The sequence below is a fragment of the Mangrovitalea sediminis genome (assembly GCF_002514725.1).
In the GTDB taxonomy this organism is placed as follows: domain Bacteria; phylum Pseudomonadota; class Gammaproteobacteria; order Pseudomonadales; family Oleiphilaceae; genus Mangrovitalea; species Mangrovitalea sediminis.
This window is the reverse complement of record NZ_NTLB01000002.1, coordinates 1-115343: the sequence shown is the minus strand read 5'-3', so window position 1 is coordinate 115343 and position 115343 is coordinate 1. Positions and strand designations below refer to the sequence as shown.

104 protein-coding genes and 1 pseudogene (1 of these 105 running past the window's edge) are annotated in these 115343 nt (G+C 60.5%); 62 read left to right on the top strand and 43 right to left on the bottom strand.

All coding sequences use genetic code 11. The annotated features are described in order from the left end of the window. From CLR77_RS06400 to CLR77_RS06360, 9 genes are all read left to right on the top strand, one after another. Positions 1-134: the final stretch of a helix-turn-helix transcriptional regulator gene (locus tag CLR77_RS06400; protein ID WP_097459804.1), read on the top strand. The gene continues 730 nt to the left of window position 1, outside the view; the window shows 134 of its 864 coding nt (coding positions 731-864); its start codon lies off the left edge, out of view; the stop codon is at positions 132-134. A 372-nt stretch (positions 135-506) separates the two neighbouring features. After that, entirely contained in the window at positions 507-2300 is a 1794-nt protein-coding gene (locus CLR77_RS06395; protein ID WP_097459803.1) for a sensor domain-containing diguanylate cyclase, read from the top strand. A gap of 16 nt (positions 2301-2316) precedes the next feature. Continuing rightward, the gene (locus tag CLR77_RS06390) at positions 2317-4014 is read left to right on the top strand and encodes an ExeM/NucH family extracellular endonuclease (RefSeq protein WP_097459802.1); all 1698 of its coding nucleotides are present in this window, start codon (positions 2317-2319) and stop codon (positions 4012-4014) included. Positions 4015-4120: 106 nt separating this feature from the next. Continuing rightward, positions 4121-6871 carry a sensor domain-containing protein gene (locus CLR77_RS06385; protein WP_158227133.1) on the top strand — a complete coding sequence of 917 codons (2751 nt, stop codon included), beginning with the start codon at positions 4121-4123 and terminating at the stop codon, positions 6869-6871. A gap of 62 nt (positions 6872-6933) precedes the next feature. Further along, on the top strand, positions 6934-7974 hold the full coding sequence (locus tag CLR77_RS06380; RefSeq protein WP_097459800.1) for a response regulator: 1041 nt from the start codon (positions 6934-6936) through the stop codon (positions 7972-7974). Between the two features lie 114 nt (positions 7975-8088). After that, complete coding sequence (gene corA, locus CLR77_RS06375; protein WP_097459799.1) at positions 8089-9042, top strand: magnesium/cobalt transporter CorA; 954 nt, start codon at positions 8089-8091, stop codon at positions 9040-9042. 164 nt (positions 9043-9206) lie between these two features. After that, positions 9207-10133, top strand: a complete 927-nt coding sequence (locus CLR77_RS06370) for an alpha/beta fold hydrolase (protein ID WP_097459798.1) — start codon at positions 9207-9209, stop codon at positions 10131-10133. Between the two features lie 4 nt (positions 10134-10137). After that, a complete protein-coding gene (locus CLR77_RS06365) occupies positions 10138-10989 on the top strand; it encodes a metal-dependent hydrolase (protein WP_227519833.1) in 852 nt (283 codons plus the stop codon). A gap of 133 nt (positions 10990-11122) precedes the next feature. Continuing rightward, complete coding sequence (locus tag CLR77_RS06360) at positions 11123-12169, top strand: AraC family transcriptional regulator (RefSeq protein ID WP_097459797.1); 1047 nt, start codon at positions 11123-11125, stop codon at positions 12167-12169. A 190-nt stretch (positions 12170-12359) separates the two neighbouring features. Here the strand turns inward: CLR77_RS06360 and CLR77_RS06355 are convergent, their stop codons facing one another. Beyond that, positions 12360-13184 carry a hypothetical protein gene (locus tag CLR77_RS06355; RefSeq protein ID WP_097459796.1) on the bottom strand — a complete coding sequence of 275 codons (825 nt, stop codon included), beginning with the start codon at positions 13182-13184 and terminating at the stop codon, positions 12360-12362. A gap of 257 nt (positions 13185-13441) precedes the next feature. Between CLR77_RS06355 and CLR77_RS06350 the strand changes: the two genes are divergently transcribed. After that, on the top strand, positions 13442-13846 hold the full coding sequence (locus tag CLR77_RS06350; protein WP_097459795.1) for an NINE protein: 405 nt from the start codon (positions 13442-13444) through the stop codon (positions 13844-13846). Positions 13847-13853: 7 nt separating this feature from the next. On the opposite strand, the gene CLR77_RS06345 is transcribed toward CLR77_RS06350, so the two are convergent. The 4 genes from CLR77_RS06345 to CLR77_RS06330 all read right to left on the bottom strand — a co-directional run bounded on the left by CLR77_RS06345 (position 13854) and on the right by CLR77_RS06330 (position 20102). Then, positions 13854-14705 carry an NAD(P)-dependent oxidoreductase gene (locus CLR77_RS06345; protein ID WP_097459794.1) on the bottom strand — a complete coding sequence of 284 codons (852 nt, stop codon included), beginning with the start codon at positions 14703-14705 and terminating at the stop codon, positions 13854-13856. Positions 14706-14893: 188 nt separating this feature from the next. Next, positions 14894-16066, bottom strand: a complete 1173-nt coding sequence (locus CLR77_RS06340) for an MFS transporter (protein WP_198962697.1) — start codon at positions 16064-16066, stop codon at positions 14894-14896. 269 nt (positions 16067-16335) lie between these two features. After that, positions 16336-17670, bottom strand: a complete 1335-nt coding sequence (locus tag CLR77_RS20180; RefSeq protein WP_227519839.1) for a glutamine amidotransferase-related protein — start codon at positions 17668-17670, stop codon at positions 16336-16338. 479 nt (positions 17671-18149) lie between these two features. Next, complete coding sequence (locus CLR77_RS06330) at positions 18150-20102, bottom strand: PA14 domain-containing protein (protein WP_097459793.1); 1953 nt, start codon at positions 20100-20102, stop codon at positions 18150-18152. A gap of 417 nt (positions 20103-20519) precedes the next feature. Between CLR77_RS06330 and CLR77_RS06325 the strand changes: the two genes are divergently transcribed. After that, a complete protein-coding gene (locus CLR77_RS06325; protein ID WP_097459792.1) occupies positions 20520-21125 on the top strand; it encodes a PEP-CTERM sorting domain-containing protein in 606 nt (201 codons plus the stop codon). Positions 21126-21463: 338 nt separating this feature from the next. Here CLR77_RS06325 and CLR77_RS06320 read toward each other — a convergent pair whose 3' ends face one another. Then, positions 21464-22165 carry a hypothetical protein gene (locus tag CLR77_RS06320; protein ID WP_097459791.1) on the bottom strand — a complete coding sequence of 234 codons (702 nt, stop codon included), beginning with the start codon at positions 22163-22165 and terminating at the stop codon, positions 21464-21466. A 429-nt stretch (positions 22166-22594) separates the two neighbouring features. Between CLR77_RS06320 and CLR77_RS06315 the strand changes: the two genes are divergently transcribed. After that, positions 22595-23248 carry a Crp/Fnr family transcriptional regulator gene (locus CLR77_RS06315; protein WP_097459790.1) on the top strand — a complete coding sequence of 218 codons (654 nt, stop codon included), beginning with the start codon at positions 22595-22597 and terminating at the stop codon, positions 23246-23248. Between the two features lie 176 nt (positions 23249-23424). Continuing rightward, positions 23425-25782 (top strand): diguanylate cyclase, encoded by a 2358-nt coding sequence (locus tag CLR77_RS06310; RefSeq protein ID WP_097459789.1) that lies wholly within the window; start codon positions 23425-23427, stop codon positions 25780-25782. Here CLR77_RS06310 and CLR77_RS06305 read toward each other — a convergent pair. Further along, a complete protein-coding gene (locus CLR77_RS06305) occupies positions 25773-26063 on the bottom strand; it encodes a ferritin family protein (RefSeq protein ID WP_097459788.1) in 291 nt (96 codons plus the stop codon). The genes CLR77_RS06310 and CLR77_RS06305 overlap by 10 nt on opposite strands. A gap of 202 nt (positions 26064-26265) precedes the next feature. Between CLR77_RS06305 and CLR77_RS06300 the strand changes: the two genes are divergently transcribed. Continuing rightward, complete coding sequence (locus CLR77_RS06300; protein ID WP_097459787.1) at positions 26266-27189, top strand: DMT family transporter; 924 nt, start codon at positions 26266-26268, stop codon at positions 27187-27189. A gap of 6 nt (positions 27190-27195) precedes the next feature. Here the strand turns inward: CLR77_RS06300 and CLR77_RS06295 are convergent, their stop codons facing one another. The 5 genes from CLR77_RS06295 to CLR77_RS06275 form a co-directional block, all read right to left on the bottom strand. Continuing rightward, on the bottom strand, positions 27196-27945 hold the full coding sequence (locus CLR77_RS06295) for a sulfite exporter TauE/SafE family protein (protein WP_097459786.1): 750 nt from the start codon (positions 27943-27945) through the stop codon (positions 27196-27198). Positions 27946-28100: 155 nt separating this feature from the next. After that, complete coding sequence (locus tag CLR77_RS06290) at positions 28101-30692, bottom strand: TRAP transporter permease (RefSeq protein WP_097459785.1); 2592 nt, start codon at positions 30690-30692, stop codon at positions 28101-28103. A 150-nt stretch (positions 30693-30842) separates the two neighbouring features. Further along, entirely contained in the window at positions 30843-31823 is a 981-nt protein-coding gene (locus CLR77_RS06285; RefSeq protein WP_097459784.1) for a TAXI family TRAP transporter solute-binding subunit, read from the bottom strand. A gap of 172 nt (positions 31824-31995) precedes the next feature. Further along, complete coding sequence (locus CLR77_RS06280; protein ID WP_097459783.1) at positions 31996-32436, bottom strand: universal stress protein; 441 nt, start codon at positions 32434-32436, stop codon at positions 31996-31998. A gap of 23 nt (positions 32437-32459) precedes the next feature. Further along, positions 32460-33392: a MurR/RpiR family transcriptional regulator gene (locus CLR77_RS06275; RefSeq protein WP_158227132.1), complete on the bottom strand. Its 933-nt coding sequence runs from the start codon at positions 33390-33392 to the stop codon at positions 32460-32462. Between the two features lie 167 nt (positions 33393-33559). On the opposite strand from CLR77_RS06275, the gene CLR77_RS06270 reads away from it, so the two are divergent. From CLR77_RS06270 to CLR77_RS06250, 5 genes are all read left to right on the top strand, one after another. Then, entirely contained in the window at positions 33560-34354 is a 795-nt protein-coding gene (locus CLR77_RS06270) for an enoyl-CoA hydratase/isomerase family protein (protein ID WP_097459781.1), read from the top strand. Between the two features lie 2 nt (positions 34355-34356). Continuing rightward, positions 34357-36516: an acetate--CoA ligase family protein gene (locus tag CLR77_RS06265; RefSeq protein ID WP_097459780.1), complete on the top strand. Its 2160-nt coding sequence runs from the start codon at positions 34357-34359 to the stop codon at positions 36514-36516. 10 nt (positions 36517-36526) lie between these two features. Next, positions 36527-37327: an enoyl-CoA hydratase-related protein gene (locus CLR77_RS06260; protein ID WP_097459779.1), complete on the top strand. Its 801-nt coding sequence runs from the start codon at positions 36527-36529 to the stop codon at positions 37325-37327. Positions 37328-37572: 245 nt separating this feature from the next. Further along, positions 37573-38706 carry a hypothetical protein gene (locus tag CLR77_RS06255; RefSeq protein ID WP_097459778.1) on the top strand — a complete coding sequence of 378 codons (1134 nt, stop codon included), beginning with the start codon at positions 37573-37575 and terminating at the stop codon, positions 38704-38706. A 145-nt stretch (positions 38707-38851) separates the two neighbouring features. Then, the gene (locus CLR77_RS06250; RefSeq protein WP_227519832.1) at positions 38852-39925 is read left to right on the top strand and encodes a hypothetical protein; all 1074 of its coding nucleotides are present in this window, start codon (positions 38852-38854) and stop codon (positions 39923-39925) included. A 49-nt stretch (positions 39926-39974) separates the two neighbouring features. On the opposite strand, the gene CLR77_RS06245 is transcribed toward CLR77_RS06250, so the two are convergent. Continuing rightward, entirely contained in the window at positions 39975-40877 is a 903-nt protein-coding gene (locus tag CLR77_RS06245; RefSeq protein WP_097459777.1) for a DMT family transporter, read from the bottom strand. A gap of 168 nt (positions 40878-41045) precedes the next feature. Between CLR77_RS06245 and CLR77_RS06240 the strand changes: the two genes are divergently transcribed. The 4 genes from CLR77_RS06240 (at position 41046) to CLR77_RS06225 (ending at position 44865) form a co-directional block, all read left to right on the top strand. Beyond that, a complete protein-coding gene (locus tag CLR77_RS06240; protein WP_097459776.1) occupies positions 41046-41924 on the top strand; it encodes an AraC family transcriptional regulator in 879 nt (292 codons plus the stop codon). Between the two features lie 19 nt (positions 41925-41943). Then, positions 41944-42228, top strand: a complete 285-nt coding sequence (locus CLR77_RS06235) for a hypothetical protein (protein ID WP_097459775.1) — start codon at positions 41944-41946, stop codon at positions 42226-42228. Between the two features lie 28 nt (positions 42229-42256). Next, a complete protein-coding gene (locus CLR77_RS06230; protein ID WP_198962695.1) occupies positions 42257-42994 on the top strand; it encodes a type 1 glutamine amidotransferase domain-containing protein in 738 nt (245 codons plus the stop codon). Between the two features lie 191 nt (positions 42995-43185). Continuing rightward, positions 43186-44865, top strand: a complete 1680-nt coding sequence (locus tag CLR77_RS06225; RefSeq protein ID WP_097459773.1) for an AMP-binding protein — start codon at positions 43186-43188, stop codon at positions 44863-44865. 64 nt (positions 44866-44929) lie between these two features. Here CLR77_RS06225 and CLR77_RS06220 read toward each other — a convergent pair whose 3' ends face one another. From CLR77_RS06220 to CLR77_RS06205, 4 genes are read right to left on the bottom strand one after another with little or no spacing between them, the layout of a single operon-like run. Next, on the bottom strand, positions 44930-46006 hold the full coding sequence (locus tag CLR77_RS06220; RefSeq protein ID WP_097459772.1) for an ABC transporter ATP-binding protein: 1077 nt from the start codon (positions 46004-46006) through the stop codon (positions 44930-44932). Beyond that, a complete protein-coding gene (locus tag CLR77_RS06215; RefSeq protein WP_198962694.1) occupies positions 46006-46785 on the bottom strand; it encodes an ABC transporter permease in 780 nt (259 codons plus the stop codon). The genes CLR77_RS06220 and CLR77_RS06215 overlap by 1 nt, the downstream gene beginning before the upstream one ends. Continuing rightward, positions 46782-47669: an ABC transporter permease gene (locus CLR77_RS06210; RefSeq protein ID WP_097459771.1), complete on the bottom strand. Its 888-nt coding sequence runs from the start codon at positions 47667-47669 to the stop codon at positions 46782-46784. Before CLR77_RS06210 ends, CLR77_RS06215 begins: the two co-directional genes overlap by 4 nt. After that, positions 47669-48805 (bottom strand): ABC transporter substrate-binding protein, encoded by a 1137-nt coding sequence (locus tag CLR77_RS06205; protein WP_198962693.1) that lies wholly within the window; start codon positions 48803-48805, stop codon positions 47669-47671. Before CLR77_RS06205 ends, CLR77_RS06210 begins: the two co-directional genes overlap by 1 nt. A gap of 90 nt (positions 48806-48895) precedes the next feature. Between CLR77_RS06205 and ybaK the strand changes: the two genes are divergently transcribed. Next, positions 48896-49363: a Cys-tRNA(Pro) deacylase gene (gene ybaK / locus CLR77_RS06200; protein ID WP_097459770.1), complete on the top strand. Its 468-nt coding sequence runs from the start codon at positions 48896-48898 to the stop codon at positions 49361-49363. On the opposite strand, the gene CLR77_RS06195 is transcribed toward ybaK, so the two are convergent. Then, positions 49360-49539 (bottom strand): DUF1127 domain-containing protein, encoded by a 180-nt coding sequence (locus CLR77_RS06195; protein WP_097459769.1) that lies wholly within the window; start codon positions 49537-49539, stop codon positions 49360-49362. The genes ybaK and CLR77_RS06195 overlap by 4 nt on opposite strands. A 92-nt stretch (positions 49540-49631) precedes the next feature. On the opposite strand from CLR77_RS06195, the gene CLR77_RS06190 reads away from it, so the two are divergent. Then, entirely contained in the window at positions 49632-50528 is an 897-nt protein-coding gene (locus tag CLR77_RS06190) for a LysR substrate-binding domain-containing protein (protein ID WP_097459768.1), read from the top strand. 45 nt (positions 50529-50573) lie between these two features. Here CLR77_RS06190 and CLR77_RS06185 read toward each other — a convergent pair whose 3' ends face one another. Continuing rightward, positions 50574-51731: a branched-chain amino acid ABC transporter substrate-binding protein gene (locus tag CLR77_RS06185; protein ID WP_097459767.1), complete on the bottom strand. Its 1158-nt coding sequence runs from the start codon at positions 51729-51731 to the stop codon at positions 50574-50576. 437 nt (positions 51732-52168) lie between these two features. On the opposite strand from CLR77_RS06185, the gene CLR77_RS06180 reads away from it, so the two are divergent. The 4 genes from CLR77_RS06180 (at position 52169) to CLR77_RS06165 (ending at position 58906) form a co-directional block, all read left to right on the top strand. Further along, positions 52169-54085 (top strand): sensor histidine kinase, encoded by a 1917-nt coding sequence (locus tag CLR77_RS06180; protein WP_097459766.1) that lies wholly within the window; start codon positions 52169-52171, stop codon positions 54083-54085. 81 nt (positions 54086-54166) lie between these two features. Further along, on the top strand, positions 54167-55495 hold the full coding sequence (locus CLR77_RS06175) for a sigma-54-dependent transcriptional regulator (protein ID WP_097459765.1): 1329 nt from the start codon (positions 54167-54169) through the stop codon (positions 55493-55495). Between the two features lie 266 nt (positions 55496-55761). Next, positions 55762-56718: a TAXI family TRAP transporter solute-binding subunit gene (locus CLR77_RS06170; protein WP_097459764.1), complete on the top strand. Its 957-nt coding sequence runs from the start codon at positions 55762-55764 to the stop codon at positions 56716-56718. A 205-nt stretch (positions 56719-56923) separates the two neighbouring features. After that, positions 56924-58906, top strand: a complete 1983-nt coding sequence (locus CLR77_RS06165) for a TRAP transporter permease (protein WP_097459899.1) — start codon at positions 56924-56926, stop codon at positions 58904-58906. A 40-nt stretch (positions 58907-58946) separates the two neighbouring features. Here the strand turns inward: CLR77_RS06165 and CLR77_RS20500 are convergent, their stop codons facing one another. Further along, positions 58947-59312: a sigma 54-interacting transcriptional regulator gene (locus CLR77_RS20500; RefSeq protein ID WP_454786171.1), complete on the bottom strand. Its 366-nt coding sequence runs from the start codon at positions 59310-59312 to the stop codon at positions 58947-58949. Then, a pseudogene (locus CLR77_RS20585) lies at positions 59301-59478 on the bottom strand (sigma 54-interacting transcriptional regulator); the annotation flags it as partial. The gene CLR77_RS20500 and the pseudogene CLR77_RS20585, both read right to left, overlap by 12 nt. A 173-nt stretch (positions 59479-59651) precedes the next feature. On the opposite strand from CLR77_RS20585, the gene CLR77_RS06155 reads away from it, so the two are divergent. Next, on the top strand, positions 59652-59993 hold the full coding sequence (locus tag CLR77_RS06155; RefSeq protein ID WP_097459763.1) for a hypothetical protein: 342 nt from the start codon (positions 59652-59654) through the stop codon (positions 59991-59993). A 147-nt stretch (positions 59994-60140) separates the two neighbouring features. Continuing rightward, the gene (locus CLR77_RS20435; protein ID WP_264754679.1) at positions 60141-60272 is read left to right on the top strand and encodes a hypothetical protein; all 132 of its coding nucleotides are present in this window, start codon (positions 60141-60143) and stop codon (positions 60270-60272) included. A 17-nt stretch (positions 60273-60289) separates the two neighbouring features. Here CLR77_RS20435 and CLR77_RS06150 read toward each other — a convergent pair whose 3' ends face one another. From CLR77_RS06150 to CLR77_RS06140, 4 genes are all read right to left on the bottom strand, one after another. Next, positions 60290-61882 carry a methyl-accepting chemotaxis protein gene (locus CLR77_RS06150; RefSeq protein WP_158227131.1) on the bottom strand — a complete coding sequence of 531 codons (1593 nt, stop codon included), beginning with the start codon at positions 61880-61882 and terminating at the stop codon, positions 60290-60292. Positions 61883-62135: 253 nt separating this feature from the next. Next, positions 62136-63581, bottom strand: coding sequence for an HDOD domain-containing protein (locus CLR77_RS06145; RefSeq protein WP_097459761.1), 1446 nt, complete (start codon positions 63579-63581; stop codon positions 62136-62138). Between the two features lie 158 nt (positions 63582-63739). Then, positions 63740-63871 carry a hypothetical protein gene (locus tag CLR77_RS20430; protein WP_264754678.1) on the bottom strand — a complete coding sequence of 44 codons (132 nt, stop codon included), beginning with the start codon at positions 63869-63871 and terminating at the stop codon, positions 63740-63742. Between the two features lie 87 nt (positions 63872-63958). Then, a complete protein-coding gene (locus tag CLR77_RS06140) occupies positions 63959-64849 on the bottom strand; it encodes a patatin-like phospholipase family protein (RefSeq protein WP_097459760.1) in 891 nt (296 codons plus the stop codon). 240 nt (positions 64850-65089) lie between these two features. Between CLR77_RS06140 and CLR77_RS06135 the strand changes: the two genes are divergently transcribed. Beyond that, positions 65090-66571, top strand: coding sequence for a DUF945 family protein (locus CLR77_RS06135; protein WP_097459759.1), 1482 nt, complete (start codon positions 65090-65092; stop codon positions 66569-66571). Positions 66572-66630: 59 nt separating this feature from the next. On the opposite strand, the gene CLR77_RS06130 is transcribed toward CLR77_RS06135, so the two are convergent. The 5 genes from CLR77_RS06130 to tpx all read right to left on the bottom strand — a co-directional run bounded on the left by CLR77_RS06130 (position 66631) and on the right by tpx (position 71522). Further along, positions 66631-68157, bottom strand: a complete 1527-nt coding sequence (locus CLR77_RS06130; RefSeq protein ID WP_097459758.1) for an acetyl-CoA hydrolase/transferase family protein — start codon at positions 68155-68157, stop codon at positions 66631-66633. Positions 68158-68327: 170 nt separating this feature from the next. Then, positions 68328-68915: a DUF3501 family protein gene (locus tag CLR77_RS06125; RefSeq protein WP_097459757.1), complete on the bottom strand. Its 588-nt coding sequence runs from the start codon at positions 68913-68915 to the stop codon at positions 68328-68330. Between the two features lie 10 nt (positions 68916-68925). Further along, positions 68926-70266, bottom strand: coding sequence for a heterodisulfide reductase-related iron-sulfur binding cluster (locus CLR77_RS06120; protein ID WP_097459756.1), 1341 nt, complete (start codon positions 70264-70266; stop codon positions 68926-68928). A gap of 144 nt (positions 70267-70410) precedes the next feature. Beyond that, positions 70411-70830, bottom strand: coding sequence for a rubrerythrin family protein (locus CLR77_RS06115; RefSeq protein WP_097459755.1), 420 nt, complete (start codon positions 70828-70830; stop codon positions 70411-70413). Positions 70831-71021: 191 nt separating this feature from the next. After that, positions 71022-71522, bottom strand: a complete 501-nt coding sequence (gene tpx, locus CLR77_RS06110) for a thiol peroxidase (protein WP_097459754.1) — start codon at positions 71520-71522, stop codon at positions 71022-71024. 323 nt (positions 71523-71845) lie between these two features. On the opposite strand from tpx, the gene CLR77_RS06105 reads away from it, so the two are divergent. The 3 genes from CLR77_RS06105 (at position 71846) to CLR77_RS06095 (ending at position 74412) form a co-directional block, all read left to right on the top strand. Continuing rightward, entirely contained in the window at positions 71846-72832 is a 987-nt protein-coding gene (locus CLR77_RS06105; RefSeq protein WP_097459753.1) for an NAD(P)H-quinone oxidoreductase, read from the top strand. Positions 72833-73036: 204 nt separating this feature from the next. Continuing rightward, on the top strand, positions 73037-73327 hold the full coding sequence (locus tag CLR77_RS06100; protein ID WP_097459752.1) for a DUF2934 domain-containing protein: 291 nt from the start codon (positions 73037-73039) through the stop codon (positions 73325-73327). Positions 73328-73386: 59 nt separating this feature from the next. Next, positions 73387-74412: a class I fructose-bisphosphate aldolase gene (locus CLR77_RS06095; RefSeq protein ID WP_097459751.1), complete on the top strand. Its 1026-nt coding sequence runs from the start codon at positions 73387-73389 to the stop codon at positions 74410-74412. 22 nt (positions 74413-74434) lie between these two features. On the opposite strand, the gene CLR77_RS06090 is transcribed toward CLR77_RS06095, so the two are convergent. Beyond that, positions 74435-74875, bottom strand: coding sequence for a VOC family protein (locus CLR77_RS06090; protein WP_097459750.1), 441 nt, complete (start codon positions 74873-74875; stop codon positions 74435-74437). 341 nt (positions 74876-75216) lie between these two features. Between CLR77_RS06090 and CLR77_RS20425 the strand changes: the two genes are divergently transcribed. From CLR77_RS20425 to CLR77_RS06065, 6 genes are all read left to right on the top strand, one after another. Continuing rightward, positions 75217-75339, top strand: coding sequence for a hypothetical protein (locus CLR77_RS20425; RefSeq protein WP_264754677.1), 123 nt, complete (start codon positions 75217-75219; stop codon positions 75337-75339). After that, the gene (locus tag CLR77_RS06085; RefSeq protein ID WP_097459749.1) at positions 75336-76088 is read left to right on the top strand and encodes an ABC transporter ATP-binding protein; all 753 of its coding nucleotides are present in this window, start codon (positions 75336-75338) and stop codon (positions 76086-76088) included. Before CLR77_RS20425 ends, CLR77_RS06085 begins: the two co-directional genes overlap by 4 nt. After that, positions 76081-76797, top strand: coding sequence for an ABC transporter ATP-binding protein (locus CLR77_RS06080; RefSeq protein WP_097459748.1), 717 nt, complete (start codon positions 76081-76083; stop codon positions 76795-76797). Before CLR77_RS06085 ends, CLR77_RS06080 begins: the two co-directional genes overlap by 8 nt. Before the next feature lie 68 nt (positions 76798-76865). After that, positions 76866-78092 (top strand): ABC transporter substrate-binding protein, encoded by a 1227-nt coding sequence (locus tag CLR77_RS06075; RefSeq protein WP_097459747.1) that lies wholly within the window; start codon positions 76866-76868, stop codon positions 78090-78092. 64 nt (positions 78093-78156) lie between these two features. Beyond that, positions 78157-79062, top strand: a complete 906-nt coding sequence (locus tag CLR77_RS06070; protein ID WP_097459746.1) for a branched-chain amino acid ABC transporter permease — start codon at positions 78157-78159, stop codon at positions 79060-79062. Next, a complete protein-coding gene (locus CLR77_RS06065; protein WP_406564947.1) occupies positions 79059-79988 on the top strand; it encodes a branched-chain amino acid ABC transporter permease in 930 nt (309 codons plus the stop codon). Before CLR77_RS06070 ends, CLR77_RS06065 begins: the two co-directional genes overlap by 4 nt. A 58-nt stretch (positions 79989-80046) precedes the next feature. Here CLR77_RS06065 and dsbG read toward each other — a convergent pair whose 3' ends face one another. From dsbG to CLR77_RS06020, 9 genes are all read right to left on the bottom strand, one after another. After that, positions 80047-80850, bottom strand: a complete 804-nt coding sequence (dsbG, locus tag CLR77_RS06060; RefSeq protein WP_097459745.1) for a thiol:disulfide interchange protein DsbG — start codon at positions 80848-80850, stop codon at positions 80047-80049. A gap of 179 nt (positions 80851-81029) precedes the next feature. Further along, on the bottom strand, positions 81030-81638 hold the full coding sequence (locus CLR77_RS06055) for an ABC-type transport auxiliary lipoprotein family protein (RefSeq protein ID WP_158227130.1): 609 nt from the start codon (positions 81636-81638) through the stop codon (positions 81030-81032). Between the two features lie 2 nt (positions 81639-81640). Next, positions 81641-82579 (bottom strand): MlaD family protein, encoded by a 939-nt coding sequence (locus CLR77_RS06050; protein ID WP_097459743.1) that lies wholly within the window; start codon positions 82577-82579, stop codon positions 81641-81643. Then, complete coding sequence (locus tag CLR77_RS06045) at positions 82576-83358, bottom strand: ABC transporter ATP-binding protein (RefSeq protein WP_097459742.1); 783 nt, start codon at positions 83356-83358, stop codon at positions 82576-82578. The genes CLR77_RS06050 and CLR77_RS06045 overlap by 4 nt, the downstream gene beginning before the upstream one ends. Beyond that, entirely contained in the window at positions 83355-84497 is a 1143-nt protein-coding gene (locus CLR77_RS06040) for an MlaE family ABC transporter permease (protein WP_097459741.1), read from the bottom strand. The genes CLR77_RS06045 and CLR77_RS06040 overlap by 4 nt, the downstream gene beginning before the upstream one ends. Before the next feature lie 199 nt (positions 84498-84696). After that, positions 84697-85083, bottom strand: a complete 387-nt coding sequence (locus CLR77_RS06035) for a hypothetical protein (RefSeq protein WP_143269368.1) — start codon at positions 85081-85083, stop codon at positions 84697-84699. 128 nt (positions 85084-85211) lie between these two features. After that, positions 85212-85829, bottom strand: a complete 618-nt coding sequence (locus CLR77_RS06030; RefSeq protein ID WP_097459739.1) for a TetR/AcrR family transcriptional regulator — start codon at positions 85827-85829, stop codon at positions 85212-85214. Next, the gene (locus tag CLR77_RS06025) at positions 85826-86662 is read right to left on the bottom strand and encodes an alpha/beta fold hydrolase (protein WP_158227129.1); all 837 of its coding nucleotides are present in this window, start codon (positions 86660-86662) and stop codon (positions 85826-85828) included. The genes CLR77_RS06030 and CLR77_RS06025 overlap by 4 nt, the downstream gene beginning before the upstream one ends. A 10-nt stretch (positions 86663-86672) precedes the next feature. After that, complete coding sequence (locus CLR77_RS06020) at positions 86673-88412, bottom strand: N-acyl-D-amino-acid deacylase family protein (RefSeq protein ID WP_227519829.1); 1740 nt, start codon at positions 88410-88412, stop codon at positions 86673-86675. A 275-nt stretch (positions 88413-88687) separates the two neighbouring features. Here CLR77_RS06020 and CLR77_RS06015 point away from each other — a divergent pair, with 275 nt between their 5' ends. The 10 genes from CLR77_RS06015 to CLR77_RS05970 all read left to right on the top strand — a co-directional run bounded on the left by CLR77_RS06015 (position 88688) and on the right by CLR77_RS05970 (position 99812). Next, positions 88688-89497 (top strand): AHH domain-containing protein, encoded by an 810-nt coding sequence (locus CLR77_RS06015; protein ID WP_158227128.1) that lies wholly within the window; start codon positions 88688-88690, stop codon positions 89495-89497. 88 nt (positions 89498-89585) lie between these two features. Beyond that, the gene (locus tag CLR77_RS06010) at positions 89586-90137 is read left to right on the top strand and encodes a hypothetical protein (RefSeq protein ID WP_097459735.1); all 552 of its coding nucleotides are present in this window, start codon (positions 89586-89588) and stop codon (positions 90135-90137) included. 91 nt (positions 90138-90228) lie between these two features. Beyond that, the gene (tagH, locus tag CLR77_RS06005; protein WP_158227127.1) at positions 90229-91776 is read left to right on the top strand and encodes a type VI secretion system-associated FHA domain protein TagH; all 1548 of its coding nucleotides are present in this window, start codon (positions 90229-90231) and stop codon (positions 91774-91776) included. A gap of 43 nt (positions 91777-91819) precedes the next feature. Further along, on the top strand, positions 91820-92311 hold the full coding sequence (gene tssJ, locus CLR77_RS06000; RefSeq protein WP_158227126.1) for a type VI secretion system lipoprotein TssJ: 492 nt from the start codon (positions 91820-91822) through the stop codon (positions 92309-92311). Between the two features lie 19 nt (positions 92312-92330). Beyond that, positions 92331-93665: a type VI secretion system baseplate subunit TssK gene (tssK, locus tag CLR77_RS05995; RefSeq protein WP_097459732.1), complete on the top strand. Its 1335-nt coding sequence runs from the start codon at positions 92331-92333 to the stop codon at positions 93663-93665. A gap of 36 nt (positions 93666-93701) precedes the next feature. After that, complete coding sequence (gene icmH, locus CLR77_RS05990) at positions 93702-94592, top strand: type IVB secretion system protein IcmH/DotU (RefSeq protein ID WP_097459731.1); 891 nt, start codon at positions 93702-93704, stop codon at positions 94590-94592. Positions 94593-94627: 35 nt separating this feature from the next. Next, on the top strand, positions 94628-98107 hold the full coding sequence (gene tssM, locus CLR77_RS05985) for a type VI secretion system membrane subunit TssM (RefSeq protein ID WP_097459730.1): 3480 nt from the start codon (positions 94628-94630) through the stop codon (positions 98105-98107). Continuing rightward, positions 98089-98799, top strand: a complete 711-nt coding sequence (gene tagF / locus CLR77_RS05980) for a type VI secretion system-associated protein TagF (RefSeq protein WP_158227125.1) — start codon at positions 98089-98091, stop codon at positions 98797-98799. Before tssM ends, tagF begins: the two co-directional genes overlap by 19 nt. Positions 98800-98844: 45 nt before the next feature. Then, complete coding sequence (locus tag CLR77_RS05975; RefSeq protein WP_097459728.1) at positions 98845-99561, top strand: PP2C family protein-serine/threonine phosphatase; 717 nt, start codon at positions 98845-98847, stop codon at positions 99559-99561. After that, the gene (locus CLR77_RS05970) at positions 99561-99812 is read left to right on the top strand and encodes an SHOCT domain-containing protein (protein WP_097459727.1); all 252 of its coding nucleotides are present in this window, start codon (positions 99561-99563) and stop codon (positions 99810-99812) included. Before CLR77_RS05975 ends, CLR77_RS05970 begins: the two co-directional genes overlap by 1 nt. A 20-nt stretch (positions 99813-99832) precedes the next feature. Here CLR77_RS05970 and CLR77_RS05965 read toward each other — a convergent pair whose 3' ends face one another. Continuing rightward, positions 99833-100321 (bottom strand): Hcp family type VI secretion system effector, encoded by a 489-nt coding sequence (locus CLR77_RS05965; protein ID WP_097459726.1) that lies wholly within the window; start codon positions 100319-100321, stop codon positions 99833-99835. Between the two features lie 688 nt (positions 100322-101009). On the opposite strand from CLR77_RS05965, the gene CLR77_RS05960 reads away from it, so the two are divergent. The 10 genes from CLR77_RS05960 (at position 101010) to CLR77_RS05915 (ending at position 110978) form a co-directional block, all read left to right on the top strand. Next, positions 101010-103094 (top strand): type VI secretion system Vgr family protein, encoded by a 2085-nt coding sequence (locus CLR77_RS05960; protein WP_097459725.1) that lies wholly within the window; start codon positions 101010-101012, stop codon positions 103092-103094. 10 nt (positions 103095-103104) lie between these two features. Next, entirely contained in the window at positions 103105-103611 is a 507-nt protein-coding gene (locus tag CLR77_RS05955; RefSeq protein ID WP_097459724.1) for a DUF6484 domain-containing protein, read from the top strand. A 39-nt stretch (positions 103612-103650) separates the two neighbouring features. After that, positions 103651-104685, top strand: coding sequence for a DUF2169 family type VI secretion system accessory protein (locus tag CLR77_RS05950; RefSeq protein ID WP_097459723.1), 1035 nt, complete (start codon positions 103651-103653; stop codon positions 104683-104685). Continuing rightward, the gene (locus CLR77_RS05945; protein ID WP_097459722.1) at positions 104682-105710 is read left to right on the top strand and encodes a beta-ketoacyl synthase N-terminal-like domain-containing protein; all 1029 of its coding nucleotides are present in this window, start codon (positions 104682-104684) and stop codon (positions 105708-105710) included. Before CLR77_RS05950 ends, CLR77_RS05945 begins: the two co-directional genes overlap by 4 nt. A gap of 25 nt (positions 105711-105735) precedes the next feature. After that, positions 105736-106116, top strand: coding sequence for a DUF4150 domain-containing protein (locus CLR77_RS05940; protein ID WP_097459721.1), 381 nt, complete (start codon positions 105736-105738; stop codon positions 106114-106116). A 4-nt stretch (positions 106117-106120) separates the two neighbouring features. Then, positions 106121-107182, top strand: coding sequence for a hypothetical protein (locus CLR77_RS05935; RefSeq protein ID WP_097459720.1), 1062 nt, complete (start codon positions 106121-106123; stop codon positions 107180-107182). 155 nt (positions 107183-107337) lie between these two features. Beyond that, positions 107338-107547 carry a hypothetical protein gene (locus CLR77_RS05930; protein WP_143269367.1) on the top strand — a complete coding sequence of 70 codons (210 nt, stop codon included), beginning with the start codon at positions 107338-107340 and terminating at the stop codon, positions 107545-107547. A 250-nt stretch (positions 107548-107797) separates the two neighbouring features. Beyond that, positions 107798-108559 carry an SDR family NAD(P)-dependent oxidoreductase gene (locus CLR77_RS05925; RefSeq protein ID WP_097459718.1) on the top strand — a complete coding sequence of 254 codons (762 nt, stop codon included), beginning with the start codon at positions 107798-107800 and terminating at the stop codon, positions 108557-108559. Between the two features lie 37 nt (positions 108560-108596). Next, entirely contained in the window at positions 108597-109751 is a 1155-nt protein-coding gene (locus CLR77_RS05920) for an acyl-CoA dehydrogenase family protein (protein WP_097459717.1), read from the top strand. A 48-nt stretch (positions 109752-109799) separates the two neighbouring features. Then, the gene (locus CLR77_RS05915; RefSeq protein ID WP_097459716.1) at positions 109800-110978 is read left to right on the top strand and encodes a thiolase family protein; all 1179 of its coding nucleotides are present in this window, start codon (positions 109800-109802) and stop codon (positions 110976-110978) included. 1 nt (position 110979) lies between these two features. Here CLR77_RS05915 and CLR77_RS05910 read toward each other — a convergent pair whose 3' ends face one another. Then, positions 110980-112029 carry an AraC family transcriptional regulator gene (locus tag CLR77_RS05910; protein ID WP_227519828.1) on the bottom strand — a complete coding sequence of 350 codons (1050 nt, stop codon included), beginning with the start codon at positions 112027-112029 and terminating at the stop codon, positions 110980-110982. Between the two features lie 153 nt (positions 112030-112182). Here CLR77_RS05910 and CLR77_RS05905 point away from each other — a divergent pair, with 153 nt between their 5' ends. Then, the gene (locus CLR77_RS05905) at positions 112183-113823 is read left to right on the top strand and encodes an AMP-binding protein (RefSeq protein WP_097459715.1); all 1641 of its coding nucleotides are present in this window, start codon (positions 112183-112185) and stop codon (positions 113821-113823) included. Between the two features lie 51 nt (positions 113824-113874). Here the strand turns inward: CLR77_RS05905 and CLR77_RS05900 are convergent, their stop codons facing one another. Next, positions 113875-115083 (bottom strand): MFS transporter, encoded by a 1209-nt coding sequence (locus tag CLR77_RS05900; protein WP_097459714.1) that lies wholly within the window; start codon positions 115081-115083, stop codon positions 113875-113877. Between the last annotated feature and the right edge of the window lie 260 nt (positions 115084-115343).

Genomic DNA, 115343 nt, shown 5'->3' with positions numbered 1-115343 from the left:
AGTTGCAGACACGGGCAGCGCTGCTGCGCTACCTGTTGCAGTTGATGAACCTGGAACCGCAAAAGGCCGCTGCCGACCCGCTGGCCCAACAGGTCGAAATCGCCAACCTCGACGAGTTACGTCCCTGGCTCTAAGCGTCGAAGCGTGGCGGCAAGGAGCCTGCCACGCTCACTCTCGGCCCATCACCACCCCCTTTTATGCCCTTCACGCTGCACCAAAACGTCAAACCGCGTAAACCCGGTAACAAAACCTGCCTTTTCTGGCCCTTTTTGCCAATAAATCAGTTACATAAATAAACGGCGACACCCCGTATCCTCTGCCACACTGAAATATGTCAAGGACCAGTTTGCGGTTCCGGAAGTCCGGGATAATGTCCACCGCACCCGGCGAGCGGCCAGTACCGAAGCGCCCGCTAACGTCTGCCAGCCGCTAACGGTTTGCCCTTAACAACAACAAAACGGGGCTCCAACGTGTCGAGATTGCTGACTGCACTTTTTTTGTGTTTGATGGCTACCCGGACCTGGGCAGCGATCCCCGTTGTCGACGTCAAGGATTCGGCCTCGCTGAATCTGGGCGACCGCGCCGGCTTCCTACTGGATAAAACGCATAGCTGGACGGCATCCCAGCTGATCCCGCAACTGAATCGACAGCCTTGGACATTCCGCAAGACGGCGGTTCCGAACTTCGGCCTGATCTCCGACAATCTGTGGGTTGCCTTCCGGCTGCACAACGCCCTGGACCATTCCCAGGAGCGACTCCTGGAACTCGGCTATCCCATGCTCGACAAGGTCGATGTCTATTTCCTGCGCGATGGGCAGTTGCTCCAGGCCTACCACACCGGCGACCGACGCCCCTTCGACAGCCGCCCCATCGATCACCGCAGCTTTCTGTTTCCCCTACGCCTGAAGGCCGATGAAACCCTGACCGTACTGATGCGAGTGGAAACGGAAGGCGCCCTTCAGTTGCCGCTAAAACTCTGGAAAGTACAGCCCTTTTTCATGGCAGACGCCACCGTGTTCGCCTTGCAGGTCACTTTCACCGGTATCATGCTCGCCCTGGCGATCTACAACCTGATGCTGTTCTTTTCGCTGCGCCAGATCACCTTCCTCTGGTACGTCTGCAACGTGGTCTTCGTCAGCCTTGCGCTGCTGACCATCAAGGGCTTGTCCTTCCAGTATCTCTGGCCAAACGTGCCCTGGCTGAACAACCAGGGCCTGCCCGCCATCATCGACCTGGACGCCATGTTCGTCTGTCTCTTTGCCCACAGTTTCCTCGGGGTTCGCCGCACCAGTCCTTTTATCTCTAAGGCATTACGCGCTGTCGCCGGTATTGCGTTGCTATTGGCCCTTTCCAGCACATGGATTCACTACAACACCTCCATCAAGCTCAGCATACTGATTGTTTCGCTCGGCGCGCCGGTGCTGCTCGGCGTCGGCATCTATCTCTGGATCAAGGGCGAACCGCTGGCAAAATTCTTTACGCTGGCCTGGGGTGCCTTACTGATCGGGCACACGGTGCTGGCGCTCGACAAGACCGGTGTTCTCCCGAGCAACGACCTGTTCGAGTATGCTCCCCAGTTTGGTGCCGTCATTGAGGTTCTGCTGCTGTCCTTTGCCCTTGGCTACCGCATCAACCTTGAGCGCAAACGCCGTTATGCCGCGCAGGCCGACGCACTGCGCATCCAAAGCGAGGCGAATTCACAACTGGAAAGCAAAGTCCGCGAGCGGACTTTTGAGCTGGAACAGGTCAACCGGAAGTTACGGGAGCTTTCCGCACTGGACGGCCTGACCCAGGTGAAGAACCGGCTATGGTTCGACGAGGCCATTGCCAATGAGTGGCGCCGAAGCTGCCGGGATGTTGCTGAAATGTCGCTGATGATCCTGGATGTCGATCACTTCAAGCAGATCAACGATACCTATGGCCACCAGTGCGGCGACGCCTGCCTGCAGCATTTGGCAGCGCTGGTTTCAGAGCTGGCCCGCCGTGCCGGTGACGACGTCGCCCGTTACGGTGGCGAAGAGTTCGTGATAATGTTGCCGCAAACCTCTTTACAGGGCGCGGCAGAGCTCGCCGAGATGATTCGCTATGCGGTTTCCCGCCAGCCTTTGGCCTGGGATGGCAAGGACATCTCCATGACCCTCAGTATCGGCGTTGCCGGCTGCGTACCGGCCCCCGGCCACTCATTCGAAGGATTGATACGGAAAGCGGACGAAGCATTGTATGCAGCCAAGGCAGGCGGAAGAAATCAGGTGGTGGTGGCCAATCTCGAGACGTCGACTCAGGTGCTTCGTCCCGTCTAGGCACATTCTAGCGGCCATGGCGCTGAGCCTTCCCGCCAGTTCGCTGGCCTGCTCGGCCAGCCAGTCGATCCCGGCGATCCAGGGCACTTACGATCGCTCCCCCCTCGTCGGGCAGGAGGTCCGGGTCATCGGCACCGTCACCGGTGACTTCAGCGCCCGAGACCGACTCGGCGGCTTTTTCATCGAAACCCCACCAGGATCGGCACCGGAAGAAAACCGCTCTCGCGGCTTGTTCGTCTACGCTCCCGGGCATCAGGTCCAGGTTGGCGAAAAGGTCGAAGTCAGCGGACGGGTTCGCGAATACCACGGCCTGACAGAAATCTCACCGCTCTATCGCCTCAAAACCTGCCCTTCGCCAGCGCAGATCTCGCCGGTTCCGCTGGATCTGGCAACACTGACGCCCGCCTGGCTGGAAGCTCACGAGGGTATGCTGGTGCAGCTATCCGGCCAGCCGACCGTCGTCGATCTCAGCGATTATCAACGCTATGGCTCCCTTTTGCTGGCACCCGGACGGCAATTCGCCCCGACCCAGTCCCTAGCCTCCGGAACCGCCGCATACCAACACGGGGAAGCGCAGCGTCGACAGCAGTTTCTGCTGGACGATGGCAGCCAACAGACCTTCGCCGGGCAAGCTCCCGCCATCGTCGAAGACAAGGGCCAGCTCCGGGTGGGCGACCGTGTTCTATCGGCCACCGGTATTCTCGATTACCGCTTTGGCCACTGGCGCCTGCAGCCGGTCACCGCGCCCCACTTCAGCCGGGACAACCCACGTCCGGCGCCACCCGGTAAAGCGCCGGGCACGCGGTTGCGACTGGTATCGTTTAACCTGGAAAACTTCTTCAACGGCGACGGGCAGGGCGGCGGTTTCCCGACCGCCAGGGGGGCCGACACGGAGCAAGCCTATCAGCGCCAGCTGGCCAATCTCCGCACCGCCATTCGGTCACTGTCCCCGGACATCCTCGGCGCCATGGAACTCGAAAACGACGGTTTCGGTGAGCACAGCGCCATCGCAGACCTCGCCAGGGCCCTGGGGCCGCAGTGGGCCTATGTGAAGCCGTCCGGTCTGCGGTCTCTCGGTACGGATATGATTACCGTCGGCCTGCTTTACCGGCGGGACCGCGTCACTCCTGTGGGTCAGGCACGGACACTGCTGTCCGGCCCCTTCTCGGAACTCAGCCGCCCGCCCCTCTGGCAGCGATTCCGCGTGGCGGGAGACGGGACAAGCTTCGCCGTTGTCGTGAACCATCTTAAATCACGCCTGTGCCGTCATGCCGAAGGAGCCAACCGGGATCGTCACGATGGACAGGGCTGCTGGAGCGCCAGTCGCGCCCAGGCGGCCCGGTATGAGGTGCATTGGCTGAAAACCCTGCCGACGGCAAAGGGCGGAACCCTGATTCTGGGCGATTTGAACAGCTATGCGCGCGAGTCTTCCATACAAGCCTTTGTTTCCGCCGGTTATGCGGATCAGGTCAACCGCTTTATAGGACCAAAGGCATACTCCTATGTCTATGACGGTCGCTCGGGCTATCTGGACTATGCCCTGGCCAACAGCCGGATGGCCAGGCAGGTCGGTGCCGTCGCCGAATGGCATATCGATGCTGACGAGGATCCGGTTCTGGTCCACCACCGCCCCGCCAGCGTACAACCTTGGCGGGCATCAGATCACGATCCGCTGATCGTGGACCTGAAAAGGAGGGCAAGCCCCATAGATTGATGATGGCAACGAGCACCGGTTGCGTTAAGGTATGAACTGACGAGTCAGGATGGCCGACATCCATGACCGTAGCGCAACCGGATGCGACATTGAGAGGCGGCTACGGATGGAAAAGGAAAAGGTATCCGTTATACCGGACACGGAGTCACCCAGCGGACGCTATGCCAAGCAGCCACACTTCACCCCCATTGCCATAGCTCTCGGCTATATCCTCATTTCAGCGGCCTGGATCGTTTCCAGCGACTCCGCCTTCCATATATTCAGCGACGACCCGAGCCTGATGCAGCGCTACCAGACCTGGAAAGGCCTCGGCTTTGTCCTGGTAAGCGGATTCCTGCTGTTCCTGGCCCTGCGCTACTGGGAGCGTCGCTTCAAGCTCGCGTTCGAATGGATGGAACGTTCGGAAAGCAGCTTCAGGGGCATGTTCGAGAACAACCCCAGCCCCATGTGGATTTACCGTCTGGACACCCTCGCCATCGTACGGGTTAACCGCGCCATGCAAGGGCAGTTCGGTTATAGCGAAAGCGAATTCCTGCAGATGTCCGTCCGCGACCTGCGCCCGCCGGAGGCGCAGGCAGAGCTGGACATTATCCTCGGCGACGATCAGACCGGCGGCAAGGTCTTCTTCAATCATTTCACCTACACCCGCAAAAACGGCGAACGCTTTTTCGGGCAAGGGTCGTCCTACCCCATGTTGTACCGCGGCAAACCCTGCCGGCTCGCCATGATCGTCGATATCACCGAACGGGTGCGAACGGAGCAGGCCCTGGCGGAGGAAACTGCACGCCTGTACGAGGCTCACCGGATTGCCCGGCTGGGTGACTTCTCGATGACGGACACCAAAGGCGAGCTCATGGCGTCACCGGAATTCCGCCGTCTACTTGACGTCAGCGACGAAGAACCTCTCACTGGCGCCAATCTCCCGGATTACTTTGTCGAACCGGACCGCAGCAGGCTGCGGGAAGCCTGGTCGCTGATGGAAGCCGGAGTGCCGTTGAACTGCAGCCTTACGCGGATCGGCGACAGGGGAAGCCTTAAACACATCCAGCTGCGCGCCGAGTGCCGGCGCCTGGAAGACGGGTCGCTGATGATCGCTGGAACCTTGATGGACGTCACCGATCAGCAAAGGCTGCTCAAGCAGGTCGTCGAACGCGAATCCCGCTTCACGGAGATGGCGGCCCATGTTCCCGAGGTATTCTGGATCTACGACCACCAGCAACAGGAAGCGCTGTATATCAGTCTGGCCTTCGAGAAGATCTGGGAACAACCGCTGACGTCGACCACCGATACCTGGATTCACTGGCACGACAGCATTCATCCTGACGACCGCCATGACGTCAAGATGAACCTGGAGACCTGTATCCGAAAAAAACAGTCCCAGGAAGTCATCTACCGGATACGGCTCCAAAATGGTGATCAACGCTGGGTACGGGACCGCATTTATCCGATCAAGGGCGACGCCGACCAATTACTGCGTATCGTCGGCGTTACTGCCGATATCACGGAGGACCGCCGGCAACAGGATCTCCTGTACCGGGCAGCGCACTTCGACACCCTCACAGGCCTGCCCAACCGTAACCTGTTCTATCAGCGCCTGACGCAGCAGTGTCAGGACTCCAAGCAACACGGCAGCCCCTTCGCACTGCTTTTCATCGATCTGGATCGCTTCAAAAACGTCAACGACTCCCTGGGCCACAGCGCCGGGGACGAACTGCTCCGACAGCTCGCCGACCGACTGCAGAACATTATCGATCGCCGAGGTTTCATTGCACGCCTGGGCGGGGATGAGTTCGCCGTACTGGCCGCTCGCGGCTCTGACCAGGTGGAACTCAACGATCTGGCCGACACCATCATGCAGACGCTGACACGCCCGTTCAGTGTGCATGACCATGTCTCCTATCTGACGGTCAGTATCGGCATAGCCTGCTTTCCCCGGGACGGCGAGGACGCCGAAAGCCTCCTCAAGAATGCCGACATGGCCATGTATATCGCCAAGAACCGCGGCCGCAACCATTTCGAATTCTTCGATGCGAACAAGGTACAGGCCTCTCCGGAACGCCTGCGCCTGGAAAGTGAAATGCATCAGGCCCTGGAGCGGCACGAGTTCGACCTGTTCTTCCAGGGCCAGTTCGACCTCAGGGACGAGACGCTGGTGGCCGCAGAATGCCTGCTACGCTGGCATCATCCGGGGCGGGGCCTGGTATCACCGGCCAATTTCATACCCCTGCTGGAGGAAACCGGCCTGATCCTGCCGGTCGGCGACTGGGTTCTACAGGAAGCCTGCCGGGTACGGCGAGCCTGGCTGGATCGGGGGCTGCAGGACATCAGCTTGTCGGTCAACATCTCCGCCAGCCAGATCAACCAGGCCGGACTGGTGGACAAACTGGAAGGCTACTTGCGCGAATATGACCTGCCTCCCGGCACCATCGAACTCGAACTGACCGAAAGCTCGATCATGCATGAGCCTGCCCGGGCAGGCGCATTGATCGACCGGCTACGTGCCATCGGTGTATCTATCGCCGTGGACGATTTCGGCACCGGCTACTCCAGCCTGGCTTATCTCAAGCGCTTCGCGCCCGATGTGCTAAAGATAGACAAGTCCTTTATCGACGACATCACTACCGATAACCGGGATCTCGATATCGTCAGCGGCATCATCCAGCTGGCCCATACACTGGACTCCCGGGTGGTCGCTGAGGGCGTTGAAACACGAGAGCAACTGAACTGTCTCAAGGACAGGGGTTGCGATCTGGTCCAGGGCTTTCTGTTGGCAAGACCGGCCTCCAGAGCCGAATTCGAGCAGCGACTGATGCCCGCAAAGCGGGAACCCGCCCCGCCGCACAAACAGACGCATTAATAGCATGATCGCCAGGTCACCATACCGGATTCGGAACAGGGGTCTTATGGGAGATAAAAGGCATGACGCAACAACGCAGGCCGACCGTATTGGTCGTCGACGACACACCGGAAAACATCGATGTCCTGGCCGGCATTCTCAAGGATGATTATCGCGTCAAGATCGCCACCGACGGCCACCGCGCGCTGAAAATCGCACTCAGCGATGCGCCGCCCGACCTCGTACTGCTGGATGTCATGATGCCCGGACTCAGCGGATTCGAGGTCTGCGCTGAACTCAAACGCGATTACCGAACCGCACGCATTCCCGTCATCTTCGTCACTGCCCTGGGCGAGGTGGCGGACGAGACCCGGGGGTTCGCCGCCGGTGGTGTCGACTACATTACCAAGCCGGTCAGCGCCCCCATCGTCAAGGCCCGGGTTGCCACACATCTGGCGCTCTACGATCAACAGCAGCACCTGGCACAACTGGTCCACGAACGCACCGCCCAGCTCAACCACACCCGGCTGCAGATCATCCAGACCCTCGGGCGCGCAGCCGAATACAAGGACGAAGACACCGGCCTGCACGTCATCCGCATGAGCCACTACGCCCGCGAACTCGCGCTCGCCGCAGGCATGAGCGAGGAGGACGCCGACACCCTCCTCAATGCCGCCCCAATGCATGACATCGGTAAGATCGGCATTCCCGACGCCGTCCTGCAAAAGACCGGCCCCCTCAACCGCAGCGAATGGGAGATCATGAAGCAGCATCCGGAAATCGGCGCACGCATCATCGGCGACTATGCCGAAGACTCACCCCTTCTGGAAATGGCCCGGGTCGTCGCCCTGACGCATCACGAAAAATGGGACGGCAGCGGCTATCCCGGCAGACTGCGGGGAACCGATATCCCTCTGGTCGGTCGTATCGTCACCATTGCGGACGTGTTCGACGCCCTGACCTCGGTACGGCCCTATAAGGACGCCTGGCCGATGGATAAGGCTATCGACCTTCTGCGCCAGCAGGCGGGACGGCATTTCGATCCGAGCCTGACCGAAGCCTTTGCCGGTATCCAATCAGCGATTTCCGATATCCGCCAAAGGTACAATCCGGGATTGCAATAAGCGCGCCTTAAGGGCACTGTGAGCAACCATAAGGCAGGGCATCCAGCCCCGCTCCGTAGATGGTAAACTTGCGGGCTGAAAACGGTGTAACCGCATGATTGGGATAGACGCTGCATGCTGAGAACCTACGGAATCCAGAACAAGGTGCTGCGAGAGCTCAATGGTGACGAGAGCGATCTGGAAAGCCGTCTGAAACAGGCGGACTGGATCGACCTTCTGGAACCCGATGACCTCGAACGGGAATTGGTAGACCAAGTCTATCCCTCGGCCCTGCCGGACGCCGACGATGTCGAGGAAATCGAAGCCTCGGCACGTTATTACAGCGAAGGTTCCGACCTGCACGTTCACTCGCTGTTTCTCTACCAGAGCGAAGGGCGCCACCGCACCGCCACCGTCGCCGTTATCCTGCGCCCTGACTGCCTGCTCACCTTCCGCGACGTCGATCTGCCTGACTTTCGCCTGATGCGCATGCGCGCCCGACGCGGACGGGTGGATGCCAATACCTCTCTGACCGTACTGACCAGCCTGTTCGAGCAGAAAGTAGAAAACCTTGCCGACGTTCTGGAAGACATCCACCGAGACCTCGAAGAGGTCAGTCACATGGTGCTGGAGGATGAGGACGCCGAACTGGAGGAGGCCATCGACCGCCTCGCCCGCATCGAGGACAGCAGCGGTAAGATCCGGCTCTGTCTGATGGATACCCAGCGCTCCATTTCCTTCATGCAGCGCCATCTGCGTAACAATCCGGAAGAACAGGAATCCTGCCGCGAGATGCTGCGCGATCTGGATACGCTGATGTCCCATACCGCCTTCACCTTTGAAAAGGTCAACTTCCTGATGGATGCGGCACTGGGCTTCATCAACCTGGAACAGAACCAGATCATCAAGATCTTCTCCATCGCAGCCGTGGTCTTCCTGCCGCCCACGCTGATCGCCAGCATTTACGGCATGAACTTCGAGCATATGCCTGAGCTGCACTGGACCTACAGTTACCCGATAGCCCTGGTAATGATGGTGTTGTCCGGCATCGCCCCGTACTGGTTCTTCAAGCGTAAGGGCTGGCTGTAAGCCGACAGGAGGGATGAAAATGCTCCCACTGCATTTTGGCCCCTACTGACAGGCAACTGACCCGCCTTTCACTGGCCCGTCCCGACAATCCCGACCAGACTGAAAAGATGCCGATCACACCTCTGCGATCGTTGCGCGGTAGGTACACAGAGGAACGCATCTTCATGTCAGAGCAACTCTCGTCAGCACCCAACACCTTTTCCGGCGGTTTTCTTTCGGCCGGCATCTGGCCGCTGTTACGTCACGGCCACCGGCCCCTGACCGGCACCCGGCGCAAGGTCGCCAGCGTCGACGGTCATCGGGTCGTCTGGCTCGAGCGCGGCCGTGCCACGCCAGAGCGCCCAACGATCGTGATGGTTCACGGCTTTGCCGCCATGAAGGAAAACTGGGCCTATTGGCTGCGCATGCTGCCGAACGACTGGCACCTCATCGCCATCGACCTGCCCGGCTTCGGCGAAACCACTTACCGAGCCGGCATGGATTACAGCTACGAAGCCCAGGCCGGCCGGTTGCTCACCTGGCTCGATCAGCGTAACTGGGAGAAGGTCCACCTGGTGGGGAGCTCGATGGGAGGTGCCATTGTGACCATCGCCGGCGCCCGTGCTCCCGACCGCATCGCCTCGGTTTCGGTGCTCAACAGTGCCGGTGTGCCGGCACAGCGGCCAAGCGCGCTGGATCAGATGCTGGATCAGGGCGAATACGGTCTGGTACCACGCCGCTGGAAGGAAGTCTGGCGCATGTTCACCATGGTCGGCACCGGCGGCCCCAGCCTCACGGGTGCTGCCATGGCGCTGGCCCTGGGGCCGGATCTCCTGCGCCGCCAGCAGGCCCACTCCCACATTTTCCGCGACATGCTCCGCGACCGCGATGCCGTCGCCCGCTACCTGCCGGATTATCCGGTCCCACTCCTGGTGCTCTGGGGTGACCGGGATCACCTGACCGAAGTCTCCTGCGTCGATACCTATCGACAGTTGGCCCCGGCCCCGAAAATCGAGGTCTTCAGGGGTGTCGGTCATCTGCCGATGCTGGAAATTCCGCGTCGATCGGCACGGGCACTGGAAACGTTCATTCGCGAACAACCGAAAGGATAAGGGTATGAGCATCATGTTCCAGACGCCCGCTAAGCGTCCCCGAAAGCCTGCGGATCTGCCGATAGAACCGCACCGCATGGACTTCCGATTCGATGGGCAGGTACCGCGTTACTGGTTCGGTAACGACCCCTTCCTGACCCACTTTCTCAGCGCCCTGTCCCTACTGTTTCCCGAGGGCGAGCGCTTCTTTGTCGACGCAGTTCGCCATTTCCGCGACCGGATTGCGGACCCGGAACGTCAGCGCGACATCTCCGGATTCATCGGCCAGGAAGCCATGCACTCCCTCGAACACCGCACCTTCAATGCCTTCCTGGAACAGAATGGCTACCCGGCGGACAAACTGGAAGGCGTTCTTCGCCAGGAACTGCAAAAGGCCCGGGAAGAGACAACACCGCTGCAGCAGTTGGCGATCACTGTAGCCCTGGAACATATCACCGCCGTCCTCGCCGAATTGATGCTGGAGCACGAAGACGTCCGTGATCGCCTGGATGAAAGGGTCCGCGACCTGTGGGTCTGGCATGCGATCGAGGAGACCGAACACAAAGCCGTGGCCTGGGACCTTTATCAGGATGTCGGTGGCGATTACACCACCCGGGTAACCGCAATGCTGAAGGCGACGCTGTTGCTCATCTACACGACCACGCGCTTCCAGACGGCGCTGATGCAACGGGACGGCCTGTCGCGTAAACCCCTGGTCTGGGCGAAAGGCATCTGGCGTCTCTGGGGCTACAAAGGCTACCTGAGCCGTCTGGCACCGGCCTACCTGAGCTATTTCCGCCCAGATTTCCATCCCTGGAAAATCGACAACAGTCCGGTGGCCAAGGCCTGGCGACGGCGCCTGTCGTCTTTGGCCTGATTGGCCCGGTTTACCTGGGCGCCCGTCAGGGAGGTCATGGGGTCAAGGCATTGCAGGTTCCATAATCGGGGGCTACGAGGTGTTCACTCGATGTGAACACGCGCACCCTCCCGAGGAACGAGGTGAACAGGCCATGACTGCAATCGCCGCTCCAGCCAGGGACCTGGGCTTGCCGGGTATATACATCCACTTGCTGGCGGAGTTGTTGCGCGAGCGGGGGCTGGACGAGAGACGGCTGCTACAACAGGTCGGACTCGATCCGCACCGCATCCTGAGTACCGATGTACGGGTCCCTTTGATGACGGCCAGCGAGTTCGTGCGCAGAGCCCTGCTGGCATCGGACGAGCCCGGCCTGGGCATTCTACTGGCGAAAGAACTTCGCATGCCCCTGCATGGTGCCTTGGGCGTGGCCGTGATGAGCAGCCGCAACCTGGAAGACGCCCTGCGAATATCGTCGCGCTACATGCAGTTGCGATTACCGCAGATGAGCGTCGTCCCGCACCAGGAAGGCGATCAGGTGCTGATCCGTTTCACACCGGCCATCGATCTCGGCCCACTGACCAGTTTTATGCTCGACACCATGACCATTGGTTTCCTCATGATGGGGGAGCAGCTGCTCGGCCAACCCATTGCTGAAGCCGCTATCCATCGCCGGGGCAACGAGCCGCGCTACTACCGGCGTTTCCTGTCACAACTGCCGTCCCCGGTCCTGTTCCAGCAAAACGACGATGCGGTCTGCATCCCCGCCTCCTGGCTACGGGCGCCGGTCCGCTTCAGTGATGATCTTGCGGCGAAGGTGTCGCGGGAGCAGTGCGAGCAGGCACTCCGCCAGTTGACAGGCGATGCCAGTGTGACGACCCGGGTGCAACGGGTTATCGAGACCAGTCATCCGTTTCCGCCCCGTTTGCAAAAGGTCGCGTCGACGCTGTTCATGTCCGAGCGCACATTGAAGCGACGCTTACAGGAAGAAAGCACCACCTTCCAGCAGCAGGTCGATAGCGTCAGGCTGGAAAGGGCGGGAGACCTGCTGGTCAGCACCCGCCTGTCCCTGGCACAGATTGCCGATGCGTTAGGCTATGCGGATGCCGCCAACTTTACGCGGGCCTTTAAGCGTTGGACCGGGATCAGCCCCAGTCGCTATCGGGTGCGTGCAGAAAAGAGCGATGCCGTCAGGGCCTGAAGATCAGAATCGCCCCCAGGCAACCCGTAGGGCGCAATAACCAACGGGCATTGCGCCGAATGAGCAGCAGGCAAGAACGGCGTTCAGTCTCCAAGACAGTATCGCGAGAGGTTGTGGCTGGGTGGAGGTTAGGGATTGGGCGGCATACGGCGCAATGCCCGTTGGTTATTGCGCCCTACGAGTTACAAGCTTACTTGAAGGCGACGATAACCGTACCGTTGGCGCCGCTGTCGGAACGAATCAGACCCAGGAAGAGGGAATGGGCATTGCTGTCACCGACAAAGGCCAAACCTTTGAGCGGCCCTTGCGAGCAACCCGTAATACTCGCCGAAACGGTAAACAGGTCGTGGCTTCCATCGGTCGGCGTCATCGTGCCGGAGATGATACAGCTTTGAGAAGTACCGGTGTAAGTAATGCCCGCTTTGAAGGTGCCATCACTTTTTATCTCTACACCCGCCGTCGCACCATCGTCAGCCTTGCCCTGATAGGAACCAGCAAGGGTCGACAGGGGTATCGCTGTGTTGTAGATCGCATCCAATCCAAAACTGAAGCTGCCGCCGGCCCCCGAAGAAATTGTTCCGTTAAGCGACTGATGCTGAGTCAGCGAACCCGAATAGGCCTCATCGACGATATTGCTTGCGGACGTGCTGCTGACCAGCCCTTGTTGGGTGTAGTGGCGCAAGGTACCCGTGATGACAGTCCCTCCGGACAACGTCATATCGGGGAAGGTATAGAGACGGCCCGATGAACCCGTTTGTGCACTGGTATTGACAAAAATCGATTGCCCGCTGGGGGAGATGGCACCAATCAACTGAAGCGAGGTGCTACCGGACAGGTAACTCCCAGTCCATAGCCCATCCGCCAACGCCGTCACTGTCGGCGTATAACTACTGGGCGTTGTCGAAGTGGTCGAAGACGTACTGGAACTGGAACTACCCCCACCGCCTCCGCCACCACAACCGGAAAGCATCACCGCCACGGCCAAGCTGCCTGCCAATAACCCTTTACGACTCATACCGGCAACTCCCTCTGTCCATTTGTACAACGCATCGCTTCCCCGCCGGCGGAGAAAACAGCCCCAACCCTATTTGTTTAGGTCGAATCAGGCCAATCCGCAAGTTTAACGTCCCCATTTTACCGCCCCAGGCTCGGGCCAGGCGGTCGCTGCCGACGGGCAACACACAATCTGGCCAATACGTAATCAACGACAGTACGCAGTTGCGCACAATTACGCTAGTCTGGTGGCCGGATCGTTCAGGGAGAGAATCAGGCATGTACCTTCACGACACACATCGCAAGAGTATCGGTTATCTGTTGTGGCTATTCGGCTTTCTCGGATCGCACCGTTTCTATTACGGTAGACCCTGGACGGGCACCTTATGGTTCTTCACCCTCGGGCTGCTCGGTATCGGCTGGCTGATCGATCTCTTCCTGATTCCCGGCATGGACCGCGATGCAGACCGCCGCTACCAGCCGGGCGCGCTGAGCTACAGTGTCGCCTGGATCCTGCTGACGTTCTTTGGGGTACTCGGGTTGCACCGTTTCTATATCGGGAAATGGTTTACCGGGCTGGTCTACCTGCTGACCGGCGGGCTCTTCCTGGTTGGCGTGCTGTTTGATTTCTGGACGCTGAACGAGCAGGTCTCGATGCGCAACTCACCGAGCCTGCGTCCCTAGGGTGACATCAGTTGCGGATCAGCTTGAAGACGGCGGCGAAATCCTCGCCGGGGAAAATCTCCGCCGCTTTCTGGTAAAGCAGCGTGGCACTGTTCAGTGTGGTGATCGCCCGGGCGCTGTCACCAGCCATCTCGCGGACCAGGTTGAGATCCTTGAGCAGCGTTTCCAGCGCGAAGTGCGCACCATAGTCGCCACTCAACAGTTTCCCCTGCTTGGCGGTCAGGACCGTCGACTTGCCGGCCCCCTGGCCCAGTAGCTCGATCACCTCTTCCCGGCTGAATCCGTTACGCTCCGCCAGGTCGATAGCTTCCGACAGGACACTCATAAAGCCGCCGAGAACACCGTTATTGATCAGCTTCAGTCGCGTGGCGCGACCGGCGGCGCCAACGAAGGTGCGGGTCGACGCCAGCAGCGACAACAACGGCTCTGCCGTTTCATAATCCCGTTTTTCACCACTGGCCCACAGCACGAGCTGACCATTGCGGGCGGGAATGACACTGCCGGCCACCGGTGCCTCAAGATAGCGGCCACCCGCCGCTGCGACCTGGGTGTGCAACTCACCCACGGCCCGATAGTCGTGCGTCGTGAGGTCGATCACCAGGCGGTCATCCAGGTTCTTCTTCAGCAAGCCCTGGGCCCCATTAAGCACCTCCTGCACCGCCGCACTGTCGGTTACACAGATCAGAATGGCACTGCTGGAGCGGCTGGCCAGATCGGCCGGTGTCGGCACGGCTTCCAGGCCGTCCCCCCGGACCTTCTCTGACGAGCGATTATATATCGTCAGGGTGTGGCCTTCGTTGCGCAGGCGTTCCGCAATGGCCGAACCAAGTTTGCCGTAACCTATCAATCCAATCGTCATGGTCGGTCTCCGCGTTGCTTATCGATCGATTCCCGCCCATCCACCCACTGGGAGCGATAGAGGAAATCCGAAGCCTTACCCTAAACTGCCGCAAAGGCCGGTAAGACGTCAATCCGTCACGCCGGTTTCAGCCCAACGCCCGAACCTCTATAGAGCGCCGAAGAGGCCAGCGGTTCCCCATCCCGGCGTTAATGATGGTGACGCGGCAACACCAGGCTGATCAGGCTGGCGGCCATACCGACACCCACCAGTGCCCACAGCACTGTCACCAGGCCGAAATCGGTCGCGACGACATCCAGCAGGATCAACGCGGCGGCTCCCAGGCCGTTGGACAGGCCAAGGGCGATCCCCGAGCCGAGGGACCGGTTTTCCCGAAAAATGTCCTGCCCGATGAGCATGCTGATCGGCAGGGTGGCAAACAACGAGATTCCCAGCAGTCCCAGCAACAGCCACTGCAGTGCGCCGCCTCCCAGGCTCATGAAGAGGGCCATGAAGATCGTCGACAGGACGATCGCCACGAAGATCACCCGCTTACGCCCGAAGACGTCGGACAAATGCCCGCCAGCCACATTGCCGACCACACCCACCACCAGCAGGACGGTGATCAGTGCGGAGGATTCGACCAGCGAATGGCCGCGCTGATGCCACAATACCGGCAGGTAGGTCACCACGCCGAAAATCATCAATGCGCGCAGGCTGGAGAAGGCGACGAGCGCGCTAGCCGGTCCCAGGTGGCGACGCCAGGCGATGGGCGCGGCATCTGGATGACGCTTGGGCTGCACGGGCAGCGACGGCCAGAGCAGGGCGACACTCACCAGCGCCGGCAGCGCCAACAGCCAGAGGTAATGCAAGCCCCAGGCGCTCACCACCAGGCTGGCGAACAGGGGCCAGAGCCCGCGGCCGACCTCACCCCCGACCAGAAACAGCGACATGCCCAGGCCGACACGCCCGCGGCTCAAGGTTCTCGCGCCCGCCAGGGCCTGGGGATGGAAGAGGGCGTTGGTCAGACCGATGACAATCAATACCGGGATCAGCATCCACAAGGTATCGCTGAAGCCGATCAAGGCCCCGGCAATACTGGATCCCAGCACTCCGGCTACGATGAACAGGCGCCCACCGATATGATCGGCAAACCAGCCGGTCAGGGCCTGGAACGCCTGTCCGATCAACAGCGCTGCCATTACCGTTCCCGCCAGGCTCGGCCGCAAATGCAGGTTGATCAATACCGCCGGCAACACTCCGGGCAGATAGTTGGCGGCACCGTCATTGAGGAAATGCAGCCAGCTAAGGCCACCCAGACGGCCATACAGGGGGCGGGCAGCGGTGCCCGTGTCCCCGGCTTCGATTGGGGTCGTGCTCACGTATCGGTTCCTTATTTTCTGAGCTAGCAACCGGTTAACAGGCTAACCATATTGAACATAGCGACGGCATCGCCGTCATCACAGGCTTGCTTCAGCAGTGTTGTCTGGTTGTTCTGGGAATTATGAGGAGCGTCTTGCTGGGTGCCGCGGGGCTGACGGCCGGGACCGTCAAAACGCAAATCGCGCTTCGGGAAACGCACGGCATCCGGTACCTTTTTGAGGCATCGCCTGCGCCGTGAAGGACAGCCACTCAGAACGGCAATCCATTTTTATACCTGATTGTTCTCCAGGATGGAACCACCGGCAGCCGTATCAGCAACGGTCGAACGGGCGCGGGTCAGATAGTTCAGGACCTCGGCCATCAGCTTCGCCCCCCGGCGATAGTCGTCATCGGATGCGGCCTGCAGCGCCTCTGCCCCCTGGACGAAGGGGCCGGGCACCAGATCGCCGGCTTCGTGCTCGAGCATCGACGCCAGACTATGGGGCGTTGCTTCCAGATGGAACTGCAAACCGATCACCCGGGTGCCGATCTGGAACGCCTGGTTGTCGCAAACCTCGCTGCTGGCCAGCCGGATCGCTCCCGGCGGCAGCTCGAATGTTTCGCCGTGCCAGTGCAATACCCGCAAGCGCGAAGGCAGCTTGATACTGCCCGTTGTCGCCGGCACCGACTGCACGTCGAACCAGCCAATTTCCGCCTGCGGCGCAGCGTAGACCCTGGCGCCCAGGGCACTGGCAATCACTTGCGCGCCGAGGCAGATACCGAGCACAGCCACGCCCCGGTCCACCGCTTCCCGCAGGAAGGCCTTTTCGGCTTTCAACCAGGGTAAGGCGGTCTCATCATTGGCACTCATCGGACCGCCCATCACGATGACCAGGTCCACAGCCTCCGGATCCGGCAGCGACCAGTCATCGGCATAAAAACGGGTCCGCTCGATTCGCGCGTCATGTTGCAACAGCCAGCGTTCAATATTGCCGATGCCTTCATAGGGCGTATGTTCCAACAGGCGTACCCGCAGTCGCGGCGAGGCTTCCGACTCCGTCATCATCGGCGTCGCTTCTCCCTTGAAACGTTCCAGCACCGGAGCCAGGCGGGGCACATCCGCCGCATGGGCCGCCGTGTGGGACCAGAGCACCGTCCGCGAGGCATCGAGCAGGAAGGTGGCCGACTTCTGCCAACGCGTCCCGGAGGCGCTGCGATTGCGGACGCCCTTAAACCACAGACCCACCACGCCCAACAGCGAGCGCAGCCCCAGGAAATGACCGGCGCCGGAATAACCGACACCAAAGGCACCGTAGAACTCCCGGTCAGGATCGTCCACGACGGTCAGTCCCGCGGCACCACCAACCTTTTCCAGCCAGCGCGCCCGTACGGCACCGTCCCCATGACTGACCAGGATGCATTGTACTTCCGGGTATTGCCCGGCCAGCCACCGCAGTTGCCGAACCGTTGCTTCAGCGAAAGGGCAGCCCACGTGGCGCAGGAAGGCCACCAGATAGCGCGGCCGGTCCGGTTCCATGGCCGCAAGGTAGGGTGCGCTGTCACCCGGCTGAAGGGGGGCGGATAGCGGTTGTTCGGGAGGTTTGCGCAGGCCGATCACATCCATCGTGCTCAACGGCCCCGCCAAGACTGGTATCGATCCGTGTTGTCGGTCATCGCTGACTCCGCGTTATGCTCGCGGAAAGCTTAGCCCATGATGGGCATAGGCTCCAAGCGCCGCGGGGTTCGGGCCGCACTGTCCCGCTGCAAGGTTTTGTTCCGATGTCATTACGACAGGTAAACAAAAAAAGCCTGGACCACCCCGGTGAGGAGGCGGATCCAGGCGTCGATATTGTAACAGTCGTTTCAGAGTTTCTAACTTTGCCGTATTTCCCAGCGTCCATTGCCTACCTGACGGCGAATGCCAATGTCAGGTTACACCTTACCAATCAAAGGACGTGCCAAGATTTAAACTCATTAATTTTCAATAAGTTAATAAGATACACCACCACAGTGCCACACCTGGAATGCGACATACTGGTGCACCCCAAACAACGCTGCCCCGCTATGGCGACCACCTCCAACGCTGGTGACGCCACATCCCGCCTAAGGCACCGTAAACGACACCGCCTGCGACGGCGAACTGGTCAAACCGTTGCTATCTGTGGCTGTCACCTGGAAGTACCAGGTACCGCTACTCAGCGATGTAAAGCTGTAGGAGGTCTGGGTGGCGGCCACCGTGACCGTTTTATCCAGCTGGCCCGATGTCTGGCCGTATTGGATGGTATAGCTGGCGATATCAGACGGCGACAACGCCGTACCGTCGATCCTCGTCGTCGGCGCTGTCCAGGAAATGGAGATACCGCCTGACGAGGTGGAACCACTGACCGTCGACGAGCTGCTGCCGGACGAAGCCAGCGGCGCCAGAGTCCAGGGGTTCAGCGACTGCTGGTAGGCTTGCAGGTTCGTCACGTTGCCGGTGTTGAGTATCTTGCTGGCGTCGTTCACGAAGGGATTGAGACCGTATTTCAACTCCCAGGTATCCGGGATACCGTCTCCATCGCTGTCGATAGCCTGAGACTTGGTGTAGTCGATGGATTGAACGGTGGTGGCCGGATCAACAACCGTACCCGTCGTGCTATTGGCGATGGTGAGGTTCGCGGTTGCCAGGCCGCCATTCTCGAAATATTCCATCAGGATAGGAGCTGGCTGTCCTGCCGGAAGCGATACCGTAGCGCTATAGGTCGTCGCGGCCTGATTTTTCCACTGGTCAATCACCAACTGGCCATTCACCCACAACCTGACACCATCATCCGTCTTCGTTGTAAAGGTGTAGTCCTGACTGCCGGAAGATTGCGTCGGCATGAACTGCCCGGTCCAACGTACAGAAAATCCATCGACCGGTATCGAGGATGCCGGCGAACCACTCCCCCAATTGAACGCGACTGCCGGATCGACACGGCTCATCACGAAGGTCTGAAAATTCATTCCCAGATAGTACTCGCCGATAAAGCCGCTTAGCATCTGCGCCGTTGGCTTGGGCACCGATTTCGGGTCGGACATATCCGTGCCGGCCTGATATTCCGCCAGATTGCTGAAACCATCACCATCAAGGTCTTTCTGCGCATCGGTGGGATCCAGCGGATTCAGGCCGTAAGCGAATTCCACACCGTCTGGAATACCATCCCCGTCCGTGTCTGCCTTGTTGGGATCGGTGCCCAACAGGAACTCGTCATAGGCTGACAGCATGTCATGATCGTTATCTGAAGTTGCATCATTGGGGTTGGTGGGGTCGAGGCCGTTCGCGACTTCCCAGTTGTCATAGATACCGTCACCATCCTTGTCCAGCGGCGGATACTGGGGGTTGTAGCTAAGTTTCTGCTGACCGTCGAAATACCCTATACGGTACCCATAGGCATAGCCTTTCTTATAATCGTCGGTAGCCGCAGTTGGCGCAGGATAGGTCGATATATAGGTGCTGCCGATCACCTCCTGGGCGATGCCCGGCCCAGACCAGTCGACGGTGATATGATCGTGCCCCGAACCCTCCTTATGCAGGATTTCAAAGTAATAGGCTTTCCCCGCCGTCAGCGTTATTGGTACCGACACCTGATTGGAGTATTTGTTGAACACGCCAACGTCAGTCCAGCCAGGAACCGAGGCGACCAGGACCTTATTGGCCGGCTGGTCATCGGTGGAGAGCCACAACTGGGAATAATCGTCCGAACTGATATAGAAGGTATAATCGCCGGTGGTTGGGGGGTAAAGCTCACCCTGGATTCGGGCGCCATAGTTGTCGCCCCAATCGACCGGACCATCCAGTTTGGTGAGTTGGTCATAGCCATCCGGCTGATTGGGAAAGGTGGAGAGGGACGTTAAATTGCTGACCAGAGTCCCGGATACATTTTTCCAGTAGTCCCGATAGACGATCCCCTTCGCAGGAGCACGAGTCGTGCCCGCAGCCGTGGGCGGCAGGTTGGAGGGCAGGGGCTTCCACATCCCACAGCCCGCCATTGAAACGATACCCAGTACAAACAGCACCCTGATTATTATTGTCATCACAGCCTCCCATGCCCAGGGTCAATAACTCACCCTAAGTATTCGTCCTTGAGCTCACCAAAGACCAGTTCATTTTTTGATCGATTTGGCATAAAAGGGGCTGGCTTAGCGTAATCAGCTATGCCCGTCAGCAAATTATACGAATTCACCGTGAACGGAAGGGCCCGGCATCCGCGAGCATCACCGCTGATTCCCAAAGACTCCCTTTCCGGGGAACACTGTCAGAAAAAGCAGCTGCTGAGGCCAGTTTTCGTCAGGAATTTTTACACTCCAGCAAATTCATAGCACCAGAAAAACCGTCTACCAATTTGTTTGTTAATGATATTTCATGAATGGCACCATGGTTGCTTTGGACTCCCCAACATCTTTTTGACTTCAAGAAAGATAATTTTCGTGGGCATGTAGTGGAGTCGTGTCATGAAACTGAAAATTCTAGCGCTTGTTTCGACGTTACTGCTCGGAGCAGCCACCAATGCGTCCGCCAGCCTGATTATCAGCGGCGGCAACTGTAGTAACCTTACGATCACTACAAGCACCTACAGCAATACGCTGAACGGCTGTTTCGGTGCGAATCTCTATACGAATTCGAACACCACCCTGAAATTCGTTTTCCTGGGGAAAGATGCATCCTACTGGGATTCCCTGGTCGCCAGTAACGGCTCCCAGTCCATCACTATGTCGAACCAGGACGCCCCGGGCACCACTTATGTGCTGGACGGCGTACTGGCCGGCCTGATCAACTTCGTGATCAATGTCGACAGCAACCACGACGGCATACCTGATACATCGGTACAGAATGGCCAAAACACTACCGGCTCACCGGGTTTCTGGCTGGGACAGGGCGCTGATGGCGGCATTATTATTGGCGTCGACGACGGCGGTGCCGGCAAGGACGGAGACTACAACGACATCGTTGGCGAAATCTCGGCCGTTCCGGAGCCTTCTTCCCTGGCACTGATCAGCCTGGGACTGGTTGGCGGCATCCTGGCCCTGCGGAACCGTAAGTCTCGCAAAGACAGCTGATATTTCGCTGTTCGAATGAACAAAAACGGGCCGGACGATCCTAACTGATCTCCGGCCCGTTTTTTGTTCCCCACCTGATTTACTATCCCCATAAAAAAAACGCCTGCACCTCAGAGAGGGCAGGCGAAAATGCCTGTGGGAATCACAGTGTTTCCGGTGTGTCAGACGGATCTTCCGGTGCGAGTCCGAGAGGTGGGCCGGACCCGTGCCAGGAAGCGTCATGAATCATATTGCAGGTCCCATGCCAAAACATAATGCTCTGATATTAATAGATTTTTAAGAGAAGACGCCCCTGCAACACCTCCCCTTTACGGTGCACCCTCCTGAAAAGTGCACCTTCACGGCCCATCAAGACGCTCCAACAAGCTCGGTGAAACCCTGAACCGCAAGCCTCGACTGGCCCCGGTTCCGTCGACAGAGCAGGTTCGGCGATTGACGCGGGTAATACGCCCGGTATGTGTCTGCTGCCGATAGGCGAAGGCAACACAGTCTCCCCGACGAAATCCCACGGTGCTCGAGCGCATTGCCACCGTTACCGGCGTTGCATCCAGCGGCGCGACCAGCACCTCTTCGGCTGACGTCAGGTATTCCAACACCGCGTCCGCCACCCCGTCCGCATGCAGGTTGTCGAGAATCCGGTAAAAGGCGGGGTTATGTACCGCACCCCGTCGCCGTTCTCCCTGTACTGTCTGCACCAGATGCGCAAATTCGTGTACGCAGGTGTGGGCCAGCAGGTGAGCCACGGATACCTGGCGCTGAAAATAGCCTCGATTCAGGATCTCCCGGGTGGACAGCCACTCACCACACTGGCCGGGCTGCTGCTTCGCCGCAATCATCTCCAGTCCCAGGTTGATCAGGTGCTCCCTGCGCACCGGATCATAGCGATGATAAGTCGCACGCCCCGACCCGAGACGCACCACGAGAACCCCCTGCCGATGCGACCCCGGCCGGTTCCACAAGACCTCCCTGATGGCGGCGGCCATCTTCAGGCCCACACGGCGATGGAACTGGACGTCTGTTGATATCGCTGCCTTGCTCATACCCGGTTTCTACCTGCAATAAATTTGATCGATCCCGCTGCGAGCCCACAAAAACGTTGGCAAAAGTCGCTCTGCGCGCGCTTTAGGCGAACAACCGGCGAAAAAGATGCCCAGGCTGTTGAAAATTTCTGAAGACAGGTGGAACTAATCGGAGTTTACGTTGGTCAAAGTGTCCACTTGATAAGCGCTGCCCCCTCTGCTGTCCAGTTCGCACAGGGAATATCCGGGCCCTCGCATAAACGCCTGACCAGGGCGGGCCCGGTTCTGACACCGATCCCCATGGCGACAATAGCCGGGACCAGCGCCGCAACACTGCACGATTGAATATCTGAAGCAAGGCGACGATCTCAAACGGCCTCGTTCCCTGGAGCCGCCAGCCGTCCTGCTTCCCGTAACAACCGACTTTTCATCGTCAGAGTGGACTTAACCATGGCAGAAGTTCTTTTTCCATTTGATTGGCGCGCCCATCACCCGCAACCCAACAGCCACTATCTCCGGGAAACTCTCGCCCATACACTGGGCATCACCGACAGCCGCGAACGGGCTCCTGCCGATGCGCGCCTGCTGGACGACCTGGTCCGGTTCTTCGAGCGCCAGGAAGTGGCGCCGGGCCGTTGCCTTGAGGCTTCCGGCGAGGCCTGGAAAAATGTGTATGTGCTGGAACAGGGCATAGCCCGCCTCTATCGACAGAGTCCAGAAGGCAAGGTTTGCATCCACCATTTCTTCCGCGAGGGCGATATGATGTGGCCCGTCTTCGCCCGCAGCCGTTCAACCCGCAACACCCTCTGTCTCGCCAGCGTCGAGCCCTGCTCACTTTGGGTTGCGCCTTTTGACCTGTTCCGCCGCCTGCTGCAGAAGACAGACCACTGGAACCGCTTTGCCCTGGTCCTCACCGAGCAATTGGCCGAACAGGCGCTCATGCGGGAAGTTGAGCAGCAGACACTGTCGGCACTCGACCGCTACCGCCATATGGTCTCCGATTATCCCGAGCTGGTCGAGCGTGTGCCGGACTATCAGTTAGCCGCCTGGCTGGGCGTCGCAAGCGCAACCTTCTCTCGGCTCAAGCATCAGGGCGCGGAATAAGCGCCATCGAGGGTGCCGGCACTCCCGCCGGCACCCTCCGGTCAAACCGGAAAAGCGCTAAACCCAGCACATCTATAACCTGACGTCATAATGGTTTCCTCCAAGACTTTGTTACACTTTAGAAGTAGCAAAGTACATTCGGCATAGACCGAATGCTTTAGGGGGATGCGGTTGTTGTGAGACGTCGGGCCCGGGGTTTTCTGCATAGCCTCAAAGGGAAGGGCGTGATCCTGGTGCTAGGCGCCATTGTGGTCACGGTCCTCATAGAAACCGTCGTCAGCGTCGTCGTCGGTCGCTTGCTGTTATCCGATCAGGTCGAGGATCAGCTCACGACGACAGCCAGTATCGTTGAGCAGGATCTGGACGACAAGCTGCGCACACGTTTCCAGGCCATCTCCCGGGCCGCATCGCGCATCCGCATGGATAGCGAGGCACTGCGCAGCACCGCGCCCTTTATCCTGCAAAACGACACTGCCCTGTTAACGCTCTTCAATACCGCTTACGTGGCCGACGCCGGCGGCAGGATCATCGCCGACCAGCCCCACCTGAAGGGTCGCATCGGACTCGATATCAGCGACCACAATTACTTCAAACTTGCCAGCACCCAGCTAACGACCGTTATTTCCCAGCCTTTCACAACCCAGTTGGATTCACACCCAGCCATTGCCGTCGCGGCCCCCATCTTCAACTCCCGCGGCCGTTTCGTCGGCGTTCTGGTTGGCGTTACGGAACTGGATTCACAGAGTTTCATCGGCCGCCTGCAACGTATTCCGGTCGGCCACAGCGGCTACATCAGCGTTGGCACTCTGACCGGTTTGACCATCGCCCACCCGGATAAGACCAGGATCCTGCAGCCGCTGCCCCGCAACGAAGCACTGGACCTCGCTCGCAAGAACCAGGATGGCATTGCCATCGTGCGAACGCCACAAGGCGCCGAAGCCGTCTATGCCTTCCGGCAATTGACCGAAGCGCCCTGGTTTGTCTCCGTCGTCATTCCCGCCCAGGAGGCCTTCAAGGCCCTGGAGCGCGTTACCGAAAGTGAAATCGCGGCCTCCATCGCCGTCCTGGTGTTGATTGCCATTATTGCCTGGCGAGTTCTCGGACGCCTCCTGCAGCCTCTGGGAGAGCTCGAAACACAGATGGAACTGCGACACACCGGACTGCGGACCGGCCCAGTCCGTGTGCATGGCAGCGCCGAAATCCAGGCCCTGGCGACGATGTTCAATACCACATTCGAGGATCGTTCACGCGCCCTCGAATCACTGTCTGAACGAGAGGCCTTCTTTCGCACCATCACTGAAGCTGCCCCGCTGGGCATTCTGCAGACCAATGTCATGGGCCGTGTCCAGTTCGCCAATGCGGCAGTCTTGAAGATCCTCGGCCTGAGTTGGGAGCGCCTGATGGGGCAGAGCTGGCTGAAAGGGCTCGTCCCTGAGGACCGGGATCGTGTCGCCGCCGAATGGCAGATCGCGCGACAGACTCACAAACCCCTGTTTTCCCAGTTCCGCGTACAGACGCCGGAACAGAAGATCGTATGGGTCGAGGCGGTTGCCAGCACCATCCAGTCGAGCAGCGTCACCCACGGCTTCATTGCCATCATTCGCGATATCACCCACGAGCGTGACATCGAAGCGCAGCTCGAGGACGAGCGTAGCCGGGCCGACCGGGTGCTCGGCTTGTTGCGGGACGGTGTTCTGGTGATCGATCCCTCCGGGCGCATCAGCTATGCCAACGGTCCGGGCGAAGCCTTTGTCTGCAACGACTGCAGCGTCGTCGGTGGCAAACTGTTCGAGATGATCACTGTCGAAGTCGACGGTGAACAGTGGTCACTTGAGCGTTTGCTGGAACATCCCGAACTGGAGAACCTGGACGCATTGATCATCGACCGCAACCAGCGCCGCCATGAAGTCGAACTGACCATGCTCCGGCTAAACCACTCCAGTGCAGAAAGCGACCGTATCGTATTTGTCCTGCGCGACGACAGCGAGCGCCGGCGGCGGGAGGAGCGCCTATCCTGGGAAGCGACCCATGACGCCTTGACTGGTTTGAACAACCGCCGCGCCTTTATGGCAAGCCTGGTGCATTGGCTAGGGGAAAGTCACTCCTTGAGCCAGGTTTCCGTTCTGGCCATGATCGACCTGGACTATTTCAAGCAAGTTAACGACGAAGGTGGACATCTGCTGGGCGATGAATTGCTGCGGAACCTGGCAGAGACGATACGCCTGAATATTCGACAAACCGACATCGCCGCCCGACTCGGCGGCGATGAATTCAGTGTATTGCTCCCAGGATGCGGCATGGAAAGGGCCATTGCCATTCTGGAACAGATCCGGGCTGCAGTGGAAAGTCTACGCATTGAACGCGACGGCAAAAGCTACGGTGTCACCACCAGTATCGGAGTCACCGTCCTGGCCGAAAACGACCAGAGCCCTCGCGTTACCCTCGCCCGGGCGGACGAAGGCTGCTATCGGGTCAAAGCCAGCGGACGCAACGGCATTGCCACCGTCATGCCCCTCGACCCGTCTCAACCGTGATCGGCGATATCACCGTCAGTAAACAGGAACTCACGAAGGTGCCCCTCGAAGTCCTTGTTATTACGGCGCATCCACTCCAGACACATGGCCGCATGCTCCATTTCCTCGCGCATGTTGTGTAGCAGGATCGCCTTGAGCGCCGGATCATCGCAGTCGTCGGCACGCTGACGGTACCAGTCCACGGCTTCGAGTTCCTCCATCAGGGAGACAATCGCGTGATGAAAATGGATGGTTTCCTTGGACAGACGCTCACGGGGAGCATGCAGGTTTTCACTGCTCATACTGAACTCCTGGTTGCCGGTAAAAAGTGGGATTGCGGCTTTACTGTGCCACGAATAACCTGCCATGGCGATACACCCTGGCGAAAGGTTATAGTGCGCGCCATCGCTTGCGGATTACCGACCGCTCGCCCTCGCAGCAGCCCTCGGCGACCAATACCCCAAACCCATCGGCCTGGAGTTTTGCCATGATGGAAAGACACCGATGACCGCCTCATCCGGCATTTTCGTTTCTGACGACCCTCGCGCCCTGCGGTTGCGTGGAACGCTGCTGACCCTGTGGGGCGTCCTGCTGCTGTGCCCGGATTCGCTCTTGGTGAAAGAAACCCACATTTCACCCGAAGGCTTCCTTTTCTGGCGAGGCGCCTTACTGACACTGGCCTTCATGGCCATCGCCCTGGCCCGTTACCGCAAAGACCTTCCCCGCCAGATCCAGCGCTGCGGCTGGAAAGGCCTGTTCTGTGCTACGGCATTCTCCATCAGCACCACCGGTTTTGTCGTGGGCATGAAATACACCGCGGCCGGCAACGTGCTGGTCATCCTCGACATGGCCCCGGTCATCGCTGCCATTCTGGGCTACCTGATCTGGAGGGAACGGTTGCCGCTGCGCACCTGGGGCGTGATCATGATCTGTGTCGGCGGAGCGGCAATGATGGGCATGAGCGAAACCGGCCCGGGACACATGCTGGGGCTGCTGATGTCGTTCATGGCAGCCTTTGCACTCGCCAGCAACCTGGCAGTGGCACGCTCCCGGCCAGAGGCCGATATGAGCGTCATGCTGATGTTCGGCGCCCTGCTGACCACCCTTCTTGCCACTCTGATGGGGGGCGCACAGTGGCCCTCACGCTCGGACATGGGCTACATCCTGTTGCTCTGCCTCGTGTTCCTACCCGCTGCCAGCACGCTGATACAGACAGGCCCGCGATACCTGCCTGCGGCAGAAGTCAGCCTGATGCTATTGCTGGAAACCGTTTTCGGCACCTTACTGGTCTGGCTTTTCCTGGGAGAGGTCCCGCCCACCCTGAGCCTGGTGGGCGGCGCGATCATCCTGGCTGCGCTGGTGACCAACAGCCTGTTCGATCTGTTTCAGCAACGCCGACGCGGGCGCGTCTCGATACCGCCCCATTGAAACCGCCTAAATGGCCACGTACGCCTGCCAGAGCAGGCGCAGGGCCAGTAGCGAAAGAACGATATTAAACACCGTCTGAAAATGATGATCGCGCATACGGTGCAGTAGTTTCAGTCCGAGCCAGGTTCCCAGGGCCCCGGAAACGATCATCAACGCGATAAATCCCAGCCAATCCTGCCCCTTGAACCCTGCGTGGACGAAAACACCGATTTTCGCGGCGTGTTGAACGGACATGGCCGCGGAAAAGGTCGCGACAGTGCGCAGACGGTCGCGGTGAATTTGCTTGATGAAAGCCGCAACCAAGGGACCGCTGGCACCCGCGAACAACGACACGAAGGTCGTAACGACACCCGCCAGGAAGATGCCTGGCCGATTCAGCGCACGCTTGGGCAGCGCAGGCCCCCAGCACAAGTAGAGAATGAAGAGTGCAATGGTCAGATACCAGACCGCCGGCGGCAGGCTGATCAGCACCAGACTGCCTATCGCGGCACCCATCAAGGCGCCGGGCAGGAACACTCCCAGAGCCCGCCAGTCGATGTGACGCAGCGTCATCAGGGCGCGGCCGAAATTGGAGCCCAGTTGCACCGCCCCATGTACCGGGATAATCGCCAGCGGCGAGAGAAACTGCGCCATCATCGCCAACAACAAAACCCCGCCGCCCGCACCTAATGCCGCCGTCAGCAAGGAGGTCAGGCAGGATGTGGCAATCAGCAGGGACGCTGTCTTGACGGTCAGAGAAGCGGTAAGGAGATGCACGGAACCCCTTCGATCAAGGCAATGTCGAGAGGATCGTCTTCAGTAGGACAGGATGCCGGTAACGTCATACAAGACGACAATATGCAGGCATCATAGAAAGATATGTGAGCCAATGCCATCCCTCAGGATGGCATTGGCCCAGTGTCGCCGGAAAGTCAGGCCGCGATGGCTTGCGGCTGTGCCCCCTTCCGTCGGCGGTTCTGACGCCAGGCAATGCCACCCAGCAACAGCAGCGCCGGCACGAACATCCACTGCTTGGCAGGGCGATGCGTCTTCACCTGGACGCTGGTGATTTCCCAGCCATACCCGATGCCGAGCTTCTGTGCCGTACTACCGAAATTGACATTGTTGATCAACAGGTTATCGCCGTCCTTAGACACTGACAGGCCCGCATGCATCAAACGCTTGTCAGAGGCCTCCTGCTTGCCGAGCGGCAGGATAACAATTTTGTCCACATGGTTACCTTCGATGGTATCGCCCACCACCCGGACCCGGATCGAACTGTTATCCGGCAGGTCCTTGACGGCTTCGAGGACCTTGGCGCCACTCTCCAGCTTGTATTCCGGTTGCACCATGTCCATCCAAAAGCCCGGCCGGAACAGCGTAAAGGCCACCAGCAGCAAGCCAACCGTCTCATACCAGCGGCAGCGGGTGATGAAGTAGCCCTGGGTACCCGAGGCGAACGCCATCATCGCCAGCAAGGCACTGATGAAAACCAGCAGGAAGTGGGACACACTGTGTACGCCGATCAGCAACAGTTCATTGTTGAAAATGAACATGAAGGGCAGGATCGCGGTACGGATGTCGTAGATAAAGCCTTGAAAGCCGGTCTTTATCGGTTCCGATCGGGCTATCGCCGCCGCCGCATAGGCCGCCAGGCCAACCGGAGGCGTGTCGTCCGCCAGGATGCCGAAGTAGAAGACGAACATGTGAACGGCAATCAGGGGTACCACCAGGCCGCTTTGTGCGCCCAGGTGGACAATGACCGGCGCCATCAGGGTCGACACGACGATGTAGTTTGCCGTGGTGGGCAGCCCCATCCCCAGCAGGAGGCTGATCATCGCCGTGAACAGCAGTACCAGCATCAGGTTACCGCCGGAGATGTAACCAACGAACTCTGTCATGACCAGACCGATACCGGTCAGGGTCACGGTACCGACGACGATACCCGCGGCAGCCGTGGCCACACCGATACCGATCATGTTCCGGCCGCCGTTGATCAGGCCGTCCCAGACATCCATGCACCCCTTCTTCGCCATCTCGGCCATGTCACCGCTCTTACGGAAGAGCGACTTGAGCGGCCGGTGCGTCACAGCAACGATCATCAGGAAGATCGTTGCCCAGAACGCCGACAGGTCCGGCGACAGCCGCTCCACCGCCAGGCACCAGACCAGCACCACAACGGGCAACAGGTAGTAGAGACCCGATTTGATCGTCGGCGCAGCCTCGGGAAGTACATCGAATTCAGGGTCCTCATCCAGGTCGGGCAAGCGGGAGGCAAAAGCCACCAGGCCGACATATACCAGCATCAAAGCGGCGCCGAGAATCCAGGTCGCGGACGAACCGAAGACTTCCTTGGTCCAACCCACGCCGTAGTAGACGGCGCCGGTCACCAGGACCATGCCAAAGAAGCTCATGACAAAAGAGATCAGGGAACGGTGCCAGGGCTTCGGATTAAGACGGGGCAGCCCTTTCAGGTCCATCTTCAACGCTTCGAGATGCACGATGTAGAACAGCGCCATGTAGGCAATCAGTGCCGGCAATGCAGCGGCCTTGATAACCTGGGTATAGGGAATACCGACATATTCCACCATCAGGAACGCCGCAGCACCCATGACCGGCGGCGTCAGCTGACCATTCACCGAAGACGCACATTCGATAGCACCCGCCTTGTAGGCAGGGAAACCAACGCGCTTCATCAGGGGGATCGTAAAAGTCCCCGTGGTCACCACGTTAGCGATGGAGGAGCCGGAAATCATACCGGTGGAGGCCGACGAAACCACCGCCGCCTTGGCTGGGCCGCCACGCAGGTGACCCAGCAGCGAAAACGCAACCCGGATGAAATAGTTACCCGCGCCGACTTTTTCCAGCAGCGCGCCAAACAACACGAACAGGAACACCATCGACGTGGACACACCCAGTGCCACACCGAAAACCCCTTCGGTACCCAGCCAATACTGGGACATACCCCGATCCAGCGTAACCGCCTTGTGGGAGATGATGTCCGGCATATAAGGACCGAGAAAGGCGTAACCGATAAACACCAGGGCAACGACCATCAAGGGCGGCCCAAGCGCCCGTCGGGTCGCTTCCAGCAGGAGCACGATACCGACCACCGCCACGACCACGTCCATCGTGGTGGGCAGGCCCGGCCGATTCGCCAGTTGATCGTAGAACAGGAACAGGTACGCGGCGCAAAAAGCGCCCACAAACGCAAACACCCAATCCTGGAGCGGGATGTAGTGGCGGGGCGACCCCTTGAGCGCAGGATAGGCGGTAAACGCCAGGAACACCGCAAATGCCAAGTGGATAGAGCGCGCTTCGGTGTAGTTGAACACACCGATATTGAAGATAAACGGCAGCGGCGATGCGAACCACAGCTGGAACAGGGACCAGGCGAGGGCCACGCCGACAATAACTTTTGCGGCGATGGGACCGGGCTTACGTGCCCCCGTATCCGCTTCCGCAATCAAGTCCTCGAGCACTTCTTTGGAGGGGGCCGATTCAACGGTTTTGTCGTTGGTCATGGAACTTCTCTTTCAGCCACGTCTGCCGGTCCCGGTAAGGACCTCATCTTGTGGACTGGGTGACGACATCGGAATGGCGGGCCTAAGAGCCCGCCGTGATCAAGACTGCGATCCAATGCACGGGGGGACCCAGGCCCCCCGTTTCAGGAATTACTTCAGTAATCCCTGTTCCTCGTAGTATTTCTTGGCGCCAGCGGCCAGCGGCGCCGACAGGGCGGCTTTAACCATATCGGCTTTCTCCAGGTGAGCAAAAGCCGGGTGCAGCTTCTTGAACTCATCGAAGTTTGAGAATACGGCCTTGACCAGCTCGTAAACGATTTTTTCCGGCTGCTGTGCAGTCGTCACAACCGTGGCACGAACACCGAAAGTCGTCACCGGATTGGGGTTACCGCGGTACATACCACCGGGAATGGTCGCCCAGGAGTAGTAGGGCTCGCTGTCGACGATCTTCTTGATGATCGGGCCATTCACGCTGACCAGTTTTGCGTCACAGGTCGTGGTGGCTTCGGAGATGGAACCGTTGGGGTGGCCGACCGTGAACACGATGGCGTCGACTTTGTTATCGCACAGCGCTTTGGACTGCTCGTTGGAAGCCAACTGGGACGTCAGTTTGAAATCGCTCTTTTTCCAGCCGTAGGCTTTCATGAGCATTTCCATGGTCGCACGCTGGCCGGAACCCGGGTTACCGATGTTGACGCGCTTGCCTTTCAGGTCAGCGAACGTCTTGATGCCGGAATCGGCACGGGCGACAACGGTGAAGGGCTCAGGGTGCACGGAAAACACAGCACGCAGGTTCTTCTCAGCCTTGCCTTTGAAGGGACCTTCGCCGTGATAGGCTTTGTACTGCACGTCGGACTGCATGACACCGAAATCGATATCGCCCGTTTTCAGTGCGTTGGCGTTGTAGACCGAGCCACCGGTAGACTCGACAGAACAACGTACCTTGGTCTGCTTCTGATCTTTATTCATCAGGCGGCAGATGGCGCCGCCCAGCGGGTAGTAGACACCCGTCACACCGCCGGTTCCGATGGTCACAAACTGGCCACTGGCCGCCTGGGCCGATGTTGCAGACATCGTTGAGATGCCCAGCGTCAGCGCTAACGCGACTTTGAACTTGGAGAGCTTTTTCATAACTAATACCCTTCAATAGCAAACGGTCGTTTTAACCGGAAATGTATTTTTATTTATGGATGGCGATTTACCGGCTTCCATACCTATCGCCACCGTCCCTGACGTGAAGCAACCTCGAATCGAGTCTCTTTCAGTCTGTTCTCCTCCTATACCGCAGTGGTGGGATGAGCCCTCACCCCTTTCCGCCACGCAGGATCAGGACAGAACACGCTGCCCGCTCGACCACCCTGGAGGCGTTTGATCCCAGCAGCACTTCCTGTAAATGGCTCCGGTGGTGGGCGGTCAGGATGATCAGATCCGCCCCCATATGCTCGGCCTGGTGGATAATCCGATCCGCTGGCTGGCCTTCATGCACAGAGAGGCTGTGCGGAAGGTCCGCGGGCAGGCGATTGGCGGCGAACGACTTCAACTGTATCTTTACCGCCTCCCGCGCTTTTTCCACCGCATCGGCATCGAAATAGCCTGCAACCAACGGCGAATTAAAACCGGGCATCACGGTCATCACGTGGATCTCGCCCTGATCCAGGCGAGCCTCACGTATGGCCATCTCAACAGCCGATTCGGAAAAGTCCGGCTCGTTGAGATCGACAGGAACCAGAATCCGCTTGAACATGGTGCGATCTCCCCTTGAGAGCCTCAGTTACCTTCATTATCGAGATGGATATAACCGCCAACGGCATCCATCCGGGTTTCAAAACGTTTGATACTGTCCAGCATGCGCGGACCACCCAACGACACACACTCCGCCAATAGCACCTCGACCAATGCCATGGACGCCAGGATGGTTGGAAAGTAATGGGGGGTGCTCATACCGACCGTGAACACAATCTCTGCCGCGCCGGCCAGCGGCGAACGCAGCGTATCCGTTATGACGATCAGTCTGGCACCGCTGTCCCGCAAGACCTCCAGCGCCTTAACGATTTCCGTCGAATAGGGGTTGAAACCGAAGGCCACGACGACGTCTTTGGGACCGATCTCTGCCAGCTCGCTTAATAGGGTACCTTCAAGTCCTCGCACCAGCGACACGTTAGGCATGGCAATACGACCAACGTAGGCAAAGTGATAGGCGCAGGAGAAGGTGTCCCGGAAGCCAATCGCATAGACCCGGCGCGCACCCACGACCAGTTTCGCGGCTTCTTGCAGGCGGGGGCGATTGGCCGGTTGGAAGAACTGTTCCAAGTCGACAGCCGCGGCGCTGGCGTAGTTGAAGAAGATTTCGTTATCGGGGGAGGCGCTGGCCATATCCTGAAGGGATATCGCACGCTTGCTGAAGGTCACAGGCCGGCGCCGCTGCACGGCATCCTGAAACACCTGCCGAAACTGGTCATAGCGCAGAAATCCCAGCTCCTTCGCCAGCCGCGTCAGTGTCGATGGCGTTACATCCGCGGCAGCTGCCGCCTTACGAATGGAAAGGAGCGCAACCTCAACCGGGTGTTCCAGGATATAACTCGCGGCCCGCTGCAACTGAGGAGTCATCTGATCGCGCTGGTCCGTCAACGCTTTGAGCAGCTGATCCGCCTGCGTTGTCGCGACCGCCTGCCCGGTTGCCAGCTCGCTTGTCTCCACCATGCAAAAGCCTCGGTTCTGTCGCCGGTTGATGCTGCAATTTGCCGATGATGCATTTTTTTCAAAAATATGGCAATAAAAAAACAAATGTATTATTTTGGTTGAACGAAAAACATTTGTTCCACATAACATGCACGACGACACAAATGTGTTATCACGTTGGAGCCATCATGACTGCCCCTGCCTACGACACGGTCATCTATAGCCGTATCGATCAATACGCCGAAATCCGATTCAATCGTCCTCACCGCCTCAACGCGGTGATTGAGCAGCTATACGTGGAAACCATCGATGCGCTGCGCCGCGCCGAGGCGGATCCCGATGTCCGCGCGGTGGTCCTGACCGGGGAAGGCAGAGCGTTTTGTGTCGGAGCCGACCTCAAAGAACATGGCAGCGGCCGTCGCACCCCCTTTCAGCGACGTCAGTATCTGCAGCTGGGCAACGACATCTGCCAGACGATTTTCGAACTGAAGAAGCCGGTCATCGCCGTCGTCAACGGCTACGCCCTCGGCGCCGGCGCCGAGATGGCGGTGGCCTGCGATTTTATCCTGATGGCCGAAAGTGCCCGCATCGGCTTCCCGGAAGTCAGCATCGGCACCAATGTCGGTGGTGGCGTCACACAGACCCTGCCGCGCCTGGTCGGTTTGGCCAAGGCCCGGGAACTGCTGTTTATGGGTGACAAGATCGATGGACGCGAAGCGGCACGGATCGGACTGGCCACAATAGCCTGCCCTGACGATGAGCTGCGCCAGGCGGCGGCGGAATTCGCAGAAAAGCTGGCAAGCAAGGCACCGGTCTCGATGGCCCTGGCAAAACGTCTGCTCAACGACGGTGAAGCCCGCGACATGCAGACACAACTGGGCCTCGAACTGGATGGCGTCTTCACCTGCACCGTCACTGAGGATTGGCAGGAAGGTGTCGATGCCTTTGCAGAAAAACGTTCGCCGCAGTTCAAGGGGTACTGATCATGGATCAAGCGGCTTCACGGAGTGAACTCCACGCATTTCTGGCACCCAATTCCATTGCCGTTATCGGCGCCTCCAACGACCCGACCAAACGGGGCTACAAAGCCCTGGTGGGATTAATCGATGGCGGCTACGAAGGGCAGATCTATCCGATCAACCCGAAGTCTCCGGAAATTCTCGGGCTACGGGCCTACCCTTCTGTCCAGTCACTGCCTGCCGCTGCGGATCTGGCACTGATCTGCACACCGGCGTCCTCGGTTCCGGGCCTGCTCCGCGAGTGTGGCCGCAACGGAACCCGCGGGGCCATCATCCTCGCCAGCGGCTTCGGTGAAATTGGTGGTGAAGGTGTCGCACTCGAAGCGGAAACCCTGGCGGCCGCCCGCGAGGCAGGCGTTCGCATCATAGGACCGAACACCTCCGGCATGTTCAACCTGCACAAGAAAGTGAATCTCCTGGCGCTTCAGAATGTGCGCCCTGGTGATATCGGCATCGTTTCCCAGTCCGGCAACATGCTCCTCGCCCTGGCCCTGGAAGCCCAGCGCAATGGCTACATCGGCTTCAGCACCTACGTCGGCCCCGGCAACCAGACCGACATCGGTTTTGGCGACTATCTGCGCTACCTGAGCGAGGACGAGCACACGCGCGTGGCCACCTTCTATATCGAAGGCTTCAAGGACGGCCGGGCCTTCCTGGATGCCGCACGCGAGGCCACCCGCGTCAAACCGGTCGTCGTCTACAAGTCGGGCAGCACCCAGGCCGGCCAGAAATCCGCCAGTTCCCACACCGGCGCCCTCGCCGGCAGTTACGCCATGACCGTGGACCTGCTGAGACAGAATGGGGTCAACGTCGTCGGCCATTCGGATGAAATCCTGCCGGTCGCCGAGGGCCTGGGCCTGCTTCAGCAAACACCCGGCAAGCGGATTGCGATCCTCTCCGACGGCGGCGGCCAGGCAACGATCGCCAGCGATCGCATTTCCGAAGCCGGCCTGGAGCTGGCGGAACTGAGCGATCAGACCCGCGCAAGGCTCGGATCCATCCTGTTTCCCCAGGCGTCACTGGCCAATCCCATTGACGTCGCCGGCAGCACCGATGCCAACCCCGGCCTCTTTACCGAATGCGTCGACATCCTGCTACAGGACGACCAGGTCGACATGGTCTTCCTGGTGGGGATGTTCGGCGGCTACGGTGTCCGCTTCGACCAGTCGCTGGAGTCAGCCGAGAACCGTTGTGCCGTGGAAATGGCACAGAGTGTTGCGGCAAGGCGCAAGGGCCTGGTGGTCTACAGCCTGTATGCCCCGATCCGACCGGTCGCATTGATGACACTGCGTGAAGCCGGCATCCCGGTCTATGACTCCATCGAACTGGCCGTCAGCACCCTACGGGCGCTGTCTGAACGGGGTGCCTATCTGCAACGCGCCAATAGCGCCCCCCAACGCCTGTCCCTGCAACGCTCCAGTGACGCCGATACGCTTTTTGCACGCGCCCTGAGCGAAGGTCGCGACCTGCTCGAACCCGAGGCGCGCCAGGTGCTCGCCGACTACGGCATCCCGCTGCCGGAGAGCCGCTGGGTGCATACCGCGGAAGACCTGTTTGCCGCTGCAGCGGACTATGCCGACAGACCGGTTGCCATGAAAATCGTGTCTCGGGATATCCTGCACAAATCCGACGCCGGCGGTGTGCGCTTGAACCTGGTCGGCGAAACGGCACTGAGTGATGCCAGGGACGCCATTGAGAAGTCCTGCCTGCAGTATGCGCCCGAGGCCCGGCTCGAAGGGGTTCTGCTCACTCCCATGGCCACAAAAGGCGTCGAGGTGATCATCGGCGCGAGCCGGGACCCCGTGTTCGGCCCCGTCGTAATGTTCGGGCTGGGCGGTATCTTCGTCGAGCTGTTCAAGGATGTCGCCTTCCGGGCCGCGCCCTTGAGCCGTTATGACGCCGAGGCGATGATTGCCCAGGTCAAAGCGTCGCGGATCCTGGATGGCATTCGCGGCGAACCTGCGGTGGACAAGCAGGCGCTCATCGATTTGTTGCTGCGCATTTCCAGCATGATGGAACTGCACCCGGAGATCGAATCCCTGGATCTGAACCCGGTCATCGCCCGGGCCGATGGCTGTGAGCTGGTGGATGCCCGTATCATCGTAAAAGCGCCCGAACTCAACTAAAGGTGACAGAATGACCGATTTGCCCGCTTTGAAAGATGCCCGACTGGAGTTGGACGACGGCATCGCCACGCTGACACTGAACCGGGACGATGTGCGCAACGCCCTGACCGGCACCCACCTGATCGACGACATCGTCACCGTCGCCGACTGGGTCAACCGCGCGGATGCGGTTTCGGTATTAGTGCTAACCGGTGCCGGCTCCGCCTTTTCCGCAGGCGGTAACATCAAGGATATGCGAGACCGCAGCGGCGATTTCGGCGGCGATGTCGCCGAAGTGGAAAACCGCTATCGCCGGGGCATTCAGCGTATTCCCCTGGCCATGGACAAGATCGAAGTGCCTGTCATTGCCGCCGTGAATGGTCCCGCCATCGGGGCCGGATTCGATCTGGCCAACATGGCGGACATCCGTATTGCCGCAGAGAGTGCGCGCTTCGGCGAAACTTTCCTCAACCTCGGCATTATCCCGGGGGACGGTGGCGCCTGGATCATGCAGCGCCTGATCGGCTACCAACGCGCCTTTGAACTGACGCTGACCGGCCGGGTGATCTCCGCCGAGGAAGCCCGGGAGCTGGGACTGGTGATGGAGGTGGTACCTGATGGGGAGCTGATGGGCCATGCGCTCAAACTGGCCAAGCGTATCGCGGGCCAACCTCGCGCGGCCACGCGACTGACCAAGCGATTGATGAAATCCGCCCAGCGCATGGCACTGCCCGATTTCCTCGATCTCTGCGCCTGCTTCCAGGGCATGTGTCACAACAACCCTGAACACACGGAAGCCGTGCAACGCTTCCTCGACCGCAGCAGCCGGTAGAGCGCCCCCGATCCACCCGCTGGCAGGCGGCCAGATTCGCCGTCCGCCAGCTCGCCCACCTCCCGGCCAATGTCGAAAGTGTTGGCTGCGTCGCAAAATTCGTTCACACAAATTTACATTTTGTTAATCTTTGGCCTAATTTAGCCCTGTGCCGGCAACAACAATAATGACAACACGACGCCGACCGGGTTAGCCGCCGAATAACGACAACAATGGCGAATTCCGGTCGTGGGAGCTCAGTGATCATGTCCGGAAAACAACGCCTGGGCCTGTTTGGCTCGGTAATCGCCGCTATCGCGGTGGTTGCGTTGACAGTCTTTGCGCTGCACCACTGGACACCTGCCGCCTGGCGAGGAAAACCCCCAGGGCAGCAGGACGCTGTCCATTTCCATCCCCAGCAGACCGGCCCCCTTGCCGGCACAAAGCCGGGGAATATCCTGCTGAAACATCCCCATAAGCCCGATGCGGCCGAGATCGCCCGCTGGCAAGGCCAGCTCGCCAGCGAGTTTCACCGCGTAGCGGATATTTACGCCCAAATGGCCAAGTTCCCGACCTATTCCGTACCGGTCACGCCACAGAGCATCAAGCAATTCCACTATAACCAGTACTTCCCCGTCACGATTCCGCTGGATACTCCCGACGGCCACGTCCAGATCAAGGTGCTGCTGCAGCAACTGCATTTCCAGAAGGGCGATCCGATCGTCGGTGTTGCATCGGTGAGCGGGAAAGCTGCAGCAACCGTCAGCCTGGACAGCGTCAGCATCCTTTCGGACAAGAACCACGTCCTCTACAACAGTTCTCTGGGCCAACCCGACAAGGGCAAGGATTATGCGCTGGTGGTCGATCCACCGGCAGGTTCCACTTCTGACTGGCCTTCTGAGCTGCTCCTTCGAGTCAGTGGCAGCGCGGGCGATCATACGGTTGCCGCCGTCGCGCCTTTTTTCTACGACGACCCTATCGGTACGGTCAGCGACGTCGGTGATGCCTCGATCGACGGTCCCAACCTGGTTATTCCGGTCACCCTGGACCTAGACGGCGATGGCTACTATGCAGTGTCCGGCGACCTCTACAGCACCAACGGCCAGCCGCTGGTCCATCTGGAAACCAAGGCCCAGCTATCGAAGTTTGATAACAACACCGAACTCAAGGCCCATCGGGCCGCCCTGCAGGAAACCGGCAATGCCGGGCCTTATGTGCTGAAGGACCTGATGATCCGCAAGCTGCCGGACAAACCCGGCGACCGAACATTGTTCGGCCCCATGAACCCGAAAAGTTTTCCCGTTCAGGGCTTTCCTTTTGATCACTATTCCCAGCAGCCCTGGGTGGACCCAATGACGAAGGCGAGACTCGAATTCCTGCGTAGCGCGCAGCCAGGTTAAAACCTGGGCGCAACCCGACTTCAGCAGTCTGGGGGCATCAAACCCGTCGTACCCGGATGTCCGCAATGGAGATGCAAAACAACCAGGACAAGCTTCAGGGCCAACGGACGGCTTCCAAACAACAACAAAAAGGGGAGAACTAACGATGCACAGCAACGTGAAACGTAGCCTGATAGCGGCCAGCCTCGCGCTGGCCTTCTCCATGCCGGCCGCCGCGCAACTGGCGGGACGTCCGGTCGTACTGGTGCATGGCTTCCAGTACAGCGATCTGTCCAACCCGCCGACCACTCTTCAGCAGGTCGAGCAGAACGGATACAACTACTGGCAGGCATTCTGGGATGCCCATGCCGATGCGCGCATCGACTGGGCCAGCAACCTGCGCCTGGAAAGCGGTATCGCCCAGGAAGCCTTCACACAACTCAAGCAGATCTCCCAAAGCGGCCTCTGCAACAGCGGCTGTGTATTCGTCACCCATTCGACCGGTGACCTGGTCACCCGCTATGTGATGGAAAACCAGGCCCATTGGCTGCAGGCAGCCGGTTATCAGCCGCTGAAGGTCCTGGCGGTAATCGACTTCGCCGGCGCTGGCGGCGGCACCGAACTCGCCAACGATGCGATCAGCATCGCCTACAGCAACGCCTGGTACAACGACGCGCTCAAAGCAGCGGTCAAGGCATTTACCGGCATCGATCCGACACCGGGCAAAATGGGCGTGGTCAACGACCTGCAGACTACAGTGGCACGTAACGAAGCGGTCAGCCCGACCAGCATTCCGCACCTGCGCTTTGTCGGTGGCGGCTCGGAATACGGCGGTATCACCAGCCCCTTCATCTCCGGTACGGATGACGGTGTCGTGCCGCTGCACTCGGCCTGTGGCGCCACAACGGTCGGTGCCTACGACAGCTGCGTCAATTACGTAAACCTGGACGGTAAACGGACTTCCGTTTCTGCACCCGGAGCGCTTTACTACAACTACTATCCGGTTCTGATGAGCGCCGGTATCAATCACGGTCAGACCATCGACACCACCACCGGCAATGACATCACTTACGCCGACAACAACTTTGGCGTCAACGGTATCAATGTCGACTTCAGCACCTACACTTACCAGTACAAGCCCTGGTGGGATATCTTCGGTAGCAAGTCCACCTACCAGAAGATAACCAACGGCTCGAGCTACAGCATGTCGGGCCTGGTCTTCCAGACGCTTAACCAGTAACAGGCCGCCTCGAAACGGGCCCGCACCTGTGGCGGGTCCGTTTTTTCGTTCAGCCCCGCGATTCCTGGCTCAGCGGTTTGGTCAGCGGCGCCTTCGGTTTCTGGAACAGGATCAGGTTGCCGCAAAGGGCCAACGCCGTACCGATCCAGGCACTCGGCGTCCAGTGGAAGCCTTCCAGCCAGGTCGACACCGTCAATGCCACGATAGGGAAGAGAACGGTGGCGTAACCCGCCTTTTCCGCTCCCAGTTCACGGATCACGATCAGATAGGTGGCAAAGGCGACAATGGAGCCGGGAACAGCCAGGAACAGCGTCGCCCACCAGAAACCGCTGGCCTGCGGCAATGTCCAGTGCACACCGTTCAACAGGCACCAGGCCCCCAACACGAGGGCGCCGTACAGCATGGCCCAGGTATTTCCCGCCAGCAACGGGATACCGGCTGCCCGAACCTTGACCGTGACCAGGTTGCCACAGGAGAACCAGTAGGTTCCGGCCACGGCGAACAGAATCGATCCCAACGTCGCATCGCCCTGGGTTACATCCTGCCAGAACAGCAAGGTAACGCCGAGTACACCCAACGCGGCTGCCGGATAGATACGGGCACTCGGTTTCTGGCGCAGCCAGATCCAGCCGTTCAGCGCATTGAACAGGGACGCCAGGGAAAACAGGACCGCCAGCAGACCGCTGGTCATATGCTCCGCCGCCCGGTAGATCAGCAGGAAATTGACACTGAACAGCATCAGTCCCTGCAGCACCAGCCAGCCATGCTGACGCAGGGTGAGCCGGGGCAGCCGGCGCGCCAGGCCCAGCGACAAAAGCGCAATGGCCGAGGCCGCGACAAAGCGGTAGAACACCGACAGGTCGACCACCGCATAGGCCACCTGAATGTGAATGGCGGTCCAGGTCAGACCCCAGATCAGGACCGTCAAACCATAGGCAAGGGAAACAGGCATCATCGTAATCCAGCTGGTTTATGCTGGCCCATTGTGAACGAATGGCGCCAGTGCCGCTTGCAGAATCTTGCGGAGCCTTGGATGGATTCGATCATGACTGATACGGCGCCTCTTGCCCTTATGCCTTCGATCATCGGATCATGTAACGCTGAACCACGGATAATCGCCATGCAGCCAACCGACATGCCCACCACCGACAGAGATGTCGCCTCCGCGTTGCGCCGCGCCGGTGCGGCGCCGCTGCGTACCGTCACGCTGGACGGCGGCATGGCGCTGGCCAGTTGGGAAAACCGTCAGGGCGAAGCCCATTACGAGCGCCCCAAACACCATGCGCTCAGCGTTTACACCCTCGCCGGCAACAGGACCAGCCGCCTGGTGGCGGGAAGGCCGGTCAGTCATGGCTTCCAGGGCGCGGTCTGCCTGTTCCCGGCACAAAGCCAGTCCCACTGGCTGATCGAAGATCACTTCCAGTTCCTCCACCTGTATTTCGACGATACCGATCTGCAACGCTGTATCGAACAGGTCTGGGACAGTGAATCGCGCCACATTTCGCTGACGGAACGCTATCAGGTCGCCGATCCGCTCCTGGCGCAAGCCGGCCAGCTTCTGGCCTCGACAGCCTGGGAAAGTCCCACCGAACGCCTGGCTGTCGACCACCTGACCCAATGGCTGCTGTTGCAGGTCGTCGAGCGCCACTCCAGCCAGCTGCGGCGCGCGCCCAAAGTCCGGGGCGGGCTCTCTGCCGAACAAAGCCGCCGGGTCCGCGAGTTCATCGAGAGTCACCTGGCGGAACCCATCAGCCTTAATCAGCTGGCTGAACTGGTGCACCTTAGCCCCTGGCATTTCTCGCGCCTGTTCCGAACCAGCTTCGGTGCGCCGCCCCACCGGTATCTGCTGCATCGCCGGCTGGAGCGCGCGCGACACCTGCTGCGCGCCAGTGATGCCAAGATCATGGCCATCGCACTGGAATGCGGCTTCACGGATCAAAGCCAGTTCACTCGCGCCTTCCGCCAGCGCTACGGTGTTACGCCCGGCCGCTTCCGATAGAGGCACGGCGTCGCCAAACATGTTCGGGCTGGTCTATGCTGTGATCTTCACGATCGATTTTCCGGAGTTCCCGATGCGTTTGATTATCCTGTTGGCAGCCATGTTGATCGTGGGCCTGCTCGTGCTGAAATCCATGCATCCGGCAGCGCCGCCCGCCACGACGGCGACCACCGGCAACACACAGAATCCGCCAGCTGTGCCAACGACGCCTCAAGGTGTGCCCACCTTCGAAAAAGACATGAATCATTTCGTGAACAAGACGGAACAAGCGCAGAAAAAGCAAATCCAACAGGCCACACAATAACAAGACAGAGTCGCCCGGAATGATATTGATGCCCCTGTCGCAAACGGATTTCGATCCGTCGGAAGCGGCCATTACCTGGAAGGTCCTGAGCGATGCCGGACTGGACGTCAGCTTTGCGACCCCCACAGGTCAACCCGCAGCGGCCGATCCGCGTATGCTGACCGGCGCCGGCCTCGGCCCCCTTAAACCGGTCCTGATGGCTCGCCGCGACGCGCTGGACGCCTATGATGCCATGCTGCGCAGCCCCGCCTACCAACATCCGCTGACCTATGAAGCGGTGGCACCGGACGACATCCAGGCACTGATCCTGCCCGGCGGCCATGCACCGGGCATGAGGCCCTATCTGGAATCCCCGTTGCTGCAGAAGCTGGTCGTGTCGGTGATGGATGCGGAGCGGCCGCTCGCGGCCATCTGCCACGGTGTGCTCCTGGCCGCCCGCAGCCTGCGCGAGGACGGCCGTTCGGTACTCTTCGGCAAACGCTGCACCTGCCTGCTGCGGTCCCAGGAAATGGCGGCCTATAACCTGACCCGAGCCTGGCTGGGTACCTACTATCGAACCTATCCGGATACCACGACCCAGGAGGAGGTGGTGTCCTTCCTGCGCGCCCCGGGAGACTTCGAGGCCGGTCCCATACCCATGCTGCGCGACACGCCGGATAAGCTGGACAGGGGATTCGTCGTCACCGATGGCAACCTGATCACCGCCCGCTGGCCGGGCGATCTTTACAACTTCGGACAGGCTATTCTCCGCCAGCTTAAACCTTGACCGCTCGCGCCAGACTTCAGTTGCGACATTGGTCCAATATCCGCACCCTGGACAGGGGTATTACATAGGCATCAGAACGTTCGGCGTCACCCGCCTGGACGTTCCCGTTTTCCGAGCAAGACTACAACAATAACGTATAGCGGGCGCGCCTCCGGCCAGGATCGGCCCGCCCCGGAAAAGGAGACCGGCGTATGACATCCGAAGAGGCTTTCCGTAAAGCCCGAGACTTCCTGCTCGCCCACCGAGAGGACTACAACACCGCCTACCGCGATTTCCAGTGGCCCCAACTGGACCAGTTCAACTGGGCACTCGACTATTTCGACGCTTACGCCCAGGACAACAAGCGTCTTGCCCTCTGGCTGGTCGACGAAGACGGTACCGAAGAACGCTTCACCTACGACCAGATGCGCCTGCGCTCGAATCAGGTTGCCAACTACTTGCGGCGCCTGGGCGTCAGGCGGGGCGACACCCTGTTGCTGATGCTGGATAACGAGCTGGCCCTGTGGGAAACCATGCTGGCCGCCATCAAGCTGGGTGCCGTCATGATTCCCGCCACCACCCTGCTGTCGGAGACGGACCTGAAGGACCGGCTGGAGCGGGGAGAAGCCACACACCTGGTGGTCGGTGCCGCCTACGTGGACAAGTTCGAACGACTCGGTCAGGCGCTGACGCGCATTGTGGTCGGCGGTGAAGTCGCCGGCTGGCAGCCCTTTAGCAACGCCTATGGCGAGGCCGAGGCCTTCACGCCGGAGGGCGTGACCCGGGCCACGGACCCACTGTTGCTCTACTTCACCTCGGGCACCACATCGCGCCCCAAACTGGTCCTGCACACCCACCAGAGTTACCCGGTCGGCAGCCTTTCGACCCTCTACTGGATAGGCCTGCGACCCGATGACATCCATTACAACATCAGTTCGCCCGGTTGGGCCAAACATGCCTGGAGTAATTTCTTCACGCCCTTCGATGCCGGTTGCACGGTGTTTATCTATCGCGCTGCCCGCTTCAGCGCCCCTGATGTCCTGCGTGTGATTCAGGAAAAAGGCGTCACCTCGCTGTGCGCCCCGCCGACGGTCTGGCGCGCGCTGATCCAGGAGGACCTCGCCGCCTGCAAGACCCAGCTCCGGGGCCTGGTGGGAGCCGGCGAACCGCTAAACCCGGAAGTCATCGCCCAGGTCGAACAGGCCTGGGGGCTAACCATCCGCGACGGTTACGGCCAAACCGAGACCACAGCCCAGGTCGGCAACCCGCCGGGACAGCCACTGCAACCCGGTTCGATGGGACGACCATTGCCCGGCTACCGGGTAGCCCTGCTTGATCCCCAGGGGAGGGAAACGGACGAAGGTGAAATCGCGTTGGCACTGAACCCGCGCCCACTGGGACTGATGGATCAGTACCGTGGGGACCCGGAACGCACGGCCCGGGCCATCGCCGATGGCTACTACCGCACCGGCGACGTCGCACGTCGCGACGAAAAGGGCTATCTCTGGTACGTGGGGCGGGCGGATGATGTGTTCAAAAGCTCAGACTACCGGGTCAGCCCCTTCGAGCTGGAATCCATACTGATCGAGCACGAAGCCGTGGCGGAAGCGGCCGTCGTACCCAGCCCCGACCCACTGAAACTGAATGTGCCCAAAGCCTATGTCGTACTGACCCGGGATCGCGAACCCGATAGGGACACGGCCCGCACACTGTTCGCTTTCATTCGCGAGCATATGGCGCCTTATGCCCGCGTACGCCGGCTGCAGTTTATGGAACTTCCGAAAACCGTCTCCGGTAAGATCCGGCGCGTGGAACTGCGCCAGCATGCCGCCTCGGCAGATCGCCCGGACGGCGAGTTCCGGGAAGAGGATTTCCCGGAACTGAAACGCTGACGCCTCCGCACGCCTACACCGCCGTCGCAGCATATTCCGGCGGCGGTGTCTCAAGTACCTCGAATCAGGAAGCGCGGTCCACCAGCACCCGAGCCGCATCCAGATCCCAGCCGGCATGAACGCGACAGCCGATGTCCAGCTCAGCGATCTGCCCGGTCGGTATATCCGCCAGTAGCCGTTCGCCGTTGTCGAGTTGCACCGTCAGGCGGGTGGTCGCCCCCAGGAACACGCGCTCCTGCACGGTCCCCACCAAGGTATGCTCAGGCTGAGGCGTTCCGTTCAGAACGCTGAGCTGAACATGCTCCGGGCGCAAATACACCTGAACGTTTTCGTCACGGCCGATGCCCCGCGCATTGGACGCCGGCAGTCGCATCCGGTTGACCAGAATCGTCCCGTTCTCGCTATCGACGACCTGGCCGGCCAGCACACTGGAGACCCCGATAAAACGGGCGACGAAGTCGTGGGCCGGATCCTGGTAGATCTCAGCGGGCGCACCGACCTGAACCAGGTCACCCTGATACATCACCGCAACGCGGTCCGAAATCGACAGTGCCTCTTCCTGGTCGTGGGTCACGAAGACCGTCGTAATGCCGGTTTCCCGCTGAATACGGCGAATCTCCTCGCGCAGCTGCACCCGCACCTGGGCGTCGAGTGCCGAAAGCGGTTCATCGAGCAGCAACAGGGCAGGCTGTATCGCCAGGGCCCGCGCCAGGGCAACACGCTGCTGCTGTCCGCCGGACAGTTGGTGAGGGTACTTCCCGGCATGCTCGGCCAGCCCCACGAGTTCCAGCATCTCCGCGGCACGCCGTTGCTGTTCAGTGACATTGACCTTGCGGACCCGCAGGCCGAAGCGCACATTTTCCGTCGCCGTCATGTTGGGGAACAGGCTGTAGGCCTGGAAGACCATGCCGATATTGCGTCGATTGGCCGGCAACTGGCCGATATCCAGGTCACCCAGGCGGACGCTGCCCTGATCGGCCCGTTCAAAACCGGCGATGATACGCAGCAATGTCGTTTTGCCGCACCCTGAAGGTCCCAGCAGAGACAGGAATTCACCCGGCGCCAGCGTCAATGAAATATCGTTCAGGACAGTACGGCCAGCGAATTGTTTGGCGACCTTATCAATGATCAATGAGGACATCAGCGAGCTCCTCCGAGCGTTGCCTGACCACGGCCCGTTACCAGGACACCGAGCATCGCCAGCCAGGTCATCAGAAAGCTGAGCAGCGTAAGCGCGGCGGCCTCGGTTGCCGAGGTCTGGCCGATATAGTTGATATAAACCGCAAAGGTGTTGAACAAGAGCACGTTAGCGAAGGTGAACTCGCCCATGACGATCGCGATCGTCAGCAGCGCCGCACCGGCCAGTGCGCTGGTGAGGTTGGGAATCAGCACCCGGAAGAACAGCGTTCCCCAACCGCCACCCAGGCTCTGGGAGGCTTCGGTCAGGGTTTTCAGGTCGAGGGAACTCATGCCCACGTCCAGCGCCCGGTACGTGTAGGGCAACGCCAGAATCACGTACGGAACGATCAGGAAGTTGGACGTCCCGACAAACCAGGCCGGCCCGGTATAGAGCGCCGTCAGGCCCGCCACCAACGCGATGGGTGGCACCACAAACGGCAGGATGGAAACGAAGTCGAACAGCGGCTTGAAGGATTTCGCCTTCAGGTGCATCCAAAACACCGCCGGCACCAGGATGACCAGGGTGACAACGATGGTTTCCAGCGCCAGCCTGAGCGACAGCCAGAGGCTTTCCCACAGCTCATCCTGATGTACAAGGCTGACATAGGCGCGCAGACCGTAGCGGTCGCCGCCTTCCCAGAAACTGAACACGCCGGTCGCCACCAGCGGCAACAGGAAATAGAGGCCAACCAGGGACAGCACGACAAGCCGTCCCCACGAGGAAGACTGACGGTTCATCATGAGCGCGACCACCGCCCCGCACGGCGCATGGCCAGTGCGTATATCAAAATGACGACCACCATCACCCCGATCATACCCAGCGCCAGCGCAGCGCCAGTCTGCTGCGACAACATGACATTCCCGGACAGCACGTTACTGATCTCCACCGGAACCAGTGCCAGTATCCCGGAGGTCAGGGCATAGGGCGTGGCATACGCCGAAAAGGCATTGCCGAACAGCAGCAGGAAAGCCGACAACAGGGAAGGCCAGAGAATCGGCAAACCGACATGACGCCAATATTCCCAACGACCGGCTCCCAGACTGTCGGCCGCTTCACGCCATTCACGACGCAGGCCCTCGATGGCCGGCGTGATGATGATGACCATCAGCGGGATCTGGAAATAGGCGTAAACGACGATCAAGCCGCTCACCGAATAGAGGCTGAAGCCGCTGCCATAGAGATCGATACCCAGGTTCTTGAGCCACAGGGTAATCATCCCCAGGTTGCCGAGCGTCGCGATAAAGGCAAACGCCAGAGGCACGCCGGCAAAATTGGCGGCCACCGCGCTGAACGATGTCACCATCGAACGCAGGCCGCGGGGAGTGCCCGGCAACTGGATCAGGTAGGCCAGTACACCGCCGACCACCAGCCCTACGGTGGCAGAAAGCGATGACAGCACAACAGAGTTGAAAAACGCGGTTACCGTCTGATGCTGGCCCAACTGCGCCACGTATTTCAGGGTAAGCCCATGCTCACCCGTAAACGCCTGCTGGAACAGCCTGAGGGCAGGCAATACCAGGAACGCCAGGACATAGAGCAGGAAGGGACCGATAAAGACGAGCGTCAGCAGAGCGCCCGACCGGACACGCAGTCCGGTCGGGCGGGTTGTTGCAATGGATTCCATCAAACCTTAACCATCTTGGTCCATTCAGACTTGAGAAGGTTCTGTGCCTTTTCCGTTTGGGCCTTGCTCGGGAACATGGCCTTCTTGTAGGGCTCTGCCGGAGGCAGTTGCGCCAACAGGTGCTCAGGAATCACGCCGCGGCTCACCATGTCGGAGAAGCGGGCCGGGTGGGCGAAACCTTCCAGATAGATGAGCTGGCCCGCGTCGGAATAGAGGAACTCCTGCCACAGGCGTGCTGCCTTCGGGTTCGGCGCATAGGCGCTGATGGCCTGGCAGTAGAAACTCCCGTAAGGCGCGGCATCCTCGGCGATCAGTACATCGATCTCGATCATGCCCTTGTTCTTTTTCGCCTGGGCCAGGTTGAGATAATCCCAGTTGATCACGATCGGGGTTTGACCGGATACCAGACTGGCTGAAGTCGCCGAAGACGGGTTGAAGTTGCCTGCTTTGGCCAGCTTGGCGAAGAACTCGATGCCCGGGCCGATATCATCCAGCGAACCACCGTTGGCCAGCGACGCTGCGAAAACGGCACCAAAGGCTGCACCGGCGCCCAGCGGACTGCCGTTCAAGGCCACCATGCCCTTGTATTCCGGCTTGAGCAGGTCGTTCCAGGTGCGCGGTGATGTCTTCACCACCGAACGGTTTACGCCAAACGACTCGATACCGAAATAGTCGCCGTACCAGAGGCCGTCAGCATCCTTCATGTTGTCCGGGATGCTATCCCAGGTGCTGACCTTGTAGGGCTGAAACAGGTGTTCGGAAACACCGGCAAGCGCAAAGGAAGGACCGACATCCACAACGTCGGGACCACGGCGCTGACCTTTGAGGGAGCGCACAGCCTGCAGCTCCTGCGCCGAGCTGGCATCCGGCGATGCACTGTGCACACGCAGGCCGTAAAGGCGCTCGAACTCACGGATCATCTTGCCGTAGTTGGCCCAATCCGGCGGCAGCGCGATGGCGTTGAGACGCCCTTCTTTCTTGGCAGCCTCAATCAGCGCCTTGTTTTTCGGATGCGATGCTGCGAATGCCATGCCGCTCAATCCCGGCAGGAACATGGACGCAACACCAACACCAAAGGCACCAGCTCCAAATTTCAGGAACTTACGGCGATCCAACTGACCACGTTTATCGTTCACATTCGTCCCCTAGTATGAAATATTAGAAATGAAATCTGGAAGCACGCTAAACCCTTTTTGTGGCATTTATATGACAATTGCGCGCCAGCTATGACACCTGCCATCAACATTGCCAAGAAAGCCCGCATCGACTTCAGGACGCACAGCTACACCCATGACAAGGATGCCCCCTCCTATGGCGAGGAAGCGGCGGAAAAACTGGGATTGTCGCTTGAGCAGGTCTTCAAGACGCTGGTGGTCGAGGACGAGGAGCGCCACCTGGCCGTTGCCGTGGTGCCGGTCTCGGGGCAACTGGACCTGAAGGCCGTCGCCGCCGCGCTGAAGGTCAAGAAGGTCAAGATGGCAGCGCCGGACGTGGTCGAGCGCAGCTCCGGCTATGTGCTGGGAGGCGTCAGCCCCCTGGGGCAGAAGAAAAGGCTGCGGACGCTGATCGACACCAGCGCCCGCCACCATGCCACCATATTCGTCAGTGCCGGTCGGCGGGGGCTGGAGATCGAGCTGTCCGCAGACGACCTCGCCACCCTGACCGCGGCCGGTTTCGCCGATATCGGCCGTTAAGACCGCCAGAACGGCTTGTTGACCTCCACCTGACGTTCCACCTCACCCACACCGATATCGCAGAGTTGGTGCGGCGACATATCCGCCAGGTAACGCCGCGTCCGGGCGCGCAACCTCCATTCTTGCACCAATGCATAAGCCTGATTTATCTTCTTAACAAGTGCCGTATTACGCATAGCCCTATCCTCCATGCCTGTTAACCCCAATCCTAGGGAGACGCGTAAAAGCTGAAAAACGGGATTTTCTGACCAAGAAATAAGAAAAACTTATGAGCAACATTTATCAGATCCGGCACATCAAGGCGCTACAGGTATTTGTCGCCGTCTGTGAAACCGGCGGTTTTACGGCAGCCGCCAGTGCGCTCAACGTATCGCAGGCCGCCGTAAGCCAGCAGATCCGCCTGCTCGAGGACTGGCTGGAAACCCCACTCTTCCTGCGACAGCACCATCACCTCGAGCCGACCCCCGCCGCCGAAGCACTGCTGCCGCTGGCAAGAGAGGGTTTCTCCCTGATCGCCCGCGGCATGGACCAGGTCAAGCAACGGGAAGACCCTCACCGTCTGACGGTGACGGCGCTGCCGTCCTTTACCAGTCGCTGGTTGGTACCCCGTCTGGGTCGTTTTATGGCGGGTAGGGATATACAGGTTCATCTGGTGCCAACCGACAACCTGCTGGACTACGACCGCAATGACATCGACGTGGGGATTCGCCTGGGAAGCGGAAACTATCCGGACCTGGATACCGAATTTCTCTGCGTGGACCCGCTGTTTCCCGTCTACAACCCCCGCCAGATGCCCCTAAACGGCAAGCTCACCGAACCGGCGGATTTGCTAAGGCAGCCGCTGCTGATCGACAACAGCCCGGCGGTGATGGGATGGGAAGGATGGTTCGAGGCCGCCGGCGTTCAGGAGGTACCCCTCCGTCCGGTCGTTATGATTACCGATGCCAGCATGCTGATCGATGCTGCCGTACGCGGTCAGGGCGTCGCCCTGGCGCGGGACCTGCTGGTTCAGGAAGAGTTGGAAGCGGGGCGACTGGTCGCCCCGTTCGATATTCGGGTAACGCCTGACTTTGCCTACTACCTGGTCACACCGCCCCACAAGAGCCGGTCACCCAAAGTGAAAGCCTTTTCGGCCTGGCTTCGCGCCGAGCTCGCGCAAGGCTGAACGATCCGGCCGCAGCGCCCTCAGGTTCTGCGGCAGGGGTGATCGTTACGGATAGACGGCCAGATACTGCCCGTCAGGCTCCACCTTGAAGGCCTGGAAGGGGCTACCGGAACGCTCGCCGAACATGTTGAATCCCATGGGACCGGTAATCCCAGGGAAGAACTGCAGGCGGTGCGCGTAAGGCAGGTAATGGAAACGGGTGTGAATGTAGCTGGCCAGCCGCTCCGGATCCAGGCTACGGGTCGAGAGAGCCGCGTAGACGATGAGGCGCATGCCATCGGCATTGGTCAACGTATAGATGCTCGGCGGCATGGTGCCATAAGCCTGCTTATAGGCGGCGAGGAATTCCTTGGCCTGCGGATAGGGCAGGTTTTCAGGCGCCGGGAAGTTGATGATCACCGACCCTACTGCAGCAGCGCCGGCCAGGTGTGCAAACTGGACGTTCTGGTTGGCATCACCGCCGACAAAATCGGCACTTAAGCCGACACTGGCTTCCTGCGCGCGGATACGACCGCCGTCCGAATAGTATCCGGAAAAATAGATCACGTCGGGGTTCTTTGCCCTGGCAGCCGCCAACACCGAGCGAAAGTTCTTTTCGCCCGCCTTGATGTAGCCCCGATAGACCACATTCCCCCCATCCTTCTCGACCTCACTGACGACCGAGTCGCCCAGGCCCTTGGAGAAGCTGGAGTGGTCCGAAAGCACCGCGACCCGCTTGTAATGCTTGGCGTCGACCAGATAGTGGCCGGTGAAGCGTGCCTCGGCACTGTTGGGCGGCGCGTTGCGGAAGAACAGGCGATAGCCGTGCAGCACCAGTTCCTCAGCCGTGCCATCGCTGGTCTGCAGCACATGAGCCTTGGCGTAGATCGGCTGGGATGCAGCCGTGGCACCGGACGTGTAACTACCGACCACGGCAAACACACCCTCCGACACCAGTTTCTCCGCGCAGGCCTTGGCTTTTGCCGCGTCACCACCGTCATCACAGGCAACTACGTTGACCTTGTGCCCCACCAGTCCACCTTTCTCGTTGAGCTTGCTGGCGATCAGCTTAACGGCGTTTTCGATCCCTTGCCCCTCGTTGGCGTATTGCCCACTGAGCGGCACCTGCACACCGACGGTAACGGAAGGTGAGGCAGCCATTGCCACAGACGCCAAAGTCGAGGAGAAGAACGCCAGCGCCAGTCGGGTTGTTTTCTTTAACATGAAGAGTCCCTGCTATCCTGTTGCGCGAGAAAAGTCCGCCGGGAATACGGGGTGCTGATCAGAGAAACGGCCATTAAGGAGCGTACGTTTTTATCGTTGGCCAGTGGTGAAAGACCGCGGTAAACGACCCATAGCTCCGATCAACCCAGCGCTGCTTTTATCATGTGAGGCCAGGCCCGGCCATACTACCTTCCGACGGTGAGCGCCGTGTCACCCAGCCTTGCGAACCGCGGCTTTCACACTTTTTTGCAATCAATTCAATAGATAAGTTCCCCTACATGCAGGGCGGCAACACCTTTTACGATTACAGCCCGTAACGAATCTACGCAAAACTGCAACCATTTGACGGCCCTCAGCCCTTTGCAGGACGGCCTCGTCAGATGCATTGCCGCCGATGCTGGAGTAAAGTGGCCCACGGCGATTGATGACGGATCACAATGAATAATAAGACGACCGGGCGCCGGCATTTTCCGCGCCGACCTGTCCTGCGCCGCAGCCTGCTCGGCTGGCTGGGTGGCGCCGCACTTTGCATGGCTTTCAGTTACGCTGTCCTGGTCTGGAGCGAGCGGGCTTCCGTGCGCCACCTGACGGACACCAGTCGCCAACGCCTGGATTTCTATACCGCCACGCTTGACAGCGCCCTCGACAAGTATGAATCCCTGCCGTTTTTCCTGTCGCTGGAGCGGGACGCCCAGACCCTGCTGCGAACCCCCGAAAACCGGCCCCTGACGGACAAGGTTAACCGTTACCTGGAGCTGCTCCAGCGGCAATCGAAAGTGTCGGCCATCTACATCCTGGATGCCCGCGGCAATACCGTTGCAGCCAGCAACTGGGATCAGCCGGTCTCCTTCATGCATCACAACTATGCGTTTCGCCCCTATTACCGCGAAGCGATCAGCCAGGGTGCCGGCAAGTTCTTCGCCGTCGGCGCCACCACACGCGAACCCGGCTATTTCCTGTCCCACCGGGTCGGGCCCGCCGACCATCCCCTCGGCGTGGTGGTGGTTAAGGTACGACTCGACGACCTGGAAGCCTCCTGGGGGCAGAGCGGCGACACCCTGATCGTCACCGATGCCGACGGCGTGATCTTCCTGAGTTCCGTGCCTGCCTGGAAATACCGCACACTGGCGCCGCTGACACCGGCTATCCAGGCACGCATCGCCGCAACCCGCCAATACTCGCCCTTTGCTCCGACGCCCTTGCTGAAGCGTGGCTCGCTGGATCTGCACAAGGCCGTGCAGATCGCCAAGCTGCCCGTTCCCGGTCAGCCATCGGCAAAACGCCCGGTCCAGCACGACTACCTGATGGTGTCCCACTCCGTGGGACGACTGGGCTGGCGTCTTTTCCTGCTGAGCGACATGCAGCAGGGCAAAACGGCAGCACTCAGCCTGGCGGCCGCGGCCGGTTTCGGATTGGGCTTCCTGCTGATGATCGGCTTCTACCTGCGCATGGATTACCGACGCAAGCAGGAGCGCCTGGAGGCCCGCGCCGCCTTGCAGCAGGCCTATGACGATCTCGAGGATCGCATCGCCGAACGCACGGCCGCATTGACCAGCGCCAATGCTGAGCTGCTGCAGAAGATCGGCGAACTCAAGCGCACCGAAAAGATGCTGTGGAGCGCCCAGGACGAACTGGTACAGGCCGGCAAGCTGGCCGTACTCGGACAGATGGCGGCTGGCCTGACCCATGAGCTGGGCCAGCCGTTGGCCGCCATGCGCACCCTGTCCGACAACGCCGAAACCCTGTTATCCCGCAACAAGCCCGAAGACGCCTCGGAAAACCTGCGGATGATTGGCGAACTCTGCAACCGGATGGGACAGATCGTCAGTCAGCTCAAGGCGTTTTCCCGTAAGCAGCCTCCAGAGAGAGTGGCGGTGCCGATCAGTCAGGCCATCGACGAAGCGCGCATGCTGGTCGACAACCTGTACAAGGACACCCGCGTCCATCTCCACCTGGAACTACCCGCAACGCCGGTCGCCGTCATGGGCGACGAGGTGCGCCTGGTACAGGTGCTGGTTAACCTGCTACGCAACGCCGCCGATGCCGTGGCTCAGACCGAACCCCGCGAGGTGGCGGTGGCCGTCACGGCAACCGACGAGCAGGTGACCATCGCTGTGCGGGATTCCGGACCGGGTATCGCGCCAAACGTCCTGCCGCACCTGTTCGAACCCTTTTTCACCACCAAGTCCACCCATGGCGGTATTGGCCTGGGCCTGGCCATATCCCGAGCCATTATCGAAGCCATGGGCGGCAGCCTGACCGTGCATAACCGGGATATCGGTGCGGAGTTCACCCTGACATTGACACCGGCCCGCCTGACCGAAAGCGCAGGGCCTTTTGCCGAGACTCACTGAAACCGGCACGGTCTATGCTGCACTAGCCATCGAACCGCTTTCTGACAGCACGGCTTATCGTGCAATGTTGAGGATAATCCGTTGGAAAACCTGAGTGTGCTGTTGATCGAAGACGAGCCGGCCGTGCGCAAGGGGCTCACCCAGGCACTGGAGCTGGCCGGCATCAGCGTTCAGGCCTGTGAAGATGCTGAAACCGCATTGGACGGTCTGACGGCCGACTTCGCCGGGGTCGTCGTCAGCGACGTCAAACTGCCCGGTCAGGATGGCCTCGCCGTGCTGAGTGCGGTACAGACCCTCGATGCCAGCATTCCGGTCATCCTGATCACCAGTCACGGCGAGGTTTCCATGGCGGTCCAGGCCATGCGCGATGGCGCCTATGACTTCCTGGAAAAGCCTTTCCCCTCGAAACGCCTCGTCGATGTCGTTAACCGGGCGCTGGAAAAACGGGCACTGGTCCTGGAAAACCTGCGCCTGCGCCAGTTACTGGAACGCCAGTCAGCCAACCTGCTGATCGGCGGATCGCCTGCCATGGTGAAGTTGCGCGCTCAGGTGGCGAGCATCGGGCCCACGGCCGCCGACATCCTGATCCACGGCGAAACCGGTGCCGGCAAGGAACGCCTGGCGCGCGCCCTGCACGACGCCAGCGGACGACGCGGTCCCTTCGTCGCCATCAACTGCGGCGCTATCCCGGAGACGGTCTTCGAAAGCGAAATCTTCGGCCACGAGTCGGGCGCCTTTACCGGTGCCACCAAGCAGCGCATCGGCAAGATCGAATTCGCCGCCAACGGCACCCTGTTCCTCGACGAAATCGAAAGCATGCCCCTGTCGCTGCAGGTCAAGATGCTGCGCGTGCTGCAGGAACGTCAACTGGAGCGTCTGGGCGGCAATCAGGCCATCGATATCAGTTGCCGGGTGATCGCCGCCAGCAAGGCTGACCTGAAAGCCGAATCCGAAGCCGCACGCTTTCGCGCCGACCTCTACTATCGCCTCAACGTGGTCACGCTCGACCTGCCGCCCCTGCGTGCCCGCCGGGAGGACATTCCGCTGCTGGTGATCCATTTCGGTCGCCAGGCGGCAAAACGCTATGACCGACCGGAACCGGCCTGGGATCAGGCCATGCTGGGGCGCTGGATGCAGCACGACTGGCCGGGCAATGTGCGGGAGTTACGTAATGCCGTGGACCGGGTCGTGCTCGGACTGGACGCCGAACCGACGCCCCTGACGGCCACCAGCGGCCAGCCGCCGCTGCCGACCCGGTTGGAAGCCTATGAGCGCTCGCTTATTGAGACGGAGCTGCGCCAGACCGACGGTAACGTCGCGGAGGCCGCCGAGCGACTGGGGATTCCCCGCAAGACGCTGTATGACAAACTGCAACGCCTGGCCATTCGGCCGGAAGCCTATCGGGAGTAACCCTGAATTCCGGAAAACCGCACAGATCGATGACGCTTTGTGCGGATTTCCGGAATATCGGAACAGCACCGCCGGGCGCATCCGCACCTGCGCGCCCAACGGCTCTCATCCAATCCTTTCATTTCTCACTCATTTTCACGCATCCGGCGGCAACGTCTCTCGGCAGCTCCGTCCTGGCACAGTTCCTGCGATAGATCAGGTTCGATGCCTGGGATCCCGGTACGGCCCCAGGCATCAACCCCCACAATAAAAATTGAGGACCTGTCATGTACCGATCCATCCTGCGCGCTGTCGCGCTCATCGCTCTGCTCTGTACGAACCTGACCCCGGCCGCCCAGGCCAAGGACTTCATCACCATACTCACCGGCGGCACCAGCGGCATTTACTACCCGCTGGGCGTGGCCCTGTCGCGTCTCTACACCCAGGCGCTGCCAGAGGCCTCGGTCACCGTGCAGTCGACCAAGGGCTCCGTCGCCAACCTGAACCTGCTGCAGAAACAACGTGGCGAGCTGGCCTTCAGTCTCGGCGACGCCGTGGTTGATGCCTGGCACGGCAATGCCCAGGCAGGCTTCCCGAAAAAGCTTGACCGCCTGCGGATGGTGGCCGGAATCTATTCCAACTACATCCAGATCGTCGCCCGTGCCGACTCCGGCATTCACAGCCTCGCGGACCTCAAAGGCAAGCGGATCTCGGTGGGTGCGCCCAAGTCCGGTACGGAACTCAATGCCCGCCGCATCTTCAAGGCCGCCGGCCTCTCCTATAAGGACTTCGCCCAGGTCCAGTACCTGCCGTTCGGCGAATCGGTGCAGTTGATGAAAAACCACCAGTTGGACGTCACCCTGCAGTCCGCCGGCCTTGGCGTCTCCTCGATCCGTGACCTGGCCGCTACCAACAAGATCGTGATCGTGCCGATTCCCAAGTCCGTCGTCGAGAAGACCGGCAATCCAGCCTACCGTTCCGACGTGATCCCGGCAGGCACCTATGACGGCCAGGACAAGGCCGTCCCGACGGTCGCCATCCAGAACTTCCTGATAACCCGTGCCGGTGTCTCCGATGCCGATGTCTATGCCATGACGAAGGCGCTTTTCACTCACCGGGACCAGTTGATCGCCGCCCATAACGCGGCCAAGGGCATCACGCTGTCCCATGCCCTGCTGAAAACCCCTCTGCCGCTGCACCCCGGCGCTGCCAAGTATTACCGCGAAGTCGGCCTGTTGAAGTAACAACGTGAACGCGACGTTCTCCGCCGCCGGCCCAGCCGGTGGCGGAGATACTGACAGGACGAGGTAACTATCGATGGCACACCCAAAGCCCGAAGCACCGGCCAGCACGCCCCTCGACGGGAACGCACTGGATGTTGCGGCGCACCCCGAACCCGCCGAGCCGACGGACAATCTCCGAACCGGCGCCGGTATTGCCCGCTGGCTGATGATGACCGGCGCCTTCACTTTTTCTTTCTATCAGTTGGTGATTGCAGCGTTCAGCCCGCTGTCGAGCCAGGTGACCCGCTCGATACACGTGGGCTTCCTCCTGCTGATGACCTTCCTGATCTACCCGATGCTGTCGTCCGGCCGGATGAAGCGGCTGCCGTGGTATGACGTCGCGTTGGCGCTGACCGGCTTTGCCCTGGGTTTCTATCACTGGATTTTCGAAGCCGACCTGATTCAGCGGGCCGGCTCACCGACGACCACGGACCTGGTGGTCGGCACCGTCGTCATCCTGCTGGTTTTCGAGGCCTCGCGACGGGTGCTGGGCCTGGCACTTCCGCTGATCTGCGGGCTGTTCCTGGCCTACGGATTTTTCGGTCAGTACCTGCCCGGCGATTTTGCACACAGGCCATACGCCTATGACCAGATCGTGTCCCAACTCTATCTGGGAGTGGAAGGTATCTACGGCATACCGACCCTGGTATCGGCGACCTATATCTTTCTGTTCATCCTGTTCGGTGCCTTCCTCGAACAGGCCGGCATGATCCAGCTGTTCAACAACCTGGCGCTGGGGTTCGTCGGCCAGAGCCGCGGCGGCCCCGCCAAGGTCGCCGTAATTTCCTCCGGGCTGATGGGGTCGATAAGCGGTTCCGGCGTCGCCAATGTGCTGACGGTGGGCCAGTTCACGATTCCCCTGATGAAGCGTTTCGGTTACAGCCCGGTGTTCGCCGCCGCCGTGGAAGCGACGTCCAGCATGGGCGGGCAGATCATGCCGCCGGTAATGGGCGCCGTCGCCTTTATCATGGCCGAGACGCTGAACATCCCCTACGTCGAGGTGTGCAAGACGGCGCTGATCCCTGCCGTGCTCTACTACGCAACGGCGTTCTGGATGGTCCACCTGGAAGCCGGACGCCGGAACCTGCACGGGCTGGACAAGGACCAGTGTCCCAATCCCTGGAAAGCCATGCGGGAGAGATGGTACCTGCTGGCGCCGCTGGCTGCCCTGGTTTTCATGCTGTTCGAGGGCTTCACGCCCATGTACGCCGGTCTGACGGGTCTTGCGCTGACGGCAGTACTGATCCTGGGCGCCACCCTGACGGCGGCCATCGGCCCCACCGTGTTCCGGATCTTTTTCTGGATCGTCATCGGTCTCGGCGCGGCCGCCTTCGTCAAGCTGGGCATCTGGGCCATCCTCAGTCTGATTGCCGTGCTGCTGCTCGGTAACCTGTTCGTCAAGGGAGGCCGGAAAACGCTCCACATCATGCGCACCAGCCTGATCAACGGCGCCCGTCATGCGGTGCCGGTGGGCATGGCCTGTGCCCTGGTCGGCGTGATCGTCGGTATCCTCACCCTGACCGGTGTCGCCACCAGCTTCGCCGGTTTCATCATTGCCGTCGGCAGTCACAGCCTGTTCGCATCGCTGGTGCTGACGATGCTGGTGTGCCTGATCCTGGGTATGGGCATTCCCACCATTCCCAACTACATCATCACCAGCTCGATCGCCGCGCCCGCCCTGCTCAAGCTCGGCGTACCGCTGATCGTGTCACACCTGTTCGTGTTCTATTTCGGCATCATGGCTGACCTGACCCCGCCGGTGGCGCTAGCTGCCTTTGCGGCGGCCTCCATTGCCAAGGCGTCGCCGATGAAGATCGGTTTCAAGGCCACCCAGATTGCCATCGCCGGTTTCGTCATTCCCTATATGGCGGTCTATCACCCGGCCCTGGTAATGCAGGGCGGAACCTGGGCGGACACGGGATACCTGGTGGGCAAGGCCGTGCTGGCCATCGGGCTCTGGGGCGCGGCGTCCATCGGCTACCTGTACGTGCCGCTGAAGTGGTCCGAACGGATCCTGGCATTGATTGCGGCCATTCTGCTGGTCGCGGTCATTCCCTACAGCGATACCCTCGGTTTCTGCCTGGCGGCGATATTCCTTATTCGTCACGGGCTGAGCCGGCGTCGGCAGCCGGTACAGCACCTGGTCTGAGCTCCCCTCCCTGTCCCGCCGGCCGACCGGCGGGACCGCTCTACTGCAAACCCTGCTTGTCGATGCGGTACCTGAGCTGACGCAGGGGTTCCTGGTTGGCCGCCTCAGGCATCGATTCCGTGTGGTGCATCAGGGGTGGGCGATGCGTTTCGTTGTGGGAAGGCAGGTGAACCCGGCTCTCCTTGGCGGTGACCTCCTGGATATGCTGGCCGGCAATAAACTCCTCGTCCGACACCAGCACAGTGCGCTCCAGCACGTTCTGCAACTGCCGGATGTTGCCTGGCCAATCGAATCGTTCCAGCACCTTGAGTGCCTCGGCGGAAAGGCTCATGTTACGGCCGTAGTTGTGGTTGGTCGCACCGGTAAAACTCCCACGCCAATGGCCGAATAGCTCCGATTCCGGCAGGTCGGACGGGATCGCCGCACAATTGATGCAGATAAAAGGTTTCTCGCGCTGGTCGCTCTGCTGGTGGATCATCCGCGCACTTTTCCTTGCCGGTGCCGGACTCGCCCAACAGCATCACGGGAGCATCGCTCTTGGCCACCTGGATCGCCGAACGGACGGCATCCATCAGCGCCTTGCTGGAACCCAGGATGCCGTGGGACAGGCTCTTCTTCATCTACGAGAACCTGACAGCGCGGCAGAACCTGGAACGGCCCTACCCCCAACGGCCGCACTGTCTTCGGCAGCCTGTTTTTCCGGCGCACACCGGCGATCCGCCAGCGCGTCGCCGAAGTGGCAGAGATGATCTACCTGGTGGAGGACCTGGAACGCAGTGCCGGCCTGCTCAGTCACGGCCAGAAACAGTGGCTGGAGATCGGCATGCTGCTGATCCAGGACCCGGAGCTGCTGATGCTCTACGAGCCGACCGAAGGCATACAGCCGTCGATCATCAAGCAGTTGGCGCAAACGCTGAATGAGATCAAGAAGCTGCGAAAGCTGAGTATCGTGGTGTCCGAACAGGTACTGAGTTTTGCCACCGCGGTGGCGGACAGGATGTTGGTGATCGACAAGGGACGCATCGTGCACGAAGCGGCGGGGGAGGACATCGATGCCGCACACATCAGCCGTTTCCTGTCGGTCTGAGGTGTAAGACGCCGCCAGCACAGGGACGTGCTGTAGACACCGGCGTCCGCCGGCAAAACCCCCGATGGTTCGGTTTTAGACTATTGTGCGCCCCTCAGACACTCTTCAGACTGCGGTGATCGATGACAAAACCTTCAGGATCACGTAATGCACTCGGAATGGCTGGATAGGATTAAGGCGCACCCACTGCTGGCATCGGCCATCATTCTGGCACTGATTGGCCTGGGTACTCTCTGGGAGTGGCTGGGGTCCAATCCTTTCCTGCTGTCACCGCCCTGAACGCAGCGCCCCTGTTGTCAGGCAATCCGGAAACGTCCGACCATACTGCGCAACTCCTCCGCCATACGCGCCAGGCCGCCACTGGCCTGACTGATCTCCGAAGCGGCTTCAGCACTCTGATCCGCCACCGAGGCTATCGTGACGATCCGCTGATTCATATCCTCGGCCACGGCACTCTGTTCCTCGGCGGCGCTGGCAATCTGGATATTCATGTCATTGATGCTGGCCACGGAATTATTGATCGAAACCAGCGCTTCTCCGGCCATCTGCGCCTGACCAACAGCCTCACCCGCAACCGCCTTACCCTGTTGCATCATGCCGACCGTACTGCGGCTTTCCTGCTGCAACTGTTCGATGGTGCGATGGATCTCTTCTGTTGACTCAGCCGTGCGCTGTGCCAGGGCGCGCACCTCCTCGGCAACCACGGCAAACCCGCGCCCCTGGTCGCCGGCCCGGGCGGCTTCGATAGCGGCATTGAGCGCCAGCAGGTTCGTCTGCTCGGCAATGCCGCGGATCACTTCCAACACGCTGCCGATCGCCACACTTTTCTGATCCAGGGCTTCCATGGCATGCGCTGCGGTATCCACCTGGGAGGCCAGCTGCCGGATCATGCCCACCGCTTTCTCCACAACGCTGCTGCCGTTATCGGATTCCGCCGTAGCCGAGTTCGCCGCTTCCGCCGCCCGCGCGGCATGTTGCGCCACTTCCTGCACCGTCGCCGCCATTTCGTTCATCGCCGTCGCAATTTCACTGGTTTCCTGCTGCTGCTCAACGACGGCCCCGCGGTTACGGTCGGACACCGTCGCCGTCTGTTCTGCCGCCGCCGCCAACTGGCTCACTACGTCAGAAATGCGAGAGACCAGTTGGCCGAGATCGTGCTGTATCTTCTGCGCACTGCCTGCCACCTGGCCCAGTTCATCATGGGTGCTACGGCGCACGGGCTGCGAAAAATCGCCGTTGGCCAGACGCGCCAAGTCCTCGACCAACTCCTGCGCCGGCCGGGTCACGCTATGACGTAACAGCCAGAGGAAGACGACGAACGCCACCAGAACGGCGATCAGGATGGCGGCAACGCAATCAATGAAACGGTGCATGGTAATACGCTGGGTGTCCTTGGCCTGGCCAGACGTATGTTGTTCCATGCGTGTCAGCAAGGCCTTCATCGCCTTCGTAGCCGGGTCACTAAGCCCGGTGACCACGGCATAGGCACTGATGGCGTTAAAACCGCTGTCATAGAAAAACTTGAGGCCATCCTTGTAGCCGGCATCCATCTTCTTGTGGGCGGCGATGAAGGCCTTCATCAGGGTGATCGTCTGAGGGTCGGACAACTTGGAAAGCATGTTCGTCGCCTCGTTGTCGAGCGACTTGGATCGCGCCCAGAAGCGCTTTTCGTAATCCCGCCTGCCAGGGTCCGAGCCGAGCAACAGAATCTGGCTCCAATCGGCCAACTGCAAATCGAGCTCGTGCCCCAACTGCATTACTTCGCGCTCGTTGGCAACATTATGGTGCAACAGGCCCTGATACGCCTGAATGCCGTGCCACGCTGTCGCCATGGCAATCATCGCGGCGCTAATGACCAGGAAGGTGCCAATGCCGGTCGTTAACAGCATCTTGTTCCTAATACTTGCAGTTACCCGCTTCAACATTTCGCCAACTCCTCAGCCGCCCGAAGCCCATTGCGGGCCGGATGTTCGTCGCGCAGACAGATTCATCGGTGGGCAAAAGAAAAGTGCCGCCCATGCCGACTACAACTGCAATTTCCGGCCAAAGCTCATTGTAAAGCTTTGGCCCAGCGACTTCCCTCAATCGGCATTAGCGAAACGGCTAACAATGCATGACGTAGGTAATGCACCCTGGCAACGATCAGCCAAGGCCCGGCTTGTTCTCAGCGAGGCTGTTCAGGCATAGCTGTGCCTGTTGGACGAAGTGGCAGAACGCCTGAAACTGGTCCGCGCCGGCGACCAGAGGAAGTTCGCCATTGTCGGCATAGATCATCGCGACCAGGCGATCCCCCACGAAAAGCGGACCAAAGAGCCCTGGACGCCGACCGATATGACGGTCGAACGCCGGTAAAGCGAGACCATTGAAGTTGGGGTCCTTCTCAGGGACAAAGGCATAGGACTGGCGCGACCGGCTCAGCGCAGCCAGAAAGTCCCCGGCCTCGGTCTCGACGACGAGATTTTCACGCCAATGATGACTGCCGTCGCCCAAGACCTTACGGGCGGTGAAGCGTCCCTGCTGGCGCTCTCGCATCAGCAACGCCACCCGCCCCAGCCCGACGGCCCGGTGAATACCTTCGACCACCGTCTGAAACACCAGGTTGATATCCGGCTTTTCCACCATCAGGGCCGACAATTCACGCAGGATCTGCAGCTGCAGGATCGGATCCCCCTGCGGCTGGAGGCTGTCGTCGACCATCATGTCGGCATCCTGGTCCGGCAACAGCGAGGTAATCTGACGCATGCCGTAAGTGACGGCAATATTCGCCGCCTCCTTGGCATTCAGGCGAACCTGGTCCCGCAGGGTGGCGACGGATTCTCCCAGTTGCTCGGACAGGGTGCCCAACACGCGATCAACGTCGGGATGGCGCCACCCCTGTTCGGCCGCTTCGACCAGGATCAGGGCGTTGCGTACCAGGCTCACCGGACCGGAATTGGTCGAGCTGCCGCTAACCACATCCTTCACGAAGGGACCGAGGCTCCACGCGTCGGCCAGCCCACGGGTGATCGACACGAAGGTCGTACCGAGAATCCGCCGCTGCGCCGCGGCACCATCTTCCTGATGAAACTGGGCATCCAACTCGTCTGCCTGCGGTGTCCGGCAGGACCAAAACGCCATTTCGCCGATGTTGCTCAGCAAGGCACCGATGAAGACTTGCTCTCGGCGCTCCTCGCTCAATTTCGGCAACAGGCAACGGGCCTGAACCGCGGCATGGAGCGCACGGGCCAGACAACGCAACAGGTGAATCCGGGGATTCTTGGTCAACAGGGAATCGATAACCAGTGAAGAGATCGCCATGGCCTTGACCGAGTCGAAGCCGATCAGGGTGATGGCCCGGCTAACGGTACTGACCGAGGTGCGGGTCTGGTTGTAGAACACGGTGTTGGACAGACGCAGTACCTGGGAAGTGAGGTCTGCGTCCTTGAGAATGACATCGGCCAGCTGGTTGACAGTACTGTTGCTGTTATCCGTCAATTCGCTGATTTCTTTAAGCGTTTGCGCCAATACGGGTAATTCGACGCGGCTCAGGTAATCCACCCAACCGCTGGTTGAGCCTTTGGCGGGAGCCCGGCCCTGTTGATTCGTCATCGCGTTGTCCTGCGTGCCTGATATTTTATTGAAATTTGGCACATCCCTGCCGAGCAACGAGCGTCACGTCACAAAACGCTCATCAACTTACAAGGATAGACAGATCTCGAATTCTTGCCGAACAACACACCGCAATTTCACAGGGCTCACCTGCCGAATCAGAAAACCAGGGTAAACAGCAATACCCCGATAACCAGTCCCACGCCGAAGCTGATCAGGAACCGGTTGATCATCGGGTAATCGAGCGAATCGCCGTGTTCGCCGGGTAAGGGTTTCTTGGCAGATGCCATGGTGGGCCTCCTTGGGTCATGGCGCGGATGTATCGTTCTAACTGTCACGCCGTCTCAGTATAGAACCTGCTCGAACCTTGCTTCTCGTCAGGGTGAAGCCTCAGCAACCGTTTTGGGCTCAGCGTAGTCTCGGCCCGCTTTAGAGAGGAACGCCTCGCCATCCCGTTTACCCAATGCATAGGCAGCCCGGATTCCTGCCGGATCGGTGTAATCCCAACTGGATACGGGGGGCGGTTCCGAGGGCTGAACGTAATGCCGTCCTGGCACCTGCGGCAACATTCGGTAAGGCCGGGTGAGCAGGACCAGGGTCGGCGACTGTTCGGACTCCACATCGCCAACACCTTCGACCGGCACGTTATCGACCAGCCCGCCATCAAGCGCAGCCTGCTGCTTCCAAACACTCAGGGGGGTGAACGGCGGCGTGCAGGACGACGCGAGAATCAAGTCCGCCAACTGCTCACGGCTTTCACAGTCACCCGCGCTGAAGAATTCCGCCCGAAATCCCAGGCGCCGACCAAAGGTCGGATGCACCGGGTGACGCCATTGTTTTTCCAGCTGGTAGGCGCCGATCCCCACCAAAGTTGCCCATCGCGGCGACAACCAGGACGGAATCCGCGAGATTTCGATGCGGTTTTCCGGCCCCTGGCGCAAACGTTTAAAAGCGGCTTCGTCCATCACCTGTAACAGGATCTGTCGATAGATAGCAGCATGGGGGAAAACCGGATCGGCCCGCAGAAGGTTGCCCCAATACTGGTTACGCGGATTACGACTGATCGCATCGCAGGTGATTTCCACGGTATCGTCGATACAGTCGGCCAGGATCGCGCAGGATAGCGCCGCGCCGGCACTGACCGAGGCTACCCTGCTTGGCGCCAACCCCGTGGCAGGTGCCACGACCTGCCAGAAGCCGGCCTGCCAGAAACAGCGATTACCGCCGCCGGCAAAGACGACATTCCTGATCGAAGAGAGATCCTGCATGCTGGCATCACCTCGCTGGGCACGGCTGGGATAGATTCGGGACCCGGGTGATTTTCGCCCTCCGGGCGTCCAGAGGCAATGACGCCGACAAGAAAGCGCCGGACAGAAATCCCCGAGACCATTCCAATGATCTGGCGTTGCCAGTAAAGTTCCGTCCTGGCCTTGCCGATATCATGAGCCCATTTTCGAGGCCCCGGGCAGGGCGATTCACGGAAATTCTCTCTACAACCAGGACCTGACATGACCAAAAAACTGCTGATCGGCGCCAGTATCGTCGTCATCGCTCTCGGGGCAGAGCCTTATGTGGCGGGAACTTTCGCCGGCGAACGCATCTTTGGCAACACCGATAACATCAACGCCTACCTGCACAAGCAGAGTGCGCCGGCAAAGATCACGCAACAACAGTATCAGCGCGGCTGGTCCACCTCTGAAGCCATCGATCGGGTCGTCATCACAGACCCGAAATCCGGTAAGGACCTGATGTGTGTCGACCTCAAGACCCAGGTCAATCATGGCCTGACGGCCCTTTTCCGCGGCCATTGGTTCGAAGGTGACACCCGCATCGTCATGACATCGGGTAAAGAGGCCCCTTGCGGGCTGCAAACGGTCTTCCGGGACAACCCCGAAGCCGAGCAGAACCTGGCGAAAGCATTAGGCAGCGAGAGCCCGGTGACAATCGAAACCTTCGGCTCACTGACCGGCGGCGTCACCCTGAAGGCGTCGACACAGGCTTACCCCTCCGCATCCACCGCAGACAAGCAGGACTGGAAAGTGACGCCCGTGAATGCCACCGTCAATATCGGGGCGGGTGGCGATCACTACAACTACCAGATCAACTGGGGCGGCATGCACGCACCCGCCGACAGTAAAGGCATGATGAAGAGCGAGCTGATCGGTATCGGTAACATCGCGATGCAGGGCGAGCAGACGCGCTGGAAAGGCAATCTCTGGACCGGCACCATGGCAGCGGACATCAAGGATGTCGACTATCGCCTCGACGCCCGGGGCCAGATACTGGATGCCCGATACAACAGCATCCGTTTCAGCAGCAACAGTGGTATCAAGGACGGCAAACTCGCCGCCGAATTCCAGGTGACAGGCGGGGACCTGATGGTTCAGGGTCTCAGCTTTGGCCGTTTCGGCGCCGTGGTGCGGGCCGACGATATCCAGGCCGCCGACGTCGAACAGTTCAGCCGGGAAGTCAGTGAACTCAGCGAGAAGAAGATCTGGAAGCATGACGCCTCACCCGCCGAAAAATTCCGGGCCATACCGCCGAAAACCCTGGGCGTCCTGATCGCGGCCCTGGCGCCAGCAAAACTGACGCTGAAGGAATTCAGCTACAGCCTGGGCAAGGCGACCGCCGAAATGAAAGGGGATGCCGCCTGGCCCGGACTGGAGTCCGTCGCACCCAAGGCGCTGCAGGATAACCCCGCACTCGCTCTCGACAAGTTGCAGGCCCACGCGAACGGCGTCATCCCTTCAGCGCTGATCAATGCATTTGGCGACACGTCCGCGCAGATGGCCACCACCGTCGGCGGCGTCCCCGCCGACCAGTTCAATGCCGTGGCGACACGGACCCGTCAGGCACTGCGTCAGCAGTTCGATGCCTGGGTGATCAACGGCTTCCTGACCAAGGACACCACTAACGGCAATTACGGTTTCAGTCTGTCTTTCGACAAAGGAAAGTTCAGGCTGAACGGGCACGATATGCCGCCCACCTGATCCAGGGCGCTCAACCGGTGCAGGACACTGGCGCCGGTTGAGCGATTTTGACGGCAAGGTCAGGCGACGTTACCGCCCTCAATCAACGGTGCCGCCATAGCGCGCATGGTGCCGCGTGTCTCAAGGGACTGGTGCCACGACAGTGCCTTCTCCAGGCAGTGCGGTGTATGGCCACCACGCTGGCAGGCCTCCTCGAAATAGGCGTTCAATGCTTCCTTGTAAAGCGGATCCGCGCAACGGTCGATAATGACCCGGGCACGTTCCCGCGGCGCCAGCCCCCGCAGATCGGCCAGGCCGTGCTCGGACACCAGGATATCCACATCGTGTTCGGTATGGTCGATATGACTGACGAAGGGGACGAAGCTGGAGACATCGCCGCTCTTCGCCACGGACTTGGTCACGAAGATCGACAGCTGACTGTTGCGGGCAAAGTCGCCCGAGCCGCCAATCCCGTTCATCATGCGCGTACCGCAGACATGGGTGGAGTTCACGTTGCCGTAGATATCGGCTTCCAGCGCGGTGTTGATCGCGATCACACCCAAGCGCCGGACGATACCCGGATGATTCGACAGCTCCTGGGGACGCAGCATCAACCGGTCGCGGTAGACATCCAGATTGCCCAGTACCTGCTCGGCGCGCTGGGGCGACAGTGTCATGGAAGAACCTGAGGCGAAATTCAGTTTGCCGCTATCGAGCAGGTCGAAGGTCGAATCCTGAAGGACCTCGGAGTACATGCTCAGATTCTCGAATGGACCGTCCTTCAAACCGCTCATTACCGCGTTGGCCATGGTACCGATACCTGCCTGCAGCGGCAGGAGCGATGGCGTCAAACGCCCCGCAGCGATTTCGCCTTCGAAGAACGCAATCAGATGGTCGGCAATCAGTTGGGTCTCGGCATCCGGCGGCAGGACGGTCGACGGGCTGTCCTTGCCTTCAGTGACCACGATAGCCGCGATCTTCGCCGGGTCGATGGGAATGTAGGGAGTGCCGATACGGCTGTCGGGCGCGACGACCGGGATCGGCTGACGGTTGGGGCGCATCTGGGGGATATAGATGTCATGCAGGCCTTCCAGGCCGGCCGGCGCCGCCAGGTTCAGTTCGACAATCACCTTCTCGGCCAGGATCGCATAGCTGGCGGAGTTGCCGACCGAGGTGGTGGGGACGATGCCGCCGCTTTCGGTGATGGCGCAGGCCTCGACCACCGCCACATCGATCTTGCCGAGCTGCTGGTTGCGTAGCAGTTCCACCGTTTCCGACAGGTGCTGGTCGATGAACATCACCCGGCCGTCGTTGATGGCGCGACGCAGCGTGGTATCGACCTGGAACGGCATGCGACGGGCCAGGACATTGGCCTCGGTCAGCAATTTATCCAGATCGTTGCCCAAGGAGGCACCGGTCATCAGGGTAATCGAAAACGGGTTTTCCGCCGCCCGCCTGGCCAGCGCCACGGGCACTGCCTTGGCTTCCCCGGCGCGGGTAAAGCCGCTCATTCCGACCGTCATTCCGTCTTGAATCAGTTCGGCCGCCTGTTCAGCGGTCATGACACGGTCACGCCATCCCGGCAACCGACAACGTTGGTCCGCCATCCTTAACACCTCCGGAGTTGTTCTTGTGTGAACACATTTTGTGCAGAAAAGGGGGGCACGATAGTGACAAGCGGATGACCGATGAAATATAAGACTTTGGTATTAAAGGGGATTTTGTATGACCGAATATTGCAGAAGGCGATCCGCCCGTAATGTGGGGCCAGCACCCACTACAACTCGAGATCCTCGATCAACGACCGGCGCACCGCCAGCGGAATAGTGGCCGTTTCCAACGGACAGGCCGGATGGTCGATGCCCATCGCCAACACCGCGCCTTCCTTCAGGGCCGCGATCATCGGCGAGGTGAGTTCGAAGCGCACAAAGTGGACCGTGGAGGTTCTGTCGGCGCTGTCCCTGTCCATATCCTCATCGGCAATGGCATAGACCGGCTCAAAGCCCGCGACCCGCACCCACAGATGGTCCTCGATGCCGACCAGCGTGGCGGTCGCCTTCCTGCGTTCTGCAACATCCTCGTATTCCAGCATGAAGGTGGCCTTCCAGTTCTGGCCATCGGGAATCAGAGGGTTATAGGCATCCAGTTCCTCCTGAATGGCGGCCCCTTCGAAGATGCGCTCAACACGCAGCATCTCCTGCACCTGGTATTGGATGGTCAGCCGATCCTCAAAGTAGAGCCGGGCGTGCTCGCCCAGCGCCACCTGACGGTTTTTCTTGTGCGCCATGACCTCCTGACGGAAAGCCACACGCCGATCGGCATAATCCTCCAGCGACCAGAGATCGGCACGGGACAAAGGTTTCATCGAAGACTCCTCACAGGCCGTATGCCTGGCGTAGCAACGAAATCGGGTGCTCGGCCCGCTCCACCGATTCGGCGATGGCAGCGATATGGGTGGCCGCCATGGGACAGTCGCTGGCGAAATGATCGGCCTTGAGTTCGTCCACCTTCCGCGCCACCGGCCGCCCGATCTTCACCGCCTTCTCGTAGGTTTCCACCTTAACGGCGTAGGTGCCGTCATGGCCCGAACAGCGCTCCTGGGCATGCACCTGGGTATCGGGAACCAGCGCCAGCACGTCACGGGTTTTCAGGCCTATATTCTGCACCCGCAGGTGGCACGCGACGTGATAGCTGATATCCCCCAACCCCTGCTTGAAATCGGTCTTGAGCGCACCACCCCTGTGTCGCAGGAACAGGTATTCGAAGGGGTCGAAAAACGCCGCCTGGACCTTCTTCACCTGCGCATCGTCCGGGAACATCAGCGGCAGTTCCTGCTTGAACATCAGGACACAGGAGGGCACCGGCGCGATCAGGTCATATCCCTGATCGACCAGCTGCGCCAATATCGGGATATTCTCTGCCTTGGCCGCTGCAACGGCTTCCAGATCACCCAGCTCGAGCTTGGGCATACCGCAACAACGTTCGCTCGGTACCAATTCGATCTGAATATCGTTGTGCAGGAAGACCTTAAACAAATCCTCGCCCAGCTCAGGACTGTTGTAATTGCCGTAGCAGGTGGCAAACAACGCCACCTTGCCGGTAGTGCCGTTGACCGGCGAGGGTGTCAGCGAGGCGCGCGCAGCGCCCAGGCGCCGACGCATGGTGCGACTGTGATACTGCGGTACCGGTGCCTTCTCATGCACACCCGCCACCGATTGCAGAAGATGGCGAAAACCAGGATTGCCGTTGAAGGCGTTGACGGTGATATCGATTACGGGAATCGTCGCCAATCGCCCCACCTTATCGGTATCAGACAGCCAGCGGTCGCGGGTCGAGGCGCCCTCGCGCTTGAAACGGGCCGCCTTGGCGCGCAGCATCAAATGGGGAAAATCGACATTCCATTCATGCGGCGGCACGTAAGGGCACTTGGTCATGTAACACATGTCGCAGAGATAACACTGGTCGACCACTTTCATGTAATCGGCCTTGGCGACGCCATCGACTTCCATTGTGGAGGATTCATCGACCAGGTCGAACAGGGTGGGGAAGGACTGGCAGAGATTGACGCAGCGGCGACAACCGTGACAGATCTCAAAGACCCGTTCCAGCTCGGCATCGAGCGACGCCGGATCGTAAAAATCGGGAGACGTCCATTCAAGCGGGTGGCGCGTCGGCGCTTCCAGACTGCCTTCCCGTGGTGTCTTTTCCGAGCTCATAGTCGCCCCCTGCACTCATCCTTTGCAGTTCAACTGGCCAGGGACAACGCTGAAACCTCACACGAGCACTCAACAGGACGACTGGCGTTGCCGCCACCTGCCCGACTGCGTCTCCAGCGCTGCCCGGACAGCATTACCGGTGGATCAGGCGTCCAGTGTATCCAGCGCCTTCTGGAAGCGGTTGGCGTGACTGCGTTCCGCCTTGGCCAGGGTCTCGAACCAGTCGGCGATTTCCTCGAATCCCTCGTCGCGGGCGGTCTTGGCCATTCCCGGATACATATCGGTGTACTCGTGGGTTTCGCCGGCAATCGCGGCTTTGAGGTTGGCATCGGTTGCCCCTATCGGCAGTCCCGTGGCCGGGTCACCGACAGCTTCCAGGTACTCGAGATGGCCATGGGCATGGCCGGTCTCGCCTTCAGCGGTGGAGCGGAAAACGGCCGCGACGTCGTTGTATCCCTCGACGTCGGCCTTGGCGGCAAAATACAGGTAACGCCGATTGGCCTGACTCTCGCCCGCGAACGCTTCTTTCAGGTTCTCTTCGGTTTGCGATCCTTTCAGTGACATCGTGGCATCTCCCCTGATCGTTCTCTTGTTGAATGAGTCCGGAAACCCATCGTTTCGAAACTAGTCAGTCCGACAGCCATTGCACCAATTGTAAATGGTTATGCAAACGATAGAGCTGATCTATTTTTGTACAGTACCGATAAGCCCGGAACACAGCAAGCTGTGCCCGAACCTATCGGAAACCATCATTCTCAGCCCAGCACAGCCAATGCCGCGTCGTAATCGGGCTCCTCTTTGATTTCCGGCACCATCTGCGTGTAAATCACCTTATCGTTCTCATCGAGGACGACAACGGCCCGTGCGCACAGACCTTTCAACGGACCACTCTCGATCGCAACGCCATAATCCCGCAGGAAGGCGGGATGACGGAACGTGGATAAGGTAATAACGTTGTCCAACCCCTCCGCTCCACAGAATCGGGCAGCCGCAAACGGCAGGTCAGCGGAAATCACCAACACCACCGTATTGGCAAGACCACTCGCCCGTTCATTGAACTTTCGGGTGGACGCAGCACAAACACCAGTATCAACACTGGGTATGATATTCAGCACCTTACGCTTGCCAGCGTACTGGGAAAGACCGACATCGCTGAGTTCCGCTGTAGTCAGCGTGAAGGGTGCGGCTAACTGACCGACCTCGGGAAATTGACCACCGATCTCGATGGGACTCCCGCCGAGCGTCACTTGGCTCATCTATTCGACTCCTATTCCTGTGAGTTAATGGGCACCAGCCCCGGAGCCCCCGCCAATGACATCCATCCAGCGGTCCCCGACGATCATCTTGTAGGACCCTATCCCATTGATGCAAGGTGTTTGCACGCCCCCAGGCAAGTTGCACATCCAACCTATACGACAACAGCGCGCATCGGGATCGATGTCTCACCATGACGCTTTACCACCTCCGACGCGTATAAGCGACGAGGAACAAGCTTTCGTCGTTCGCCGGAGTCGCCGCAAAAGCCCGTCGGTGGTAGGGTGAACACCATCACTATGTCCAAAGACCTCAGGATGCGACCATGCAAGCGATTGAAATTGCACGTCCCGGCGGGCCAGAAGTCCTGACCCTGACCGACCGCCCCCAACCCAAGCCCGGCCCGGGACAAGTCCTGATCCGGGTCGCCGCCGCCGGCATCAACATGCCGGATGTCTTCCAGCGCCGGGGAGCCTACCCACCCCCGCCCGGAGTCACCGATATTCCGGGACTCGAAGTCGCCGGACAGATTGCCGAACTCGGTGAGGATGTTTCGGGGTACCAGGTCGGCGACCCGGTCTGCGCATTGCTTGCCGGCGGCGGCTATGCGGAGTACGCCGTTGCCTATGCCTCATCGACATTGCCGCTGCCGCGCGGCCTGGATTTCATCCACGCTGCGGCGCTTCCGGAAACCGCTTTCACCGTCTGGGACGCATTGTTCCGGCGGGCACGCCTGCAACCCGGCGAATCGGTGCTGATTCATGGCGGCACGGGCGGGATCGGCAGCATGGCCCTGCAATTCGCCCAGGCCCAGGGTTGCGGCCCGATATTGACGACTGCCCGGGAACGGGATGGTCAAACGGCCGCCTGCCACCAGTTCGGCGCCACCCGGGTTATCGATTACCACGACGAGGACTTCGTCGCCGTGGTGAAGGAGGAGACCGGTGGCAAGGGCGTGGATGTGATCCAGGACATCATCGGCGGCGACTACGTCACCCGCAACATCGACGCCCTGGCTGTGGAAGGTCGCCTGATCAACCTCAACTTCGTCGCCGGCTTCGACGTCAAAGTAAATTTCATGCCGGTCATGCGCAAGCGGCTGACACTGATGGCCGCCACACTCAGGGCGAGAACGCCCGAAGAAAAAAGTCTCATCGCTGCCGACCTGCGTCAGCATGTCTGGCCCTGGATCGAAGCCGGACAGGTCAAACCGGCCCTGCACCAGACCTTCCCGCTGGCGGAAGCGGCAGAGGCCCACGCCATGCTCGAAGCCGGCGGCCATATCGGCAAGATCGTTCTGACGCTGCCATAGCCTGTGCCACGCCGTCACCGGCGTGGCATCTCCTTATAACGCTGTAATACAAGCTCGCAGGTTGTTTTGACCTGCATCATGGTGGTGACGGCGAGGGCAGTGCATGCTGGCCGTTACTCGCCGGGGAAGGTGCGAGCATTCGGTTCTTCGATCTTCTCCCGTTCGATGTCGGCACAGTCAACAGCGACACACAAGGAGACCACCATGGCGGAGAAACGCACGACATCAGGCACGACGAAAAAAACCGCAGCGAAGACCACCGCAACGTCCCGAAAAGCTCCGGCTAAAGGCAGCGCGGCTGCCACCAAGGCACGACCGGCAGCGAACGTTACCGCAGAGCAGCGATGGCGCATGATTGCCGATGCCGCTTTTTACCGCGCCGAACGACGGGGCTTCTCTCCCGGTGGTGAAGTCAACGACTGGCTGGAAGCGGAAGCGGAAATCGAAGCCTTGCTCGCCAAGCCCAAAAGCAGCAACAGCAAACGCAGTCACTGACCGCGTTACCCCGGCGCGACAGCACTTGGAAGTCAATGGCGGAGTATGGAGGCCAGACTATGGATATGACGCAGTCACTGCAGCAAACCATCGACCAGTTGGTATGCCCCGGCAAGGGTATTCTGGCCGCCGATGAAAGCCACCCCACCATTGCCAAGCGCTTTAAGGCGGTCGGCGTAGAGTCCACCGAGGAAAACCGGCGGCTTTATCGCAGCCTCCTGTTCAGCACACCGGAGCTGTCCCGCTACCTGACCGGTGTCATCCTCTTCGAGGAGACGCTGGGCCAGCGCGATGACCATGATATCAGCTTGCCGGAAGTACTCTCACGACAGGGTATCGTGCCCGGGATCAAGGTGGACAAGGGCAAAGGACCGCTGCCCAATGCCCCGGGAGACATGATCACCTATGGTCTCGACGGTCTGGCCGAACGCCTGCGCAGTGCTCGCGATCAGGGCGCCCGCTTTGCCAAGTGGCGGGAGGTCTATCCTATTACCGAAACCAATCCCACACCGTTGGGGATCTCCGCCAATGCCGAAATGCTGGCGCGTTACGCCGCCGTTTGCCAAAGCGAAGGCATCGTCCCCATCGTCGAGCCGGAAGTGTTAATCGACGGCGATCACTCACTGGCACGGTGTGCGGAAGTGTCCGAAGCCGTGCTCGGAAGCGTCTTCGACGCATTACGCCGGCATGGGGTGGCGCTGGAGTACCTCATTCTCAAACCCAGCATGGTGACGCCGGGGCAGGCGCATGGGGAGGTCGCCACACCCCACAAGGTGGCAGAGGCCACATTGCAGGTACTGAAACGCACGGTGCCTGCGGCAGTCCCCAGCATCAACTTTCTGTCGGGCGGTCAGACGCCAGCGGAAGCCACCGCCAATCTGGATGCGATCAACCGGCTCAAGGGTAACGCCCCCTGGCTGTTGTCGTTCTCGTTCAGCCGTGCTTTACAGGGGCCCGCCATGGAAACCTGGCGGGGCTTGCCCGCGCAGGCCCAGGCCATGCAGCAGACTTTCCAGTTGCGGGCAAAACTCAATGCCGCCGCCACGATGGGCGACTATGAGGAAGACATGGAGCCGGCGGCCTGAGGCCGCCGGTAACACTCCGGCCTTACCACTCGCCGGTATTGGGCATGCTGGCCCAGGGTTCTTGCGGTGCCAGCGGCTCGCCTTTCTGCAACAACTCAATGGACACGTTGTCGGGCGAACGGATGAAGGCCATATAGCCGTCACGCGGGGGCCGGTTGATGGTCACCCCACCTTCCTGTAACCGGGCACAGTGCGCATAGATATCGTCGACCCGGTAGGCAAGGTGGCCGAAGTTGCGGCCGCCGCTATAGACTTCCGGATCCCAGTTATAGGTCAGCTCCACCGTCGGCGCCTTGTCCTGCCGCGCCCGTTCGACGTCTTCCGGGGCGGCCAGGAAGATCAGCGTGAAACGCCCCTGCTCGTTGTCATAGCGGCTCACTTCCTGCAATCCCAGCAAATCACAGTAAAAGTGGAGCGACTTTTCCAGGTCGGCGACGCGAACCATCGTATGCAGGTACTGCATGAGAAACCTCCGGTTGTATCGGTGACTGTCACGTTGCCCTCAATATGGCAACGAATGATGGCGGTATACTCCCAACAGCTGCCGGGTGCAACCCGACGGCCTATTTTCACCACATCGTTTTTTCAACCTTTTCCGAATATTTACCCCCCTACTGGTATATCAAATCTCCCTGGCGTCTAATACCAATGTCGAACTACCCCGAGCGTGGTGAGACAGTTACGCTCGGCTAGACCATGACCTCCGCCGGAAGCGGTTGTTCGACGGTCATCCTCCTCTGATTCTCGGGAGACGATGACAAACGACGGATAAAACAGATAAAAATAATAAATTCGGAGGCCACCATGCCTGCTGATGTTGCCGGAGTCGTTGTGTTGCGCTCTACCGGACCCATGTCCGGAAACCGCATTGCGGTGTTGCAGACCTGTATTCATGCACTGGCTTCTGCATCGGGAGAGCAACGTTGAGCGAATCTATCCTGCAAACCCGTAACCTGACCAAGGAATTCAGCGGTTTTACCGCGGTCAGCGACGTCAATCTGAGCGTCGAGCGTGGACATATCCATGCACTGATCGGCCCTAACGGTGCAGGTAAAACCACCGTTTTCAATCTCCTGACAAAGTTCCTGCCGCCGACCACCGGCACCATCCTGTTCAATGGCCGCGATATCACACACATGGCACCGGCCGATATCGCTGACCACGGCATCGTACGTTCTTTCCAGATTTCCGCGGTTTTCCCCAATATGACGGTCCTGGAAAATGTCCGCGTCGCCCTCCAGCGCAAGCTGGGTATGGCCTATGCCTTCTGGCGTTCGGACAAGATCCTTTCGCGCCTGAACGATCAGGCCATGGCGCTGCTTGACTCCGTCGGCCTTTCCCGGTTCGCCGACAACATCACCGTCGAACTGGCCTATGGCCGCAAGCGGGCCCTGGAGATCGCCACAACGCTGGCCCTCGACCCGGAACTGATGCTGCTCGACGAGCCGACCCAGGGCATGGGGGCGGAAGACGTCGGCATGACCACCGAACTGATCCGCAAGGTGGGCCAGGAGCGCACGATCCTCATGGTCGAGCACAACCTGAGCGTGGTCTCCACCCTGGCCGACCGGATAACCGTGCTACAGCGCGGGGCCGTCCTGGCCGAAGGCACATATGCCGAAGTCTCCGCCAACGCGGAGGTCATGGAAGCCTACCTGGGAGTGGAACATGTCTGACGGACGCGGTGAAGAACTGCTGCGGATCTCGGATCTGCATGCTTTTTATGGGGACTCCCACATCCTGCATGGCATCGACATGACCGTGAGACGCGGCGAGGTCGTGACCCTGCTGGGCCGTAACGGCTCGGGCCGCACGACGACGCTGAAGTCCATTCTCGGGCTGGTGGGCAAACGGACCGGTTCGATCATGGTCAACGGTCGCGAAGTCGTGCGTGAGGCGACCCACAAGATCGCCCGCCTGGGGATTGGCTACTGCCCCGAAGAACGCGGCATCTTCTCCAGCCTGACGGTTGAGGAGAACCTTTTGCTGCCACCGCGCATCCGCTCAGGCGGTATGAGCGTCGACGAAATCTACCAACTGTTTCCCAACCTGCTGGAGCGCCGCAAGAGTGTTGGCACCCGTCTCTCGGGCGGCGAACAGCAGATGCTGGCCCTGGCCCGTATCCTGCGCACCGGTGCCAACCTGCTGCTGCTCGATGAAATCACCGAGGGCCTGGCGCCGGTCATCGTTCAGGGGCTGGGCACGGCAATACGGTTGCTCAAGGACAACGGCTACACCATCGTGCTGGTCGAGCAGAACTTCCGTTTTGCCGCGCCCCTGGCAGACCGCCACTACGTCATGGACCACGGCCATGTGGCGGAGATGATCGAGGCGGCGGACCTGGAGGCGAACATGGAAAAGATCAACAGTTATCTCAGCGTGTAGGGATCGGCGCACCGGCGCTCGATCCTCCAACAACAAGAAATCCATACGGAAACCTGAGGAGATTCGTCATGAAGAAGCTCGCCTGTTCACTGGCCTGTGCCGCAGCCTTGGGGCTGTCTGTCACAGCGCCAGTCAACGCCGCCGGTATTTCCAATGGTGAGGTGAAGATCGGCGTCCTGTCCGATATGTCCGGTGTCTATTCCGCCATTGGTGGAAAAGGTTCCGTGGTGGCAGCGGAGATGGCCGTGCATGATTTCGGCGGCACCGTTCTCGGCAAGCCGATCAAGATTGTTTCCGCCGACCATCAGAACAAGGCTGACGTGGGATCCGCCGTCGCCCGCGAGTGGATCGACAAGGATCATGTCGACATGATCACCGATATTCTCAACTCTGCCGTCGGTATCGCCGTGCAGAAGCTGGCGTCGGAGAAGCACACCATCACCATGAACACCGGTGCCGGTTCCACCGCGCTGACCAACAAGGACTGCACCAAATACGGCATTCACTACCTGTATGACACCTATGCGCTGCCGGTGGGCACAGCCACTGCGATAGTGAAGGGCGGCGGCACAAGCTGGTATTTCATTACCGCCGACTACGCGTTCGGTCATTCGTTGCAGAACAACACCGAAACCATCGTCAAATCGCTGGGCGGTGAAATCAAGGGTGCCGTCCAGGCGCCGTTGGGCACCAGCGACTTCTCGTCTTACCTGATCCAGGCACAGGGATCAGGAGCCAAAGTTATCGGCCTGGCGAATGCCGGTGCCGACACCATCAACGCCATCAAGCAGGCCAATGAATTCGGCATCGTGCAAAAAGGGCAGCAGCTGGCGGGCATGCTGGTGTTCATCAGCGACGTCAAGAGCCTGGGACTGGATACCGCCAAGGGTCTGCAGTTCACTACCGGTTACTACTGGGATCGCAATGATGCCTCGCGGAAGTTCGGCAATGCCTTCTATGCCAAGTTCGGCAAAATGCCGACCATGGATCAGGCAGGCGTCTATTCGGCTGTCCTGAACTACCTCAAAGCGGTCAAGGCAGCGGGTACCGACAATGCCGATGCTGTCCGTGCAGAGCTGGGCAAGATGAAGATCGACTTCTTCGGCTCAGTGGGCCATATCCGTGCCGACGGCCTGAACGTCCACGATATGTACCTTGTCAAGGTGAAGAGTCCCAAGGAGTTCAATCCCAATGTCGGTCATGGCTGGGATCTGCTCAAGGTCGAGGCAACGATCCCCGGAGACAAGGCCTATATGAGCCTGGCCCAGGGTTCCTGCAAACTGGTCAAGAAATAATTGGTGAAGAAGTCACTCTCGCCAGCAGAGAGTTCATTACCGCTATCTATGACGGAGAGATGAGATGGGTCTTCCGCTCGACGCCGTGTTGGCGCAGGCCATGCTCGGACTCACTCAGGGCGCATTCTATGCTGTCCTGAGTTTGGGGCTGGCCGTTATCTTCGGCCTGCTGAACATTATCAACTTTGCCCATGGTGCGCTGTATATGTTGGGCGCCTTCCTGGCGCTGATCGGACTGAACCAGCTCGGAGGTTGGATAGGCGCGCCCGACTTCCAGATCAACTTCTGGGCGGCGCTGGTCCTGGCGCCACTGCTCGTCGGCCTGTTCGGCATCCTGATCGAACGCACCATGCTGAGCCGCCTGTACAAGTTCGATCACCTGTACGGGCTGCTGCTGACGTTTGGGGTTGCTCTGGTACTGCAAGGCTTCTTCACCAACTACTACAACGTCAACGGCACCCCCTATCCCGGTACGCCCGCGTCCCTGCGCGGGATCGTCAACCTGGGCTTCATGTACTTCCCCAAATACCGGCTGTTCGCGCTGGCTGCCTCCTTAGTGGTCTGCTTCATAACCTGGTATGTGATCGAGCGTACCAAGCTGGGTGCCTACCTGCGCGCGGGCACCGAGAAACCGGAACTGGTACAGGCCTTCGGCATCAATGTCCCCCTGATGATCACCCTGACCTACGGCTTCGGTGTCGCCCTGGCCGGCCTGGCGGGCGTGCTGGCGGCGCCGATCTACTCGGTCGGCCCCCTGATGGGCGCCAACGTCATTATTACGGTGTTCGCCGTGGTGGTGATTGGCGGCATGGGGTCGATCCTGGGCTCCATCCTGACCGGTCTGGCCTTGGGAATGGTCGAAGGGATCACCAAGGTGGTTTACCCGCCGGCTGCCAACACCGTGATTTTCTTTGTCATGGTCATCATCCTGCTGGTGCGTCCTGCCGGCTTGTTCGGTAGAGAAGTCTGAGGAGAGGTCGCTTGAACCGTATAGCCTGGATCACTGTCATCGTTTTAGGGTTATTGGCGCCTTTTGCCGTTTACCCGGTCCTGATGATGGAACTGCTCTGCTTCGCCCTGTTTGCCTGCGCCTTCAACCTGCTGCTGGGTTACTCGGGGCTGCTATCCTTCGGACACGCTGCATTCTTCGGCGGCGCTGCCTATATCTGCGGCTACGCTGTCACCGCCTGGCATCTCGGCCCCCTGCAAGGCATCCTTATCGGAACCGCCTTTGCGGGTGGCCTGGGCCTGGTCTTCGGTGTCCTGGCCATTCGCCGGCAGGGGATCTATTTCGCCATGATTACCCTCGCGCTGGCACAGATCATCTTCTTCCTGTGTCTGAAGATGCCGTTCACCGGTGGCGAGGACGGCTTGCAGGGAGTGCCGCGCGGCATGCTGTTCGGTTTTATCGACCTGAACAAGCCGCTGAATATGTACTATACCGTCTTCGCCATTTTCATGATCTGCTTCTGGCTGATCTGGCGGGCCGTGAACTCACCCTTCGGCCAGGTTCTCAGCGCCATCCGTGAAAACGAGGCGAGGGCGATTTCGCTGGGTTATAGCGTCGAGCGGATCAAACTGCTGGCCTTCGTCCTGTCGGCCACTCTGGCGGGTACGGCTGGCGCAACCAAGTCCATCGTTTTTCAGACGGCATCGCTGACCGATGTCAGTTGGCACACCTCGGGCGAAGTGATCCTTATGACCCTGGTGGGCGGCATGGGGACGCTGCTCGGCCCGGTGGTCGGTGCATTTACCATTGTTGGTCTGCAGCATGAATTGAGCAGTATCGGTTCCTGGGTCACCGTTATTATCGGCCTGACCTTTATCGTCTGCGTACTGGTGTTCCGGCGGGGGATGGTAGGGGAGTTAACCAGACTCTGGAAGCGTTCTTTCTAGTCCTTCGAATGGGCTGGCGGCCCCAGGTTAGTCGGGGCCGCCACCGGTCAAGCCGGTATCAGTTCTGGATACCCATCTGCTTGGCCAGATCTTCCCGCTTGGGCAAGCCGCCAACGCCAACCCATTCGCCTTTAGCACTCTTGAAGATCAGCGACGGCGTGCCATTAAACTCCAGGCGGGCCATCATTTCCTCGTGCTGACGCAGCGCCTGGGTCAGCTCGTCCGGTATCGTCTTGAGCGGCTGAATCGAGCCTTCTTCCTTATCGACATTGAAGTGCATTTCATCGTCGGCGATCGCCTTGGCGCCGTCCTTCGCAGCCATCATCGCCGCCGCTTTACCCGGGCTGGATTCCTTGAGGAAGCCCACCATCACCCAGTGGATCTGCACCTTACCCGCCTTGACCCAATCCCGGGTCTGCTGCCAGAACTTGTGACAGTAGATGCAGTTAGGATCGGCGAACGCATAGATTTCGGGTGCGCCGCTCTTGCCCTCGGTGATCAGGTGCGGGTCCTGCTTCAACTGGGTAACCGCATCTGCAAAATCCGGTTTGGGCATATTGGCCTCGGCATACTTCTTCGCCAGGTTTTCGCCGTCGGCGTTATAGATCGAGCCGGCCATAACCACATTCTTGTAGCTGTACAGCACCGCCGAACGGCCGTTTCGCCCCTTGACGACGAAACCGGTAATACCGGGAATGTCGGTGTCAAAACGCTTGAGAATCGTCAGTCCCCATTTCTGGCTGAGGGATTGCAGGGTCGGCGGTAAATCCTGCTTGGCGTTCGCCGCATCCGCTGCGAAGCCTACAGAGGCGCCGCAGGTCAGTACGATGGCAAGCAGGCACTTCAAAAAGGATTGCTTCATGGAATCTCTCGTTTTCGTTGTCGATGATTCAGTTAAAGATTGGCGCTAGTGACAGATAGCTGGGATAGCGCGACAGCGCTTGGAACGCATGCGTCAGCTTATTCGATGCGTCTGTTACGACCAACCGTGGTGAGATTAAAACTCGTTAATCGAAAACCTGTCGCAGCCGCCCTGGCGGCTCAGCTGCCGGTGCCGGACTTCGCCTGATCGATGGCCTTGGGCAACCAGGTAAGTAAATTGCGAACCTGGCGATCCACCGCCTGCGACAGGCCGGTGACGGCGCCGTCGACCGTTGCTGCAGCCGGATCATGATCGGCAAACACCCGGCGGGCCACGACAGCACCGTCCTCGAGCCGCGTCACCCGTGCCACCAGGCGCAGATCGACATGCGCCAGTTGGGGGCCGGCAATCACCTGTTCACAATCGGTCACGTCGACCGTCAGGCCATAGCGTACCGAAGGTGTCTGGTAAAACCCCAGGCCGGCACGCTGCAACCTTGACGCGATCAGCTGTCGGGGCGACGCCGCCCAGCGATTGTCCGCATAGCTGCGCAGGCGTGTGGGGTCCTTCGCCAGCATACGGTAATGAATGGCGGTGGTGTCGATCCAACCGGGCGCGCTGACGCCGACCAGTCGAACCGATGTCGGCAAGGCCGCCTGGAACTCCGGTGCCGGACCGAAGTCATGACGGGCCACCGTCGGCGACGGCGCTGGCAGGACACTGCAACCCGTCAGCAGGATCAGGCCGCACAGCGTCAGGGGACGCCACAAGTTGCTTCTGCACCTCACGTTCATGGTGACTCCTGGTAACCGGGTTCGCCGGGGCCAGGCGCCGGCCGGGTCGGACCGCTCAACAACTGCTGCGGATTATCCTTAAGACTGGTTGCCAGCTGATTCAGGGCCTTTGCCGTCTGCTGCAGCTCTTGCAGGGTGTCATCGATGCCGGGCAGGGTCTGTGTGACCACATGCTTGCCCGCCACCTGGCCGGTCTCGATCAGCGTATCGGCATGACCGACCAGTCGGCCGGTATCCCGTGCCGCCTTCCGGAGTTGGGCCGAAGCATCGTTCAAACCCTCTATCAGGCGATCAGCCTTCGTCAGCGTTTCCTGGGCACGTTGTGTAAGACCCGGAATACCCTGGGCCCCCTGGCGCAGCTCGCGGGTCAGCGCCACCCATTCTCCGGTCGCGGTATCCGCCTGGGCAATGATATGACGGATATGCGCCTGTCCCTTCGGATCGAGGATGTGATTCAGTCCTCCGACGATCTGATCCAGTTGATCCACCAGCTTCGAGCCTCGATCGCTGATTTCGTCGAACAGCGAAGGATGCATCGGTATCCGCGCCGGGGAAGCCTCAGAGGTCTGCAGGACCTGATGCCCCTGAGCGCCGCCGTTTTCCAGTTCCAGCTGCGACAGCCCGGTCACGCCCTGCAGTTTCAGCGTGCCGAAAGCCGACTGCATGATTGGCACGTTGGCATTGATGTCGACGGTGATCAGGATCTGGCCGGGATCCTTGGGATCGAAATGTATATTGCGGACCTTACCCACACTGATGCCCCGGTAGTAGACCGTCGACTGCGGCATCAACCCGTATACCGACCCCTGAGTCACGACGATGTAGGGTTTGGTAGGTGCGCGGGAACCGCCCAGCCAGTAAAACGCCCCCAACACGCCGGCACCCAACAGTAGGATGAACAGGCCGGTCATCAGGGCATAGGAACGGTTGTTCATGCGGGATCTCCTTGTGCATGCGCAAAGACGCGCTCTGCCCGCTTCCCATGAAAGAATTCGTGGACAAACGGATGGTCACAGGCCCGCACCTCTTCAGGAGAGCCGTCGACGATCAGTGTACGGTCGGCCAGGACCGCGACCCGGGTACACAGGTCCCGCATGATATCCAGGTCATGGGTAATCATGACGACCGTGAACCCCAACTCCTGATGCAGTTCCGACACCAGTTGAACAAAGCTCTGACTGGCAATTGGATCCAATCCCGAAGTGGGCTCGTCCAGGAACAGCAGTTCCGGCTCCAGCGCCAGCGCCCGCGCCAATGCCGCCCGCTTGACCATGCCTCCCGACAGCTCCGCCGGCAGGCGGTGCGCCGCCTCGGCATTCAGCCCCACCATACCCAGTTTCATGCAAACCAGTTGGCGAATCAGCGCCTCGTCAACAAAGCGCGATTCCCGCAACGGGAAGGCAATGTTGTCAAAAACGTTGAGCGCGGTGAACAGTGCGCCGCCCTGGAACAGAATACCGCAGCGCTGGAGCAACGCCGCCAGCCGGGCGGGGCCGATGCGGTCCAGGCGCTCACCGAACAGCTCGACATAACCGTCGCTCGGTGCCTGCAAGCCGATCATCTCACGCATCAGCGTCGTTTTACCGCTGCCGGAACCGCCGACCAAACCAACGATATCGCCACGGTGAATGGTCATATCGATACCTTCGTGCACCACCTGTTTCCCGAAACGGGTACCGACACCATGCAGGGCAATCAGGCTTTCTCCGCTCACGATACACCGATCCCACGAACAGCGACGGCAAAGATGGCATCCACCAGGATGACCAGGGTAATGGCACTGACCACGGCGTTGGTCGTCTCCACACCCAGGCTTTCCGTATTGGGCTTGATCCGCAGCCCAAAATGGCAGGCGACCAGTGCAATGACCATCCCGAACACGGCCGCCTTCGACAGGCCTATCCAGAGGTTTGCGATCGGCACCACATGGGGGAGGCGGTCGACGAAACGGACGATGGAAATCCCCAGCGCCGCCTTTGCCGAGAGCATGCCACCGATCAACGCCAGGATATCGGTCCAGAGGACCAGTAACGGCAGCACCACTGTCAGCGCCAGCAGCTTGGGCAGAATCAGCCGGATACTCTGGGAAACACCCATGGCGGTGAGGGCATCCAGTTCCTGGGTCAATCGCATGACCCCCAACTGCGCGGCCATGGCCGAGCCCGAGCGTCCGGCGACCAGGATCGCCGCCAGCAGGGGGCCCAGTTCCCGGATGATAGAGATGCCCAGGATATTGACGATAAAGGCCTGGGCGCCAAAAGTCCGCAACTGCACCGACGACAGATAGCTGAGGACGATCCCGATCAGGAAGCCGACCAACGCCGTGATGCCCAAAGCCCGTACACCGGACTGATAGACGGTGGCGGAAATATCAAGGAAGGGAATACGCCAGGGCTGGCGGAGCAGCGTGATCAGATCGAGAAACACCTGCCCGATCAGGGTAATGAATCCGGTGACATGATCGTAGACCGCCAAGCCCCAATGGGTCAGACGTTCGCCAATCGGCTTTGGGGGTTCGGCCTCAGCCGCTTCAGCAGGCACCTGGCGTTCGCTCCACCGCCGAAACAGGGCCAGATGCTCCGGCCGTACCTGAAGATACTGTGGTCGTTGCCCATGGGACGCCTGCCAGAAGACAAAGGCCCCAACACTGTCCAGTGCCGAGATACCTTCCAGATCCCAATGAATAGTCGGGTCACGGGCGTAATCTTCCAGCTCGCGGGATAGACGTTGGGCATCGTGCGACAGACGTCTGAGCGTCCAGTCACCGCTGAGAATCAGGGTGACGGTGCCATCTTCACCTTCCCGGCGAGTGACCGTTGGCGGCTCACCTTGTTGATCCAGAAGCTCGACCATGCGCAGACTCGGAAACAGGGCATTTCGCCATCCACCGATGGCGGGCGTATTCGATCAATCAGCAGGGAAGTTCTCAATGTGGCAGCGCTTATTCTTTCGCTCCGCCAGGATCGTTTTAGCATGTCTGCACAGACGGCTCAATCGCAGCACTGACTACGACGGCCATTGGAGCTGGATACAGGTCCTGTCGAGGAGAGGGTCAGCCGATACCCTGGAGTCCGTTGTCATCCAATTCCCACTGAATCGCCATCAGCAGTCGATCACGCTGCTGCAAACAGAGAATCGGCAACTTGCCCTGCAGGTAGGTGTTGCGGGTGGTCAGCCAGAACGCGATTTCCCAGTCGCTCATGCCGCCCTCGCGCAGCGATGCCAGCACGTCGCGAAACGCCGACAGCAGGGTAAAGGATCCTTGCGTCGCGAACTGAAAGTGCGGGTAGAACACCTTCCCCTGATAGGTCAGAGCCAGCGGGCGCAGGTCGCTGTCCACGGGTCCGGCATCCGTCTGGGCGAAGGCCGGATAGGTGGAGAGAAAAAGCCCCATGGCCTGACGTAGCGTTGCGGAGGAAAATTGGGATGACGGGTTCATCGTAGCGACCACTAAAAAGAATGTTCTGTTATCAACTTAGTGGCTTTTTCTGGAACCGGTATACGCAGTATCCGCAGCATGCAGAGGGAGGCCCCCAAGACGGGCTGTTTATCGGCCCTGCCGCCTCATTAACCTTTGTTCAGGTAACGGTCGACAAGCGTCAATGTGCATTCCAGCCGAGCCAGGTCGGCTGAGGCGTCCTGTTCGACAAAGGCATTGATGGCCTCGCCATGAAACTGACTGACGATGCAGTCGACGAGAACCGGAAAGTCAGGATGATCCGCATATTCCGATGGAAAAAGGCGCTGGGCAATGTCGAGCGTTCGGCGCCGGTTTTCCTGCCAGATCGGCTGCATGGCCTCACGCAATGCCGCATCGGTTCGCGCCGCCATGATCAGCTCGAACCAGGCCTCGTTGTCTCTGGCACGGCAGTTATCACGCAATAGGCTGAGCGCCAGACGGAAGGGGTCCTGTTGTTCGCGCAGGGCCTGAAAGCGCTGGGCAAACTGGTCGATCAGTGCGTTATTGACCTCGTCCGCCACGGCGATGATCAGCGCCAACCGGCTGCTGAAATGCCGGAACAGCCCTCCATGAGAAAGACCCGCCCGGCTGCAGATCTGCTGGATACTGGTGTTGGCATATCCCACCTCGATCAGCGATTCACAGGTCGCATCGAGCAGTTTGCGGATCGAGCTCTCACGGCGCTCTCTCTGCGTACGGCGCGGCGCTTCGCTGGTCATCGTCATCCGGCGGCTCTTTCAGACGGCGCAGCGTCAGCCTGCCGGGCTACCGGGGGATGAAGAATCAGATCGATCAGAGCCTCCGGCGCCTCCGCCGGCACCCAGTGGCCGCAATGTTCGAGCAGCACCTTACTGCGGGCATGCAGAAGGTCCGCATTGAAGGTGGGAATGTAAGGATCGTCCCGCCCCCAGATCAAGTCGATGGGCACCTGCCGAGCCAGGCGTTGCAACCGGGCCTGCCACATCAGAAAGCGACGGGGGGCCGCAGAGCGATACAATCTCAATACCGTTCGCCGGCTCAGGTTGCTGGTCACCCGCCCATCGTACATCGCGCAAATCTGCTGATGGCTCAGGCGCCGGCTGCCCCGCCGGACTTCCCAGGCAAACAGCTGCCGGTTCATCAGCTGCATCGACAATTCCCCCAGCAAAGGCGTTTGCCATATCCGCGCCCAAGGGTGCCAGCGATAAAGATGGGAAAAGGGGAAGGAACCGCCCACGATCCGCGCCACCCGTTCCGGGTAGACACAGGCGAACGCCATACCGAAGATGCCTCCCCAGTCATGCAGGATCAGCGTGACCGGCTCCTGCAGTCCCAGCTCGTCGAGCAGGTGGGCCACAAAATCGGCATACCCCGACAGGTCGAAGCGGAAACCCGGCGGCACCTGGGACCGGAAAAACCCCGGCAGGTCCGGCGCATAGCAGGTGTAGCGGTGCTGAATACCCGCCATCACCGGCGTCCAGAGTTCCGCTGAATCCGGCACACCGTGCAACAGCAGCGCCGGCTCACCCTGCCCCTGCTGTTCCACATAAATCCTGGCATTGTCGACGGTCACCCACATCCTCAGGCCCTCACTCGGCACGCAGGAACTGACCGAAACGCCGCTCCTGTCCCAGGTCTTCAGCGTAGGCGTTTTCCGTGAACGCCAGATTGCCGTTGATGTACACACGATCCACCAGGCCATCGTTACGGTTGACCATCCGGGGGATATTGCCGAATTCTGCGATGGGCGCCTCGTGATAGGCATCAAGGGGCTGATCCAGGTGGGCAGGATCGAGAATCACCAGATCCGCCCGCTTACCCTCGGCCAGATAGCCGGCATCGATACCGAACCAGTCGGCCAACTCGCCGGTCACCCGCCAGACGGCCTTTTCCATGGACATCACCGGCTCGCCACGTTGATGGCTGCGCTGCACCAGCTGTAACAGGCGCAGCGGGAAATTATAGAAAGCCATGTTACGGATATGGGCGCCGGAATCGGCGAAGCTGATCACCGCCGCCTCTTCGTCGACGATACGTTCGACCACCCGATCACGGTTGTTGGCGATCACCGTATGCCAGCGCAGCTCCGTTCCGAATTGCACCACCAGATCCAGGAACAGATCGACAGGGTGCAGGCCCCGCTCATCGGCGATCTCACCGAAACTGCGGTTGACCAGGGACGCGTCGGGGCAACCGACGATGCGGGCGGCATGAAAATCCCGCTGCCAGACCCGCGGCCCCCAGGTGTTCTCATAGTCCTTGCGGAACCAGCGGCGGTAATCCTCGTCCTCCATCAGCGCATTGCGCTCAACCGCATCCTTGAGATGCAAGGCCGCCTGGCCGGCGCCAAATTCCTCGAAAATCACCAAATCGATGCCGTCGGCATAGACTTCGAAACGATTGGGCAGTGCCTGCCAACGGAAATCGGCCCGCAGAAAACGATTGATCCAGCGGGTCATCGGCGCCACCAGCTTCACCAGCAACGGATTGGCCTCCAGATCCATCAGCGAAATCAACGTCGTCTTCAGCGGCCGCCGCCCCAGCCCCATGCTCTCCCAGAGGAACAGGAACATGTTCACCTTGGTGACGATGTTCGGCGCCCCCTGATGAATGCGCTGACGCCGACGCAGAATCCGGTTGAGGCGACGAAACTCGCGCCAGCGCGCATAGGTGGAAGGTAGCGAGGCACTGCGAAAGCGGTCGCCGTCGAGCTTGTCCCAGGGCGTGGTCATGGTGGACAGGCCCAGCAGACCGGCATCCAGCGCCTCTTCCAGAATCCGCTCCATGCGCCGCAATTCGTCTTCGGTGGGCTGCACTGAGCCATCTACCGCACGCTCGAGCCCCATGACTTCGGCGCGCAATTCCGAATGGCCAAGAAAACTGGTGACATTGGGCCCCAGCGGGTGCCGATCGAAGAAATCCACATAGCCCTTCACCGAGCGCCAGGTTTTGCGCTCACGCAGCAAAGGCAGCACATGTTCGCGGGGGACCGACTCCACCCGGGTGAACAGATCGGCACAGTCGTCCGGGCTGGCCAACGCCATGCTGATCGAGCAACTGCCGATAGTGACCGTGGTCACGCCGTGGCGCACCGATTCCTTCAGTCCCGGCGCGGCAATCACTTCGGCGTCATAATGGGTGTGAGTGTCGAGGAAACCAGGCGTAACCCACTTCCCGGTGGCATCCACCGTTTCCCGGGCGCTGCCCTCGGGGAAAGGATCGTCGGCGATGGCCGCAATACGGCCGTTCAACAGGGCTAAGTGGCGTACGCGGGCCGGAGCCTGACTGCCGTCGAACAGCAGCCCGTGGTTGATCACGGTGTCAAACATGGAGCGGGACCTCATTATTGTTGTTATGAGCGAAAGGCTGTTCTGGCCGATCAGGGTCGCCTGATCGAACGCGTTGCGGCAACCGACTGGTCATTTTGCAACCACCTTAATGCAACTTAGCGAGCGATCGCAATCTTTTTTGCAGTCTCCCCGCCGACCCGACACTTGCCGCCAAATGACTTCAATGAAATAGTGTCAAAATACCCCGTCGCATGACGCATGAGGGAGATGGCTCAGCACCGGGATATACAGGTTTCGGACAAGGAGGCGGTACGGTGACGGAAGTCGGTGAAGGCGTGGGGATCGACCTGGGGCTCGATGAGGACCCCAAGTGTGTCATCTGCGGCAAGAAGCACAAAAAGGCCAAGCAGGAGCAGATCCAACCGGTGGCGCCGTCAAATCCCGGCTGGAAGCGCAAGAGTATGGCCGGCGTGTTCGAGCGGACATCTGCCAAGGAGGCGATCTACCCGGACAACAGTTTCCCGCCATCCTACGAATATCAGGGACATCACTGCCTGGCGCTGTCTTCTCTGGTCCTGAACGCCAACAGCTCCCCCAAGGACCGCTACCCGGTCCTTAACCATTTCCTGGACAAGGTCGGCTTCGCGCCCAACCAACCGCAAAACTGTATCGGTCTGCCCGCGAAGAAGAGCCGGGGTTATTTCGACCCCTTCCTCGATGCACTGGACGCTGACGCCCCGCTACAGATGCACGGGCCGGCCCATCACGAAAACTATTTCCGCTACTGCGACTACCTGCTGGCGTTGTTGCGCCAGACCATGACGGATGTGGAGTTTTGCGAGCAGACGGACCCGTCCGAATGGGAGAACAAGCTGAAGGAGCTGATTGGCCAGTGCGTCAATTTCGCTTTCCGCGAACTGGCTGCCTACCGGGCGCCCTGGCAGCTACACCCGGTGGAACAGGCCATGGCAGAACGCATCTACGCGATGCCGAAGGAGGAATCACTGACCGTCGATGGCGCGGGGAAAGGCAAGAGCATGCAGCAGAAAACCTATCAGGGCAGAGGCCAGGGCGACAAGACCATCACCTTTCCCGTCGTCAGCCTCGACACAGGACCCCTGTAAAATCCGTCGCTTGCCCCTTTAACATTTGTTCGTCGGGGTGGCCACCGTGTATCTTAGATACTATTGCTTATAGATCAGGGAAGAACCTATGTTTCAGGTGCTTGAGGATGACATCGGTATCCACATGATCGGCAGCGTGGTGGAAGAAGACATTCCCCTGCGCGTGAAGTATGCCAACGGCCAGTTGATCCCCGCCGACGAGCAGCCTCGCGGACTCAAGGTCGTACTGGAAGAGGGCCCAGATTCGCTGCCGGACCTGTTTGTGCTGGGAGGCAACCCGATTGCCAGCGAACGGCTTGTCGACGCACTGAAACACGCCGGGGTTCATAATATCGAGTATTTTCCGGCCCCGATCGAACGGCCGGACGAGACGGTCACGGGTTATGGCATCCTGAACATCGTGGGCCTGGTGGACTGTATCGACCGCCGGAAGTCGCAATACACGAGCTTTGCCGGCCAGATGTTCCGCATGCAACACCTGGAACTGGACGAGTCGGCCATCGGCGACCTGCTGCTGTTTCGGCCTGCGGGCTATACACTGCTGATGTTGATCCACGAAAGCGTTGCCGGGGCACTGGCCGGACTTTCCGGCGTCCTATTGCCGCCAGCAACGGGCTGGAGCGACAGCCACCGGTTCTGACGCCTCTTGTCTGCAAACGCAGGGGGACGCGGAACAGAATGACAACAACGGCTTGATGCCGAAAGCACACGAACAACGGGAATTGTCCACAATGTGGATTCGAGTCACCGTCACTGAAGCCCCTGCCGGCACCGGTATGGCAGGGCAGTCGATTTCGGTCGATGCCGCAGGCGCGACACTGGGCCGCTCGCCGGCCAACAGCCTGGTACTGCCAGACCCGGATCGTTATGTCTCTTCCACACATGCCCGCATCGAATTCGACGGGCAGCGCTTCCTGCTGTATGACGACAGCACCAACGGCACCTTTATCAATGGCAGCCCCCAGGCACTGGGCGCCATAGCTCCCCATATACTGGTCCCCGGCGACCAGATCCGCTGTGGCGATTACCTGCTCACCGTCGCTAGCGATACCGCACTGCAGCCCGCCGCAGCGCCGCAGAAAAGCGTGCAACCGTCCCAGTCGCCATCCTCGGCGCCAGCCTTTGGCCCCGAACCCAGTAGCGGCGACATTGACTATGACGAGCTGGACCGCTGGCTGGAACCCGGCTCCCAGCAACCCGCAAAGCCGCAGGAACCCATCGCACCTTTGCCGGGATTCCAGGCGGAACCTTCTCTGCTCGACGCCCAGGATCCGTCCAATGATCCGCTCGCAGCACTCGACGGTCGCGGCCTGGGAAGGAACGACATCGACAGCCCGAACTTCGCCGATCCGTTTTTCGAGCAGGCCAAGCCCCTTCAGAGCTCCCAGGACCATGGCGAAGGCCACACCGGCTCGCAGTCATTGCAGATGCCCAATGCCATACCCGACGACTGGGACCGCTCCATCGTCAGTCGTCCCCAGCGCCCGCCGGAACCTCCGGCGGCCCCGGCACGGCCACCGGAGCCACCGGTAGCGCCCCCGCAGCAGGCCGCTACGATGGCGGAAGACCCGCTGGACAGGACACTCGCAGGCAATGAGCCTGCGGCCGCTCCGTCAGCGCCAACCCCTGAGCCACAGGCAGCTCCCCTCCAACCCAGGGAGCCCGTGGCGGCCGACGCACCGCCGGCCATAAGCCCGCAAGAAGCCCGGACGCTGGCCAAGGCACTGGGGCTTGGCGATCTGCCGCCGGCCCAGCAGGAACAGTTGATCCCGCTGGTGGCGGGCATGATGCGCGAAACGGTCGATGGCCTGATGCGCGCCCTCAGGGCCCGGCAGACCATCAAGAACGAGTTCCGCATCAACATGACGATGGTGGAACCCCAGGAGAACAATCCACTCAAGTTCTCGATCTCGGCGGAAGATGCCCTGGAAAACCTGTTCGTCAAATCCAACCGTGCCTATCTGCCCCCCATCGAAGCGACGCGCGAAGCCTTTGCCGATATCGCCGACCACCAGCTGGCGCTGTTTTCCGCCCTGCGGACAGCCTACGATCACCTGATGCAGACGTTCGACCCGGAACGCCTGGAAGCCCGCTTCGACAAGCAGCGAGGCAAGTCCCTGCTGAAAGGTTCGGGCCGCCACTGGGACAGCTACAAGAGCTTCTATCAGGATCTTGGCGAGGATCGGGACAGGGCCTTCCGGCATCTGTTTGCAGAAGAATTCGCGGAGTCCTACGAACGCATTTTCGGCCAGATGAAAGCAAAACGACGGCAGTCCTGAGCCGACCAGAACAATCAACCCTATGGATGGAGTGAAGACAGTTGTGACTCTATTTCGAACCTTTCCGCTAGCCCGATCCCTTGCCCTGATACTGGCCCTGGGCAGCACCCTGCTGGCCGGCTGCTCTTCAGTGCGCTCGGAACTCGGCCTCGCCACCAAGGCGGAGCTGAACATTCAGGTGGCCGATAACGTCAATCCGGACGATCAGGGGCACGCGTCCCCCATTGTGCTGGACGTCCTGGTCCTGAAGAACCGGCGCCAGTTCGAGCAGGAGGACTTCCTGTCGCTCTACCGCGATGCTGCCGGCCAACTGGGCGATGACCTGATCAACAAGGTGCAGCTGAAGGAGTTCATCCCCGGCGAGAAGCGCACCGAAACCCTGAAGCTGGATGACAAGGCCCGCTACATCGGCATCCTGGCCGAGTACAGCCGCTACGACAAGGCAGTGACCAAACTGCTTCTGCCTATCGAACCGCATTCCACCAACGATTTCGACATCGAGGTCGGTCATCTCGGACTGCATTCCAAAGAATAATTGAGAAGGACAACGCCGCATGTCGTTGCACAGCAGGGTGGTTTGGAGCGAGGGACTTTTCCTTCGCCCCCAGCATTTCCAGCAGCAGGACCGCTATCACGAAGCCTATGTCGAAGCCCGCTGCCGGGCGCTACGCTCCTCCGCCTGGGGCTTCGAGGAACTGGAAATCGACAACCAGCTGCTCAAGCTGGGGAAGATCGCCATCACTCGCTGCCTGGCACTGATGCCGGATGGCACCCCGGTCACCGTGCCCGACGTCGACGCCCAGCCGGAAATCCTGGAGCTGAGCGGCGGCCTCAAGAGCCAGTTGATCTACCTGGGACTGCCGGTGCGCCGCAGCGGCTCCCTCGAATACCAGATGAGCGAGGACGAACAAACGCCTGCCCGTTACCTCGCGCAGGAAATATCGATCCACGACAGCGCCTCCGAACATAACGACAGCACGGCTATCCAGGTCGCTCATATGCGCCTCCGCCTGCTCCTCGAGGAGGAGGACCGCAGCGGCTATACGGTCCTGCCCCTGCTGCGTATCCGTGAAGTGCGCGAAGACGGCGAAGTGATTCTCGACCCACAGTATGTCCCGCCGTTACTGGATATCCGCCAACACCCCTTGCTGGCCGGCGTGCTGGCGGAACTGTCGGGTCTGCTGCACCAGCGGGGCGAAGCCCTCGCCGGGCGCCTGCGGGACTCCGGTCGTTCCGGTACCGCCGAGGTGGCCGACCTGCTCATGCTGCAATTGGTCAACCGCCTCGAACCGCGCATGATCCAGTTGAGCCAGGTGAAGCCGCTGCATCCGCAGGACCTGTATCTGGAGCTGGCCGCCATGGCTGGCGAACTCTCCACCTATACCAGCACCCAGCGACGCCCCGAGGCGATTCCCGGGTACCGCCAGGGCGATCTGGAAAACTGTTTTGGTCCCCTCCTGCGCCAGGTACGCCAGGCGCTGAGTACCGTTCTCGAGCAATCCGCGGTTGCGTTGCCGTTGGTGGAACGCAAATACGGTATCCGGGTGTCGGCCATCGGCGATCGCTCGCTGCTCGATTCCGCCACCTTCGTCCTGGCGGTCAAGGCCGATATGCCCACCGAGCAACTGGCCTCACGCTTCCCGGGGCAGATCAAGATCGCGCCGGTGGAGCGTATCCGCGAGCTGGTGAATGTTCAGTTGCCGGGTATCGGCCTGCATGCGCTGCCGGTCGCACCGCGTCAGATTCCCTACCACGCCGGCTTCGTCTATTTTCAATTGGACAAGGGCGGCGACCTTTGGCGTGACCTGCAACAGTCCGGTGGCTTTGCCCTGCACGTCGGGGCCGACTTCCCCGGCATGGAGCTGGAGTTCTGGGCCATCAGGAACTAGTGCCCCATCCACGCGGGCCTTCAAGGATATGAGAGCATGAGCGATAAAGATCCCGGCGACCGGACCCAGATCAGCGGGGCTGGCGACCGCACCATCATCGTGCCGCAACCCGGCAGCCGGCCGCTGGGCCGCGCCGCGGGTACAGCTGCAGGCAGCCCTCAGCCAGCGGCCGCCACACCACCGACGGCAGCGGGCAATGTGGGGGACATCCCCTTGCGCAACGGCCTGAACCCGTTGTTGAACGTCGCTGCCGAACAGATTTCCCTGCTCGCCGAGCTGCGCCGCACTGCGCGCATGGACAACGTCGTCGAATTCCGCCAGAACCTGATTGCCGGCCTGCGCCGTTTCGACGCCGAAGCCCGCCAGAAAAACCTGGCCTCGGAGGTAGTGATTTCTGCGCGCTATGTCCTTTGCGCGGCGCTCGACGAAGCCATTCTCAATACGCCTTGGGGCGAACAAAGCGGCTGGGCCCGCGCCTCGCTGCTGAGCGTCTTTCATAACGAAACCTTCGGCGGCGAAAAAGTCTTCCAGATTCTCGAACGCGTGCAGCAACAACCGGGCACCTATCTGGATCTGCTCGAGTTCATCCAGATCTGTCTGAGTCTGGGCTTCGCCGGCAAATACAAACTGGACCCGCGCGGCGCCGAACAACTCGAACGCTTACGCGACAACCTGTTCCGCATCATCAGCCAGCAACGGGGCGAATCCGCGAGGGAGTTATCGCCTCGCTGGCAGGGCAGCACCAGCGGGCAGGCGCGGCTGGACCGGCGCATCCCCTTCTGGGTTATCGGCAGTGTCGCACTGGCCCTGTTACTGCTGGTGTATACCGGATTCCGGGGCTGGCTCAGCGTCGCGACCGAGCCGGTGGTCACCCAATTGCACCAGATCGAACAGAGCACGCCGGGGCCGGGCAAGCCCTCGAACTGAATTGATCGCGTCACGCGGGATGCAGCCTAAAAACTATGAAAATCAATCTGAAATGGATGCTGGATAAGCGCTTCCTCGGTTTCATCGGGCTCCTGGCCCTGTCCGTCGTGATCTGGTTCGGCGGCAACTATGTCCGCTTTGGCGCCGCCGCGGAGCCGGTGTCGCCGATAACCCGGCTGGTCATCATCCTGGCGATCTGGGTTATCTGGGGGCTCTCCCTGCTGATCGGACAGTTCCGTCAGTCACGCCGCAACCAGGCCATGGTCGAAGACATCGTCGACAGCAGTACCCAGGAAAGCGTCAGTGACGAAGAGAGCCGCAAGCTGACCGAGCGCTTCCAGGAGGCGATGGCCCAGTTGCGCAAGGCCCGTTTCCAGACCCGCTCCGGCCTGCGCAGCCTCTATCAGATGCCTTGGTACATCATCGTTGGCCCACCCGGCGCCGGTAAGACCACGGCACTGATCAATTCCGGCCTGCGCTTCCCGCTGCTCGAAAAGACCGGCCAGCACCACCTGCAGGGCGTTGGCGGCACCCGTCATTGCGACTGGTGGTTCACCGACGAAGCCGTATTGATCGACACCGCCGGACGCTACACCACCCAGGACAGCGACAGTGAACGGGACCGGGGCGGCTGGCAGCAATTCCTGGCGCTGCTGGGGAAATACCGGCCGCGGCGCCCCGTCAACGGCGTGATCATCGCCGTCAGCGTGCATGAGCTGATGACCAGCAGCCGGGTCGAACGCCAGGAGCGCGCGGCCGCCATTCGCACCCGCATCCAGGAACTGATGACCCAGTTTCACACCCAGGTGCCGGTCTATGTGTGGTTCACCAAGGTCGACCTGGTGGCCGGCTTCAGTGAGTTCTTCGAAGACATGACCGCCAGCGAACGGGAGCAGGTCTGGGGCATGACCTTCCCGGCCAAGCCGGATCAGGACGCCAGTAAGACGGTGGAATTCTTCGGTGCCGAATACGAGGCATTGATGGCCCGCCTCAACGACCGCGTCATGCAACGGCTGCAGCAGGAACGGGAACTCTCTCGACGCTCGCGGATTCTGATGTTCCCCGCCCAAATGGCAAGTCTGGAAAACACACTTCAGGAATTCCTCGGCGATCTCTTCACCGATTCCCGCTATGACCAGCCGATAGCCCTGCGCGGCCTTTACTTCACCAGCGGCACCCAGGAAGGCAGGCCCATCGACCGAGTGCTGACGCGCCTGTCAGCCCAGTACGGCCTGGACTACGTGGTCGACCAGAATGCACCGAAGCAGGGGCGCAGCTATTTCCTGACCCACCTGTTGCGGGAAGTGATCTTCCCGGAAGCCGAAATGGGTGGCGTCAATGCACGTTATGAACGACGCCAACGCGTTGGACGCATCGTCGGCTATGCGGCGATCGCGGCCCTGTTCATTGCCGCCGTCGGCGTCTGGAGTGCGAGTCTGCTGACCAACCGCAGCCTGATGACCCAGGTCAGCCAGCACATCAACACCTACCAGAACGACTTGCAGCAGAACGGCCAGCCGCAAAACCTGGCACAGGCCGCCGATCGACTGGCTCCCCTGTATCAGGCCACCCAGGTCTATCGGCAGGTGCAGCACCCCTGGCTTTCGAGCCTCGGCCTCTATAACGCCGACGTGCAGGATGGCGCCGATGCAGCCTACCGTGCCGCCCTCGACAAGCTGATCCGACCGCAACTGGTCCGTACCCTGGAGAACGCCATCGCCAGCGCCAGGACCAACGAAGCTCTCTACGACGATACCCGCATCTACCTGATGCTGGCCGAGCCGGAGCATCGCACCAATGCCGATGTCCTGCAGTGGTTCGAACAGCACTGGTCTCAGGATTTCAGCGGCCAGGCCACCCGTCAGGCGCACCTGGTGACATACCTCGGCGACTGGCTCGCCACCAAGCCCGGTGCCCAGGCCACCGATAAGGCCCTGCTGGCGACGGCGCGCGCAAGGCTGAGCCAGGTTCCCATCGAGGAGCGCATCTATCGTCAAATTCAACATCAGCCGCAGTTCGCCCGTCGCCGCGACATGAGCACGCAACTGGGGCTATCCGCCTCGGGGCAGTTCAAGCTGGGCAGCGGCACGACACCGACGGCACTGCAGATTCCCTGGCTCTATACCAAGGCCGGCTATAAGGCGCTGGACCTGTCGCCAAATTCCGACCTGGTGCGCAAGTATTCCAGCGAGCAGTGGATTCTCGACGCCAAGCAGCAGCAGGACTTTACCGATGCGGACGTAAAGAAGATCGTCGCCCGCATCCGCAGCCTCTATTTCGCCGACTATGTGGATACCTGGGAAGGCTTCCTCAAATCGCTCTCGATTGCGCCCATGCATAGCCTGACCGACAGTGGGCAGCGCATCAGTGACGCCGGCAAGATTCCCACCTCCTCGCTCTATCGCGCTCTACAGCAGGTCGATGAGGAAACCCGCCTGGTACCGCGCCCGCCGGCCCTGAAAGCGGGCGGCAGCGGCAAGTCCGGCGCAGCGAAGGCCGCGGTGGCCGCCCTCGCCGATAAGGCGCTGCCGCAACCAACGCCGGTGGATACCCATTTCGCCAGCCTGCATGACCTGTTCGACCAGAACCAGATCGGTGGTTACTTTAGCGGCATCGCCCAGTTCGGCGCCCAGATCCAGCAATTCACCCTGACGCCCAACGCCGGCGAGGCGGCCTACCGTTTCGCCAAGGCACGCTTTAGCGGTCAGGGGCAGGATCCATTGCAGGCACTGCGGCTTCTCGCCACCAAGGCCCCAGGACGCCTCGGGGACTGGCTGCAGCAACTGGCGGATGACGGCTGGCAACAGGTCCTGCAATCCGGATCCGGCTACCTCAGCGATCAGTGGAAGGATCAGGTCTATAGCGTGTGCAAAAACACCCTCGCCGGCGCTTTTCCGTTTAAGCGAAAGGCGTCCAACGACGACGCCCTCAACGATTTCGCCAGCTACTTCGCGCCCGGCGGCATCGAACAGCAGTTCGTAGAGAAATCGATCGCACCGTTCCTGGGCGGCGGACACGATATGGCATTGCAGCGCCTGGATGGACAGAGTCTGCAGATCAGCCGTTCGGCCCTGACCCAGATAGCACAGGCACGGGACATCCGAAACGCCTTCTTCCGCAATGGCAAGGACCCGCAACTGAGCTTCTCCCTGACACCGGAGAACCTCGATAAGACCGTGCGGCGTTTCCAACTGGCGTTGGGAAGCCAGTCCATCGCCTATTCACACGGCCCCCAATTGCCGACCGGTTTCAACTGGCCTGACAAGGGAACCGATGTCAGCGTCCTGTTCGAAGATATCAACGGCACCCTGCACCGCAAACGCTGGCAGGGCGACTGGGGACTGTTCCGCATGCTGGAGGACAGTCAGGTCAAGGCCAGCCAGGGCGGTCGCCTTTACCATGTCACCATCAACGTCGATGGCCGCAAGGTAATGCTGCGCCTGAAAGCCTCCAGCACGCTCAATCCCTATCAACCCGGCTGGCTGGGACGCTACCAGTGCCTGTCGAAACTGTAAGCGCAAGCGAACCCATCGGCTGCTTCGGCAAGTTGCCGGGCAGCGGCGACTTTTTGCGTCGAGGACTCTCCCAGCCCGTCGCCGAAGCCTGGGACCGATGGCTGCAGCAGGCCATGCTGGCCGCACGGGAAGCACTGGGAGAACCCTGGCTCGACCACTATCTGGTGGCGCCGGTGTGGCGTTTTGCCCTAAGCCCGGGCATCTTGTCGGACGCCCCCTGGCTCGGTCTCTGGCTGCCCAGTGTCGACAGCGTCGGCCGCTACTTTCCGTTCACGGTACTAGCCCCCTTACCGGCAGGAGCGGCGCTCTGCCAGGCAACGGAAAGCGCTGCCCTCTGGTTCGATCAGACCGAATCCCTTCTCCACGACTTGCTGCAACAGCGCCTGAGTCTGGATGAGGCCGAACGCGGCTGGTCAGCTCGCTGGCCAGGCAGCTGGCCTGCCGCCAGCAACCCCACCGGCGAGGCCTGGGTGCAGGAAACCGTTGCTGCAGGCCAGGACCCTGCGCCAGGCTGGAGTGGCCTGCTCGACGTCATGCTCACCCGGCAGGGATTGCCGCTTTCCCTCTGGTGGCACAACCGCCTTGAAGGACATCCCGGTGCGATCCTGACCAGCCGGGGCTTACCCAGACCCTACTCCTGTACCGCCCTGCTCGACGGCAACTGGCGTCAGTGGGCCTGGGAAACTTTATAACCGGTTCTCGGCTAAGGGCGACGACCGTCTTGAAGGAGAGCACGCATGGCTCAGTGCCCGACAGAAGCGCGAACCCATGTCGGCAATGTCCGTAGCGGTAATGAAGACGCCCTGCTGGCGAAGCCGGAGGCCGGTCTTTGGGTGGTGGCCGATGGCATGGGCGGCCATCAGGCCGGTGAATATGCCAGCGGCCTCATTGTCGAGCGCATTGCCGCCCTGAATCCACGCGCCTATCTGGCGGATTTCGTCGATCAGGTGGAAGACTGCCTGCTCGGCGTCAACCGGGACCTGCTCAGTTTTGCCCACGCCAACTATCCGGGACAGGTGGTCGGCAGTACCGTCGTCAGCCTGCTGATTCGGGATGGTGTCGCCGTTACGCTCTGGGTAGGGGATTCCCGCCTCTATCGTCGCCGTAACAACCAATTACAGCGTATGACCCGGGATCACACGAGGGTCGAGGAAATGGTCGAGCAGGGCGTGCTCACACCAGAATCGGCCGCCAATCATCCTGGCGGTCATGTACTGACCCGTGCCATGGGTGCCGAAGAACGACTCTGGGTCAGCGTTGCCGCCTGGCAGGTGCGTCCCGGCGACCGCTATCTACTCTGTTCCGACGGTCTCTGGGGCGAGCTCTCCGCGACGGCACTGGAACGGGAAATGGCAACCAAGGCATTGAAAACCGCAGCAGATAACCTGCAGTCGAACTGCCTGGCCGGGTCAGCGAGGGACAACCTTTCCTTCATTATTGTGGAGGTCGCCTGATGGGTAAACGCGGCAAGGAAACCCTGAACGACTTGCAGCAGCAGTACTTCGAGGGCGAGATAAGCCAGGACGAATATCGGCGGCGGCGGCGGGATTGGCTGGAGGCCTTGTTGCAGGGCGCAGCGGCGGAGGAGCCAACAGTGGTGCAGGTGCACAAGGCACCGGTACGTCGCCGTTTCACGCGACCATTTCTGCTGGTTGCCTTCCTGATCGTCGTACTGGCGCTGGGGCTGGCCCGAGTCTTCTGGTGACCCGGGCCTCGATCGCGAACCTAGAGCTTCTTACCCGCCGCGAGGTCATAGCCTACACGCTCAGGTGTACCTGTCGCATTATCGCGATCGGCCGCCGTGTAGGACATCGTCACCTTGCCGAAGCTCAGGCTGATGCTTTCCGACGGAGCCCCCTCAGAACCGGCGCTGACGGAATAGCTGCTGATCAGGCAATCCTCGAGTTCGTAGGTCACGAACTTATCGATCTTGTCCGCAGAGGTCCGCACCACGTCAATAACCACTTTACAGCCATCGGAACCGGTCAGGGACTCCTTGAAAAGGCCGGACGAGGCCTTGTCCATGACTTTTGAAACCATCATTTCGGAGATGTTCGGACGCGTCGCTTCGCGGTTAGCCAAGTGGCCCGCTTCCATGCTGATAGAGCGACCGACACCGAACTGGTAGGAATCCAGACGGATCCAATCCTTATAGCCTTCTGCGGTGACGTTACCTTTCACTTTCAGTCCGTTGAAGTTCATGTAAATAGCCATTGTTCTTCTCCTTGTGTCCTTGTTTTTGGCACCGCGCCTGCTGCGTCGTTGCTGGGTACCGCCGGGTATGGATTGCTGCTTTCTATCGTTCACCCCTGCTGCCGGTGACAACTTCCCGGCAACAACGTTGTGGACCGAGTATGGTGAGCGCTCCCCCAATGCACAATCCCCAAAACATGGCTTTTTGCACCACTCTGGCACCCTTTTTGGAGAGTGCCACCTGAGAGCCATTCCACACCATTTTTTTGATCTGGTGACCATTTAAAAAAAGGGGGCAGAGTCAGCCACGCAACCAACCGTCGACCGTCGCTCCAAAAAAATCGAAATTTCACATTAAAAAACAATCTATTAGAGCGTCGCAGGAAAACTCAAAGAAAAAACAGGACGACATTTTGACTCTGGCACCCTTATTCACTGTAGAGACGTTCATATGACGCCAGAGGCGCTGCAAAGGAGCCCTGTACGCTTTTAATTAGATTGTTTATTTATAAAAAACTGTTTGATAATTCATTTCGCAAATGCATCGAAAAGCGCGTGAAATGGTTTCGCGCTGCAAGTATTTTTGACTAGTATTGGTGATGCATTGCCAAGGGTTCGTTTACCGGAGGCGTTGTTGGGAAGACTCCTCTCGAGTCCTTCCAGTCCGGTCACGAAAGCACGCATCGGTTTGCAAAATAGGGCATGGATCATGGCGAGCGAGTCCGCCGGCCAACAGACGACCAGCCAGCGCTTGACGCTGAAAACGCCTCTCGGCGGCAACACCCTCATTCCCGTTGCCTTACAGGCTCAGGAAACGCTGTCGTCGCCTTTCGCGTTCCGGATTGATGCGCTCAGCAGCGATGAGGACATCAAACCCGACGCACTGATCGGCAAGCCGGTGACCGTCACCGTGCAGAGTGATGGCGGACTGAAGCGCTATTTTTCCGGCCTGGTGATCCGGCTCGCCGCCGGCCGGATCGACGAAAAACGTCGCCGTCATTACCAGCTGACCCTGGCCCCCTGGCTCAGCCTGCTGCAATATCGCACCGATTGCCGTATCTTCCAGGCGCAAAGCGTTCCCGACATCGTCAAGGCCGTGTTTTCCCAGTTGGGATTCAAGGACTTTGAATGGCGCACCCAGGGCCAGTATCCGGCGCGGGAATACTGTGTCCAGTATCGGGAGTCCGATTTCGCTTTCGTCACGCGCCTGCTCGCCGAGGAAGGCCTGTTTTACTACTTCACCCATACGGACTCGAAACATACACTGGTCATTGGCGACCACAACCACGCCTACGAGAGTATCAGCGGCAACATCGATGTCGTCGGCGGCGCGCATACCAAGGCACATATTCACACCTGGTCCCGCGACTGGAACTTCGTCAGCGGCAAGATCAGCCTGACCGACTACAACTTCGAAACCCCGGCCGCCGATCTCCAATGCCAGCGCGACACACTGGTCAAGCTACCCAATATCAGCCAGTTCGAGATCTACGACTTCCCCGGCGACTACCTGCAGAAACAGGCCGGGGAGCGCTACAGCCGCACGCGTATCGAACAGTTGGAATCAGGTTTCACCCTGATCAGCGGCGAAGCCGATCACCCGCTGCTGATGCCCGGGACAACCTTCCAGGTGGGCGTGCATCACGACCGCCAGGAGCAGGGGGGGCATTATGTGGTGACCTCGGTCACCCATGAAATCGAGGAAGGCAGCTACCGGGCAGGCTCCGGCGCCGGCAGCGTCTATCGCAACAGCTTCCGGTGCGCCCCGGCGGACACCGTCATGCGCCCTGCCTTTGTGCCGGAAGCACCCCGTATCAGCGGCACCCAGACAGCACTGGTCGTCGGCCCCTCCAACGAGGAAATCCACACCGATAAGTATGGCCGCATCAAGGTCCAGTTCCACTGGGACCGCCTGGGTAAGAAAGACGAAAAGAGTTCCTGTTGGATCCGGGTCGCCCAAGCCTGGAGCGGCAAGCGCTGGGGGGCGCAGTTTCTGCCGCGGATTGGCCAGGAAGTAGTGGTTTCTTTCCTGGAGGGCGACCCGGACCGGCCGTTAGTTATCGGCAGCGTCTATAACGCCGAACAGATGCCGCCGTATGAACTGCCCAAGGAGCGCCATCAAAGCGGTTTCAAGTCCCGCTCCACACTCAAGGGTGGCGTTGAGGATTACAACGAGATCCGGCTGGTCGATGACAAGGGTAAGGAACTCTTCCTGATTCATGCCCAGAAGGATCATACCCGCGAGGTGGAGAACGACCAGACCGAGTCCGTCGGCCACGACGCCAGCATGAGTATCGGCAACAACGAAAGCCGGTCCGTGGGCAAGAACCAGTCGGAGTCCATAGGGGGCGACGCAACGCTGGCGGTCAGCGGCAACCAGAGCCGCACCGTCAACGGCACAGATTCCCACAGTATCGACAAGGACCAGAGTGTTTCGGTCGGAGGCAATAGCTCCCAAACGGTCAGTGGCGGACGCAGCGTTTCTGTCGGCAAGGACGACAGCCTGCAGGTCAGCGGCAAGCGTTCCCAATCGGTGGGCGACGACCTGCAGAGCGAGGTGGGGGCAGACTTCAAGGAATCTGTCAGCGGAAACTCCACCCACAGCATCGGCAAAACCTTCGCTGTCTCTGCCGACAAGGTCCAGCTCACCGCCAACAGCGAAATCGTGATCAAGACCGGCGGTGCCGAGATCGTGCTAAAGAGTAGTGGTGATATCACCATCAAAGGGAGCAATATCAATATCAAGGGATCAGGCAGCGTGAATATCAAGGGCAGCACGATCAAGCAGAACTGACGGAGGGGCCATGACGGAATTGGAAGAGATTATGAGGGTCGGCCAGGCTCCGACGACATCGCCTACCGCCGGAGATTTGCTGATCGGGGAAATCATTGGCATCGATGCCGGTGGACGGCCGCTGGTCGGCTGGGACCCGGCAAGCCTCGAAACCCCATGCGCCGCACTGAGTACCCAGCCGGTCAGTATGGCCGACTGCGGACGCCGCGTCGCCCTGGCCTTTGCCGGTAATGCCGGAGGCATGCCTCTGATTCTGGGCTTTCTGCACAGCGCCCTGGATCAGGTCGTCGCAGTCACCACAGGCGCCGCCGAGGCGGAGGGAAAGGCGCCCGATGCGGTGATCCGACGCACGGAAAGCGGCGTCGAAATCCATGCCAGCGATAACCTGACGCTGGTCTGCGGCAAGTCCCGTGTCACCCTCACCAGCGACGGCCGTGTACTGGTCCGAGCCGAACATATCGTCAGCCGCGCCCGGGGCGCCCATCAGATCAAGGGTGGCTCCGTCCACCTGAACTAAGGCCAGGATTCATGGTTTCCCTTCACTCAGGACATCGTCATGCTGGCCCTCGATAGCGAGCCTTTTGTCGCCAGTCTGAGCGTCGCCACCGACCTCGACGGCGCCCAGGCGATCCTGCTGGCGGTCAAAGCCTGTTATTCTCTCGATGCCCTGCCGCGTCTGCTGGACGAACAGGAAGACGTACTTCCCGCCGACGATTACTACGGTGCCCCCAACGCCAGCAGCCTGCGTTATCCCGCCGACCTGCACCTGCCGCAGCCCGGCACCAGCATTGGACTGGTCGGTCAGGCCTGGATACCCAACGGCCACCAGCGTGGCGCCATCGATATCGGTGTGCAGGTCGGTGACCTGCGCAAGACGGTACGTGTCTTCGGTGACCGGACCTGGGAAGGCGGCAGCATCTCCGATCCCCAACCCTTTTCATCAATGCCGCTGACCTTCGAAAACGCATTCGGCGGTACCCATCACTTCAGGCCCGACTTACCCCTGGGGCCGGACAGTGCCGTCGCCTTCGACGCCAACCCGGTCGGTAAAGGCTTTATCGGCAAGCGCCGCGGAGACGAACTCAACGGGTTCGCCCTGCCCAATCTGGAAGATCCGTCGAACCTCATCACCAGTTTACGGGACCGTCCAGCGCCCGTGGCACCCGGTTTCATCGCCCCCCACTGGCTGGCCCGGCGGCGCTTTGCGGGCACCTATGACGCCACCTGGCAACAACAGCGCGCCCCCCTTTGGCCGCGGGACCTGGACCCGCGCTTCTTCCAGGCCGGCGCCCCCGGCTTCAATCTCGAACAGGCCTTTTTGCAGGGCGGAGCCCCCATTCGGTTACTGAATCTGCACCCGGCGCTGCCCCGTATCGATACCGTGGTACCGGCCGATAGGCCGCTGGCCAGAGCCTGGCTGGACGGAAGCCAGGTCGACGTTTCCCTGCGCCTGGAAATGCTTCGGCTCGAGCCTGACGCCGGACGCATGGTGCTGGTGTGGCGGGGCCTGTTGCGCTGCGAGCGCAAGGTCCTCAAGGTATCGCGGATCCGGATCCGCCCAGCTGACCCGGTAGCAGAGGCGGTTGCATGAGCAGTGCCGCCCTGGTCGCCACAGCCCTGGTTTCGCCGGTGGGGATAGGCACCCGCGCCACCTGGGCGGCCGTTCGCGGCGGCATCAGCCATATTCTCGACTCGGCCTTTATCGGCGAAAACGGTCAGCCGATCAGGATGGCTGAAGTCCCCGACCCCTGCCTGCCGCCCCTGCCGGAAGGCATCGCAACGGGCAAAACGGCCCGTTACCGTCGCATGCTGCGCCTGTGTATCGCGGCCCTCGAACAGATCAACGCCCCCTCGTCGCGTCCTGTCCCCCTGTTCCTGGGCTTGCCGGAAAAGGATGCCTCTGGCCAGTACCCTGCGCTGGAACCATTTCTGACAGAGATATCCCGCTGTTTTCCCGGGCGCCTGGACCTGGTCAGCAGCCGCGTCTATGCGGAAGGGCGGGCAAGCGGATTCAAGGCATTGGAAGCCGCCCTGGATATGTTGTCCCGCGCCGGCGATGAACAGACCATGGTCCTGGTCGGCGGTGTCGACAGTTATCGCGACCCGCTGTTGCTCGCTCACCTGGACTGCGCCCAGCGCCTGCTCGGCCATCGGGGTGACGGGTTTATTCCCGGCGAAGGCGCAGGTTTGCTATTGCTGCGCAAAGGGCCTGCGGCCGGCACCATACAACTGACGGCCGCCGCCAACACGGCAGAACCGGGCCACCTGCTCAGCGATGAGCTTTGCCACGGAGACGGCCTGACCCAGGCCTTTGCAAAGACACTGGCTGCCGCGGATCAGCCGGTCAGAACGGTCTTCTGTGGACTGAACGGTGAAAATGCCAGCGGCAAGGAGTGGGGCCTGGCGGCTGTGCGCCTGGGGGGGCGGCTCGATCCTGCCTTCCGGCTCTTTCACCCGGCAGACTGCTACGGGGACCTGGGGGCGGCCAGCGCACCGGCCCTCTGGTGCCTTGGAGCGCTGGGGCTGGCCCAAGGGCACCTGCGCGGTCCATTATTGAGTTGGTGCGCTGCAGACGCGGCCCCCCGGGGCAGCGCCTTGTTGCTGGCGCCAGCATAAATGACAGAGAAAAGGGAGAATCCAGATGCCTAGCACCGTATTCGCCAATGGCCGCGGTGTCGTGCACAAGGGAAGCGGCGGTTTGAGCACCGTGTGTCCTGACGTGTGCAAAACGCCAAGTCCGGCCGGACCGATTCCAATTCCCTACCCGAACATCGGCATGGCCTCCATGACCAGCGGTGGCCCCACCAAGGTGAAAACGGACAACCAGATGCCGATGGTGCAGGGCGCCAAATACTCGATGACCTCCGGTGACGAACCCGGCAGTGCCGGCGGGGTTATCAGCGGCAAGATCAAGGGGGCTGCTGAATTCATGCTGTATTCATTCGACGTTAAGTTCGAGGGCAAGAATGTCTGCCGCATGGGTGATCCCATGTTCCACAATGAACGCAACGCCATGGGCTAACCCAGTGGCTGAACCTCTGCACTACATACCGGCTGTACTGGAAGCGCACCTGGATCAGGGAGCCTTCCTCTGGCAACAATGGTATGACGAACGCTTCGGTGAACAACCGGATGCCGCGCAAGGCGGCTCAGCGTATGAGCGGCTTGCGCCCCACCTGGAAGGCTGGCTGCTTCAACCTGCAGCCGCCTGGGCACTTTATCGTGAGCGTTGCGCCCTGGGCCTTGCCGATGCCGGCGAACACTTTCTCGGCGCCGGTCTGGCGCTGCAGGGCGCCCAGGTCGAGCAGGTTCGCACTGTTATGGACGAAGCAGGGGACTGCGCCACCCTGATGGCGATTCACGATGCCATGCACCAACTGCCGGCCTCACGGATCCGCCCCTGGGCCGAACGTTTCGCAACGGCCCCTCATACGACCCTAAGCCTGCTCGGCCAACTGTTCATCGACCCGGCTCTCAGCGGCCGATCCACCCCCCTGCCGGCCGACGCCTCGCCAGGGCTGCTCGAATTCCTCAGCCTCAGCGTACGCCCCCTGCAAACCGTGGAGGCCGCACTGGTCGAGGCAGCAGTCAGACTGCCCCCGGCCGATCGCTTCCGAGTGGGTCGCCATCTCCTCGGTACCGCCAACCGCGGCGCGGCCCTGGCGGCCTTGCTCCCCCTGACACTGGAGCCCTCCGACTATCGCGACGAAGTCATCCGCCGCTGCTTTCGTGGCCTGGATCAGGCAACGGCCAAACACTGGATACAGCGCCTTAAAACCTCGGACGACAGTACCCGGGCAACGATTCTCGCGATCGGCTCCCTGCGTGAAAAGGCGCTACTGCCCTGGGTACTTCAGCGCCTGCATGAGCCGCCCCTCGCACGTGTTGCCGGCTGGGCCGTCACACAGCTGCTGAATGTGGATCTCGCCGAAAGAGGCTGGATAGCCCCCGAACCAGCCATTGAGGCTCCCTTCATCGACGACCCCAGAGACCTTAACTGGCCCTGGCCCGATGCCGAATCCATCACGGCTTACGTTTACCAGGAACGCGCCACCCAACAGGAAGAAAACCTGGCAGCCCGCCCGTAGCCAGACCTCAGTCCCGTCCCGCCGATAGCATTGCGCTATGAGAAATACGGCAATTTCCCGCAATGGCGTCTAAGCTCAACAGAGATTGAGTGGTTGATTGCCGTTGTGTACGCCGCACACCGCTTTACCAGAATCGCGTACGCAACAAAGGACACATGATGCAGAACGGTACCCTGTTGAAAATCGCGGAGGCTTTGGAGGTCATGTTGGCTATCTTGCTCTTCGTCCGGATACATTGGTTATATCAATCACTCGCCGCGCCCAAGCGGGGAATGGCTATGGCCCCGGCCCATCAGGAGCCGGAAAACCCCCAGGCCGCACTTGAACGTTATGTCGATGGCTTTTTTGGCCCACGAGCGGACTGACACCGCTCGCCACAGGACCTCTCCCCTTCACCCGTCAACCTGTCCACACAGCTCCTATCGATATTGGCAACCGGCCAGATGCCGCCGGATACCGTCAGAATCCGCCAAGTTTGTCGCCAACTTTTGTCATGGTCCACAGGTTGGAGACGATCCACAATAGACCCCATGACACCGCCTCCAGGAACAGTTGCGCCTGATGGGCGGTCAATCCCATCATGGGCGAAACGCACCATAAAAGAGGAGTCGACAGATGCTGGCAAAAGACGTGGTAGCAGTGATCACCGGGGGTGCATCGGGCTTGGGAGAAGCAACCGCCCGGACACTGGCGGCAGCCGGCGCAAAAGTGGCGATCCTGGACATGAACCTGGATGCCGCACAGGCGGTCGCCGCGGATATCGGCGGCATCGCAGTACAGTGTAACGTAGCCGATGCGGCGAGTGCCGAAGCCGCCTTCGCGCAGGTACGGTCATCGCTGGGTCTTTGTGGCATCGCCGTCAATTGCGCGGGTATCGCACCTCCCGGAAAGATCGTCGGCAAGGAAGGCCCGCTGCCCCTGTCCGACTTCGACCGCGTCATCCAGGTCAACCTGGTCGGTAGCTTCAACATCCTGCGTCTGGCCAGTAACGACATGGCACAGCGCGAGCCCAATGCCGACGGCGAGCGCGGCGTTATCATCAACACCGCCTCTGTGGCCGCCTATGAGGGCCAAATCGGACAGGCCGCCTACGCCGCTTCCAAAGGCGGCGTGGTGTCGATGACCCTGCCGGCCGCCCGCGAACTCGCGCGCCACGGTATCCGGGTCAACACCATCGCACCGGGTATTTTCATGACGCCGATGATGGCCGGGCTGCCGGAGGCGGTTCAGGAAAGCCTGGCGGCAACCGTGCCGTTCCCGCCGCGCCTGGGTAAGCCTGAGGAATACGCCTCACTGGCCGCCCATATCGTCGCCAATCCCATGCTCAACGGTGAGGTGATCCGCCTCGACGCCGCATTGCGCATGGCGCCCCGCTGAGACCGGGAACCCACTGAAATCTGGAGGAAGTGCCAAGATGAGTTCCCAGGATCTGACCACCGATACCGAAATGACGGTCTTTCGCGATATGACACGTCGCCTGCTGGAGCAGGAAGTGCAGCCCCACTACGAGCAGTGGGAAAAGGACGGCATCATGCCCCGAGCGCTTTGGAACACGCTGGGGCAGGCTGGACTGCTGGCGGTCGACGTGCCAGAAGCCTTTGGCGGCTGTGGCGTGCCTTTTCCCTACTCGATGATGATCCTCGAGGAAATGGGACGCATGGGTTTCGCGGCACTGGCCTGTAATGTCATGGTGCATTCGGACATCGTCACACCGTATCTGACCCATATCGGCAACGAGGCGCAAAAAGCCGAATGGTTGCCACGCCTGGTTTCCGGCGAGGCTGTCGGCGCCATCGCCATGACCGAACCGGGCGCCGGTAGCGATCTGCAGGGCATGCGCACCACTGCACGGGCCGACGGCGATGATTTCATCCTCAACGGCTCCAAGACCTTTATCACCAATGGCCAACATGCGGACCTGGTCATCGTCGCCGCCAAAACCGATCCCAACGCCGGCGCGCGAGGCGTCTCGTTGTTCCTGGTCGACACCAAACTGCCCGGTTTCAGCCGGGGCCGTAACCTGGACAAGATCGGCATGCACTCGGGCGACACCTCGGAGCTGTTTTTCGAGGATCTACGCGTACCGGCCAGTGCGATACTCGGCGAACTCAACCGTGGTTTCAGCTACCTGATGCAGGAACTCCCTCGCGAACGGCTGAGTATCGGCCAGATTGCCGTTGCCTGTGCCCGAGGCGCGCTGGATTGGACCATCGCCTATGTCGAGGAGCGCCAGGCATTCGGGCAGCCGCTCAGTCAGTTGCAGAACACCCGCTTCCGGCTGGCCGAGATGTACAGCGACTTCCGCGCCAGTCAGGCACTGGTGAAAGAGTGCATTGACCTGTACAGCCGCGATGCCCTCGACGCACCTACCGGCAGCCTGGCCAAGCTCAATGCCAGTGAAATGCAGGGGCGCGTGATCGACGGTTGCCTGCAGCTCTTCGGCGGCTATGGCTACATGACCGAATATCCCATTGCCCGCGCCTACGTGGATGCACGGGTACAACGAATCTACGGCGGCACCTCCGAGATCATGAAGGAAATGGTCGCCAGAGGGCTGCTGGGCCGCTGACACGGTTGCCCAAGGCCCACCGCATAACCTGTTTCGAGGAATAAGACGATGAGCGAAGAAGTCTGGATCGTAGGGGCGGCCCGCACCCCCATGGGTGGGCTGCAGGGCAGTCTGGAGCCGGTCAGGGCACCGGACCTGGGCGCCGTAGCCATCAAGGCGGCGTTAGAGCGTGCCGGTCTGCCGGCGGATGCGCCCGAGGAAGTCATCATGGGTTGTGTGCTACCCGCCGGGCAAGGCCAGGCGCCGGCACGGCAGGCCGCATTGGCTGCAGGCTTACCCGATTCGGTGGGCTGCACCACCGTCAACAAGATGTGCGGCTCCGGCATGCAGGCGGTGAAATTCGCCATTAACCAGATCCGCGCCGGGGAATCCGACACACTGGTCGCCGGCGGCATGGAAAGCATGTCGCAGGCGCCTTATCTGCTGCCCAAAGCCCGCGGCGGTATGCGTATGGGCCACGGCCAGGTTCTGGACCATATGTTCCTGGACGGTCTGGAAGACGCTTATGAGCATGTGCTTATGGGCGTCTTCGCACAACGCGCCGCCGACAAGTTCAATATCGGTCGCGAGGCAATGGACCGCTATGCCCTGCTGTCCCTGGAAAGGGCCAACACCGCCATTCGCGACGGCCTGCTGAAAGACGAGATCGCCGCTGTGACCGTCAGCGACCGCCGTGGCGAGCGGGTTGTGGATACGGACGAGCAGCCGGGTCAGGCAAAACCGGAAAAAATCCCCCAACTCAAGCCCGCCTTTGCCAAAGACGGGAGCGTCACTGCGGCCAACTCCAGTTCCATTTCCGACGGCGCCTCCGCGCTGGTACTGATGTCCGCCAAAGCCGCCCAAGCACAAGGCATCAAGCCGCTCGCCCGCATCGTTGCCCACAGCACCCACGCCCAGGCCCCGAGCGAGTTCCCGGAAGCCCCCATCGGCGCCATTCACAAGGTATTGGACAAGGCTGGCTGGTCACTCGACGAGATCGACCTGTTCGAGATCAACGAAGCCTTCGCGGTCGTGACCATGCTGGCGATTCAGGAGCTGGGACTCGACGAGAACAAGGTGAATGTCTTCGGCGGCGCCTGCGCCCAGGGACATCCCATCGGTTCCAGCGGCTCGCGGATTCTGGTCACGTTGCTCAACGCCTTACGTCAGCGCAACGGTCGCAAGGGCATCGCGGCGATCTGTATCGGTGGCGGCGAGGCGACGGCAGTGGCGGTGGAACTGCTCTGAGTCAGGGAACCTCGTCCCGCTGCACCTGCCGGTAAACCAGCGGGCTGACGCCGGTCCAGTGCTTGAAGGCACGGGAAAAGGCGCCGGCCTCGCTGAAACCGACCTGTGCGGCGATGCTGGCGATCGATACCCGCTGGTTGGTCAGCAGGTTGATCGCCAGATCACGCCGGTAGCGGTCCTTGATCTGCTGGTAGGAAACACCTTCCCGTTTCAGCTTCCGGTTCAGTGTGTAGGGCGACATGTGCAGGCGCTCCGCCAGCTCTTCCAGCGTCGGTAACACCGCCTCATCGTTGCTATCGAGCAGGAAGCGCACGCGGCGGGCAACGCTGTCGTCCTCATCTTCCCAGATCAGCAAACCCTCCGGCGAGCGTCGCATATAGCCGGCCAGCTCCTCCTGGGTGCGCTGCGGCGGCAGTGCCAGGTAATCGGCACTGAAACGGATGCTGTTTTCCGTCTGCTCGAACAGGCAGTGGCAGGGGAACGCGAACTTGTACTCGTAAAAGTGCGGGGGTAGCGGGTGCGTGAAGGTCGCTTCCGTGAGGATGATCTTGCGCCCGATCAGCCAGCCCATGAAGCGGTGCCAGACCAGCAGCAGGAACTCGGTAATGAAGTGATCCGGGTCCAGTTCCGGCGACCGGTGTTCCAGGCTGATGATGGCCTGATCGCCCTCGCGACGGAACCGGATCACCAGATCGCGGGTAAAGGTGTTGTAGCAATAGATGCTCTTGCTGATCGCCGCTTCCAGGTTGTTGGCATTCAGCACATAGTGGCCCATGATGTTGAAGTGGCCCAGATGACAGGGGTGGGTGGTGCGCCCGAGGAATTCGTCGTCCATATCGCGCCAGACCTTCTGGAACAGCCTGACCAGCTGCCGGGCGGGAATCCGTGCTGCCGGGCCATCCAGAATCTCCGGCTGAATGGACAGGGACTGCAAGAGCGGCGTCACATCCGTTCCGCGACGGCGCAGCGCATGCAGCACGGCGCGGGCGTAATGGCTCGCGATGGTCAGGTTATGCCCCGGCTCCAATTCATTTCTGTGCTTGCTATTCACCGCCTCTCCACTGGGTCGACATCCCGCTGTCAGACGCAACTATTGTCAAGAATAATGAAAGGATGCGTCATGGCATTGCAGCGTTATGATGCCATTAAATAAGTGCTCTCAGATCGTTGTCGCCCGCTTCGAGCCCGGCCAGGAGGAACCACAATGACAATAAGTTACCAGCAACTGATCGACGCTTTTGATCCCCTCGAACTGGAACAACGCTTTGACGGCGACTTCGACAAGGGAATCAATGTCTGCCACGAAATTTGCGACCGCCACGCCCAAGGCGAACGGATCGCCCTGATTCATACCGGACTCGACGGCCAAACCCGCCAGTACAGTTTCCGCACGCTCAGCGAGCGCGCCGCCCAATTCGCCCATTATCTCAAGTCCCACGGCATCGGCAAAGGCGACCGCGTCGCCGGGCTGCTCCCCCGCAGTCCCGAGCTGCTGATCACCATCCTGGGTACGCTCCGCGTCGGCGCGGTCTACCAGCCCCTGTTCACCGCTTTCGGTCCCGATGCCATCGGTTACCGGCTGCAGCGGGCCCAAACCCGGCTGGTCGTCACCAACACCGAACAGTGGCACAAAGTCGCCGCATTGGACAGCCGACCCCGCACCCTGCTCGTGGGAACGCCAGGAGATGACGTTGCGGCCGACGATCACTGGGACCAGGTGCTGGCACAAGACACCGTTTTCGAGCCGGTTCTGCTCACGCGGGAAGACCCCTGCCTGCAGATGTTCACCTCCGGCACTACCGGTAAGGCGAAGGGCGTCAGCGTGCCGGTCCATGCCCTGCTCGAATTCTGGGTCTACATGACTTACGCCGTCGACCTGCGGCCGCAGGAAGACCGCTTCTGGAATGTGGCCGATCCCGGCTGGGCCTATGGCCTCTACTATGGCGTGGTTGGGCCGCTGTCCCTCGGTGCCACCATCCATTTCAACGAACATGGGTTCACCGCCGAAAACACCCTGGCCTTCCTGCAGGAGCACCGCATCACCAACCTGGCGGCCGCTCCCACCGCCTATCGTCTGCTGATGGCCAACGAGGAGCTGGTGGCGCAATATCCCGATATCGCCTTACGCTCCGCCAGCAGCGCCGGTGAGCCGCTCAACCCGGAAATCGTCAACTGGATGCAGCGGCACTTTGACTGTCCCACAGCCGACCATTATGGCCAGACCGAAACCGGCATGACGGCCGCCAACTTCCATACCGCTGAACATCCCCGCCACGCGGGCGGCATGGGCTACCCGCTGCCCGGTTTCCGGCTGGTCGTGCTGGGCGCCGAAGGTCAGGAACTGCCGCCCGGCGAAACCGGGGTTTTGGCGGTCGATACCGACGCATCGCCCCTGATGTTTTTCCGCGGCTACAGCTGGGGTGAGAAGAGTGCCTTCCAGGATCACTACTACCTGACCGGCGATATGGTGCTGCAAAACGACGATGGCTCCTTTGCCTATAGCGGCCGCGACGACGACGTCATCACCTCGGCCGGCTATCGCATCGGCCCTTCCGATGTGGAAAGCAGTCTGCTGGAACACGCCGCGGTGGTGGAAAGTGCCGTCGTCGGCAAGCCGGACGCGAAACGGGGACATATCGTCAAGGCCTATGTGGTGCTGGGAAGCCGTCATGTACCGAGCGAAGAGCTCGCGGAGGAGTTGAAGATGTTCGTGCGAGACCGCTTGTCCGGCCACGCCTATCCGCGGGAAATCACCTTTGTGGACGAGCTGCCCAAGACACCCAGCGGTAAGCTGCAGCGCTTCCTTCTGCGTCAACGGGCGGCGGAAGAAGCCGGTAGCGACTAGGTAAGACCGCGCCCACACCTCACACCGGGACAGCCTGCTGTCCCGGTGGCATCAAGTCTCCACCATCAACAGCTCGCGCCCTTCCTTGCGCCAGGCCAACGCGAAGACCAGCAATCCGGCGACAGCGCAGGCGGCACCAACATAGCCTGTCGAACTCCAGCCCAAACCCGCCGTGATCGCCATCCCCCCCAACCAGGGACCGAGGGCATTAGCCACATTGAAAGCAGCATGGTGCGAAGCAGCCGCAAGTGTCTGCGCATTGTGGGCAACGTCCATCAGACGTGTTTGCAGGGCCGGCCCCAGCGCAACCATGGTGGCCACCGCAAAGGACGCCAGCAGCATGGACCAGAGCGATCCCGTGGCCAGGGGAAAGACCAGCAGCACCAGCGTGCTCCACACCAGCAGCCAGCCAACAGCGCGAAAACGCAACCTGTCGAACAACCAGCCTCCGGCGATATTGCCGACGATCCCTCCCAGGCCAAAGGTCGCCAGGGCCAGAGGAATCCAGTCCTCGCTCACATGCGTGACTTCCAGCAGGGTCGGTGCCAGGTAGCTGAACACGCAAAACATACCGGCGAAGCCGATAGAGCCGATAGTCAGCGCCAGCCAGACATGAGGTCGATTGAACGAGCGGATTTCATGCAGCGGGTCGCTGCGCGTTTCCTGATGGTTAAGCGGCAGGAAGAGGAAAACCAACAACACGGTGAGCAGCGCGATTGCGCCGACAAAGGCAAAGGCGTAACGCCAGTTCAGGGACTGCCCCAGCCAGGTCGCCAGTGGATTGCCGATCAGCATGGCAATGGTCAACCCGACCATGACCCGGCTGACCGCCTTGCCCCGTTGATGGGGCGCCACCAGCGAAGCCGCGACCAGCGCCGCAACGCCAAAGTAGGCGCCATGAGGCAGTCCGGCAATGAAGCGGAAAACCATCAGCGAGTGGTATGTCGGCGCCAGGGCACTGGCGAAATTCCCCAGCGCGAAGAAGCTCATCATCAGGATCAGCATGTGCCGGCGGAACAAGCGCGCCCCCAAAATCGCCAGCAAAGGCGCCCCCACCACTACCCCCAATGCATAGGCGCTGATCACATGGCCGACCTGGGGTTCGGTGATGTGCAGATTGTGCGCAACGTTTGGCATCAACCCCATGATCGCAAACTCACCGGTACCGATACCGAATCCCCCCATAGCCAGGGCGAATTCGATCAGCAGCAGGGTCGTTTTCGACAACGGGGGCATGGGACTGCTGGCTTGAGCCGTCATGGCATCCTTCGATTCAGGTTTAGGGATCGAGCGTAATGCGTGAGGGAAACTTTCGAGGGTTACAGGTTATCGGGTCTGACTTCGAGAAGGGAATAGGTATACGACCAAAAGTTGAGGCGGGGTGAGCTAAGGATGCGAGCGACTATCGACAGATTGACAGTCGCTCGCATGATGACGGAAATGCCTACTGCTATCAGGCATGGGTATTACCCGAAGCGACGACGAGCGGTGAAACCGATCCCCAGCAGCCCCAAAGCCAT

Bases quoted from the DNA above. Each gene is read 5' to 3' on its own strand.
- CLR77_RS06395 (WP_097459803.1), top strand. From the start codon at position 507: ATGGCTACCCGGACCTGGGCAGCGATCCCCGTTGTCGACGTCAAGGAT.
- CLR77_RS06390 (WP_097459802.1), top strand. From the start codon at position 2,317: ATGGCGCTGAGCCTTCCCGCCAGTTCGCTGGCCTGCTCGGCCAGCCAG.
- CLR77_RS06385 (WP_158227133.1), top strand. From the start codon at position 4,121: ATGGAAAAGGAAAAGGTATCCGTTATACCGGACACGGAGTCACCCAGC.
- CLR77_RS06380 (WP_097459800.1), top strand. From the start codon at position 6,934: ATGACGCAACAACGCAGGCCGACCGTATTGGTCGTCGACGACACACCG.
- corA (WP_097459799.1), top strand. From the start codon at position 8,089: ATGCTGAGAACCTACGGAATCCAGAACAAGGTGCTGCGAGAGCTCAAT.
- CLR77_RS06370 (WP_097459798.1), top strand. From the start codon at position 9,207: ATGTCAGAGCAACTCTCGTCAGCACCCAACACCTTTTCCGGCGGTTTT.
- CLR77_RS06365 (WP_227519833.1), top strand. From the start codon at position 10,138: ATGAGCATCATGTTCCAGACGCCCGCTAAGCGTCCCCGAAAGCCTGCG.
- CLR77_RS06360 (WP_097459797.1), top strand. From the start codon at position 11,123: ATGACTGCAATCGCCGCTCCAGCCAGGGACCTGGGCTTGCCGGGTATA.
- CLR77_RS06355 (WP_097459796.1), bottom strand. From the start codon at position 13,184: ATGAGTCGTAAAGGGTTATTGGCAGGCAGCTTGGCCGTGGCGGTGATG.
- CLR77_RS06350 (WP_097459795.1), top strand. From the start codon at position 13,442: ATGTACCTTCACGACACACATCGCAAGAGTATCGGTTATCTGTTGTGG.
- CLR77_RS06345 (WP_097459794.1), bottom strand. From the start codon at position 14,705: ATGACGATTGGATTGATAGGTTACGGCAAACTTGGTTCGGCCATTGCG.
- CLR77_RS20180 (WP_227519839.1), bottom strand. From the start codon at position 17,670: ATGGATGTGATCGGCCTGCGCAAACCTCCCGAACAACCGCTATCCGCC.
- CLR77_RS06330 (WP_097459793.1), bottom strand. From the start codon at position 20,102: ATGACAATAATAATCAGGGTGCTGTTTGTACTGGGTATCGTTTCAATG.
- CLR77_RS06325 (WP_097459792.1), top strand. From the start codon at position 20,520: ATGAAACTGAAAATTCTAGCGCTTGTTTCGACGTTACTGCTCGGAGCA.
- CLR77_RS06320 (WP_097459791.1), bottom strand. From the start codon at position 22,165: ATGAGCAAGGCAGCGATATCAACAGACGTCCAGTTCCATCGCCGTGTG.
- CLR77_RS06315 (WP_097459790.1), top strand. From the start codon at position 22,595: ATGGCAGAAGTTCTTTTTCCATTTGATTGGCGCGCCCATCACCCGCAA.
- CLR77_RS06305 (WP_097459788.1), bottom strand. From the start codon at position 26,063: ATGAGCAGTGAAAACCTGCATGCTCCCCGTGAGCGTCTGTCCAAGGAA.
- CLR77_RS06300 (WP_097459787.1), top strand. From the start codon at position 26,266: ATGACCGCCTCATCCGGCATTTTCGTTTCTGACGACCCTCGCGCCCTG.
- CLR77_RS06290 (WP_097459785.1), bottom strand. From the start codon at position 30,692: ATGACCAACGACAAAACCGTTGAATCGGCCCCCTCCAAAGAAGTGCTC.
- CLR77_RS06285 (WP_097459784.1), bottom strand. From the start codon at position 31,823: ATGAAAAAGCTCTCCAAGTTCAAAGTCGCGTTAGCGCTGACGCTGGGC.
- CLR77_RS06280 (WP_097459783.1), bottom strand. From the start codon at position 32,436: ATGTTCAAGCGGATTCTGGTTCCTGTCGATCTCAACGAGCCGGACTTT.
- CLR77_RS06275 (WP_158227132.1), bottom strand. From the start codon at position 33,392: ATGGTGGAGACAAGCGAGCTGGCAACCGGGCAGGCGGTCGCGACAACG.
- CLR77_RS06270 (WP_097459781.1), top strand. From the start codon at position 33,560: ATGACTGCCCCTGCCTACGACACGGTCATCTATAGCCGTATCGATCAA.
- CLR77_RS06265 (WP_097459780.1), top strand. From the start codon at position 34,357: ATGGATCAAGCGGCTTCACGGAGTGAACTCCACGCATTTCTGGCACCC.
- CLR77_RS06260 (WP_097459779.1), top strand. From the start codon at position 36,527: ATGACCGATTTGCCCGCTTTGAAAGATGCCCGACTGGAGTTGGACGAC.
- CLR77_RS06255 (WP_097459778.1), top strand. From the start codon at position 37,573: ATGTCCGGAAAACAACGCCTGGGCCTGTTTGGCTCGGTAATCGCCGCT.
- CLR77_RS06250 (WP_227519832.1), top strand. From the start codon at position 38,852: ATGCACAGCAACGTGAAACGTAGCCTGATAGCGGCCAGCCTCGCGCTG.
- CLR77_RS06245 (WP_097459777.1), bottom strand. From the start codon at position 40,877: ATGCCTGTTTCCCTTGCCTATGGTTTGACGGTCCTGATCTGGGGTCTG.
- CLR77_RS06240 (WP_097459776.1), top strand. From the start codon at position 41,046: ATGCAGCCAACCGACATGCCCACCACCGACAGAGATGTCGCCTCCGCG.
- CLR77_RS06235 (WP_097459775.1), top strand. From the start codon at position 41,944: ATGTTCGGGCTGGTCTATGCTGTGATCTTCACGATCGATTTTCCGGAG.
- CLR77_RS06230 (WP_198962695.1), top strand. From the start codon at position 42,257: ATGCCCCTGTCGCAAACGGATTTCGATCCGTCGGAAGCGGCCATTACC.
- CLR77_RS06225 (WP_097459773.1), top strand. From the start codon at position 43,186: ATGACATCCGAAGAGGCTTTCCGTAAAGCCCGAGACTTCCTGCTCGCC.
- CLR77_RS06220 (WP_097459772.1), bottom strand. From the start codon at position 46,006: ATGTCCTCATTGATCATTGATAAGGTCGCCAAACAATTCGCTGGCCGT.
- CLR77_RS06215 (WP_198962694.1), bottom strand. From the start codon at position 46,785: ATGATGAACCGTCAGTCTTCCTCGTGGGGACGGCTTGTCGTGCTGTCC.
- CLR77_RS06210 (WP_097459771.1), bottom strand. From the start codon at position 47,669: ATGGAATCCATTGCAACAACCCGCCCGACCGGACTGCGTGTCCGGTCG.
- ybaK (WP_097459770.1), top strand. From the start codon at position 48,896: ATGACACCTGCCATCAACATTGCCAAGAAAGCCCGCATCGACTTCAGG.
- CLR77_RS06195 (WP_097459769.1), bottom strand. From the start codon at position 49,539: ATGCGTAATACGGCACTTGTTAAGAAGATAAATCAGGCTTATGCATTG.
- CLR77_RS06190 (WP_097459768.1), top strand. From the start codon at position 49,632: ATGAGCAACATTTATCAGATCCGGCACATCAAGGCGCTACAGGTATTT.
- CLR77_RS06185 (WP_097459767.1), bottom strand. From the start codon at position 51,731: ATGTTAAAGAAAACAACCCGACTGGCGCTGGCGTTCTTCTCCTCGACT.
- CLR77_RS06180 (WP_097459766.1), top strand. From the start codon at position 52,169: ATGAATAATAAGACGACCGGGCGCCGGCATTTTCCGCGCCGACCTGTC.
- CLR77_RS06170 (WP_097459764.1), top strand. From the start codon at position 55,762: ATGTACCGATCCATCCTGCGCGCTGTCGCGCTCATCGCTCTGCTCTGT.
- CLR77_RS06165 (WP_097459899.1), top strand. From the start codon at position 56,924: ATGATGACCGGCGCCTTCACTTTTTCTTTCTATCAGTTGGTGATTGCA.
- CLR77_RS06155 (WP_097459763.1), top strand. From the start codon at position 59,652: ATGATCTACCTGGTGGAGGACCTGGAACGCAGTGCCGGCCTGCTCAGT.
- CLR77_RS20435 (WP_264754679.1), top strand. From the start codon at position 60,141: ATGCACTCGGAATGGCTGGATAGGATTAAGGCGCACCCACTGCTGGCA.
- CLR77_RS06150 (WP_158227131.1), bottom strand. From the start codon at position 61,882: ATGCTGTTAACGACCGGCATTGGCACCTTCCTGGTCATTAGCGCCGCG.
- CLR77_RS06145 (WP_097459761.1), bottom strand. From the start codon at position 63,581: ATGACGAATCAACAGGGCCGGGCTCCCGCCAAAGGCTCAACCAGCGGT.
- CLR77_RS20430 (WP_264754678.1), bottom strand. From the start codon at position 63,871: ATGGCATCTGCCAAGAAACCCTTACCCGGCGAACACGGCGATTCGCTC.
- CLR77_RS06140 (WP_097459760.1), bottom strand. From the start codon at position 64,849: ATGCAGGATCTCTCTTCGATCAGGAATGTCGTCTTTGCCGGCGGCGGT.
- CLR77_RS06135 (WP_097459759.1), top strand. From the start codon at position 65,090: ATGACCAAAAAACTGCTGATCGGCGCCAGTATCGTCGTCATCGCTCTC.
- CLR77_RS06130 (WP_097459758.1), bottom strand. From the start codon at position 68,157: ATGGCGGACCAACGTTGTCGGTTGCCGGGATGGCGTGACCGTGTCATG.
- CLR77_RS06125 (WP_097459757.1), bottom strand. From the start codon at position 68,915: ATGAAACCTTTGTCCCGTGCCGATCTCTGGTCGCTGGAGGATTATGCC.
- CLR77_RS06120 (WP_097459756.1), bottom strand. From the start codon at position 70,266: ATGAGCTCGGAAAAGACACCACGGGAAGGCAGTCTGGAAGCGCCGACG.
- CLR77_RS06115 (WP_097459755.1), bottom strand. From the start codon at position 70,830: ATGTCACTGAAAGGATCGCAAACCGAAGAGAACCTGAAAGAAGCGTTC.
- tpx (WP_097459754.1), bottom strand. From the start codon at position 71,522: ATGAGCCAAGTGACGCTCGGCGGGAGTCCCATCGAGATCGGTGGTCAA.
- CLR77_RS06105 (WP_097459753.1), top strand. From the start codon at position 71,846: ATGCAAGCGATTGAAATTGCACGTCCCGGCGGGCCAGAAGTCCTGACC.
- CLR77_RS06100 (WP_097459752.1), top strand. From the start codon at position 73,037: ATGGCGGAGAAACGCACGACATCAGGCACGACGAAAAAAACCGCAGCG.
- CLR77_RS06095 (WP_097459751.1), top strand. From the start codon at position 73,387: ATGGATATGACGCAGTCACTGCAGCAAACCATCGACCAGTTGGTATGC.
- CLR77_RS06090 (WP_097459750.1), bottom strand. From the start codon at position 74,875: ATGCAGTACCTGCATACGATGGTTCGCGTCGCCGACCTGGAAAAGTCG.
- CLR77_RS20425 (WP_264754677.1), top strand. From the start codon at position 75,217: ATGCCTGCTGATGTTGCCGGAGTCGTTGTGTTGCGCTCTACCGGACCC.
- CLR77_RS06080 (WP_097459748.1), top strand. From the start codon at position 76,081: ATGTCTGACGGACGCGGTGAAGAACTGCTGCGGATCTCGGATCTGCAT.
- CLR77_RS06075 (WP_097459747.1), top strand. From the start codon at position 76,866: ATGAAGAAGCTCGCCTGTTCACTGGCCTGTGCCGCAGCCTTGGGGCTG.
- CLR77_RS06070 (WP_097459746.1), top strand. From the start codon at position 78,157: ATGGGTCTTCCGCTCGACGCCGTGTTGGCGCAGGCCATGCTCGGACTC.
- dsbG (WP_097459745.1), bottom strand. From the start codon at position 80,850: ATGAAGCAATCCTTTTTGAAGTGCCTGCTTGCCATCGTACTGACCTGC.
- CLR77_RS06050 (WP_097459743.1), bottom strand. From the start codon at position 82,579: ATGAACAACCGTTCCTATGCCCTGATGACCGGCCTGTTCATCCTACTG.
- CLR77_RS06040 (WP_097459741.1), bottom strand. From the start codon at position 84,497: ATGGTCGAGCTTCTGGATCAACAAGGTGAGCCGCCAACGGTCACTCGC.
- CLR77_RS06035 (WP_143269368.1), bottom strand. From the start codon at position 85,083: ATGAACCCGTCATCCCAATTTTCCTCCGCAACGCTACGTCAGGCCATG.
- CLR77_RS06030 (WP_097459739.1), bottom strand. From the start codon at position 85,829: ATGACGATGACCAGCGAAGCGCCGCGCCGTACGCAGAGAGAGCGCCGT.
- CLR77_RS06025 (WP_158227129.1), bottom strand. From the start codon at position 86,662: ATGTGGGTGACCGTCGACAATGCCAGGATTTATGTGGAACAGCAGGGG.
- CLR77_RS06020 (WP_227519829.1), bottom strand. From the start codon at position 88,412: ATGTTTGACACCGTGATCAACCACGGGCTGCTGTTCGACGGCAGTCAG.
- CLR77_RS06010 (WP_097459735.1), top strand. From the start codon at position 89,586: ATGTTTCAGGTGCTTGAGGATGACATCGGTATCCACATGATCGGCAGC.
- tagH (WP_158227127.1), top strand. From the start codon at position 90,229: ATGTGGATTCGAGTCACCGTCACTGAAGCCCCTGCCGGCACCGGTATG.
- tssK (WP_097459732.1), top strand. From the start codon at position 92,331: ATGTCGTTGCACAGCAGGGTGGTTTGGAGCGAGGGACTTTTCCTTCGC.
- icmH (WP_097459731.1), top strand. From the start codon at position 93,702: ATGAGCGATAAAGATCCCGGCGACCGGACCCAGATCAGCGGGGCTGGC.
- tssM (WP_097459730.1), top strand. From the start codon at position 94,628: ATGAAAATCAATCTGAAATGGATGCTGGATAAGCGCTTCCTCGGTTTC.
- CLR77_RS05975 (WP_097459728.1), top strand. From the start codon at position 98,845: ATGGCTCAGTGCCCGACAGAAGCGCGAACCCATGTCGGCAATGTCCGT.
- CLR77_RS05970 (WP_097459727.1), top strand. From the start codon at position 99,561: ATGGGTAAACGCGGCAAGGAAACCCTGAACGACTTGCAGCAGCAGTAC.
- CLR77_RS05965 (WP_097459726.1), bottom strand. From the start codon at position 100,321: ATGGCTATTTACATGAACTTCAACGGACTGAAAGTGAAAGGTAACGTC.
- CLR77_RS05960 (WP_097459725.1), top strand. From the start codon at position 101,010: ATGGCGAGCGAGTCCGCCGGCCAACAGACGACCAGCCAGCGCTTGACG.
- CLR77_RS05955 (WP_097459724.1), top strand. From the start codon at position 103,105: ATGACGGAATTGGAAGAGATTATGAGGGTCGGCCAGGCTCCGACGACA.
- CLR77_RS05950 (WP_097459723.1), top strand. From the start codon at position 103,651: ATGCTGGCCCTCGATAGCGAGCCTTTTGTCGCCAGTCTGAGCGTCGCC.
- CLR77_RS05945 (WP_097459722.1), top strand. From the start codon at position 104,682: ATGAGCAGTGCCGCCCTGGTCGCCACAGCCCTGGTTTCGCCGGTGGGG.
- CLR77_RS05940 (WP_097459721.1), top strand. From the start codon at position 105,736: ATGCCTAGCACCGTATTCGCCAATGGCCGCGGTGTCGTGCACAAGGGA.
- CLR77_RS05930 (WP_143269367.1), top strand. From the start codon at position 107,338: ATGATGCAGAACGGTACCCTGTTGAAAATCGCGGAGGCTTTGGAGGTC.
- CLR77_RS05925 (WP_097459718.1), top strand. From the start codon at position 107,798: ATGCTGGCAAAAGACGTGGTAGCAGTGATCACCGGGGGTGCATCGGGC.
- CLR77_RS05920 (WP_097459717.1), top strand. From the start codon at position 108,597: ATGAGTTCCCAGGATCTGACCACCGATACCGAAATGACGGTCTTTCGC.
- CLR77_RS05915 (WP_097459716.1), top strand. From the start codon at position 109,800: ATGAGCGAAGAAGTCTGGATCGTAGGGGCGGCCCGCACCCCCATGGGT.
- CLR77_RS05905 (WP_097459715.1), top strand. From the start codon at position 112,183: ATGACAATAAGTTACCAGCAACTGATCGACGCTTTTGATCCCCTCGAA.
- CLR77_RS05900 (WP_097459714.1), bottom strand. From the start codon at position 115,083: ATGACGGCTCAAGCCAGCAGTCCCATGCCCCCGTTGTCGAAAACGACC.